This window comes from Geobacillus zalihae, from assembly GCF_030414215.1.
In the GTDB taxonomy this organism is placed as follows: domain Bacteria; phylum Bacillota; class Bacilli; order Bacillales; family Anoxybacillaceae; genus Geobacillus; species Geobacillus zalihae.
This window is the reverse complement of the sequence record NZ_CP129217.1, coordinates 2,464,887-2,577,019: the sequence shown is the minus strand read 5'-3', so window position 1 is coordinate 2,577,019 and position 112,133 is coordinate 2,464,887. Positions and strand designations below refer to the sequence as shown.

126 protein-coding genes and 1 other annotated feature (2 of these 127 cut by a window edge) are annotated in these 112,133 nt (G+C 53.8%); of the genes, 103 read left to right on the top strand and 23 right to left on the bottom strand.

Annotation, left to right across the window (positions count from 1 at the left end; all coding sequences use genetic code 11):
- The 24 genes from QWV57_RS13080 to QWV57_RS12965 all read left to right on the top strand — a co-directional run.
- Window positions 1-801: the 3' portion of a TetR/AcrR family transcriptional regulator gene (locus tag QWV57_RS13080; RefSeq protein ID WP_301099950.1), read on the top strand. 60 nt of this gene lie to the left of the window's left edge; the window shows 801 of its 861 coding nt (coding positions 61-861); the start codon falls outside the window, past its left edge; its stop codon occupies window positions 799-801.
- 107 nt (window positions 802-908) lie between these two features.
- On the top strand, window positions 909-2,204 hold the full coding sequence (locus tag QWV57_RS13075) for a replication-associated recombination protein A (protein ID WP_081133161.1): 1,296 nt from the start codon (window positions 909-911) through the stop codon (window positions 2,202-2,204).
- A gap of 40 nt (window positions 2,205-2,244) precedes the next feature.
- Window positions 2,245-2,478: a hypothetical protein gene (locus QWV57_RS13070; RefSeq protein ID WP_015375473.1), complete on the top strand. Its 234-nt coding sequence runs from the start codon at window positions 2,245-2,247 to the stop codon at window positions 2,476-2,478.
- Window positions 2,479-2,489: 11 nt separating this feature from the next.
- Complete coding sequence (cymR, locus tag QWV57_RS13065; RefSeq protein WP_015375472.1) at window positions 2,490-2,906, top strand: cysteine metabolism transcriptional regulator CymR; 417 nt, start codon at window positions 2,490-2,492, stop codon at window positions 2,904-2,906.
- Window positions 2,907-2,934: 28 nt separating this feature from the next.
- On the top strand, window positions 2,935-4,077 hold the full coding sequence (locus tag QWV57_RS13060; protein WP_013524205.1) for a cysteine desulfurase family protein: 1,143 nt from the start codon (window positions 2,935-2,937) through the stop codon (window positions 4,075-4,077).
- A gap of 14 nt (window positions 4,078-4,091) precedes the next feature.
- On the top strand, window positions 4,092-5,207 hold the full coding sequence (mnmA, locus tag QWV57_RS13055; RefSeq protein ID WP_011232040.1) for a tRNA 2-thiouridine(34) synthase MnmA: 1,116 nt from the start codon (window positions 4,092-4,094) through the stop codon (window positions 5,205-5,207).
- 88 nt (window positions 5,208-5,295) lie between these two features.
- Window positions 5,296-5,958 carry a tetratricopeptide repeat protein gene (locus tag QWV57_RS13050; protein WP_033005219.1) on the top strand — a complete coding sequence of 221 codons (663 nt, stop codon included), beginning with the start codon at window positions 5,296-5,298 and terminating at the stop codon, window positions 5,956-5,958.
- 19 nt (window positions 5,959-5,977) lie between these two features.
- Complete coding sequence (gene recD2, locus QWV57_RS13045; RefSeq protein ID WP_060787750.1) at window positions 5,978-8,338, top strand: SF1B family DNA helicase RecD2; 2,361 nt, start codon at window positions 5,978-5,980, stop codon at window positions 8,336-8,338.
- A 25-nt stretch (window positions 8,339-8,363) separates the two neighbouring features.
- Window positions 8,364-8,837 (top strand): PRC-barrel domain-containing protein, encoded by a 474-nt coding sequence (locus QWV57_RS13040; protein WP_060787727.1) that lies wholly within the window; start codon window positions 8,364-8,366, stop codon window positions 8,835-8,837.
- Window positions 8,838-8,852: 15 nt separating this feature from the next.
- A complete protein-coding gene (locus QWV57_RS13035) occupies window positions 8,853-9,044 on the top strand; it encodes a YrzR-like zinc ribbon domain (protein ID WP_008881018.1) in 192 nt (63 codons plus the stop codon).
- Window positions 9,045-9,055: 11 nt separating this feature from the next.
- Window positions 9,056-9,190, top strand: coding sequence for a YrzQ family protein (locus tag QWV57_RS13030; RefSeq protein ID WP_013144658.1), 135 nt, complete (start codon window positions 9,056-9,058; stop codon window positions 9,188-9,190).
- Window positions 9,191-9,310: 120 nt separating this feature from the next.
- A complete protein-coding gene (locus QWV57_RS13025; RefSeq protein ID WP_060787726.1) occupies window positions 9,311-10,372 on the top strand; it encodes an AI-2E family transporter in 1,062 nt (353 codons plus the stop codon).
- A 47-nt stretch (window positions 10,373-10,419) separates the two neighbouring features.
- Window positions 10,420-10,644, top strand: a binding site (T-box leader).
- Between the two features lie 46 nt (window positions 10,645-10,690).
- Window positions 10,691-13,327, top strand: a complete 2,637-nt coding sequence (gene alaS, locus QWV57_RS13020; RefSeq protein ID WP_301099949.1) for an alanine--tRNA ligase — start codon at window positions 10,691-10,693, stop codon at window positions 13,325-13,327.
- 69 nt (window positions 13,328-13,396) lie between these two features.
- Window positions 13,397-13,663: an IreB family regulatory phosphoprotein gene (locus tag QWV57_RS13015; protein WP_011232033.1), complete on the top strand. Its 267-nt coding sequence runs from the start codon at window positions 13,397-13,399 to the stop codon at window positions 13,661-13,663.
- A 4-nt stretch (window positions 13,664-13,667) separates the two neighbouring features.
- Complete coding sequence (gene ruvX / locus QWV57_RS13010; protein ID WP_011232032.1) at window positions 13,668-14,084, top strand: Holliday junction resolvase RuvX; 417 nt, start codon at window positions 13,668-13,670, stop codon at window positions 14,082-14,084.
- Window positions 14,085-14,099: 15 nt separating this feature from the next.
- Window positions 14,100-14,399 carry a DUF1292 domain-containing protein gene (locus QWV57_RS13005; protein WP_020754570.1) on the top strand — a complete coding sequence of 100 codons (300 nt, stop codon included), beginning with the start codon at window positions 14,100-14,102 and terminating at the stop codon, window positions 14,397-14,399.
- A 242-nt stretch (window positions 14,400-14,641) separates the two neighbouring features.
- A complete protein-coding gene (gene mltG / locus QWV57_RS13000; RefSeq protein WP_081133158.1) occupies window positions 14,642-15,733 on the top strand; it encodes an endolytic transglycosylase MltG in 1,092 nt (363 codons plus the stop codon).
- Between the two features lie 437 nt (window positions 15,734-16,170).
- Window positions 16,171-16,824, top strand: coding sequence for an O-methyltransferase (locus QWV57_RS12995; RefSeq protein ID WP_013144663.1), 654 nt, complete (start codon window positions 16,171-16,173; stop codon window positions 16,822-16,824).
- Window positions 16,821-17,750, top strand: a complete 930-nt coding sequence (locus QWV57_RS12990; RefSeq protein ID WP_011232028.1) for a peptidase U32 family protein — start codon at window positions 16,821-16,823, stop codon at window positions 17,748-17,750. The genes QWV57_RS12995 and QWV57_RS12990 overlap by 4 nt, the downstream gene beginning before the upstream one ends.
- Window positions 17,751-17,768: 18 nt before the next feature.
- Window positions 17,769-19,037: a peptidase U32 family protein gene (locus QWV57_RS12985; protein ID WP_011232027.1), complete on the top strand. Its 1,269-nt coding sequence runs from the start codon at window positions 17,769-17,771 to the stop codon at window positions 19,035-19,037.
- A gap of 1 nt (window position 19,038) precedes the next feature.
- Window positions 19,039-19,674: a uridine kinase gene (gene udk / locus QWV57_RS12980; protein WP_020754577.1), complete on the top strand. Its 636-nt coding sequence runs from the start codon at window positions 19,039-19,041 to the stop codon at window positions 19,672-19,674.
- Window positions 19,675-19,784: 110 nt separating this feature from the next.
- Window positions 19,785-20,261 carry a transcription elongation factor GreA gene (gene greA / locus QWV57_RS12975; protein ID WP_011232025.1) on the top strand — a complete coding sequence of 159 codons (477 nt, stop codon included), beginning with the start codon at window positions 19,785-19,787 and terminating at the stop codon, window positions 20,259-20,261.
- A gap of 108 nt (window positions 20,262-20,369) precedes the next feature.
- On the top strand, window positions 20,370-22,142 hold the full coding sequence (locus QWV57_RS12970; protein WP_129447046.1) for a peptidoglycan D,D-transpeptidase FtsI family protein: 1,773 nt from the start codon (window positions 20,370-20,372) through the stop codon (window positions 22,140-22,142).
- Window positions 22,143-22,208: 66 nt separating this feature from the next.
- The gene (locus QWV57_RS12965) at window positions 22,209-22,832 is read left to right on the top strand and encodes a YrrS family protein (RefSeq protein WP_020754579.1); all 624 of its coding nucleotides are present in this window, start codon (window positions 22,209-22,211) and stop codon (window positions 22,830-22,832) included.
- 113 nt (window positions 22,833-22,945) lie between these two features.
- Here QWV57_RS12965 and QWV57_RS12960 read toward each other — a convergent pair whose 3' ends face one another.
- A complete protein-coding gene (locus tag QWV57_RS12960; protein WP_025949305.1) occupies window positions 22,946-23,155 on the bottom strand; it encodes a YrzA family protein in 210 nt (69 codons plus the stop codon).
- A 190-nt stretch (window positions 23,156-23,345) separates the two neighbouring features.
- Here QWV57_RS12960 and QWV57_RS12955 point away from each other — a divergent pair, with 190 nt between their 5' ends.
- From QWV57_RS12955 to ytvI, 10 genes are all read left to right on the top strand, one after another.
- Entirely contained in the window at window positions 23,346-23,993 is a 648-nt protein-coding gene (locus tag QWV57_RS12955; protein ID WP_033006987.1) for a class I SAM-dependent methyltransferase, read from the top strand.
- Between the two features lie 14 nt (window positions 23,994-24,007).
- Window positions 24,008-24,715 (top strand): 5'-methylthioadenosine/S-adenosylhomocysteine nucleosidase, encoded by a 708-nt coding sequence (gene mtnN, locus QWV57_RS12950; protein WP_020756955.1) that lies wholly within the window; start codon window positions 24,008-24,010, stop codon window positions 24,713-24,715.
- Between the two features lie 388 nt (window positions 24,716-25,103).
- A complete protein-coding gene (locus QWV57_RS12945; RefSeq protein WP_011232019.1) occupies window positions 25,104-26,027 on the top strand; it encodes a PLP-dependent cysteine synthase family protein in 924 nt (307 codons plus the stop codon).
- 2 nt (window positions 26,028-26,029) lie between these two features.
- Entirely contained in the window at window positions 26,030-27,163 is a 1,134-nt protein-coding gene (locus QWV57_RS12940) for a bifunctional cystathionine gamma-lyase/homocysteine desulfhydrase (RefSeq protein ID WP_021322001.1), read from the top strand.
- 62 nt (window positions 27,164-27,225) lie between these two features.
- The gene (locus QWV57_RS12935) at window positions 27,226-27,474 is read left to right on the top strand and encodes a YrhC family protein (RefSeq protein ID WP_011232017.1); all 249 of its coding nucleotides are present in this window, start codon (window positions 27,226-27,228) and stop codon (window positions 27,472-27,474) included.
- Window positions 27,475-27,849: 375 nt separating this feature from the next.
- A complete protein-coding gene (locus QWV57_RS12930) occupies window positions 27,850-27,993 on the top strand; it encodes a YrzI family small protein (protein ID WP_013144673.1) in 144 nt (47 codons plus the stop codon).
- A 531-nt stretch (window positions 27,994-28,524) separates the two neighbouring features.
- On the top strand, window positions 28,525-29,238 hold the full coding sequence (sigK, locus tag QWV57_RS12925; protein WP_011232013.1) for an RNA polymerase sporulation sigma factor SigK: 714 nt from the start codon (window positions 28,525-28,527) through the stop codon (window positions 29,236-29,238).
- Between the two features lie 197 nt (window positions 29,239-29,435).
- Entirely contained in the window at window positions 29,436-30,704 is a 1,269-nt protein-coding gene (locus QWV57_RS12920) for a cation:dicarboxylate symporter family transporter (RefSeq protein ID WP_081212561.1), read from the top strand.
- Window positions 30,705-31,075: 371 nt separating this feature from the next.
- Window positions 31,076-31,687 carry an undecaprenyl phosphate transporter UptA gene (gene uptA / locus QWV57_RS12915; RefSeq protein WP_020755661.1) on the top strand — a complete coding sequence of 204 codons (612 nt, stop codon included), beginning with the start codon at window positions 31,076-31,078 and terminating at the stop codon, window positions 31,685-31,687.
- 80 nt (window positions 31,688-31,767) lie between these two features.
- Complete coding sequence (gene ytvI / locus QWV57_RS12910) at window positions 31,768-32,793, top strand: sporulation integral membrane protein YtvI (protein ID WP_020755662.1); 1,026 nt, start codon at window positions 31,768-31,770, stop codon at window positions 32,791-32,793.
- Between the two features lie 132 nt (window positions 32,794-32,925).
- Here ytvI and motB read toward each other — a convergent pair whose 3' ends face one another.
- The 3 genes from motB to pssA form a co-directional block, all read right to left on the bottom strand.
- Window positions 32,926-33,720 (bottom strand): flagellar motor protein MotB, encoded by a 795-nt coding sequence (motB, locus tag QWV57_RS12905; RefSeq protein ID WP_020755663.1) that lies wholly within the window; start codon window positions 33,718-33,720, stop codon window positions 32,926-32,928.
- Window positions 33,713-34,504, bottom strand: a complete 792-nt coding sequence (gene motA / locus QWV57_RS12900) for a flagellar motor stator protein MotA (protein ID WP_020755664.1) — start codon at window positions 34,502-34,504, stop codon at window positions 33,713-33,715. The genes motB and motA overlap by 8 nt, the downstream gene beginning before the upstream one ends.
- Window positions 34,505-34,678: 174 nt before the next feature.
- Window positions 34,679-35,218, bottom strand: coding sequence for a CDP-diacylglycerol--serine O-phosphatidyltransferase (gene pssA, locus QWV57_RS12895; RefSeq protein ID WP_013144680.1), 540 nt, complete (start codon window positions 35,216-35,218; stop codon window positions 34,679-34,681).
- Between the two features lie 123 nt (window positions 35,219-35,341).
- Here pssA and QWV57_RS12890 point away from each other — a divergent pair, with 123 nt between their 5' ends.
- Entirely contained in the window at window positions 35,342-36,136 is a 795-nt protein-coding gene (locus tag QWV57_RS12890; protein ID WP_013144681.1) for a phosphatidylserine decarboxylase, read from the top strand.
- Window positions 36,137-36,172: 36 nt separating this feature from the next.
- On the opposite strand, the gene QWV57_RS12885 is transcribed toward QWV57_RS12890, so the two are convergent.
- The gene (locus QWV57_RS12885; RefSeq protein ID WP_008879941.1) at window positions 36,173-36,313 is read right to left on the bottom strand and encodes a sporulation histidine kinase inhibitor Sda; all 141 of its coding nucleotides are present in this window, start codon (window positions 36,311-36,313) and stop codon (window positions 36,173-36,175) included.
- A 327-nt stretch (window positions 36,314-36,640) separates the two neighbouring features.
- Between QWV57_RS12885 and QWV57_RS12880 the strand changes: the two genes are divergently transcribed.
- From QWV57_RS12880 to QWV57_RS12845, 8 genes are read left to right on the top strand one after another with little or no spacing between them, the layout of a single operon-like run.
- The gene (locus QWV57_RS12880) at window positions 36,641-37,156 is read left to right on the top strand and encodes a YqeG family HAD IIIA-type phosphatase (RefSeq protein WP_013144682.1); all 516 of its coding nucleotides are present in this window, start codon (window positions 36,641-36,643) and stop codon (window positions 37,154-37,156) included.
- A 2-nt stretch (window positions 37,157-37,158) separates the two neighbouring features.
- Window positions 37,159-38,268 (top strand): ribosome biogenesis GTPase YqeH, encoded by a 1,110-nt coding sequence (yqeH, locus tag QWV57_RS12875; protein ID WP_033006028.1) that lies wholly within the window; start codon window positions 37,159-37,161, stop codon window positions 38,266-38,268.
- Between the two features lie 23 nt (window positions 38,269-38,291).
- Window positions 38,292-39,122, top strand: coding sequence for a shikimate dehydrogenase (gene aroE, locus QWV57_RS12870; RefSeq protein ID WP_033006017.1), 831 nt, complete (start codon window positions 38,292-38,294; stop codon window positions 39,120-39,122).
- A gap of 3 nt (window positions 39,123-39,125) precedes the next feature.
- On the top strand, window positions 39,126-39,419 hold the full coding sequence (gene yhbY / locus QWV57_RS12865) for a ribosome assembly RNA-binding protein YhbY (RefSeq protein ID WP_013524182.1): 294 nt from the start codon (window positions 39,126-39,128) through the stop codon (window positions 39,417-39,419).
- Window positions 39,420-39,458: 39 nt separating this feature from the next.
- Entirely contained in the window at window positions 39,459-40,109 is a 651-nt protein-coding gene (locus QWV57_RS12860) for a nicotinate-nucleotide adenylyltransferase (RefSeq protein WP_301099948.1), read from the top strand.
- Window positions 40,018-40,596: a bis(5'-nucleosyl)-tetraphosphatase (symmetrical) YqeK gene (gene yqeK, locus QWV57_RS12855; protein WP_301099947.1), complete on the top strand. Its 579-nt coding sequence runs from the start codon at window positions 40,018-40,020 to the stop codon at window positions 40,594-40,596. The genes QWV57_RS12860 and yqeK overlap by 92 nt, the downstream gene beginning before the upstream one ends.
- Window positions 40,593-40,949, top strand: a complete 357-nt coding sequence (rsfS, locus tag QWV57_RS12850; RefSeq protein WP_013144688.1) for a ribosome silencing factor — start codon at window positions 40,593-40,595, stop codon at window positions 40,947-40,949. The genes yqeK and rsfS overlap by 4 nt, the downstream gene beginning before the upstream one ends.
- Window positions 40,946-41,689 (top strand): class I SAM-dependent DNA methyltransferase, encoded by a 744-nt coding sequence (locus tag QWV57_RS12845; protein ID WP_033006019.1) that lies wholly within the window; start codon window positions 40,946-40,948, stop codon window positions 41,687-41,689. The genes rsfS and QWV57_RS12845 overlap by 4 nt, the downstream gene beginning before the upstream one ends.
- Before the next feature lie 54 nt (window positions 41,690-41,743).
- Here QWV57_RS12845 and QWV57_RS12840 read toward each other — a convergent pair whose 3' ends face one another.
- Together QWV57_RS12840 and comER are read right to left on the bottom strand one after the other, a co-directional pair.
- Entirely contained in the window at window positions 41,744-42,064 is a 321-nt protein-coding gene (locus QWV57_RS12840; protein WP_021322005.1) for a hypothetical protein, read from the bottom strand.
- Window positions 42,061-42,879 (bottom strand): late competence protein ComER, encoded by an 819-nt coding sequence (gene comER / locus QWV57_RS12835; RefSeq protein ID WP_081132441.1) that lies wholly within the window; start codon window positions 42,877-42,879, stop codon window positions 42,061-42,063. Before comER ends, QWV57_RS12840 begins: the two co-directional genes overlap by 4 nt.
- Window positions 42,880-42,982: 103 nt before the next feature.
- Between comER and QWV57_RS12830 the strand changes: the two genes are divergently transcribed.
- The 3 genes from QWV57_RS12830 to QWV57_RS12820 all read left to right on the top strand — a co-directional run bounded on the left by QWV57_RS12830 (window position 42,983) and on the right by QWV57_RS12820 (window position 46,452).
- Window positions 42,983-43,606, top strand: a complete 624-nt coding sequence (locus QWV57_RS12830) for a helix-hairpin-helix domain-containing protein (protein ID WP_081132442.1) — start codon at window positions 42,983-42,985, stop codon at window positions 43,604-43,606.
- A gap of 129 nt (window positions 43,607-43,735) precedes the next feature.
- Entirely contained in the window at window positions 43,736-44,206 is a 471-nt protein-coding gene (locus tag QWV57_RS12825) for a ComE operon protein 2 (protein WP_020755680.1), read from the top strand.
- Window positions 44,203-46,452, top strand: coding sequence for a DNA internalization-related competence protein ComEC/Rec2 (locus QWV57_RS12820; protein ID WP_020755681.1), 2,250 nt, complete (start codon window positions 44,203-44,205; stop codon window positions 46,450-46,452). Before QWV57_RS12825 ends, QWV57_RS12820 begins: the two co-directional genes overlap by 4 nt.
- A gap of 70 nt (window positions 46,453-46,522) precedes the next feature.
- Here QWV57_RS12820 and QWV57_RS12815 read toward each other — a convergent pair whose 3' ends face one another.
- On the bottom strand, window positions 46,523-46,657 hold the full coding sequence (locus QWV57_RS12815) for a YqzM family protein (protein WP_011231993.1): 135 nt from the start codon (window positions 46,655-46,657) through the stop codon (window positions 46,523-46,525).
- A gap of 284 nt (window positions 46,658-46,941) precedes the next feature.
- Between QWV57_RS12815 and holA the strand changes: the two genes are divergently transcribed.
- The gene (gene holA / locus QWV57_RS12810; RefSeq protein ID WP_081212562.1) at window positions 46,942-47,988 is read left to right on the top strand and encodes a DNA polymerase III subunit delta; all 1,047 of its coding nucleotides are present in this window, start codon (window positions 46,942-46,944) and stop codon (window positions 47,986-47,988) included.
- Window positions 47,989-48,060: 72 nt separating this feature from the next.
- Here holA and rpsT read toward each other — a convergent pair whose 3' ends face one another.
- Complete coding sequence (gene rpsT, locus QWV57_RS12805; protein ID WP_011231991.1) at window positions 48,061-48,330, bottom strand: 30S ribosomal protein S20; 270 nt, start codon at window positions 48,328-48,330, stop codon at window positions 48,061-48,063.
- A gap of 182 nt (window positions 48,331-48,512) precedes the next feature.
- On the opposite strand from rpsT, the gene gpr reads away from it, so the two are divergent.
- The 13 genes from gpr to deoC all read left to right on the top strand — a co-directional run bounded on the left by gpr (window position 48,513) and on the right by deoC (window position 63,513).
- The gene (gene gpr / locus QWV57_RS12800; RefSeq protein ID WP_011231990.1) at window positions 48,513-49,631 is read left to right on the top strand and encodes a GPR endopeptidase; all 1,119 of its coding nucleotides are present in this window, start codon (window positions 48,513-48,515) and stop codon (window positions 49,629-49,631) included.
- Window positions 49,632-49,705: 74 nt separating this feature from the next.
- A complete protein-coding gene (spoIIP, locus tag QWV57_RS12795; RefSeq protein WP_020753789.1) occupies window positions 49,706-50,905 on the top strand; it encodes a stage II sporulation protein P in 1,200 nt (399 codons plus the stop codon).
- 12 nt (window positions 50,906-50,917) lie between these two features.
- The gene (locus tag QWV57_RS12790; protein WP_011231988.1) at window positions 50,918-51,256 is read left to right on the top strand and encodes a YqxA family protein; all 339 of its coding nucleotides are present in this window, start codon (window positions 50,918-50,920) and stop codon (window positions 51,254-51,256) included.
- 257 nt (window positions 51,257-51,513) lie between these two features.
- Window positions 51,514-53,343: a translation elongation factor 4 gene (gene lepA / locus QWV57_RS12785; protein ID WP_015375443.1), complete on the top strand. Its 1,830-nt coding sequence runs from the start codon at window positions 51,514-51,516 to the stop codon at window positions 53,341-53,343.
- A gap of 74 nt (window positions 53,344-53,417) precedes the next feature.
- Window positions 53,418-54,557, top strand: a complete 1,140-nt coding sequence (gene hemW / locus QWV57_RS12780) for a radical SAM family heme chaperone HemW (RefSeq protein WP_015375442.1) — start codon at window positions 53,418-53,420, stop codon at window positions 54,555-54,557.
- 83 nt (window positions 54,558-54,640) lie between these two features.
- Window positions 54,641-55,675, top strand: coding sequence for a heat-inducible transcriptional repressor HrcA (hrcA, locus tag QWV57_RS12775; RefSeq protein WP_033004709.1), 1,035 nt, complete (start codon window positions 54,641-54,643; stop codon window positions 55,673-55,675).
- A gap of 98 nt (window positions 55,676-55,773) precedes the next feature.
- On the top strand, window positions 55,774-56,415 hold the full coding sequence (grpE, locus tag QWV57_RS12770; protein WP_015375440.1) for a nucleotide exchange factor GrpE: 642 nt from the start codon (window positions 55,774-55,776) through the stop codon (window positions 56,413-56,415).
- A gap of 23 nt (window positions 56,416-56,438) precedes the next feature.
- Window positions 56,439-58,262 (top strand): molecular chaperone DnaK, encoded by a 1,824-nt coding sequence (gene dnaK, locus QWV57_RS12765; protein ID WP_011231983.1) that lies wholly within the window; start codon window positions 56,439-56,441, stop codon window positions 58,260-58,262.
- A 129-nt stretch (window positions 58,263-58,391) separates the two neighbouring features.
- Entirely contained in the window at window positions 58,392-59,540 is a 1,149-nt protein-coding gene (gene dnaJ / locus QWV57_RS12760) for a molecular chaperone DnaJ (RefSeq protein ID WP_020753793.1), read from the top strand.
- Between the two features lie 5 nt (window positions 59,541-59,545).
- Window positions 59,546-60,484: a 50S ribosomal protein L11 methyltransferase gene (gene prmA / locus QWV57_RS12755; RefSeq protein WP_020753794.1), complete on the top strand. Its 939-nt coding sequence runs from the start codon at window positions 59,546-59,548 to the stop codon at window positions 60,482-60,484.
- Window positions 60,485-60,501: 17 nt separating this feature from the next.
- On the top strand, window positions 60,502-61,278 hold the full coding sequence (locus QWV57_RS12750; protein WP_015375438.1) for a 16S rRNA (uracil(1498)-N(3))-methyltransferase: 777 nt from the start codon (window positions 60,502-60,504) through the stop codon (window positions 61,276-61,278).
- Window positions 61,279-61,354: 76 nt separating this feature from the next.
- On the top strand, window positions 61,355-62,704 hold the full coding sequence (gene mtaB, locus QWV57_RS12745) for a tRNA (N(6)-L-threonylcarbamoyladenosine(37)-C(2))-methylthiotransferase MtaB (RefSeq protein WP_015375437.1): 1,350 nt from the start codon (window positions 61,355-61,357) through the stop codon (window positions 62,702-62,704).
- 137 nt (window positions 62,705-62,841) lie between these two features.
- Window positions 62,842-63,513, top strand: coding sequence for a deoxyribose-phosphate aldolase (gene deoC / locus QWV57_RS12740; protein ID WP_015375436.1), 672 nt, complete (start codon window positions 62,842-62,844; stop codon window positions 63,511-63,513).
- Here the strand turns inward: deoC and QWV57_RS12735 are convergent.
- Complete coding sequence (locus QWV57_RS12735) at window positions 63,510-64,445, bottom strand: Na/Pi symporter (RefSeq protein ID WP_013524163.1); 936 nt, start codon at window positions 64,443-64,445, stop codon at window positions 63,510-63,512. The genes deoC and QWV57_RS12735 overlap by 4 nt on opposite strands.
- A 184-nt stretch (window positions 64,446-64,629) precedes the next feature.
- Here QWV57_RS12735 and rpsU point away from each other — a divergent pair, with 184 nt between their 5' ends.
- The 20 genes from rpsU (at window position 64,630) to QWV57_RS12635 (ending at window position 81,328) form a co-directional block, all read left to right on the top strand.
- The gene (gene rpsU / locus QWV57_RS12730) at window positions 64,630-64,803 is read left to right on the top strand and encodes a 30S ribosomal protein S21 (protein WP_008879912.1); all 174 of its coding nucleotides are present in this window, start codon (window positions 64,630-64,632) and stop codon (window positions 64,801-64,803) included.
- 29 nt (window positions 64,804-64,832) lie between these two features.
- A complete protein-coding gene (locus tag QWV57_RS12725) occupies window positions 64,833-65,279 on the top strand; it encodes a GatB/YqeY domain-containing protein (RefSeq protein WP_013144708.1) in 447 nt (148 codons plus the stop codon).
- A 101-nt stretch (window positions 65,280-65,380) separates the two neighbouring features.
- Entirely contained in the window at window positions 65,381-65,665 is a 285-nt protein-coding gene (yqfC, locus tag QWV57_RS12720; protein ID WP_013144709.1) for a sporulation protein YqfC, read from the top strand.
- Between the two features lie 15 nt (window positions 65,666-65,680).
- Window positions 65,681-66,868 carry a sporulation protein YqfD gene (yqfD, locus tag QWV57_RS12715; protein WP_015375434.1) on the top strand — a complete coding sequence of 396 codons (1,188 nt, stop codon included), beginning with the start codon at window positions 65,681-65,683 and terminating at the stop codon, window positions 66,866-66,868.
- A gap of 2 nt (window positions 66,869-66,870) precedes the next feature.
- Window positions 66,871-67,833: a PhoH family protein gene (locus QWV57_RS12710; protein ID WP_011231973.1), complete on the top strand. Its 963-nt coding sequence runs from the start codon at window positions 66,871-66,873 to the stop codon at window positions 67,831-67,833.
- A gap of 49 nt (window positions 67,834-67,882) precedes the next feature.
- Window positions 67,883-69,985 (top strand): HD family phosphohydrolase, encoded by a 2,103-nt coding sequence (locus QWV57_RS12705; RefSeq protein WP_033004711.1) that lies wholly within the window; start codon window positions 67,883-67,885, stop codon window positions 69,983-69,985.
- A complete protein-coding gene (gene ybeY / locus QWV57_RS12700; RefSeq protein ID WP_011231971.1) occupies window positions 69,982-70,452 on the top strand; it encodes an rRNA maturation RNase YbeY in 471 nt (156 codons plus the stop codon). The genes QWV57_RS12705 and ybeY overlap by 4 nt, the downstream gene beginning before the upstream one ends.
- Entirely contained in the window at window positions 70,452-70,805 is a 354-nt protein-coding gene (locus QWV57_RS12695; protein ID WP_015375433.1) for a diacylglycerol kinase family protein, read from the top strand. Before ybeY ends, QWV57_RS12695 begins: the two co-directional genes overlap by 1 nt.
- A gap of 122 nt (window positions 70,806-70,927) precedes the next feature.
- Window positions 70,928-71,326 carry a cytidine deaminase gene (locus QWV57_RS12690; RefSeq protein WP_015375432.1) on the top strand — a complete coding sequence of 133 codons (399 nt, stop codon included), beginning with the start codon at window positions 70,928-70,930 and terminating at the stop codon, window positions 71,324-71,326.
- Complete coding sequence (gene era, locus QWV57_RS12685; RefSeq protein WP_015375431.1) at window positions 71,319-72,227, top strand: GTPase Era; 909 nt, start codon at window positions 71,319-71,321, stop codon at window positions 72,225-72,227. Before QWV57_RS12690 ends, era begins: the two co-directional genes overlap by 8 nt.
- A 101-nt stretch (window positions 72,228-72,328) precedes the next feature.
- Window positions 72,329-72,472 carry a YqzL family protein gene (locus QWV57_RS12680; protein WP_015375430.1) on the top strand — a complete coding sequence of 48 codons (144 nt, stop codon included), beginning with the start codon at window positions 72,329-72,331 and terminating at the stop codon, window positions 72,470-72,472.
- Between the two features lie 31 nt (window positions 72,473-72,503).
- Window positions 72,504-73,292 carry a DNA repair protein RecO gene (gene recO, locus QWV57_RS12675; protein WP_011231966.1) on the top strand — a complete coding sequence of 263 codons (789 nt, stop codon included), beginning with the start codon at window positions 72,504-72,506 and terminating at the stop codon, window positions 73,290-73,292.
- Between the two features lie 102 nt (window positions 73,293-73,394).
- Window positions 73,395-73,988 (top strand): transcriptional regulator CcpN, encoded by a 594-nt coding sequence (gene ccpN, locus QWV57_RS12670; protein WP_011231965.1) that lies wholly within the window; start codon window positions 73,395-73,397, stop codon window positions 73,986-73,988.
- 21 nt (window positions 73,989-74,009) lie between these two features.
- Window positions 74,010-74,810, top strand: a complete 801-nt coding sequence (locus tag QWV57_RS12665) for a pyruvate, water dikinase regulatory protein (protein WP_011231964.1) — start codon at window positions 74,010-74,012, stop codon at window positions 74,808-74,810.
- A 532-nt stretch (window positions 74,811-75,342) separates the two neighbouring features.
- Complete coding sequence (dnaG, locus tag QWV57_RS12660) at window positions 75,343-77,139, top strand: DNA primase (RefSeq protein WP_301099945.1); 1,797 nt, start codon at window positions 75,343-75,345, stop codon at window positions 77,137-77,139.
- A 34-nt stretch (window positions 77,140-77,173) separates the two neighbouring features.
- Entirely contained in the window at window positions 77,174-78,301 is a 1,128-nt protein-coding gene (gene rpoD, locus QWV57_RS12655) for an RNA polymerase sigma factor RpoD (RefSeq protein ID WP_011231962.1), read from the top strand.
- 73 nt (window positions 78,302-78,374) lie between these two features.
- Window positions 78,375-78,890, top strand: coding sequence for a hypothetical protein (locus QWV57_RS12650; RefSeq protein WP_042381086.1), 516 nt, complete (start codon window positions 78,375-78,377; stop codon window positions 78,888-78,890).
- Window positions 78,891-78,998: 108 nt separating this feature from the next.
- Window positions 78,999-79,361 carry a cytochrome c550 gene (cccA, locus tag QWV57_RS12645; protein WP_011231960.1) on the top strand — a complete coding sequence of 121 codons (363 nt, stop codon included), beginning with the start codon at window positions 78,999-79,001 and terminating at the stop codon, window positions 79,359-79,361.
- Window positions 79,362-79,505: 144 nt separating this feature from the next.
- Entirely contained in the window at window positions 79,506-80,210 is a 705-nt protein-coding gene (locus QWV57_RS12640; protein WP_060787708.1) for a tRNA (adenine(22)-N(1))-methyltransferase, read from the top strand.
- On the top strand, window positions 80,207-81,328 hold the full coding sequence (locus QWV57_RS12635; protein WP_060787707.1) for a Nif3-like dinuclear metal center hexameric protein: 1,122 nt from the start codon (window positions 80,207-80,209) through the stop codon (window positions 81,326-81,328). The genes QWV57_RS12640 and QWV57_RS12635 overlap by 4 nt, the downstream gene beginning before the upstream one ends.
- A gap of 81 nt (window positions 81,329-81,409) precedes the next feature.
- On the opposite strand, the gene QWV57_RS12630 is transcribed toward QWV57_RS12635, so the two are convergent.
- Both QWV57_RS12630 and vrrA read right to left on the bottom strand, forming a co-directional pair.
- On the bottom strand, window positions 81,410-82,360 hold the full coding sequence (locus tag QWV57_RS12630; RefSeq protein WP_015375424.1) for a 4-hydroxy-3-methylbut-2-enyl diphosphate reductase: 951 nt from the start codon (window positions 82,358-82,360) through the stop codon (window positions 81,410-81,412).
- A 121-nt stretch (window positions 82,361-82,481) separates the two neighbouring features.
- Window positions 82,482-83,012, bottom strand: coding sequence for a VrrA/YqfQ family protein (vrrA, locus tag QWV57_RS12625; protein ID WP_015375423.1), 531 nt, complete (start codon window positions 83,010-83,012; stop codon window positions 82,482-82,484).
- 390 nt (window positions 83,013-83,402) lie between these two features.
- On the opposite strand from vrrA, the gene QWV57_RS12620 reads away from it, so the two are divergent.
- Both QWV57_RS12620 and QWV57_RS12615 read left to right on the top strand, forming a co-directional pair.
- Window positions 83,403-84,713 carry a DEAD/DEAH box helicase gene (locus QWV57_RS12620; RefSeq protein ID WP_015375422.1) on the top strand — a complete coding sequence of 437 codons (1,311 nt, stop codon included), beginning with the start codon at window positions 83,403-83,405 and terminating at the stop codon, window positions 84,711-84,713.
- Between the two features lie 41 nt (window positions 84,714-84,754).
- Window positions 84,755-85,654 carry a deoxyribonuclease IV gene (locus tag QWV57_RS12615; protein ID WP_014196359.1) on the top strand — a complete coding sequence of 300 codons (900 nt, stop codon included), beginning with the start codon at window positions 84,755-84,757 and terminating at the stop codon, window positions 85,652-85,654.
- Window positions 85,655-85,674: 20 nt separating this feature from the next.
- Here the strand turns inward: QWV57_RS12615 and QWV57_RS12610 are convergent, their stop codons facing one another.
- Window positions 85,675-85,935: a DUF2624 domain-containing protein gene (locus QWV57_RS12610; RefSeq protein ID WP_011231953.1), complete on the bottom strand. Its 261-nt coding sequence runs from the start codon at window positions 85,933-85,935 to the stop codon at window positions 85,675-85,677.
- 96 nt (window positions 85,936-86,031) lie between these two features.
- On the opposite strand from QWV57_RS12610, the gene QWV57_RS12605 reads away from it, so the two are divergent.
- The 4 genes from QWV57_RS12605 to QWV57_RS12590 all read left to right on the top strand — a co-directional run bounded on the left by QWV57_RS12605 (window position 86,032) and on the right by QWV57_RS12590 (window position 89,038).
- A complete protein-coding gene (locus QWV57_RS12605) occupies window positions 86,032-86,913 on the top strand; it encodes a YitT family protein (protein ID WP_013144722.1) in 882 nt (293 codons plus the stop codon).
- Between the two features lie 82 nt (window positions 86,914-86,995).
- Entirely contained in the window at window positions 86,996-87,763 is a 768-nt protein-coding gene (locus tag QWV57_RS12600; RefSeq protein ID WP_011231951.1) for a metal ABC transporter ATP-binding protein, read from the top strand.
- Between the two features lie 25 nt (window positions 87,764-87,788).
- Window positions 87,789-88,622 carry a metal ABC transporter permease gene (locus tag QWV57_RS12595; RefSeq protein WP_060787703.1) on the top strand — a complete coding sequence of 278 codons (834 nt, stop codon included), beginning with the start codon at window positions 87,789-87,791 and terminating at the stop codon, window positions 88,620-88,622.
- Window positions 88,619-89,038, top strand: coding sequence for a Fur family transcriptional regulator (locus QWV57_RS12590; RefSeq protein ID WP_060787702.1), 420 nt, complete (start codon window positions 88,619-88,621; stop codon window positions 89,036-89,038). Before QWV57_RS12595 ends, QWV57_RS12590 begins: the two co-directional genes overlap by 4 nt.
- A 37-nt stretch (window positions 89,039-89,075) precedes the next feature.
- On the opposite strand, the gene QWV57_RS12585 is transcribed toward QWV57_RS12590, so the two are convergent.
- On the bottom strand, window positions 89,076-89,642 hold the full coding sequence (locus QWV57_RS12585; RefSeq protein WP_060787701.1) for a hypothetical protein: 567 nt from the start codon (window positions 89,640-89,642) through the stop codon (window positions 89,076-89,078).
- Between the two features lie 97 nt (window positions 89,643-89,739).
- On the opposite strand from QWV57_RS12585, the gene QWV57_RS12580 reads away from it, so the two are divergent.
- On the top strand, window positions 89,740-90,087 hold the full coding sequence (locus QWV57_RS12580) for a hypothetical protein (RefSeq protein ID WP_011231947.1): 348 nt from the start codon (window positions 89,740-89,742) through the stop codon (window positions 90,085-90,087).
- Between the two features lie 57 nt (window positions 90,088-90,144).
- Here QWV57_RS12580 and ispG read toward each other — a convergent pair whose 3' ends face one another.
- A complete protein-coding gene (gene ispG / locus QWV57_RS12575) occupies window positions 90,145-91,269 on the bottom strand; it encodes a flavodoxin-dependent (E)-4-hydroxy-3-methylbut-2-enyl-diphosphate synthase (protein WP_021322333.1) in 1,125 nt (374 codons plus the stop codon).
- A gap of 82 nt (window positions 91,270-91,351) precedes the next feature.
- Window positions 91,352-91,666: a protein YqfZ gene (locus tag QWV57_RS12570; protein ID WP_060787700.1), complete on the bottom strand. Its 315-nt coding sequence runs from the start codon at window positions 91,664-91,666 to the stop codon at window positions 91,352-91,354.
- A gap of 299 nt (window positions 91,667-91,965) precedes the next feature.
- Between QWV57_RS12570 and QWV57_RS12565 the strand changes: the two genes are divergently transcribed.
- The 3 genes from QWV57_RS12565 to pstA are packed head-to-tail and all read left to right on the top strand — an operon-like array spanning window position 91,966 to window position 94,734.
- Window positions 91,966-92,856, top strand: coding sequence for a phosphate ABC transporter substrate-binding protein PstS family protein (locus tag QWV57_RS12565; RefSeq protein WP_011231943.1), 891 nt, complete (start codon window positions 91,966-91,968; stop codon window positions 92,854-92,856).
- 56 nt (window positions 92,857-92,912) lie between these two features.
- Window positions 92,913-93,809, top strand: coding sequence for a phosphate ABC transporter permease subunit PstC (pstC, locus tag QWV57_RS12560; RefSeq protein WP_396231426.1), 897 nt, complete (start codon window positions 92,913-92,915; stop codon window positions 93,807-93,809).
- A 1-nt stretch (window position 93,810) separates the two neighbouring features.
- On the top strand, window positions 93,811-94,734 hold the full coding sequence (pstA, locus tag QWV57_RS12555; RefSeq protein WP_015375412.1) for a phosphate ABC transporter permease PstA: 924 nt from the start codon (window positions 93,811-93,813) through the stop codon (window positions 94,732-94,734).
- A 38-nt stretch (window positions 94,735-94,772) separates the two neighbouring features.
- Here the strand turns inward: pstA and QWV57_RS12550 are convergent, their stop codons facing one another.
- The 3 genes from QWV57_RS12550 to QWV57_RS12540 all read right to left on the bottom strand — a co-directional run bounded on the left by QWV57_RS12550 (window position 94,773) and on the right by QWV57_RS12540 (window position 96,491).
- Complete coding sequence (locus QWV57_RS12550) at window positions 94,773-95,546, bottom strand: DUF1189 domain-containing protein (protein WP_062898817.1); 774 nt, start codon at window positions 95,544-95,546, stop codon at window positions 94,773-94,775.
- 94 nt (window positions 95,547-95,640) lie between these two features.
- The gene (locus QWV57_RS12545) at window positions 95,641-96,018 is read right to left on the bottom strand and encodes a methyl-accepting chemotaxis protein (RefSeq protein ID WP_011231939.1); all 378 of its coding nucleotides are present in this window, start codon (window positions 96,016-96,018) and stop codon (window positions 95,641-95,643) included.
- On the bottom strand, window positions 95,982-96,491 hold the full coding sequence (locus tag QWV57_RS12540) for a chemotaxis protein (protein ID WP_223813700.1): 510 nt from the start codon (window positions 96,489-96,491) through the stop codon (window positions 95,982-95,984). Before QWV57_RS12540 ends, QWV57_RS12545 begins: the two co-directional genes overlap by 37 nt.
- 265 nt (window positions 96,492-96,756) lie before the next feature.
- Between QWV57_RS12540 and sodA the strand changes: the two genes are divergently transcribed.
- The 4 genes from sodA to pstB all read left to right on the top strand — a co-directional run bounded on the left by sodA (window position 96,757) and on the right by pstB (window position 102,133).
- Entirely contained in the window at window positions 96,757-97,371 is a 615-nt protein-coding gene (gene sodA / locus QWV57_RS12535) for a superoxide dismutase SodA (protein WP_011231937.1), read from the top strand.
- 142 nt (window positions 97,372-97,513) lie between these two features.
- Window positions 97,514-98,806: an MFS transporter gene (locus tag QWV57_RS12530; RefSeq protein WP_015375410.1), complete on the top strand. Its 1,293-nt coding sequence runs from the start codon at window positions 97,514-97,516 to the stop codon at window positions 98,804-98,806.
- A 72-nt stretch (window positions 98,807-98,878) separates the two neighbouring features.
- Window positions 98,879-100,993, top strand: a complete 2,115-nt coding sequence (locus QWV57_RS12525; RefSeq protein WP_020756555.1) for a peptidoglycan D,D-transpeptidase FtsI family protein — start codon at window positions 98,879-98,881, stop codon at window positions 100,991-100,993.
- A 330-nt stretch (window positions 100,994-101,323) separates the two neighbouring features.
- A complete protein-coding gene (pstB, locus tag QWV57_RS12520; protein ID WP_122983934.1) occupies window positions 101,324-102,133 on the top strand; it encodes a phosphate ABC transporter ATP-binding protein PstB in 810 nt (269 codons plus the stop codon).
- Window positions 102,134-102,279: 146 nt separating this feature from the next.
- On the opposite strand, the gene QWV57_RS12515 is transcribed toward pstB, so the two are convergent.
- From QWV57_RS12515 to QWV57_RS12505, 3 genes are all read right to left on the bottom strand, one after another.
- Complete coding sequence (locus QWV57_RS12515; protein WP_015375407.1) at window positions 102,280-102,729, bottom strand: endolytic transglycosylase MltG; 450 nt, start codon at window positions 102,727-102,729, stop codon at window positions 102,280-102,282.
- A complete protein-coding gene (locus QWV57_RS12510; protein WP_033005974.1) occupies window positions 102,726-103,076 on the bottom strand; it encodes a hypothetical protein in 351 nt (116 codons plus the stop codon). Before QWV57_RS12510 ends, QWV57_RS12515 begins: the two co-directional genes overlap by 4 nt.
- 215 nt (window positions 103,077-103,291) lie before the next feature.
- Window positions 103,292-104,659, bottom strand: a complete 1,368-nt coding sequence (locus QWV57_RS12505; protein ID WP_301099943.1) for an ISLre2-like element ISGsp3 family transposase — start codon at window positions 104,657-104,659, stop codon at window positions 103,292-103,294.
- 293 nt (window positions 104,660-104,952) lie between these two features.
- On the opposite strand from QWV57_RS12505, the gene rpmG reads away from it, so the two are divergent.
- The 5 genes from rpmG to QWV57_RS12480 all read left to right on the top strand — a co-directional run bounded on the left by rpmG (window position 104,953) and on the right by QWV57_RS12480 (window position 108,082).
- The gene (rpmG, locus tag QWV57_RS12500; RefSeq protein ID WP_011231931.1) at window positions 104,953-105,102 is read left to right on the top strand and encodes a 50S ribosomal protein L33; all 150 of its coding nucleotides are present in this window, start codon (window positions 104,953-104,955) and stop codon (window positions 105,100-105,102) included.
- 53 nt (window positions 105,103-105,155) lie between these two features.
- Complete coding sequence (locus tag QWV57_RS12495; RefSeq protein ID WP_015375406.1) at window positions 105,156-105,728, top strand: 5-formyltetrahydrofolate cyclo-ligase; 573 nt, start codon at window positions 105,156-105,158, stop codon at window positions 105,726-105,728.
- Window positions 105,718-106,491, top strand: coding sequence for a DUF92 domain-containing protein (locus tag QWV57_RS12490; RefSeq protein WP_081132455.1), 774 nt, complete (start codon window positions 105,718-105,720; stop codon window positions 106,489-106,491). The genes QWV57_RS12495 and QWV57_RS12490 overlap by 11 nt, the downstream gene beginning before the upstream one ends.
- A gap of 76 nt (window positions 106,492-106,567) precedes the next feature.
- Window positions 106,568-106,747, top strand: coding sequence for a protein YqgO (gene yqgO, locus QWV57_RS12485; protein ID WP_015375404.1), 180 nt, complete (start codon window positions 106,568-106,570; stop codon window positions 106,745-106,747).
- A gap of 165 nt (window positions 106,748-106,912) precedes the next feature.
- Window positions 106,913-108,082 carry a rhomboid family intramembrane serine protease gene (locus tag QWV57_RS12480; protein ID WP_033005966.1) on the top strand — a complete coding sequence of 390 codons (1,170 nt, stop codon included), beginning with the start codon at window positions 106,913-106,915 and terminating at the stop codon, window positions 108,080-108,082.
- Between the two features lie 50 nt (window positions 108,083-108,132).
- On the opposite strand, the gene QWV57_RS12475 is transcribed toward QWV57_RS12480, so the two are convergent.
- Window positions 108,133-108,996, bottom strand: coding sequence for a hypothetical protein (locus QWV57_RS12475; protein ID WP_013144736.1), 864 nt, complete (start codon window positions 108,994-108,996; stop codon window positions 108,133-108,135).
- A gap of 125 nt (window positions 108,997-109,121) precedes the next feature.
- On the opposite strand from QWV57_RS12475, the gene QWV57_RS12470 reads away from it, so the two are divergent.
- From QWV57_RS12470 to QWV57_RS12455, 4 genes are all read left to right on the top strand, one after another.
- Entirely contained in the window at window positions 109,122-110,585 is a 1,464-nt protein-coding gene (locus QWV57_RS12470; protein WP_013144737.1) for a spore germination protein, read from the top strand.
- Between the two features lie 95 nt (window positions 110,586-110,680).
- Window positions 110,681-110,893, top strand: a complete 213-nt coding sequence (locus tag QWV57_RS12465; protein ID WP_033005972.1) for a YqgQ family protein — start codon at window positions 110,681-110,683, stop codon at window positions 110,891-110,893.
- A gap of 7 nt (window positions 110,894-110,900) precedes the next feature.
- Window positions 110,901-111,854, top strand: a complete 954-nt coding sequence (locus QWV57_RS12460; RefSeq protein WP_020755610.1) for an ROK family glucokinase — start codon at window positions 110,901-110,903, stop codon at window positions 111,852-111,854.
- A 183-nt stretch (window positions 111,855-112,037) separates the two neighbouring features.
- A protein-coding gene (locus QWV57_RS12455) for a M14 family metallopeptidase (protein WP_020755609.1) crosses the window boundary here: on the top strand, window positions 112,038-112,133 show its start. 1,065 nt of this gene lie beyond the right edge of the window; the window shows 96 of its 1,161 coding nt (coding positions 1-96); it begins with the start codon at window positions 112,038-112,040; the stop codon falls past the right edge of the window.

The following is a 112,133-nucleotide window of genomic DNA, read 5'->3' as shown; positions in this document are numbered from 1 at the left end:
CACGCTGCCTCCATGCAGGAAATCGCCGAACGGAGCGGAGTAGCCAAAGGTTCGATTTACAATTATTTCAAATCAAAAGAAGAGTTGGCTGTATCGATTTTCCGCTACCATTATGAAGTCTTGTTTCACCAGCTTAAACAAATCGAGGCTGATCCCTCCTTAACCGCGCGCGAGCGGTTAAGGCGTCAGTTGACTGTACAAATCCAGCTGTTTGACGAACATAAAGAGCTGGTGCAAATGCAGTTGGGCGAACAAGCCGTGAAGGTGAGCCATGAGGTGCAGCATCTGGTGTTTCGCATCCGCGCCCATACGCTCCACTGGTATCGCCGGGCGATTGAAGACATATACGGCGAACAAGTGCGTCCAGTTTCGTTTGATTGCGCGACGATGCTCAACGGAATGCTGAAAGAATATCTGATTTACTTGGCGGTAGACCGAAAGCCGCTGCTTCCTGAGAAGCTTGCCCCCTTCTTGCTCGATCGGCTTGATGCCATCGTTGCCAGCCTGCTTGACGGCAAGACGGGGTTGCTCGATGAAACGATGATGGCGGATTACATGGCTGCGGCGACCCAAGAGCGGAGTCAATGGAAAGAACGGGCCATCAGCTGTTTAGAGCGCATGGCGGCGATGCGTCCGGTTGAAGACGATATTCTTCGCTCGCTGCGCTTATTGAAGGAAGAACTCGAGAAAGGGGAGACAGCTAGGCGGTTTATGGTGGAGGCGCTTTTGCTCTATTTGGCGAAATACTCGCTTCCGCTGTACAATGAGTTGAAGGAGGCCATTGAACGCTATTTTGATTAAAACCACCGCTCTTCCCACGGGGAGACGCCCCATTCGCCGAAAATGAATAGGCGGCATCGGAGGATGTCTGTGAACATAGCGTCATCAATCTCAAGGAGGGGGTCGGCATGCCCAAAACGACGGAGCCGCTTGCTTGGCGGATGCGGCCGCGGACGATCGATGAGATCGTTGGGCAACAGCACATCATTGGCCCTAGTACGCCGCTTTATAAAATGGTCAAAAAAGGTCATGTTCCCTCGCTTTTGCTTTACGGAGAGCCGGGGACAGGGAAGACGTCACTCGCTTACGCCATTGCCCGCACCGCCGGGCGCGAATGGGTCGCCATCAATGCGACGACCGCCGGCAAAAAGGAAATCGAAGAGGCAGTCGAAGCGGCGCGTTGGTCGGGCAATGTCCTCTTATTTATCGACGAAATCCATCGGCTGAATAAAGCGCAGCAAGACGTTTTGTTGCCGCATCTCGAATCCGGGCTCGTGACCTTGATTGGCGCCACAACGGAAAACCCGTTTCACGAGGTCAATCCCGCCATTCGCAGCCGCTGCGGGCAAATCCAACAACTGAAACCGCTCAAGCCGGATGACCTCATGATCATTCTGAAACGGGCGCTCGCTGATCCGGAACGAGGGGTCGGCGAGCCGCCGGTTGTCATTGACGAGTCGTTGTTATGGCGCATCGCCGAGGCAGCCGGTGGGGATGCGCGCGTCGCGCTTTCGCTTCTGGAGGCGGCGGTTGCGGCTGCCGATGAGCGCCACGGCCGCTTGTATATTGATGAGGATATCGTGGCTTCATGCACCGCAAACCGCGGTTTTACCCATGACAAATATGGCGATCATTATTATTCGTTGTTGTCCGCGTTTCAAAAAAGCGTGCGCGGCAGCGATGCCGATGCCGCGCTTCATTATTTGGCCCGTCTGCTTGAAGGCGGAGACTTGGCGGCCGTTTGCCGGAGATTGCTTGTGATGGCTTATGAGGATATCGGACTTGCCAATCCGATGATGGGAGTGAAAGTACAGGCAGCGGTCGAAGCGGCGGAACGCCTCGGGCTGCCGGAAGCGCGCATTCCGCTCGCGGTTGTGACGATTGAACTCTGTTTAAGCCCGAAATCCAACAGTGCTTACAAGGCGCTGGACGCTGCCATTGCCGATGTCCGTTCCGGCAAGCTTGGCGATATTCCGGATCATTTAAAAGACGCTCATTACAAAGGGGCGGCTGCACTCGGGCGTGGACAAGGCTACTTGTATCCGCACGATTATCCGAACAGCTGGGTGGCGCAAACGTATTTGCCCTCCGCTCTGGAAGGCGTCCGCTATTATGAACCGAAAGAGCATGGCGAGGAAAAACATTACGCCAAAGTGTACCGGCGGCTTGAGCAGTTGAAACAAGAGGTCAAGGTTCAGCCGTGAAGGGAAAGGGATTTTTATGATATAATAACACAGGCGTTTCATGCTCGCTTTGACCGAGCTGACCGGATGGAACGTGGCGTACATTCGCATCGGGATCGAAGCGTTCGTGCTGTTGGCCGGCTGGTTGCTCGGCGGCCCGGTGTCGTTTGGCACGTTCCTTTTTTGTGTGACGATCGGTTCGATTGCCGGCTTGGCGCTGCCGCAATGCCAAAAGGTCGCAAGCCGCCTGCTTGGACCGGCCGCCGGCACTCGGACGCAAGGGTTAAGCCGTTAGGAGGGATATGAATGAAGATTTCGACGAAAGGCCGATATGGCTTGACGATTATGATTGAATTGGCCAAAAAATATGGCGATCGTCCGATCTCGCTTCGTTCGATCGCCAAGGCGAACAATTTATCCGAACATTATTTAGAGCAGCTCGTCACGCCGCTGCGCAACGCCGGGCTCGTCAAAAGCATTCGCGGAGCGTATGGCGGCTATGTGCTTGCTGAACATCCGGCGAAAATCACCGCCGGCGACATTTTGCGCGTGTTGGAGGGGCCGCTGGCCCCGGTCGAGGAGCTCGAGGAGGAAGAGCCGGCGAAGCGCGAGCTATGGATTCGCATCCGCGATGCGGTCGAGGAAGTGCTCGACAGCACAACGCTCGAAGATTTGGCGAAGTATAGCGACGGGGATGAAGGGGCATATATGTTTTATATTTAAGCATACAGAAAGGAAAGGAGAATGGCCGTTGGAACGGATTTATTTGGACCATGCGGCAACTTCCCCGGTCCATCCAGACGTGGCTGCCGGTATGGTCCAGTGGATGACGGAACAGTTCGGCAACCCGTCAAGCATCCATCATTTTGGACGGCAGAGCCGCCGCGCGGTCGATGAAGCGAGGGCTGTCATCGCCCGCTCGATTGGGGCGAAAGAGACGGAGATTGTGTTTACAAGCGGCGGCACGGAAGCAGATAACTTTGCGGTCATCGGAACGGCCATAGCGAACCGCGGCCGCGGCAATCATATCATTACAACCGCCATCGAGCATCATGCGGTGCTGCGCGCTTGTGAATATTTAGAGACGCAAGGGTTTGAGGTCACGTATTTGCCCGTTGACGAACAAGGGACGGTATCGGTCGAGGATGTCAAGGCCGCGCTGCGCGATGAGACCGTTTTGGTGTCGGTCATGTTTGCCAACAACGAAGTCGGCACGATCCAGCCGATTCGCGAAATCGGGGCGCTGCTTCGCGATCATCCGGCTTATTTCCATACGGACGCCGTCCAGGCGTACGGGCTTCTTCCGATCGATGTGAATGAATACGGGATCGATTTGCTGTCGATTTCCGCTCATAAAATCAACGGCCCGAAAGGAAGCGGCGCGCTTTATGTCCGGGAAACGGTCCGCATCACTCCGCTCCTTTTCGGCGGCGAACAGGAGCGGAAGCGGCGCGCCGGCACGGAAAACGTCCCCGGCATCATCGGCTTGGCGCAGGCGGCGGAAATCGCTGAGCGAACAAGGGAAGAGAAACGTCGGCAATATGCGGCGTGGCGCGAGGCGATGCTTGCGATTTTCCGCTCCTCAGGGATCGACTATGCGGTCAACGGCCGCCCGGATGGCCTGCCGCATATTTTGAATGTCGCCTTCCCGGGAACGAATGTCGAATCGCTGCTCGTGAACTTGGATTTAGCCGGCATTGCCGCCTCGAGCGGGTCAGCATGCACCGCCGGGTCAATCGACCCGTCGCACGTGCTTGTCGCGATGTGCGGAAAAGAGTCGGAGCGCATCCGTTCGTCTGTGCGCTTCAGCTTCGGGCTCGGCAATACGATGGAACAAATCGAGCGGGCGGCCGAGGAAACCGTGAAGATCATAAAGCGGCTCACAAACCGCTAAAGGGGGGAAACAGCATGAACAAAGCGCCGCACGAAACGCGCGTCGTCGTCGGCATGTCCGGCGGGGTCGACTCGTCGGTCGCTGCGCTGCTATTGAAAGAACAAGGATATGATGTGATCGGCATTTTTATGAAAAACTGGGATGACACCGATGAAAACGGCGTTTGCACGGCGACTGAGGACTACGAAGATGTCGTGCGCGTCTGCAACCAAATCGGCATCCCGTATTATGCGGTCAATTTTGAAAAACAGTATTGGGACAAAGTGTTTACGTACTTTTTGAATGAATACAAAGCCGGGCGCACGCCGAACCCGGACGTGATGTGCAATAAGGAAATTAAGTTCAAGGCGTTTTTAGAGCACGCCATGTCGATCGGCGCCGATTACATCGCAACCGGCCATTACGCCCGCGTCGAGTTTCGCGATGGTGAATATAAAATGCTGCGCGGAGCCGACCCGAACAAAGATCAAACGTACTTTTTAAACCAGCTCGGCCAAGCTCAGCTGTCGAAAGTGATGTTTCCGATCGGCCATTTGCAGAAAGCGGACGTGCGCCGGATTGCGAAAGAGGCTGGGCTCGCCACCGCTGGAAAAAAAGACAGCACGGGCATTTGTTTTATCGGTGAACGCGATTTCAAAGAATTTTTGAGCCATTATTTGCCGGCCCAGCCGGGAGTGATGAAAACGCTCGATGGCGAAGTGAAAGGGCGGCATGACGGCGTCATGTATTACACGATCGGCCAGCGCCACGGCCTTGGCATCGGCGGCAGCGGCGAACCGTGGTTTGTCGTCGGCAAAGATGTGCGCGAAAATGTGCTGTATGTCGCCCAAGGGTTTGAAAACGAATATTTGTATTCCACCTCGCTAAAGGCGGTCGATGTCAACTGGGTGTCTGACCGCAAGCCGGAAGCGCCGTTCCGTTGCACGGCGAAATTTCGCTATCGTCAGCCTGATGTCGGCGTGACGGTCCACCCGCTTGCGGACGGCGGGGCGGAAGTCGTGTTTGATGCGCCGGCGCGGGCGGTGACGCCGGGGCAGGCGGTTGTTTTTTACAACGGCGAGGAATGCCTCGGCGGCGGCACGATCGATGAAGTGTTCCGCAACGGCGAAAAGCTTTGGTATGTTGGTTGACGGATGTGCCGGTGCGCACGATCTTCAATCAGGCTATTAGGCTGGGGGCCGTTGCTTGAAAATCACGTTGAATCAGGGGGGATGGGCGATGGCCAATTTCAACGAACAAGGCTTGGCGTATATGCGCGAGGGGAAGTATGAGGAAGCCATCCGCTGTTTTTCCGCTGCGGTCGAACAGCATCCGGACGATCCGGCCGGGTACATTAACATCGGCACGGTTCTCGTTGCTGCCGGTGAAGAAGAGAAGGCGCTTGACTGTTTCCGACAGGCGCTGAAAATTGACAAGAAGGCGGCGGCCGCGTATTACGGCATGGGTACAGTGCATTATAAGCGTGAGCAGTTCGCGAAAGCGAAAGATATGTTTGAGCGCGCGCTTGGGCTTGGTCTTGACGATGCCGATACGCATTTTATGCTCGGCATGTCCTTATGGCGGCTCGAGATGCCGCGGCTGGCGCTGCCGTATTTGCAGCGCGCGGCTGAGCTGAACGAGACGGATGCCGAAGCGCTGTTTCAGCTTGGCCTTTGCCTCGCCACGCTCGATTATGTCGATGAGGCGAAGCGTTATTTCGAAAAAACGTTGGAACTCGATCCGCGCCACGCTGATGCGTACTACAATTTAGGCGTCATTTATGCGTACAAAGATGAGCTCGATGCCGCCCGCCATATGTTTGCCGCTGCCTTGGAAGCCAAGCCCGATCACGTGCTTGCCGGATACGGAAAGAAACTGATGGAAAAGCGGCTTGCGCCGTAAAAAGGCAGGGGGATGGCTGTTGCAAGAGCAACAAATCCTCGCCCTTGACGGACGCACGTTCATTAAAGGATTGTGCTTGGCGGTCATTTTTCATAACGAGGAAACATTGTACACGGTCGTCCGCGTGCGTGTTGAGGAAACGAATGAAGCGCCCGTTGAGGAGGAAGTCGTCGTCACCGGCTATTTTCCGCGTTTAAACGAAGGGGACGTCTACATCTTTTACGGACAATTCCGCCAACATCCGCGTTTTGGCCGCCAATATGCGGCTAGTCAGTTCCGCAAACAGCTTCCGAACACGAAAGAAGGAGTCATTCATTATTTATCGAGCGGTTTGTTTAAAGGAATCGGCAAAAAAACGGCTGCGGCGATTGTCGAGACGCTCGGCGAAAACGCGATCGCCGCGATTTTGCGCGACCCCAAGGCGCTAGAGCGTGTGCCGAAGCTGACGAAAAAAAAGGCGAAGCAGCTGTACGATGCGCTTCGCGCCCACGAAGGGCTTGAGCAAACGATGATCGCCCTCGCCCAGCTCGGTTTTGGCCCGCAGCTGGCCATGAAAATTTACCAAGCGTATGGCGAAGAAGCGATTGACATCATCCACGAGAACCCGTACCAGCTCGTTGAGGATATCGAAGGGATCGGCTTTGGCCGCGCTGATGAAATCGGGCGCCAGCTCGGCATTTCCGGCAGCCATCCGGCCCGGCTGCGCGCCGCCTCGTTGTTTGTTCTTGAACAGGCGTGCTTGCAGGAAGGGCACGTTTATTTGCGCGAGGAAGAGCTGATGGAGCGCATCGGGGAGCTGCTTGACGGAAGGCTGAGCGGTGCGGTGGATGGACGAGCGATCAGCCAAACGCTTCTGATGTTAAGCGAGGAAGGGAAGCTGATCGCCGAGCAAGGGCGTTATTATCTCCCTTCCCTTTACTTCGCCGAGAAAGGGATCGTCTCCAACATTAAGCGGCTGCTCGGGCAGACGCCGCCGTCGGCGTTTGCCGAGTCGGAGTTTTTGCTGGCGCTTGGGGCGCTTGAGGAACGGCTTGGCATGCAATATGCCCCCCAGCAAAGGGAAGCGATCCAACAAGCGCTTTCTTCGCCGCTGTTTATTTTGACCGGCGGTCCGGGAACGGGGAAAACGACGGTCATCAAAGGCATCGTCGAGCTGTTTGCCGCCCTAAACGGCCTGTCTCTTGACCCGGCTGACTACAAACAAGGCGAGCCGTTTCCGGTGCTGCTGGCCGCACCGACCGGCCGAGCGGCGAAGCGGATGAGCGAGGCGACCGGGCTGCCGGCGGCGACGATCCACCGCTTGCTCGGCTGGAATGGGGCGGAAGGGTTCAGCCGCGACGAGAACGAACCGATTTCCGGCAAGCTGCTTGTCATCGATGAGATGTCGATGGTCGACACGTGGCTCGCCAACCAGCTGTTAAAAGCCGTGCCAAACGGCATGCAAGTCATTTTCGTCGGCGATGAGGATCAATTGCCATCCGTCGGGCCAGGGCAAGTGCTGAAAGACTTGCTCTCTTCAGGCGTCATTCCGTTCGCTCGGTTGACCGAGGTGTATCGCCAGGCGGAAGGATCATCGATCATCGAGCTTGCCCATAAGATGAAGCGCGGCGTCGTGCCGGACGATTTGACCGCTCCGAAGGCAGACCGTTCCTTCATCCGCTGCCGTGCGGGCCAGGTCGTCGATGTCGTGCGGCAAATCGCGGACAACGCGCGCAAAAAAGGGTTTTCCGTCAAAGATATTCAAGTGCTCGCCCCGATGTACCGTGGTCCAGCGGGCATTGACCAATTGAACAAAGCGCTTCAAGAGCTGTTCAACCCGCCGGCTGAGGGGAAGCGGGAGCTGTCGGTCGGTGAGGTCGTCTACCGCGTCGGCGATAAGGTGCTGCAGCTCGTCAATCAACCGGAAGACAATGTGTTTAACGGCGACATCGGCGAAATCGTTGCCATTTTTTACGCCAAAGAAAATATCGAAAAGCAAGACTTGCTCGTCGTCTCGTTTGATGGCATTGAAGTGACGTACACACGGCAAGATTTAGGACAAATCACCCATGCGTACTGCTGTTCGGTTCATAAGGCGCAAGGAAGCGAGTTTCCAATCGTCATTTTGCCCGTCGTCAAAAGCTATTACCGGATGTTGAAACGGAATTTGTTGTATACTGCGGTGACAAGAAGCAAGCAGTTTCTCGTTTTATGCGGGGAAGAGGAAGCGTTTCGATTCGGCGTCGCAAAACAAAGCGACGGAGCGCGCCAGACGGCGCTCGCTGAGAAGCTGGCGGGGGCGGCGGCTCCGTTTGTCGAGGTCGAACTGCCGTTTGAAGAGGCGAACATGGGGATGGAAAACGTTACGCCGTATGACTTTATGGGCGATGAGCCAAGCTAAAGGTGGCTGGAAAGGTGGGAGAACGATGCGGACGTTTTCCGACATCAAGGGCCTTCCCATTTATGAACAAACGACGGGAAAAATGGTCGGAACGATCGCTGACATTTGGTTTACCAGCCACGGCGCGGTCAAAGGGCTTGTCGCGGAACAGGACGGTTTGTTCGGCCGCCGCCGCTATTTGCCGCTTTCAGCCGTGCAGTCGTTCGAAAACGACCGAGTCATCATCTGTGATGCAGATAGCTTCCAGCCGTTTCCTTCTCCTGACAGCGGCCACTCTCTTTACGGCGAACGCGGCCTCGCCGGCAGCATGGTTGTCGCCGCGGACGGAACAACGATCGGACTGTTGGATGACGTATATTTTGACGGGCAATTGGGCAAAATTGACGGATACGAGATCAGCGAGGGATTTTTTTCCGATTTGACCGAAGGAAAGAAACGAATGGAGCTCGCTCCGTTCACCGCCAGAGAAGGCGTGGTCACCGTGGAAACAACGATGTAAGGAGAGTGGCTGTCCATGCTCATTTGCCCGAATTGCAAACGAAAAAATTTAGGGAAAATCGGCGTCAACCAGTACTACTGCTGGGATTGCTTTATTGAGCTGTCCGTCTCGAAAGGGATGATCCACGCCCATCAAGTGGAAGAAGACGGAACGTTGAGTTCCCTTGACGACTTGTTTGACGACCACGAACGCACGATCCAATTTTAGGGGGGACACGCATGAACCGGATGATGACGTCGCTGTTAGCAGTCGGATTAGGCGTCGCCGCTTATCAGCTCGCCCAACGAAACGATTGGATGAACGGTCGCACGATGCGGAGGATGCGCCGCCGCTTGATGCAAGCGATCCGCTGACGGCGCTGCCGCCCTCGCCTTTGCGCGGGGGCGGCGCCTTGTGGCTGTCAAATAGTGCTAAAAGCGGTGAAGGCATATTTCTCGCCGCATCTCCTACACTAAACGGTAGGAGGTGTGGCGATGGGCGAGCAACAATGGCTGTCGTTCTTTCGCATCGGAAAATGGCTGCTGATTACGGCAATCATCTATTTGATCGTTCGGATGAAAGACGTTTGGTGGCCGGTCATCGATTTTATCGCAACGGTGTTGACGCCGTTTTTGCTGGCGTCGTTTATTACGTATTTGCTCTACCCGCTTGTGGAATCCATCCATCGCAAAGGAATGCCGCGCGCCCTTGCCATTTTGTTGATTTATTTGTTGTTTTTCGGTTTGGTCGGCTACGGCTTGTACCGCGGCGTGCCGCTATTCATCGCCCAGTTGCGTGAACTGGATGAACAGCTGCCGTCTTTGATGAATACATACCGCCAATGGGTGCGCCACATCCACGACGAGACGTCGAATTGGCCGCTTGAGGTGCACACACGCATCGAGGGGATGTTTGCCGAGATCGAGCAAGCAGCGGCGGCCGCCGTCGCGATGGCGATTCATGCCGCCAAATCGTTCATCGGTTCGGCGGCGACGCTGTTGATCATTCCGTTTATCGTCTTCTATATGTTAAAAGACATCGATGTGTTGAAAAAAGCGGTTTGGTACATGACACCGAAGCGGTGGCGTGGGCCGGGGATGGCGTTTTTGAAGGATGTCGATGAATCGCTCGGCGGCTACATTCGCGGCCAGCTGTTCGTCTGTGCGGCGATCGGTCTGGCGGCGGCGCTCGGCTTGTGGCTTGCCGGCATGGATTATCCGCTGTTGCTCGGCTTTGTCATTGGCGTGACGAACATCATCCCGTATTTTGGCCCGCTGATCGGCGCCGTTCCAGCGGTCATTTTGGCTGCCACCGTCTCGCTGAAAATGGTCGTGATCGTGCTTGTCATCATTTTTACCCTGCAGTTTTTAGAAGGGAACGTTTTGTCGCCGCTGATCGTCGGCAAAAGCGTGCATATGCATCCGCTTGCCATTATGCTCGCCCTCTTTGCCGGCGGTGAACTCGCCGGCGTGCTCGGCCTCATTCTTGCCGTTCCGACGGCGGCGGTGCTGAAAGTGGCCATCGCCCATTGGAAAGAGCATTATGCTTCGCATTGACAAATGCTCTCTGCTTGTCTATAATCTTTCAATGAAAAAAGCGAATACATAACGCGATGACGGATCGAGTATGTTGCAGTCCATCTTAACGCGCGAGTTCGCGCACAGAGAGGAATTTCCGCGGCTGAAAGAAATTCCAGATGAAGGGCAACAGAAGGCTAATCCGGAGCGCAGGCAAAACCTGACGCAAGGCTGCGTTACGGCCAAAGAGGTGATGGGCGTTTTTTGCCCATAAACAGGGTGGTACCGCGAGCATAACTCTCGTCCCTGCAGGGGATGGGAGTTTTTTTATATAAAAGGCGAAAGGGGAGGATCATCATGAAAAAGCTGACATCCGCCCAAGTGCGGCGCATGTTTTTAGAGTTTTTCCAAGAAAAAGGCCATGCGGTTGAGCCGAGCGCATCGCTCATTCCGGTCGACGACCCGTCGCTGTTGTGGATCAACAGCGGCGTCGCGACGTTGAAAAAATACTTTGACGGGCGCATCGTTCCGGAAAACCCGCGCATTTGCAACGCGCAAAAATCGATCCGCACCAACGACATCGAAAACGTCGGGAAAACGGCGCGCCACCATACGTTTTTTGAAATGCTCGGCAACTTTTCGATCGGCGATTACTTCAAGCGTGAAGCGATCCATTGGGCATGGGAGTTTTTGACGAGCGACAAATGGATCGGTTTTGATCCGGAACGGTTGTCCGTCACCGTCCATCCGGAAGACGAGGAAGCGTACAACATTTGGCGCAACGAAATCGGCTTGCCAAAAGAGCGGATCATTCGCCTTGAAGGCAACTTCTGGGACATCGGCGAAGGCCCGAGCGGTCCGAACACGGAAATCTTTTACGACCGCGGCGAAGCGTTCGGCAACGACCCGAACGATCCGGAGCTGTACCCAGGCGGGGAAAATGACCGCTATTTAGAAGTATGGAACCTTGTCTTTTCGCAGTTTAACCATAACCCGGACGGCACGTACACGCCGCTGCCGAAGAAAAACATCGACACCGGCATGGGCTTGGAGCGGATGTGCTCGATTTTGCAAGACGTGCCGACGAACTTTGAAACCGACTTGTTTATGCCGATCATCCGCGCCACCGAGCAAATTTCCGGCGAGCGGTATGGCGAAGATCCGGACAAAGACGTCGCCTTTAAGGTGATCGCCGACCATATTCGCGCCGTGACGTTCGCGATCGGCGACGGGGCGCTGCCGTCAAATGAGGGCCGCGGTTATGTGCTGCGCCGCCTGCTCCGCCGCGCGGTGCGCTATGCGAAACATATCGGCATTGAACGTCCGTTTATGTACGAACTCGTCCCGGTCGTCGGCGAGATTATGCACGACTACTATCCGGAGGTGAAAGAAAAAGCCGATTTCATCGCCCGCGTCATCCGGACGGAAGAAGAACGGTTCCATGAAACGCTCCATGAAGGGCTCGCCATATTGGCGGAGGTGATCGAAAAGGCGAAAGAGCAAGGAAGCCGTGTCATTCCGGGCGAGGAAGCGTTCCGCCTGTATGATACGTACGGCTTTCCGATCGAGCTGACGGAAGAGTACGCCGCTGAAGCGGGCATGACGGTCGACCATGCCGGATTTGAGCGCGAGATGGAGCGGCAACGCGAACGGGCGCGCGCGGCCCGGCAAGATGTCGATTCGATGCAAGTCCAAGGCGGAGTGCTCGGTGACATTAAAGATGAAAGCCGGTTTGTCGGCTACGATGAGCTTGTTGCCGCATCGACGGTCATCGCCATCGTCAAAGACGGGCGGCTTGTCGAGGAAGTGAAAGCCGGCGAAGAGGCGCAAATCATCGTCGATGTGACGCCATTTTACGCCGAAAGCGGCGGACAAATCGCTGACCAAGGCGTGTTTGAAAGCGAAACAGGAACAGCAGTCGTCAAAGATGTGCAAAAAGCGCCGAACGGCCAACATCTTCATGCGATCATCGTCGAACGCGGAACGGTGAAAAAAGGATCCCGCTATACGGCGCGCGTCGATGAAGCAAAGCGGATGCGCATCGTAAAAAACCATACGGCGACCCATTTGCTCCATCAAGCGCTAAAAGACGTGCTCGGCCGCCATGTCAACCAAGCGGGGTCGCTTGTCGCCCCGGACCGGCTTCGTTTTGACTTCACCCATTTTGGGCAAGTGAAGCCAGAGGAGCTCGAGCGCATCGAAGCCATCGTCAACGAACAAATTTGGAAAAGCCTCCCGGTTGACATTTTTTATAAACCGCTCGAGGAAGCGAAAGCGATGGGCGCGATGGCGCTGTTTGGCGAAAAATACGGCGACATCGTCCGCGTCGTCAAAGTCGGCGACTACAGCCTCGAGCTGTGCGGCGGCTGCCATGTGCCCAACACATCAGCCATCGGGTTGTTTAAAATCGTCTCCGAGTCCGGCATCGGCGCCGGCACGCGCCGGATTGAAGCGGTGACCGGGGAAGCGGCATACCGCTTTATGAGCGAACAGCTTGCTATTTTGCAAGAGGCGGCGCAAAAACTGAAAACAAGCCCGAAAGAATTGAATGCGCGTCTTGACGGACTGTTTGCCGTGCTGAAAGAGCTCGAGCGCGAAAATGAATCGCTTGCTGCCCGCCTCGCCCATATGGAAGCTGAGCACCTCACCCGTCAAGTGAAAGATGTAAACGGCGTGCCGGTGTTGGCGGCAAAAGTGCAGGCCAATGACATGAACCAACTGCGGGCCATGGCTGATGATTTGAAACAAAAGCTCGGCACGGCGGTCATCGTGTTGGCGTCCGCCCAGGGCGGAAAAGTGCAACTGATTGCCGCAGTAACGGACGATTTGGTGAAAAAAGGATTCCACGCCGGCAAACTGGTGAAAGAAGTGGCGTCACGCTGCGGCGGAGGAGGCGGCGGACGGCCGGATTTGGCGCAGGCAGGCGGCAAAGATGCGCAGAAAGTCGCCGAGGCGCTCAACTATGTCGAAACGTGGGTGAAATCCATTTCCTAAATGGGCGCGGATCGTGTACAATGGATGTAAGAGAAGGGGATGGCCCGAACAAAGAGCGAGGTGGAAACGGTGAGCTCGTTTGATCAAACGATGCAGTTTCATTTTTCCGAAGAGCCGGCGGAAACGAATGTCCGCGAAGTGTTGTTGACGGTGTATGGCGCCTTGCAAGAAAAAGGCTACAACCCGATCAACCAAATTGTCGGCTACCTGCTGTCCGGCGACCCGGCTTACATTCCGCGCCATAAAGATGCGCGCGCGCTCATCCGCAAAATCGAACGCGACGAATTAATCGAGGAATTGGTGAAATTCTATTTACAGGGGCAACGAAAGGATTAACCTGATGCGGACGCTAGGATTAGATTTGGGAACGAAAACGCTCGGCGTTGCCGTTAGCGACGAACTCGGCCTTACAGCGCAAGGATTGGAAACGATCGCCATTGATACGGAGCGCGGCGACTACGGCTTAAAGCGGCTGCGCGCCATCATCGATGAGTACGGCGTCGATACGATTGTCGTCGGGTGGCCGAAAAACATGAACGGCACGCTCGGGCCGCGCGCTGAGGCAAGCGAGCGGTTCGCCGCCAAATTGCGCGAGGAGTTTTCTTTGCCCGTTGTGCTTTGGGATGAACGGCTGTCGACGATGGCCGCCGAACGGATGTTGATCGCTGCCGACGTCAGCCGGAAAAAGCGGCGGAAAGTGATCGACAAAATGGCGGCGGCCGTCATTTTGCAGTCATATTTGGACAGTAAACGATAAATTGGAGGAGAAAACATGGAACACGGAGACCGTCATATTACGGTTGTCGACGAACATGGCAACGAGCAGCTGTGCGAAATTTTGTTTACGTTTGAATCAGATGATTTCGGCAAATCGTATGTGTTTTACTATCCGGTCGGCGCCGAAGCCGAAGACGAGGACGGCGAGACGGAAGTGCACGTTTCCGCCTTCATCCCTGGGGATGAGAACAAAGAAGGCGAACTGCTCCCAATCGAGACGGAAGAAGAGTGGGACATGATCGAAGAAGTATGGAATACGTTTTGCGCTGAACAGGAAGAGGAAGACGACGAATAACGGACAGCAGAGGGGGGCCAAAAGGATCGGGGCCCCTTTTCTTATTGTCGTATTATGCGCTGAGAAACGATAAGTTGTGTTCCATGCAATGGTTCAGACATCTTCTTGTTTGTCCGACAAATGTTGCGAAGGGCTTCGATTGACCGGCGCGTTTCCTCCCCTGGCTTTGCATTTTTTGACCGTCAAGGGCGAAAAATGCGGAACTTTGTAGTATAATATGGCCGGGTGAAAGGAGGACAAAGATGAAACAGAACGATTTTAGGGCGCCAGAGGCGCGGCTTGTGCGGAAAATCGTCTTGATTGTCTGTGCTGTTCTGCTGGCGGCGTTTGTCATTGCCGGCGCCAGCAGTTTCTTATACATCCGTTCAGCGCTTAAGCCCGTCGACCCGAATGACCGCACCCCGGTCCATGTCTCGATTCCGATCGGTTCATCGGCGGCGGCGATTGCCGAGCAGCTCGAACAAAAGCGGCTCATTAAAAGCGCGGCCGTGTTTCGCTTATATGTCCGCTGGAAAAATGAATCCGGCTTCCAGGCTGGGGAGTATGAGTTGACGCGGGCGATGCCAATGGCGCGCATCATCGAGCTGTTAAAAACGGGGAAATCGCTAAAAATCGGATTGAAGCTGACCGTTCCGGAAGGGTCGCAATTGGTGCAAATCGCTGACCTCATTGCCGCGAAAACAGGGTACAAACAAGAACAAATTATGAAATTGCTTAACGATCGCGCGTATATCGAACGGCTGATGAAAATGCACCCGGATTTGTTGACTGATGATATTTTTCACAAAGGCATCCGCTATCCGCTGGAAGGCTACTTGTTCCCGGCGACGTATGTGTTTGCTGACGAAAAGCCGCCGCTCTCAGAGATCATTGAGGCGATGGTGGCGAAAACGGCAGCTGTGCTTGACACATATAAGGCAGCGATGAAAGAAAAGAACATGTCGCCGCATCAGCTGTTGACGATGTCGTCGCTCATTGAGGAAGAGGCGACGGAAAAAGCTGACCGCGAAAAAATCGCCAGCGTGTTTTACAATCGGCTGCACCGCGGCATGCCGCTTCAAACCGACCCGACCGTTTTGTACGCCCTTGGCGAACATAAAGAGCGTGTGTTGTATAAAGATTTGCAGGTCAATTCGCCGTACAACACGTACATTCATAAAGGGCTGCCGCCGGGGCCGATCGCCAACGCCGGCGTAATGTCGATCGAAGCGGCGCTTGAACCGGCGGCGACCGACTATTTATACTTTTTGGCGACACCGGGCGGCGAGGTCATTTTTACGAAAACGTTGGCCGAGCATAACCGGGAAAAGGCGAAGCATATTGGAAAACAATAGGTCAAAACGGAAGGTAATGGCCGGTGGGGTGAAACGGCTTCGCTTTTCCGTTGTTTTATGGTAGTATAGTTGAACAGACCAACGATAAGAGTCCTTTGCGGCTCTTATTTTTCATGACGACAAAGCGCAAATGCCGGGTTGTATATAGATGCAATTGGAAGCTTTACCATTTGTAGTTTTTCCCGAGTATTTGATCGACTGTCGGGCGACCGAACAACGCCGCTTAAAGACCCATATATGGGTCTGTGAAGCAGGCCGGTTGTTCGGTCTTCCGTCACGCCAAGGCGTGACGGAGGCAAGCCTGTGGCTTGCCTCCGACAGTCGAAAAGGGGCAAACCGCTTTTCCGTCAAGGATATATTAAACTTCTTCGTTGCATCTATATAGTTCAACTTTGGCGAGCGCTTTTCAGTTTGCTGACGGCAGGGAGGAATTCCTCTTGCTTTCCAATGACATTGTTTCGTACTTGCAAAAGCTGCGTCCGGCGCCGGATGAGGACATTGAGGAGATGGAGCAGTACGCCTATCGGCATCGCATACCGATCATGGATCCGGTGAGCGTCGAAGTGCTGTTATTCATCTTGAAGCTGATCAGGCCGCGCCGCATTTTGGAAATCGGCACGGCGATCGGCTATTCGGCGATCCGGATGGCAAAGGCGCTGCCGGATGCGCGCATTGTGACGATCGAAAAAGACCGGGAGCGGTATGAGCGCGCCCGTTTTTACATCGAAAAGACGAACACCAAGCGGCAAATCGAGGCGGTGTTGGGCGATGCGCTCGCGGTCGAGGCCGATGTGGCGGCCGCCGCGCCGTTTGATGTGCTGTTTATTGATGCCGCCAAAGGGCAATATGAGCGCTTTTTTACGCTCTATGAGCCGTTTGTGGCTGCAGGCGGCCTCATCATCAGCGACAACGTCTTGTTTAAGGGGCTCGTCGCCGCCGAAGCGCCGGCGGACAATCGACGGCTTTGGAACATCGCCCGAAAAATTCGCCGCTACAATGAGTGGCTCATGAGTCGAAGCGGTTATGATACGGTCATCATTCCGGTCGGCGATGGGCTCGCCATATCGAAAAAACGAGGTGAAGAACAGTGAAAAAACCCGAATTGCTCGTGACGCCGACGAGCGTTGCCCATATCGACGAGCTGGCTGAAGCCGGAGCGGACGCGGTCATCATTGGCGAGCAGCGCTACGGTTTGCGGCTTGCCGGCGAATTTTCCCGCCATGATGTCGCTGCCGCCGTCAAAGCCGCCCACCGGCGCGGCATGAACGTGTATGTGGCGATGAACGCCATTTTCCATAACGATAAAGTGGACGAGCTTGGCGACTACGTCGCGTTTTTGGCTGATGTCGGCGCCGATGCCATCGTCTTCGGCGATCCCGCGGTGCTCTTGACTGTCCGAGAAACGGCGCCGCACATGAAGCTCCACTGGAGCACGGAGACGACAGCGACGAACTGGTATGCGTGCAACTATTGGGGCCGGAAAGGGGCGAAGCGCGCCGTCTTGGCCCGCGAGTTGAACATGGACGCCATTTTGGAAATCAAAGCCCATGCCGAAGTGGAAATCGAGGTGCAAGTGCACGGCGCGATGTGCATGTACCAATCGAAGCGCTCGCTGATCGGCAGCTATTTTGAATATCAAGGGAAAGTGATGGAAGTTGAACGGAAGAAGTACGAAAAAGGGATGTTTCTTTACGACAAAGAGCGCGACAACAAATATCCGATTTTTGAAGACGAAAACGGCACGCATATTATGAGCCCGAACGATGTTTGCATGATCGATGAGCTCGGCGACATGGTCGAGGCCGGCATCGACAGCTTTAAAATTGACGGGATTTTGCACGAGCCGCGCTACATTACCGAAGTGACGAAGCTGTACCGCCGCGCCATCGATTTATGCGCCGATGACCGCGAGCGGTACGAACGGGAAAAAGAGGAGCTGCTTGCGGCCGTTGAAGCGCTTCAGCCGCCGCATCGCCGCATCGACACCGGATTTTTCTTCAAAGAGACCATTTATTGAGAAAAGGAGGGAAGCAGCATGCTTTTAAAAAATGATCGCATCTCTGAAATCATTGACGGCAAGCGCGTCATTGTGAAAAAGCCAGAGCTGCTCGCCCCGGCCGGCAACTTGGAAAAACTGAAAATCGCCGTCCATTACGGCGCAGACGCCGTCTTTATCGGAGGCCAAGAGTACAGCTTGCGCGCCAACGCCGACAACTTTACGATCGAGGAAATTCGCGAAGGGGTCGAATTTGCCAATCGATACGGAGCCAAAGTATACGTAACGGCCAATATTTACGCCCATAACGAAAACATCCCTGGCCTTGATGACTATTTGCGGGCGCTTGAAGATGCCGGTGTTTGCGGCATCATCGTCGCCGACCCGCTCATCATCGAAACGGCGCGCCGGGTGGCGCCGAAGCTTGAAGTGCATTTAAGCACGCAGCAATCGCTTACCAACTGGAAAGCGGTCCAATTTTGGAAAGAGGAAGGGCTCGAGCGGGTTGTGCTCGCTCGTGAAGTGGGCGCAGAAGAAATCCGGCAGATCAAAGAGAAAGTCGATATTGAAATCGAGGCGTTCATCCATGGGGCGATGTGTTCCGCCTACTCCGGCCGCTGTGTATTGAGCAACCATATGACGGCGCGCGACTCAAACCGCGGCGGATGCTGCCAGTCGTGCCGCTGGGATTACGATTTGTATCAGCTCTCGGACGGCCGGGAAATTCCGTTGTTTGAAAAAGGGGACGCCCCGTTTGCGATGAGCGCGAAAGATTTGAACTTAATCCGCGCCATTCCGGTGATGATCGAATTGGGTGTGGATAGCTTGAAAATTGAAGGGCGGATGAAATCGATCCATTACGTGGCGACGGTTGTCAGTGTCTACCGGAAAGTCATTGATGCCTACTGCGCTGACCCAGACCATTTCACGATCCGCGAAGAGTGGGTGCGGGAGCTGGAGAAATGCGCCAACCGCGAGACGGCGCCGTCGTTCTTTGACGGCTTCCCGGATTATACGAACCATATGTACGGGACGCACAGCCGGAAAACGACGCATGAATTCGCCGGTTTGGTGCTTGGCTATGACCCGGAGACGGGCATCGCCACCGTCCAGCAGCGCAACCATTTCCGCCCGGGCGATGAAGTCGAATTTTTCGGTCCGGAAATTGAAAACTTCACCCAAGTGATTGAGAAAATTTGGGACGAAGACGGCAACGAGCTTGATGCGGCGCGCCATCCGCTGCAAATCGTGAAGTTTAAGGTCAAGCGCCCTCTCTTCCCGTACAACATGATGAGAAAGGAGAATTAAGATGGGGAAGAAGCCCGTTGTCATCGGCGTCGCCGGCGGCTCCGGCTCGGGGAAGACGAGCGTCGCCCGCGCGATTTACGACCATTTCGGCGACCGCTCGATCCTTGTTTTGGAGCAAGACTTTTACTATAAAGACCAAAGCCATCTTTCGTTTGAAGAGCGGCTGAAGACGAACTATGACCATCCGCTGGCGTTTGACAACGATTTGTTGATTGAGCATATTCATAAGTTGCTTCGCTATGAGCCGATTGACAAGCCGGTGTACGATTATACGCTGCACACTCGCTCAAGCGACGTCATTCGCGTGGAGCCGAAGGATGTCATCATCGTGGAGGGCATTCTTGTCTTGGAGGATGAGCGACTCCGCAATTTAATGGACATTAAAGTATATGTCGACACCGACCCGGACATCCGCATCATCCGCCGTCTCATCCGCGATATGAAAGAGCGCGGCCGCACGTTCGATTCGGTCATCGAGCAATATTTGTCCGTCGTCCGGCCGATGCACAACCAGTTTGTCGAACCGACGAAGCGCTACGCGGATGTGATCATTCCGGAAGGCGGACAGAACGTCGTCGCCATCGATTTAATGGTGGCAAAAATTCGCACAGTTCTTGAACAAAAAGCGGTTTTGTAATAACATAACAGAGACAAAACAATATATTATATAACAAGTAAGCGTACGAACAGCCGTTTTTGCTGTTCGTACGTTTTACATAATGCAGAATATATAGAGGAGTGAGATGAATGGCGAACGAAAAGCAGTATCCGATGACGAAAGAGGGAAAAGAGAAACTGGAACAAGAGCTTGAGTACTTAAAAACGGTCAAGCGGAAAGAAGTGGTGGAGCGCATTAAGATTGCGCGCGGGTTCGGGGATTTGTCGGAAAACTCGGAGTACGATGCTGCCAAAGATGAGCAGGCGTTTGTCGAATCGCGCATCCAAATGCTTGAAAACATGATCCGCAACGCCGTCATCATTGAAGAAGACAAAGAAAACCCGGACGTCGTCTCGCTCGGCAAGTCGGTCACGTTCATTGAACTGCCGGACGGCGAGGAAGAAACGTATACGATCGTCGGCAGCGCCGAGGCCGATCCATTTGAAGGAAAAATTTCCAATGACTCGCCGATTGCCAAATCGCTTCTCGGCCGCCGCGTCGGCGATGAGGTGACGGTGCAAACGCCGGGCGGGGAAATGCTTGTGAAAATCGTGGCTGTGAAATAAAGGCGGCCGACCTGAACAAGCGGCGGTGTGCGAAGCGAAGAAAATTGCCGCCGTTTGACGTTTCAAACGGAAACACCTCGTCAACACTGATGATGAGGTGTTTTCTTTATGTGGAAAAAGCGAACGCTTGTCATGCTTGCTCTCATTCAATTTGGCTTGTTGTTGCTTATCGGGCGGCTCGCGCAAATTCAGCTCATTGACACCGAGTCGTTTGCCAATCATAATTTAATTGCCGAAAGCGTCGCCCAGCGAACACAAGAACTGATCATTGACGACGGGCGCGGCTCGTTCATCGACCGAAATGGCGCGCCGCTCACGAAGCGATACGTGCCGTCGCTTGTCTTATTCCCGTTTTTAACGGCAATGAAATGGCCGATGGAACAAGTCGCCCGCATCGCCGGCGTCTCTGAAGAAGAGATTCGCCGCCAACTTGAGCAGGCGGACGGTCCGTTCGTCTTAGAGAAGGATGGAGAGCCGCTCGCCTTGAGCGCCCAGCAAATGAAGCAAATTAACGATTTGCGCATTCCGGGGGTATTTGCCGTCAACAAGCAATATCCGCTGGAAACGGTGTACGCCCCGCATTTGCTTGGCTTCACCCGTCCAGATCAGGAGCTCATCAAGAAGCGTTATCCAAAACGGCCGCTGCCGCCAAAGACCGAAGTGGGCATTCAAGGACTTGAGAAGGCGTTTGATGAATTTTTGCTCGCCGACGGCGAAACGAAGCTGCTTTATCACGTTGACGCCGAAGGGCGGCCGCTGTTTGGGCTCGATGTCAAATACAGCGACACGGGCAACCCGTTTTATCCCGTCACCGTGCAAACGACGCTTGACCGTGACTTGCAGCAAGAGATGGAGCAGATCGTTGACCGATACGGGTTGAAAAAAGGCGGTCTCGTTTTGCTGGATATTGACACAAACAGTGTGCTCGCCATGGTCAGCCGCCCAAACATGGACCCGCGTGATCCGTACAAAAACCGCGGGGCGGAAAACCAAATCGTGTTGCCGCAAATCCCTGGCTCGATTTTGAAAACCGTCATTGCGGCCGCGGCGCTTGATGAGGGGCTCGCCTCGCTTGAGACAACGTTTGACTGCAGCCGAAAAATTGACGGCAAAACCCGCGATGAGGAGCATGATTACGGCATGCTTGATTTAGCGGACAGCTTTGCCGTCAGTTGCAACAATGCGTTCGCCACGCTCGGCAAGCAGTTGATCGAGCACGATCCGGATGCGTTTGAAACGTATGCGAGAAAGCTCGGGCTGTATCCGACGGCCGGATGGGAAGGGGCGGTGTACCATGAAGAGCATTTCCGTCAGTTCCCGGAGGAGCAGAAGGGGACGATTTGGCATGATCCGCGCGACAAGCGGGTGCCGCTTGCGGTGGCGCAAACGGCGATCGGGCAAAAAAATGTACGCGTCTCGCCGCTTGGCGTCGCCAACATGATGGCGACCATCGCCCGCGGCGGCGAAGCGCTTCAGGTGCGGGCCGTTGACAAAGTGCTGTATAAAAACGGTGCGACCCTCTTTTCGTTTCCGCCTCAACCGGCTTCAGACATGGCGCCGATCGCGCCGCAGACGGCCGAAGAGCTGCAACGGCTTTTGCGCGGCGTTGTCACCAAAGAGGATGGCACCGGCCGCCGCTTCCGTTCGCTGCCGTATCCGGTCGCCGGCAAATCCGGGACGGCTGAGACAGGAAAAATGGACGGCGGCGCTGAATTGATTAATAAATGGTTTGCTGGCTATTTTCCAGCCGACCGTCCGAAATACGCCCTTGCTGTCGTTGAGCTCGACTGCCCGAGCGGGCGGGCTTCGACGAATGATGTGTTCGCCGCTGCAGTCGAGGCGCTTTATGCTTATGACCGCGCCAAAAATGAAGTGAAGTGACGAACCAAATGTAAGGGGAATCCATGTTTCCAGCACGAACATCATCCAAAGAAGGGAGAGGAGACGGTGGCGCAAATCGAGACGCGCTTTGCCGCCCGCGCCAAACGGCGGAGGATCAACCGTTGGCTCAACGGAGCCATTGCCGTTGTCGTGCTGCTCATTTTGATTGTCGGCGGGAACTTGCTGTTTGGCGGCGAACCGAGCAAGAAGGAGATGGATCGCGAAGCCAAAACAGAAGCGGCCAATGCGAAGCGGGTGGAAGTGGAAACAGGCGAAGCGGCGGCGCCGACGGAAGCTGAAACGCCGGCCGAGGAAGAAGACGCTGCTTCCACCGATGAAACGAGTAATGCCGGTGTGACAGAAACGCCGGGCCCGCCGGGGTCCAACGTTGAAAAAGAAATCGTCAATCCGGCATGGCAGCCGATCGGTACGACGCAATCGGAGCCGCATGAAACGGTGTTTAAGAAAGATTCCGTCGACTGGAAGGAAATGCTCGATGCCGTCAGCTATGCGACCGGCATCGCTCCGGAGGAGATGATCGTTTGGTTCATCGGCAACAACGGACCGAACAAAGCAGTCGCGACGATTTCGACGAAAGATCAAGCCGCCCATTACAAAGTGTACATTGAATGGGTGACGAACGAAGGCTGGAAGCCGACGAAGGTGCAAAAGTTGAAACAAAAGCCATAAGCGGCATGATGAGGGGAAGCGGAGATATTCGAAACGTTGGCGGCATCAGTGAAACAATGGCGGTTCACCAGCGGCGGAAACATACACAGGCGCCCAAAAACGAAGGGCGCCTGTTATTTTTTCGCTTTGAAATGAACGACTGCGCTGTAGAACCGCTTTCCGTTTTCCATGACGTGCATTTGATGGGATACATGATGGACGGAAAGCAAGAGCGCCTTGTTATGTTCAATTTGTTCGTTGATTTTTTTCTCGAGCGTCCGCAAGTCGTCCGCTTCAAAAAATTCGATTTTGTCCTCGATCAAATCAAGAGAAATGTTCGGCATCGTTCTTCCTCCTTTCCATTGTCAGTGTAGCAAATTTTCCCGCCCTCATCCACCGATGTACAAGGGGGAACAATACGAACGAAACATGATCGTTGAACAAGGGAAAAACATATGCTACAGTAAGAGCAGGCAATACGAAAAAAACATACTATATTTATAGGAATTATAAACTTTTTTGGGGTGTGACCATATGGGCAGAGAGTTTCTTGACTTGTTTGAGCAATGGGCGGAATCGTATGACCGATCGGTCGAAGGATACGATGAGCAATATCGAGACGTGTTTGCCGGTTATGACCGCATTTTAAGCACGGTCGCCGACAAAGCCGGCCAAGTTGTGCTCGAGTTTGGCGTCGGCACAGGAAACTTGACGAAAAAGTTGCTTGAGCGCGGCAAGCGGGTGTACGGGATCGAGCCATCGGCGCCGATGAGGAAAAAAGCAGCGGAAAAGCTCAGCGGGCGAGCGGTCATTCTGGACGGCGATTTTTTGCAATTTCCGACACCGCCGGAGCCGATCGACACGATCGCCAGCACGTATGCGTTTCATCATTTGACGGATGCGGAAAAAGACGAAGCGCTGGCCAAATATAGTCAATTGCTCCATCCGGGTGGTAAAATAGTGTTTGCCGATACGGCGTTTCGCGACAAAGAGGCGTTCCGCCAGGCGATTGAGGAAGCCCGGGCGCGCGGCTTCCACGATTTGGCCGACGATTTGGAACGCGAATATTATACGACGCTTGACGTATTGGCATCACTGTTTTCCAAGCATGGCTTTTCCGCCTCCTTTGCGCAGCAAAACGCGTTCGTCTGGGTGATGGAGGCGGTGAAACAAACGACATAGAAAGAGGGAGAACGATGAAAGCAGCCATTATTGGAGCCATGGAAGAGGAAGTGGCGATTTTGCGTTCGCGCATGGAAGGGCGCGAGGAAACGGTCATTGCCGGGTGCGAATTTTCCAAAGGGCGCCTTGACGGCGTGGAGGCGGTGTTGTTGAAATCCGGGATCGGCAAAGTGAACGCCGCCATGGGAACGACGCTTCTGCTTGACCGCTTTCGCCCTGACTTCGTGATTAACACGGGGTCAGCTGGCGGATTTTTGCCTTCGCTTCGTGTCGGAGATCTTGTCATTTCCAAGGAAGTCGTCCATCATGACGTCGATGTGACCGCGTTCGGCTACGCTTACGGGCAAGTGCCTGGCCTGCCGGCGCGCTACCGGGCGGATGAGGCGCTTGTTGAGGCGGCCAAGCAGGCGGCGGCGCGGCTTGATGGCCTGCAGGCAGTGACCGGCTTGATCGCCACCGGCGATTCGTTTATGAACGATCCAAAGCGAGTCGAATTTGTGCGCGGTCAGTTTCCGGAATTGTGCGCCGTCGAAATGGAAGCGGCGGCGATCGCCCAAGTGTGCGTGCAATTTGGAACGCCGTTTGTCATCATCCGGGCGTTGTCTGATATTGCGGGTGAGGAGTCGGACGTGTCGTTTGAACAGTTTTTGGAGACGGCGGCGAAACATTCGGCTGAACTTGTCTTGTCGATGCTTTCCGTTATGAAACAGAAGCGCGATTAAGATGCAGCGAAAAAGCAGCTTGTCTATGTTCTCGACTGTCGGAGGCAAGCCGCAGGCTTCTTCCGTCACGCCTAGGCGTAACGGAAGACCGAACAACCGCCTGCTTCACAGACCCATATATGGGTCTTTAAGCTGCGTTGTTCGGTCGCCCGACAGTCGATCGAATACTCGGTAAAAGTTGCAAATGGTGATGCTTCAAATTGCATCTATATAAGTTGTAATAAAGATTTTCCGATTGCTCGATTCTGTTTTCCTTCATACAAGTCAGTTTGGTAGAATGCGGCGGGCGCTCTACTGGATGTAAAACAAAGTTTCAACTTATATATATAGACAACAAAACACCGCCGTTTTGCTGCTAAACTGAGCGTGAAGAAACGGAGTGACTTGTATGCGCGTAGCAAAAAGCATCCATGAGTTGATCGGCCATACGCCGGTTGTCGAAATTACGCGCTTCCCCCTCCCGGAAGGCGTTCGGCTGTTCGCCAAGCTTGAATACTTCAACCCTGGCGGAAGCATTAAAGACCGGCTCGGACAAGAGCTGTTGCGCGAGGCGTTTGCATCAGGAAAACTGAAAGAGGGGGGCACGATCATCGAGCCGACGGCCGGCAACACCGGCATCGGTCTGGCGCTGGCAGCGATCGGCAAAAACGTGAACATCATTTTTTGTGTGCCGGAAAAATTCAGCATCGAAAAGCAACAGCTGATGAAGGCGCTCGGGGCGCAAATCGTTCATACACCGACTGAAGAGGGAATGGAAGGGGCCATCCGCAAAGCGGAGGAGCTCGCCCGCACGATTCCAGGGGCCTATTGCCCCCAGCAGTTCCAAAACCCGGCTAACCCAAGGACGTATTACAAGACGCTCGGTCCGGAGCTGTGGGACGATTTGGACGGACAGATCGACATTTTTGTCGCCGGCGCCGGCTCCGGCGGCACGTTTATGGGGACAGCGACGTTTTTAAAAGAAAAAAACCCGGCCATTAAAACGGTCATCGTGGAACCGGAAGGCTCGATTTTAGGCGGCGGCAAGCCGGGTCCGCATCGGACGGAAGGGATCGGCATGGAGTTTTTGCCGCCGTTTATGGATCCGGATTATTTTGATGCCATCTACACGATCGCGGACGATGACGCGTTCCGGCGCGTCAGCGAACTCGCAAGACAGGAGGGGCTTTTGGTCGGCAGTTCGTCTGGCGCCGCGTTTCATGCCGCCTTGATGGAAGCAGAGAAGGCAAAGCCAGGGACGAATATCGTCGTCATTTTTCCGGACGGGAGCGAACGCTATTTAAGCAAACACATTTATGAAGGTGGGAGGTAACGATGAGGCGGAAAACAATGCTCATTCATGGCGGCATTCCGGGGGATCCGCATACGGGAGCGGTGTCGGTCCCGATTTATCAAGTGAGTACGTATAAGCAAGAAGAAGTTGGAAAGCATAAAGGGTTTGAATACTCGCGCACCGGCAACCCGACGCGCGCGGCGCTTGAGAAGCTGATCGCCGATCTCGAGGGCGGCGAAGCCGGCTTTGCGTTCGCTTCCGGTATGGCGGCCATTACGGCCGTCATGATGTTGTTTCAAAGCGGCGACCATCTGGTGCTCACTGACGATGTCTACGGCGGCACGTATCGCGTCATGACGAACGTGCTGAATCGGTTCGGGCTTGAGGCGACGTTCGTCGATACGAGCGATGTCGCCAACATCGAGGCGCACATCCGGCCGAATACGAAAGCCATCTATATCGAAACGCCGACGAACCCGCTGTTGAAAATCACTGACTTGCAAGCCGCCGCCGCCATTGCCCGTGCGCATGGGCTGCTATTGATCGTCGATAACACGTTTTCCACTCCGTACTTTCAGACGCCGCTTGAGCTTGGCGCCGATATCGTCATCCATAGCGCGACGAAATATTTAGGCGGCCATAGCGACGTCGTCGCTGGGTTGGCGGTTGTCCGCACGCCGGAGCTTGCCGAACGGCTCCATTACGTGCAAAATTCAACCGGCGGCGTGCTCGGGCCGCAAGATTCATGGCTATTGATGCGCGGGATGAAAACGCTCGCCGTGCGGATGGAGGAACATGAAGAAAATGCGCGCCAAATCGCTGTTTTTTTGGCTGAACACAAGGCGGTCAAGCGCGTCTATTACCCCGGGCTTCCGGATCATCCGAACCACGAGTTGGCGAAAAAGCAAATGCGCGGATTTGGCGGCATGATTTCGTTTGATGTCGGCAGCTTGGAGCGCGCCGAGAACGTGCTGTCGCGCGTGCGCTACTTTACGCTTGCCGAAAGCTTAGGGGCGGTCGAAAGTTTAATTTCGTTGCCAGGGAAAATGACGCACGCCTCCATCCCGAAGGAACGGCGCGAACAGCTCGGCATTACCGACGGCCTGATCCGTTTGTCGGTCGGGCTTGAAGATGTCAACGATCTGCTTGACGATTTGGCGCAAGCGCTTGGCTGAAATTGCCGCTCCCCCCTTCCGTCCATGTATGATACAGTGAAAGGGGAGAGGAGGGATCGGGCTTGAACGAGCAGCAACGAAACGAGCTGCGGGCCAAGGCGGGCGACTTTAAAACATACAGCCTCGTCTTGTTCGCGTTTGGAGCGTTTCTCTATTTCGGAACGATCATCCCAGGAGCGGTTGAGACAGCGAAAAAGCCGTTCGCCCTATTGGCAGTCGCCGTCTGTTTTACCGCGTCGCTTTCCTGTTTGCGCCAAGCCGCCCGCTATGCCCGCCGTCTTGAGGAAGAAGAAAAGCGGTTCGAACCGTAAACCTGCCTTTTGGCCGAAAGGCGGGTTTTTGTTTAGCCACCATGCTGGCGTTCAAGGGAAAGCAAGCTTTTTGCCTATTTTGCAAAAAAACGGTTTACAATGGAAATAATTTTGGATATAATTGCCTACGTAGCATCATTTCCAAAGGGAGGTCGAAGACAATGACAATGATGATGTGGACAACAGTAATGCATCCATTCTATCAAACGGCTATTCGACCTTCCGCCGACCGGGAATGAACGTGCACCGATGACGAAAAACAGCGATCAGGCCGCAGAAGGGGAGTAGTCTCGCTTTCTGCGGCCTTTTTGCACACTGAGCCGCAGAAGCGCTTTCCTTCTGCGGTTTTTTTGCATGGAAAGGAGGTGGGGAGGCATGACGATCCATTTGTTTTTTATCACGATCACGATTGAGCGGAGAAAGCCGCGGCAGCGGAACATCGAAGAGGAGCGGTTCGCCCGTGCAGCCGAGGAGGAGCTTGTTGACCGCAAATGCTTTTTCCATCAACGATTGTTTTAAACATTTCCAGCAATGAAGGATGAAAGGGGAGAAGATTTATGTCCATTGTACTCGTATGGCTTGTGACGTGGATGAAGCAAAGGGGAGACTCCACTTGACTCAGTCTAAAGGGATGCGATGGGTGCTCCGTGTGCTGTTGTTGACGGTCGAATTTCACGAATTGTTCAAAATAAGGCGAAAGCGTTCCTTGTCTTCTTTGATAAAATAACATCTAGAAGAGAAGGTCAAGGAGGGAACGGGGATGTTCGCCATTGTCATGTCGATCATCATTACCGCGTCGATTGCGCTTGTTGTCGCCGCGGAAGTCAGCGTTGAGGCCAAAGCGTAACGGCGGTTCTTCTGCATCGGGAGGGGGATAAGCAGGCGGACCGCATCAGCAGAACGTTGGTGACAATCGTTTTTGATTGGTCAGGTCATTGCCGGCTCATTTCGGGCCGGTCTATTTTTGTCGTCAAGACACGGACAACATCGCCCCTGCATATACATAACGATAGGCGGTTTCCGCCGATGACAGCAGGCGGGGGTGAGAGCATGTCCGGCATTTTCACGGCGTTTACGTTTCTGTTGAAAGAGCTGACGTTTCTTGTCTCGTATATTAAAAACAATGCGTTTCCCCAGCCGTTAAGCGCTCAAGAAGAGGAAAAGTATTTGGCGCTGATGGCAAAAGGCGACGAGCAAGCCCGCAACCGGCTCATCGAACACAACTTGCGCCTTGTTGCCCACATTGTGAAAAAGTTTGAAAATACGGGAGAAGAGGTCGAGGATTTAATCTCCATTGGCACAATCGGCTTGATCAAGGCGATTGAAAGCTATTCGCCGGGCAAAGGAACGAAGCTGGCGACGTATGCGGCTCGATGTATCGAGAACGAAATCCTGATGCACCTGCGTTCATTAAAAAAAACGCGCAAAGACGTCTCGTTGCATGAGCCAATCGGCCAGGACAAAGAAGGAAACGAAATCAGCCTGCTTGATATTTTAAAAGCCGAAGGCGAAGACATCGCCGATGAAATCCACTTGAACATGGAGCTCGAACAAGTCAAGCAATATATCAGCGTGCTTGATGAGCGGGAAAAAGAGGTGATCATCAATCGCTTTGGCCTCGGTCGGCAACGGGAAAAAACACAGCGTGAAATCGCCAAAGAGCTCGGCATCTCGAGAAGCTATGTCTCGCGCATTGAAAAACGGGCATTAATGAAAATGTTTCACGAATTTTATCGGCAGGAAAAAGAAAAACGGCGGTCATAACAAAAGCGGGTTGCTGGTGCAGCGACCCGCTTTTTCAGTAGTGGAAGAATAGAAATTATTTTAAAAAACTGAATTCTTTCATTTATATCCTTTGATGAAGCGATTTCAATCAAAAATATTGACAGATTTTATTTTTAAAAGTAAAATAATTTTGTCGTCTTTTGTCTAAATTTGTCTAAAGGAGGCGAAAAAGCATCATGCGCAAGATCGGCTTGGCATGGCAAATTTTCATCGGCCTTATTCTCGGGATTATGGTTGGGGCCATTTTTTACGGAAGCCCTAAAGTAGCGACGTATTTGCAGCCGATCGGAGATGTTTTTCTCCGTTTAATTAAGATGATCGTCATCCCGATCGTCGTCTCGAGCTTGATTGTCGGCGTTGCCAACGTCGGTGATGTGAAAAAGCTCGGAAAGTTGGGCGGCAAAACGATCCTTTATTTTGAGATCATTACGACGATTGCCATTATCGTCGGCCTCTTGGCAGCGAACATTTTCCAACCAGGCGTCGGCGTCAATATGAAGTCGCTTGAGAAAACGGATATCCAGTCGTATGTCGATACGACGAACGAAGTGCAGCACCATTCGATGGTTGAAACATTTGTCAACATCGTGCCGAAAAACGTGTTTGAAGCGCTGTCGACCGGGAATATGCTGCCGATCATCTTCTTCTCGGTGATGTTCGGGTTGGGCGTAGCCGCGATCGGTGAAAAAGGGAAACCGGTGCTTCGCTTTTTCCAAGGCACGGCGGAAGCGATGTTTTATGTGACGAACCAAGTGATGAAGTTTGCGCCGTTTGGCGTTTTCGCCCTAATCGGCGTGACGGTGTCGAAATTCGGCGTCGCTTCGCTCCTTCCGCTCAGCAAACTTGTTGTGCTCGTTTATGCGGTCATGGCATTCTTCGTGTTGGTGGTGCTTGGCGCTGTGGCCAAATTGGTAAATACAAATATTTTCCATATTATAAAAATCTTAAAGGATGAATTAGTGCTTGCCTATAGCACGTCGAGCTCGGAAACCGTGTTGCCTAAGGTTATGGAAAAAATGGAGAAATTCGGTTGTTCGAAGGCTGTAACATCCTTTGTCGTTCCGACCGGCTATTCGTTCAACTTGGATGGGTCGACGCTGTATCAGGCGCTGGCGGCTGTCTTTATCGCTCAACTGTACGGCATCGACATGCCGATTTCACAGCAAATCTCGCTTGTGCTCGTTTTAATGGTGACGTCCAAAGGGATTGCCGGTGTCCCAGGCGTATCGTTTGTCGTCTTATTGGCAACGCTTGGCACAGTTGGCATTCCAGTTGAAGGATTGGCGTTTATCGCCGGCATCGACCGTCTTTTGGACATGGCGCGCACAGTGGTCAACGTCATCGGCAACTCGCTGGCGGCGGTTGTGATGTCGAAATGGGAAGGGCAATATAACGAAGAACAAGGAAAACAATACATCGCTGAGTTGCAGCAGCAAAGCGCCTAAGAAAAAAGTGGCTCAGATGTGTTGATTAACCATTAAAAACCAGTTGACATCGTCCTATTCCTAGCTTTTCTGCCGTAGTCGGCAAGCGTGTGGCTTGCCTCCGTCACGCCTTAGCGTGACGGAAGACCGAACAACGCCGCTTCACAGACCCATTCATGGGTCTGGAAGCGGCGCTGTTCGGTCACTCGACAGTCGGATGCAATGACCGGCAAAGACGAAAAATGTTAAAGCTTTAAATTGCATCTATATAGATGATCATCGACACTCGTGAAAGCGGCTGAATGATCAGCCGCTTTTCCCGTTTTGTTGGCAAGGAACGTATAGTATAATGAAAAAATGGACAAGGAAGCGAAAGACAAGGAGGAAAAACGGTGCACGAAGTCATTCAATCGATGTTTTCCTTTTTGACCAGTTTAGGCTATGTCGGCATCGCTCTCGCCTTGATGGTGGAAGTGATCCCCAGCGAGATCGTGTTGGCTTATGCCGGTTATTTGGTAGCGCGGGGGGATGTCTCATTTGCTGGGGCCGTGGCAGCTGGGACAATAGGCGGCACGGTGGCGCAGTTGTTTTTGTATTGGATGGGCTACTATGGCGGACGGCCGTTTCTAGATCAGTATGGGAAATATGTATTGATCCAGAAAAAACATTTGGATGTGGCGGAACGCTGGTTTGCGAAATTTGGCCCCGGCGTCATTTTCAGCGCCCGGTTTATCCCCGTTGTCCGCCATGCGATTTCGATCCCCGCCGGCATTGCGCGGATGAAGTGGTTGCCGTTTACGATTTACACGGTGTTGGCCATCATCCCATGGTCCATCTTGTTTATTTGGTTGGGAGAGCAGCTTGGCCAACGATGGCGGCAAATTGACGAGATGGCGGCGCCATACGTCCGACCGGCTATTGCAGCGGCGGTGGCGGTGGCGGTGATTTACATCGTTTGGCAACGACGACGCCGCGCTGCAGATGAAAACGAGCGCATGAAATAGTTGCCCGTCCGCATGCTGTCGGCTATATTTATACATGAACCATCTTTTGGCTAAATTTTTATGAAAAATGAGGGACGAACGTGAAACGTTGGATGATCATTGCGTTGCTATTCGCTGTGGGGCTATGGCTTGTGCCATACAGCGTGCCTCTTCTTTTCGCACTTGCGACCGCGCTTTTGCTCGAGCCGTCCATCCGCCGATTGCAAGAAAACTATAAGCTGAAGCGCGCGCACGCCGTCACGGTGATTTTTTCATTGTTCATCATCATTCTTGGGCTTTCCCTTTACTTTCTAGTCGTGATTTTTGTGCAACAAGTGATGGCGCTCTCGCAAAAACTGCCTTATGTGCTAAACGAAGCGACGAAAGTGCTCGACCGCCTCATTCAAACGTGGCAGTCGTATTCCAGCTCCATTCCGCAGGAAATCATCGATTCGCTTGAACGCGGCGTCAATACCGTCGAGCAAATGCTTTTGTCGTTTGCGACCAACTTGACGCAGTCGCTCGTCCATTATATTGCCGCCATTCCGGCGTTTTTGATTCATTTTTTAGTGTATTTGATCGCACTGTTTCTCATTTGCCTCGATTTGCCGCAGCTGAAGCAAGGCATGCGCCGCTATTTGTCCGAACGGACCGAACAGCGGCTTGGGATGGTCGTCGCCCAGCTGAGCAAAGCGGGGATCGGCTTTTTAAAAGCGCAGTTTTTGCTTAGTTTAATTACGTTTTTCCTCGCGCTGGCTGGCCTTTTCGTGTTGGGGGTCGACTATGCGGCGTTGATGGCGCTGGTCATCGTCGTCGTTGATATTTTGCCGATTTTAGGAACGGGTTCCGTGCTTGTTCCGTGGGGGCTCATCAGCATGGCGAACGGCAACAATACGCTTGGCATCGGGCTCATCGTGCTGTTTGTCGTCATCACCGTCGTGCGCCGGATCATTGAGCCGAAAGTGTTTTCCACCAATTTGGGCATTTCCCCGCTCGCCGCGCTCGTCAGCGTCTATCTGGGGTTTCAGCTGCTTGGCTTTATCGGGTTGTTCGTCGGGCCGGTCGTTGTCATTTTGGTTGAGGCGCTTGCCAAAGCCGGAGTCATTAAATGGACGATCAAGCTTTGATTTTTTCGAATAAAGGTCTTTGCGGACGAAGGAGGAAAAACCGGCGAACCGCCGGTTTTTCTGTTTGGACATGGAAAAGAGAGTTTTGGCAAAGCGACGGCTAAAGAAAACCGCCCGCTGAAGGCGCGGCGGTCACTGAGTGGATGTGGACGAATCATTGACGTCGGTGCGCGGCAAAATTAAAATTTCGACGCGCCGGTTTTTCATCCGCCCGGCAGCGGTGGCGTTGGAGGCGATCGGCTTGTATTCGCCATACCCTTTAGCGCTGAAATAGCGCGGGTCGAGTTGCTTGTTTTCAAGCAGCACTTTCATGAAATTGACGGCGCGCATGACGCTCAGCTCCCAGTTGGAAGCAAATTTCTCATTATGGATCGGCACGTTGTCCGTATGGCCGCTGATCATGATGTTGCGCGGCGGGTTCATGACGAGCAAAGCGGAGATTTCCGCCGCAAGACGCCGGTCTTTCATGCGCACTTCGGCGCTGCCGGAGTCGAATAAAATATCATCCAAAATGGTAATCGCGAGCCCTTCGTCCGTCAATGATGTCTGCAATTTCCCTGTCAAGTGTTTTTGATGAATATAGCTGTCAATTTTCGCTTGGATTTGTTTCAGCTCTTCTTTTTCTCCTTCGTTTATAGACGAAGGAGGATTCTGAGACTGTTGCTGTTGATATTGCTGCCGTCCTTTTTCGTCTTCTGCAGGCGGCGTGATTGGTTCAATGGGGCTTTGAAAATCAAAAACACCCGTTCCGCCGGCAAAGGCGGTGCTGAAGGCGCGCGCAATTTCTTGAAACTTCTTTTGGTCGATTTGGCTGCTTGCAAACAAAACGATGAATAGTGCGAGCAGCAATGTCAACAAATCTGCGTACGGAATCAGCCATGATTCGCTCATATGCTCTTCGTGGCTGCTCTTTTTTTTCTTAGCCATTGGCCGTTTCCCCTTGTGTCAGCGCCTGCTGCCGCTCGCTTTCCGGCAAGTATGAGGCGAGTTTTTGTTCGATCATGCGCGGGGCTTGTCCTTCCAAAATGGACAGCACCCCTTCAACCATGATGTAGCGCACGCGCGCCTCTTCCTTCGATTTCCGCCGCAGTTTGTTGGCAAACGGATGCCAAAGCACATAGCCGGTGAAAATGCCGAGCATTGTGGCGACAAAAGCGGCGCTGATCGCCTTGCCGAGCTCGGCGATGTTTTCCATATTGCCAAGGGCGGCAATCAGGCCGATGACGGCCCCAAGCACCCCGAGCGTCGGCGCGTACGTGCCTGCTTGGGAAAAAATCGCGGCATTCGCTTCGTGGCGCTCTTCCATGGCAACGATTTCCTCTGTCATGACATCGCGGATGAACTCTTGCGTTTGCCCATCGATGGCCATGCTGAGCCCGTTGCGCAAAAACGGGTCGTCAATGTCGTTCAATTTCGCCTCAAGCGCCAGAAGCCCTTCGCGGCGGGCGATGTTGGCCCAGTCAACGAACAGTGGAATGAGCTCGTCGATCGACGGTGTGGGCGGTTCAGTAAAAATGATTTTGAACAATTTTGGCACTTTTTTTATTTCCTTCATTGGAAACGCGATAATGACCGCTGCCGCCGTGCCGACGAGAATGATGAGGATGGCGGCCGGATTGATCAATACAGCAGGCGAAACGCCCTTAAAGTACATGCCCAACCCGACGGCAATGACGCCAAGGATGATGCCGATGATCGATGTTTTGTCCAAATGAATCCCCCCGCTTTTTCCATACGAACGATCTACGCCATGAGGCGTTTTGATAAAGAAACCATATTTATCATATACTGAATAAAGGAGGTTGAAAAGGGAAAAAGGTGTGACATGAAAGGGAAAAAGCCGCCCGCTCCATTAGGCTGACGGAAAGGGCAGCTCCGGTGATCATCATATTTTTTTCAGTTTAAACGTGCCGACCATTAAAAACGATAAAATGAGCGCTAAAAACATAAACGATTGTGGCGGAAAGTACGGGATGGCTAAATAACCGAGCGTCATCAGCACCCCGGCGGCGGTGATCGGCAACCCCGCGAAGTAGCCGTTGTTTTCTGTGATGTTGAAGCGTGCGAGGCGGAAGGCGCCGCAGGCGATATACAAGATGGTGAACACTGCCCCCGGCGCGCCGAATTCATAGAACAACCCCTGATACATCAGCAAGGCGGGAGCGACGCCGAAGGAGACGATGTCGCTCATCGAATCGAGCTGCTTGCCAAGTTCGGATTCAATGTTCATCTTGCGCGCCACAGCGCCGTCAAAGCGATCGACAAACGCTGCTAAAAAAACGAGCAGCACGCTCATATGAAGCTGCCCTTTCAGCGTAGCCAGGACGGAAAAGCCGCCAAGCGACAAGTTGGTCATCGTCAAAATGTTTGCTGCATTGGCTTTCAGCTTTTTTAAGGTATAGTCTAAATAATCCGATAAGAACAAGTTTCTCCACTCCTTTTCCAACAGAAAACGCCAAAAGAAAATTCTACTACCATTATACTCATTTTGGCGGTAATATGGAAGGTAGTAACGAATGGCGATGTTGCGCTACTGGAGGGAACGTGCTTGCGAAAATGGCTTTATCGTTTGTTCATCGAGCTGACCAATCACTCGCTTTCTTCAAAGCTGCTCGCTTCGTTTGCCAAATCGCGCCTCAGCGGTCTATTGATATCATCGTATGCAAAAATTTATCATATTAACCAAGACGAAATGGAAAAAAGCCTAAAAAATTATAAGACGTTGCAGCAACTGTTCATCCGCCGGCTGAAGGCCGGGGTGAGGCCGGTCGACGCTGATGAGCATACGGTCGTCAGCCCGGTCGACGCTGTCATTGAAGACATGGGCACGATTCGAGAAAACTGTGAAATGATCGTCAAGGGAAAGCCGTATTCCATTGCGGAAATGCTCGGCAGCGTTGAAGCGGCACAACCGTATGTGAACGGGTTCTTTTTTATTCTGTATTTAAGCCCGAGCCATTATCACCGCATCCACAGCCCAATATCTGGAGTGATCGAAAAGCAGTGGGCGCTCGGCCGCAAGTCGTATCCGGTCAATCGTCTTGGCTTAAAATATGGGCGTCGGCCGCTCGAGAAAAATTACCGCCTCATCACCGAGGTCACAGCCGGCGGCAAGCGCTTGGCGATCGTGAAAATCGGCGCCATGTTCGTCAACAGCATTGAATTGACCCATGAGAGTGAGCAGCTTGTCAAAGGAGAGGAAATGGCGTATTTTTCGTTCGGTTCAACGGTCGTCTTGCTGTTTGAACGCGGAAGTTTCGCCCCTGACCCGCGCATTGCTGCGCCCATGCCGATCAAAGTCGGCGAGCGGCTCGGCTATTGGTGCGAGGCGCACGAGCACTAAGGCTGTCGGAAACAAAAAAAGCCCGAAGGCCTTCTCTTATGAGGACAGCTTAATTTTGTGAGTCAATGAACGGCGCTGGATTTCTTTTTCAATCAACTCAATGAATTCCGGGCTGAGATTGAGCTCTTTCGCCTTGAAGTACGACTCGATCAACAACTCGTCGGACAAATGTTTCATCGGGGGTGTCCTCCTTTTTTGGATGGAATATGCCAAACATGTCATACATATAATGGTAGGTTACTTACAATGTACCATGACTTGGGAGAGAGAACAACCGTTCTGTTATCCACAGAAGGTGGTGGATAACATGTGGAAAACATGTTTATAAAACGCAGGAAGTGTGATGACTAGCTTGTGTATAATGTGGGCAACAGTTATCCACAAGATGGACAGTCGCGAAATTTGTCGAAAGTTTTTTCTATTTATCATCGGTAAACTTTGTTTTGAAACAAACGTTAAAATTCGCTATGATGGGAAAAGCAAATGGAAAGGCGGGTGTCCGGCATGCTTCACTACTTTTTGCCAAGCCAGTTTGCCAAGCGTGTGATCGACATTACTCCGGATGAGCTGAAACAAAAAGGGGTCAAAGGGATCATCACTGATTTGGACAATACGCTTGTTGAATGGGATCGGCCGAGCGCCACCCCGGAGCTGGCCGCATGGTTTGATGCGATGAAGCAGGCGGGCATTAAGGTCGTCATCGTATCGAATAATAATCAACAACGCGTGCAGTCGTTTGCGGAGCCGCTTGGCATCCCGTTCATCTTTGAAGCGCGCAAACCGCTGACACGCGCGTTTTTGCAGGCATTAAAGATGATGGAGCTTAAGAAAGAGGAAGTCGTCGTCATCGGCGATCAGTTGCTGACGGATGTGCTTGGGGGCAACCGGCTCGGACTAAACACGATTTTAGTCGTCCCGGTCGCCCAGACGGACGGATTATGGACGCGTTTCAATCGAAAAATGGAGCGGAGAATTTTAAAGGTGATGCGCAAAAAAGGGATGATTTACTGGGAGGAATGATCGTGGAGCCACAACTGCGTTGCATCGGCTGCGGAGCGGCCATTCAGTTTGACGATCCGAAAAAGGCGGGCTATGCGCCGAAAAGCGTGCTCGAAAAAGACGAGGAAGAAATCATTTGCCAGCGCTGCTTCCGCTTGAAACATTACAACGAAGTGCAAGACGTGCCGCTTGATGACAGCGATTTTTTAAACATGCTGCACCGCATCGGGGAATCGAAGGCGCTTGTCGTCAACATCGTCGACATTTTCGATTTCAACGGCAGCTGGATTCCTGGCTTGCCGCGGTTTGCGGCCGATAATCCGATTTTGCTTGTCGGCAACAAGGCGGATTTATTGCCGCGGTCGGTCAAATACCCGAAGCTGCTGCGCTGGATGCGCCGCATGGCGGAAGAGCTCGGGCTCTGTCCGGTTGACGTCTGCCTTGTCAGCGCAGCGAAAGGAATTGGCATGGCGAAGGTGATGGAAGCGATCAACCGCTACCGTGAGGGCGGCGATGTCTACGTCGTCGGCTGCACGAATGTCGGCAAGTCGACGTTCATCAATCGGATCATTGAAGAGGCGACCGGCAAAGGGAATGTGATTACCACGTCATATTTCCCGGGGACGACACTCGATATGATCGAAATTCCGCTTGAGGGTGGAGCGACGCTGTATGATACGCCGGGGATCATCAACCATCACCAAATGGCGCACTTTGTTGATGCGCGCGATTTGAAGATCATTACGCCGAAGCGGGAAATCCATCCGCGCGTTTATCAGCTCAACGAAGGGCAGACGCTCTTTTTCGGAGGCTTGGCCCGCCTCGATTACATCAAAGGCGGGCGCCGCTCGTTCGTCTGCTACATGGCCAATGAGTTGACGGTTCATCGGACAAAGTTGGAAAAAGCCGACTCCCTTTATGCCAATCAGCTTGGCGATTTGCTGTCGCCGCCAAACAAACGCTATGCCGCTGAATTTCCGCCGCTTGTGCCGCGCTCGCTGTCTGTCAAAGAGCGGAAGACAGACATCGTCTTTTCCGGACTCGGCTGGGTGACGTGCAACGACCTGGGTGCTCAGCTTGTCGTCCATGCTCCAAAAGGGGTCGACGTATTTATCCGTCAATCGTTGATTTAATGGAAAGCGGGAGGAGGAGAAACGTGGAAAAGGTATACGGGTTGATTGGGTTTCCCGTCGAGCACTCGCTGTCGCCGCTCATGCATAATGATGCATTCGCCCGTTTGGGCATTCCGGCGCGCTATCATTTGTTTTCCGTCGAACCGGGGCAAGTCGGTGCGGCGATCGCTGGCGTGCGGGCGCTCGGCATCGCCGGGGTGAACGTGACGATTCCGCACAAACTGGCGGTCATTCCGTTTTTGGACGAAGTGGACGAGCAGGCGCGCCGCATCGGGGCGGTCAATACGATCGTCAACGACAACGGCCGGCTCGTCGGCTATAATACGGACGGACCTGGCTACGTCAAGGCGCTCGAGGAGGAAATGGACGTCAGTCTCGACGGCAAGCGGATTTTGGTGATCGGCGCTGGCGGCGGGGCGCGCGGCATTTACTTTTCGTTGCTGTCGACGGCAGCCGAGCGCATCGATATGGCCAACCGGACGGTGGAAAAAGCGGAGCGGCTCGTCCGCGAAGGGGGGGATGGCCGCTCGGCGTATTTTTCGCTCGCCGAGGCGGAAACGCGGCTTGACGAATACGATATTATTATCAATACCACTTCTGTCGGCATGCATCCGCGTGTCGAGGTGCAGCCACTTTCTCTTGAACGGCTGCGGCCAGGGGTGATCGTTTCCGATATTATTTACAATCCACTGGAAACAAAATGGCTGAAAGAAGCGAAAGCCCGCGGCGCCCGTGTGCAAAACGGCGTCGGCATGCTCGTATACCAAGGGGTGCTGGCGTTCGAAAAGTGGACCGGCCAATGGCCGGATGTCAACCGGATGAAACAGCTTGTCATCGAAGCGTTAAGGAGGTAACATATGCTAACGGGAAAACAAAAACGGTTTTTGCGCGCTCAAGCCCATCATTTGAAACCGATTTTTCAAGTCGGCAAAGGCGGCGTGACGGAAGCGATGACCGAACAAATTGCGGCGGCGCTCGAAGCGCGCGAGCTGTTGAAAGTGAGCGTGTTGCAAAACTGCGAAGAAGACCGCCACGCCGTCGCCGAGCAGCTCGCGGCTGGAACGGGGGCGGAAGTCGTGCAAGTGATCGGCAATACGATCGTCTTATACAAAGAATCGAAGGAGCATAAACAAATCGTTCTGCCTGATTGACAATGGGAGCAGCCACGGCAGGCGGCGGGAGGAAAGAAGATGGGAAAAATCGGGGTTTTCGGCGGCACGTTTGATCCGCCTCATTACGGTCATTTGCTCATGGCGAATGAAGTGCTTGACGCCCTTCAGTTGTCAGAAATTTGGTTTCTGCCCAACCGCATTCCTCCCCATAAGCAGCACGAACAAGTGACGAAAAGCGAGGATCGGCTGCGCATGCTCGAGTTGGCGGTGGCTGGCCATCCGCGCTTTCATATTGAGACGATCGAACTCGAGCGGGAAGGGCCTTCGTATACGTACGACACGATCCGGCAGCTTGTCGCGATGCATCCTGATGACGAATTTTATTTCATCATCGGCGCCGATATGGTCGAATATTTGCCGAATTGGCACCGCATCGATGAGCTCATCGAGTTGGTGACGTTTGTTGGCGTCAAGCGGCCGGGGTTTTCCATGGAAACGCCGTATCCGGTCATCGAAGTTGAGGCGCCGCAGTTTGCTGTTTCTTCCTCGCTCATCCGCGAGCGGGTGCGGAACGGACAGACGATTCGCTATCTTGTACCGGAAGGCGTCAGACTTTATATTGAGGAGAAGGGGCTATATGGAGCGAGAACAGGCGTTACTGATCGTGAAACAACAGCTGACCGAGCAGCGCTACGAGCATACGCTTGGCGTTGTCGAGACCGCCGTTAAGCTCGCCAAGCAATACGGCGCCGACGCGAAAAAGGCGGAACTGGCAGCGATTTTCCACGACTATGCCAAATTCCGTCCGGTCGAGGAAATGAAACAAATCATTTTGGCGCAAAATATGCCCAACGATTTGCTTGCTTACAACAGTGAGCTATGGCATGCGCCCGTTGGCGCCTATTTGGTGCAGACAGAAGTCGGCATCAACGATCCAGAGGTGCTGGATGCCATTCGCTACCATACGTCGGGAAGGGCTGGAATGACGGTGCTTGAAAAAATTATTTATTTGGCCGACTATATGGAACCAGGGCGCCGCTTCCCGGGCGTTGACGACGTACGGCGCTTGGCGGAAGAAGACCTCAACCGGGCGCTGTTGCAGGCGGTGAAAAATACGATCGCGTTTTTGCTTGAGAAGCGCCAGCTCATTTATCCAGATACGATTCATGCGTACAATTCACTCATGCGTGAAGTGAAGGGGGAAGCAAAACAGTGACGGAACAAGAGGCGTTGCAGCTTGTCGTCCGCGCGGCGGATGATAAAAAGGCGGAAAACATTGTCGTCTTGAACATGAAAGGCATTTCGCTTGTCGCCGATTATTTTGTCATTTGCCATGGCAATTCGGACAAACAAGTGCAGGCCATCGCCCGCGAAATTCAAGACCAAGCGGAAGAACACGGCTTAGCGGTGAAGAGGGTTGAAGGATTCCAGGAGGCGAAATGGGTGCTTGTCGATTTGGGCGACATCGTTGTGCATGTTTTTGCCAAAGAGGAGCGCGAGTATTACAACCTCGAACGGCTTTGGGGGGACGCCCCGACGGAAGACGTCGCGGCTGTGCTGCAGCCATGACCTATGCTCGTTTCGCCGATTGGTACGATGCGCTCATGGCCGAGGCGCCGTATGATGCATGGCAATCGTTTGTGGAACGGGCATTCGCCCAATACACCAAACGGCCGGGGAGACGGGTCATTGACATCGGCTGCGGGACGGGAGAGCTTGCCATCCGCCTTGCCAAGGCCGGATGGCAAGTATCCGGCGTTGATCTCTCTGAACATATGCTCGCCGTCGCCCAGGCGAAAGCCGAAGCGGCGGGAGTGGAGGTGCCGTTTTTCGAACAAAACATGGCGGAGCTCGACGGGTTTTCTGATCTCGATGGCGCCTTCCTGTTTTGCGATGCTCTCAACTATTTAACGGATGAAGAGGATGTGAAGCGGACGTTCGCCGCCGTCTCCCGCGCCCTTGGCGGCGGCGGGCTGCTTTTGTTTGATGTCCATTCGGTCTACAAAATGGACGTCCTGTTCCGCGACGCCGTGTTTGCGGACCAGGATGACGACCTCAGCTACATATGGACGTGCCATCCGCTTGACTGGCCGCACAGCGTCGGGCACGAACTGACGTTTTTCGTCCGCCGCGGCGATCTTTATGAGCGCTATGACGAATGGCATGAACAGCGCACGTTCGAGCGCGCTGTCTATGAGCGATGGCTCGATTCCGCTGGCTTTGAGGTGCTCGAGGTGACCGCCGATTTCACCAATGCGCCCCCGACCGAGACGGCGGAGCGGTTGTTTTTCGTCGCGCGGAAGCGGTGAGGGGCGAAGAGCGAGAAATCATAAATCATAAAAAGAAACGTGGATGAGGAAGATTTAGGGAGATTTTGGTTGAAACATAAAATCATGCAGGGAAAATGCTCTATCGTTTTGCATCCGGCTTAATAGCTGGCTGAGGATTGAAACGAGTGTAATGTCAACCAAACGTAATTGGAAGAAATCTTGTGCCCGGCTCAATAGCCGAATGAGGATCGAAACAATATAGATAAAAACAAGCAACAGCTGAAAGGTTGAACGACGATGGAATCCAACGAAAAATCCGTAAATATGAAAACCCCAGCCGTACAAGCTGGGGTCCATTTTTTTGTCGAACGAAGCAGGATTTTCGCTGCTGCTTGTCAAATGAAAATCAATCAAGGAAACTGTTGCTTCACCTTCTCCACATCTTCTTTAAACTTCTCATGTGTTTTCGCCAGCACTTCTTCAAAGACGCCGTTCATTCGTTGTTCCAACACAGCGATTCCTTCCCCGGTAATGCCGCCTTTGACGCATACTTTTTCCTGCAACGTTGGCAATGTGTACAGATTCCGCTTGAGCAGTTCCCCAAGACCGATGATCATATCGGTCGCCAGCATCGTCGCCTGTTCCTTCGTGATGGCGGTTTTGGCCGCTGCGGCGTCGATGAAGCGCTGAAGCAAATAGCTGAAAAACGCCGGGCCGCAGCTTGAGATGTCGGAGGCGACGCGGGTGATGGCCTCGTCGATGTACACCGGCGAGGCGATGCGCCGGAGAAGATCATCGATCGTTTGCCGGCAGGCGGTCGAACAGCGTGATCCGAAGGTGACAAGGATGCTGCCGGAGAGCGCCCGGTTTGCAATGCTCGGAATGGCGCGCACGACTTGGCAAGGGACGGCTGCTTCAAGCTGTTTTACGCTGATCGGGCTTGTGATCGACACAAGGCAATGCTCCCTTGTCCAGTGCGGGGCCAGTTGCTGCAATAATGGATGGATGTCGAGTGGCTTGACGCATAAAAAAACGAGACTGGATTGTTTGACGACTTCAGCCGCGTTGGCAGCCACCGTGATGCCGGGATATGTGCGTTGTATGGCAAACGCTTTTGCAAGCGTGCGGTTCGTGATGACGAGCTGATCCGCTTTCACGGCGCCGGAGTCGAGGAACGCTTCGATTAAGATGGTGCCCATATTCCCCGTGCCGATGACGCCGATGTTCATGTGTCGTCCCCCCCTCCCGGTTTTGGTTTGCCGGAACTCTCTTTTTCGATATGTATGAGAAAAAGGCTCGGTTTATGACTTGAGATGGAAAGGATGGGATCGTATGTGGGAGCATGTGCAGGAGCTTGGCAAACGGTATGGGAAAGTAGGGATGTTCTTGTTGTTTGCTGCGGCGGCGGGGTTATGGGTGTTTCGTCATCCGACGGATGAAAAGGGGCAAGTCGTCTTGCCGGCGGCGGCTGAAACGGATGCCTCCCGGACGGAAGAAAAAAAGGACGAGGCGTCAAAAACCGCTGTGGTGGATGTGAAAGGGGCGGTCGCGAAACCAGGAGTGTACGAGGTGGCGGCGGACGCCCGCGTTCGCGATGTCATCGCCCTCGCCGGTGGATTGACGGACGAGGCGGATGAAACGAAAGTCAATCTGGCGGCAAAAGTGCGCGATGAAATGATGATTTACGTGCCGAAAAAAGGCGAGGCCGCAGCGGCGTCAAATGCCACTTTTACGTCTCTGAACGATGGGGCTCGGGACGGGACGCAAGTGGCGGTCAATATGGCGACGGAAGAGGAATTGATGCAGCTTCCCGGCATCGGACCGGCGAAGGCAAAAGCGATCATCGCCTATCGCGAAGAACACGGGCCGTTTCGGCGGGTGGAGGATTTGTTGAATGTAACCGGAATTGGCGAAAAAACGCTGGAGAAATTGAAGCCGTATTTGCTTGTGCCGTAAGCGAGGCGGGGGAGCGCAATGATTCTCGTTTATGGGCGGATCAAGGCTGTTGCAGACGTTTTTCGGCGTTGACGGGGGAAGGAGGCGGCGGGTAGACTAAAAGCATGGAAACGAGCGGAGGGATGGAAAATGGAACGCATCACATGGGATCAATACTTTATGGCGCAAAGCCATTTGCTCGCGCTGCGCAGCACGTGCACAAGGCTCGCCGTCGGAGCGACGATTGTGCGCGATAAGCGCATCATCGCCGGCGGGTACAACGGCTCGATCGCCGGCGGCGCCCATTGCACCGATGAAGGGTGCTACGTGATTGACGGCCATTGTGTACGGACGATCCATGCGGAAATGAATGCCATTTTGCAATGCGCCAAGTTCGGCGTCCCGACCGAGGGGGCCGAGATGTATGTCACCCATTTTCCGTGCTTGCATTGTTGCAAGGCGATCATTCAAAGCGGCATCCGCGCTGTCTATTACGCCCAAGACTACAAAAACCACCCGTACGCCTTGGAGCTGTTTGCTCAAGCTGGCGTCCGGCTCGTGCAAGTGCCGCTGAAAACGGATGTGTTTGCCTTTCTTGCCAGCGGCGGAGGTGAAGCATGAAGGGACAAGCCGTCTATCCCGCCGCGGCGGCGCTTTTGGCCGTCGCGGCGGCCTCGCCGTCCCAAACCGCCTGTCTTCTCCTCGTTGTGTATCTCCTTCTTCTTTTCATCCGCCGGCCGCACTGTTTCCTTCCTGCTCTCGTTGCAGCTCTCTTCTTTTTTGTCTATTTTCTCATCATTGATCATCATAACAAAACTTCCCTTTCCGGCGGCCGTCATTCGCTTTCCGTTCGTTTTTCCGCCGCGCCGGCGATCGACGGCGATCGATTGCAGGCGGCGGTGCAAGCTGGCAAGGAGCGGGTGCAGCTCCGTTACATCATTCGGACGGCTGCGGAAAAAGAAGCGCTGCGTGCGCACCTCATGCCTGGGGTCGTGTGCCGGCTAAAGGGAACGCTCGAGCGCCCCATGCCAGCTGGCAATCCGTATGCGTTTGATTACCGCCTTTATTTGCGCCGCCACCGCATTCATTGGCTCTTTCTCCCTGAGGCGATCGATCTTTCTGCTTGCGTGCGCGTCCGTCCCGCCATCATCGAACGGCTTGAAGCCATTCGCGAGGCTGGCGTCCGCCGCATTGAAGCCCGGTTTCCGCCGGAAGCGGCCGGCATCGCCGCTGCGCTCATTTATGGCGAACGCCGCTCGTTGGACGAGGAAGTGATTAGCGGTTACCAGCAGCTCGGGATCATCCATTTGTTGGCCATTTCCGGCGGCCATGTCACCCTGCTTGTCAGTGCTGCGTTGGCCGCTGCCATTCGGTTTGTGACGCGCGAAGCGGCCGTGCTTGCTTTGCTCGTTTTCTTGCCTATGTATGCGGTGCTCGCCGGCGCTTCGCCGTCGGTGCTGCGCGCTTGTGCGACCGGGATGATTGTGTTGGCCATCCAGTGGAAAAAAGGAAGGATCCATCCGCTGGATGCGTTGAGTTGGACAGCGCTTGCCCTGCTCGTCTTTGACCCCTATATGGTTTGGGATGTCGGTTTTCAACTATCGTTTCTTGTCACGTTTGCCCTTCTCGCCCATGTATCGGTGCTCGCCTCTGCTCGTTCGATGCTCCAAAACTTGTTTCAGACCGCGCTCGCCGCTCAGCTTGCCGCGCTGCCGGTTTTGCTTTACCATTTTTATGAAGTTTCTGTTTGGAGCGTAGGACTCAATGTCTTCTTTGTCCCTTGGTATTCATTTGTCATCTTGCCACTCGCTTTTCTATCCGCAGTTTTTCCCTTTTCTCCGCTCATTTGGCTGTTTAGCCGTCTCATTGAGCTGACGGATGCGGTTGTCCATTTTTTCTCGGTCGATTACTCGTTTATGCTTGTGCTCGGCCGTCCGGGGCCGTGGTGCTTAGCTGGTTATCTGACAGCCATCGCGGCGGCGTTTTTGGATTGGGAACGCGGCCGCCTGATCCGCGGATTGACAGCGGTGGCGGCGGCGACGGCGCTGCATATGGCTTCTCCGTATATGAATCCAAAGGGAGAAGTAACGATATTGGATGTTGGACAAGGAGACTGCATTTATATTGAGCTTCCGCATCGCAAAGCAGTCTATCTCATTGACACGGGCGGGACGCCGGAATGGGCGCGCGAACCGTGGCGCAAGCGGTCGCGTCCGTTTTCTGTCGGCCGCGACGTTGTCGTGCCGTTTTTAAAAGCCCAAGGGGTGAGGACGCTTGATCAGCTGATTTTGACGCACGATGATGCCGACCATATCGGGTCTGCTCCCGAGGTGATGGCAGCCGTGCGCGTTAAGAAGATTGTCACAAGCCCAGGAGCGCTGCCGGCCGTCAAGGCGATGGCGCGCCCGTTTTCCGTGCCGGTGGCCGCCAGCGTGCGGGGGGATCGGTGGAAGGTGGGGGATGCCGCGTTTTCCGTATTGCACCCGGAGGCGGGAAACAATGAGGATAATAACGGCTCGCTTGTATTGCTCGCCCGCCTCGGCCGCTTGACATGGCTGTTTGCTGCGGATATCGAGGAAGAGGCGGAACAGGCGCTCATCCGCGCTTATCCGACGCTGCGTGTCGATGTATTGAAAGTCGCCCACCACGGCAGCAAAACGTCGACAACAGAGCCGTTTTTGCGGACGGTCAAGCCGCGAGCGGCCATCATTTCCGTCGGCCGCTACAATCGCTACGGGCATCCGTCCCCCGAGGTGCTTATGCGGCTTGGGCAACAACGGGCGATCATTTGGCGGACGGATGAAAACGGGGCCATTTGCTATGTGTATGACGAAAACGGTGGAACCTTTCAGGTGATGAAACCATAAGATGTAGTGCACAAAAAAACGGAACGTTTCAGCCAAAACAAAAAATAAGGATTGCTTATGTAAGCAATCCTTATCGACCGAAAAATTCGATCAATGTGGCGATGATGAACATGGTAGCGAAAAAGCCGAACGACACGATGAATCCGACGGCGGAATCGACGGCGTCATTTCGTTGGCTTTGCACTTCCTTTTCAAATACGTTCATCGTTTTCCCCCTCCTCGTTCAATCATTTTTAGTATAGACGAAAACGCGCGAAAAATCTACCGCCGCTCGCTTCTTTTCCTTCCTTGACAACAGTTGACACAAATACTTTCAAACAGCTGGGAAAACATAAAAATAACCCGCTGGCCAATAAGGTCCTAGGACTTATAGGCTGGCGTTTATATAAAGGGGAACCGGTTTTTTCGGCAGCCGGTTCCCTTGTAAAATGGCGAAAAACGGTGTATCTTTTCTAGCAGAGACTTTCGCTTGGAAATGGAGACGGGAACATGTTGGAACGCGTATGGGGAAACATTGAAAAACGGCGTTTTTCTCCTCTTTATTTATTATACGGCAATGAGCCGTTTTTATTAATGGAAACGTATGAGCGATTGGTGAACGCAGCGCTTGGCCCCGAGGAGCGGGAGTGGAACTTGGCTGTGTACGACTGCGAGGAAACGCCGATCGAGGCGGCGCTTGAGGAGGCCGAGACGGCGCCGTTTTTCGGCGAGCGGCGTGTCATTCTCATCAAGCATCCATATTTTTTTACGTCTGAAAAAGAGAAGGAGATCGAACATGATTTGGCGAAGCTGGAGGCGTACTTGAAGGCGCCGTCGCCGTTTTCGATCGTCGTCTTTTTCGCGCCGTACGAGAAGCTTGATGAGCGAAAAAAAATGACGAAGCTCGCCAAAGAGCAAAGCGAAGTCGTCATCGCCGCCCCGCTCGCCGAAGCGGAGCTGCGGGCTTGGGTGCGGCGCCGCATCGAGAGCCAAGGGGCGCAAGCAAGCGACGAGGCGATTGATGTCCTGTTGCGGCGGGCCGGGACGCAGCTTTCCGCCTTGGCGAATGAAATCGATAAATTGGCCCTGTTTGCCGGATCGGGCGGAACCATCGAGGCGGCGGCGGTTGAACGGCTTGTCGCCCGCACGCCGGAAGAAAACGTATTTGTGCTTGTCGAGCAAGTGGCGAAGCGCGACATTCCAGCGGCGTTGCAGACGTTTTATGATCTGCTTGAAAACAATGAAGAGCCGATCAAAATTTTGGCGCTGCTCGCCGCCCATTTCCGCTTGCTTTCGCAAGTGAAATGGCTTGCCTCCTTAGGCTACGGGCAGGCGCAAATTGCTGCGGCGCTCAAGGTGCACCCGTTCCGCGTCAAGCTCGCTCTTGCTCAAGCGGCCCGCTTCGCTGACGGAGAGCTTGCTGAGGCGATCAACGAGCTCGCTGACGCCGATTACGAGGTGAAAAGCGGAGCGGTCGATCGCCGGTTGGCCGTTGAGCTGCTTCTGATGCGCTGGGGCACCCGCCCGGCGCAAGCGGGGCGCCACGGCCGGCGGTGAAGCGATCGCCCGGCCGTTTGCCGTGAACATAAAGAAAAACAAAAAAACGACCTGGCGCCAGGTCGTTTTTGATTAGGAAGCTTGGATGCTGTTCAATTTTTTCGCTAAGCGCGATTTTTGCCGGCTGGCGGCGTTTTTATGGATAAGGCCTTTGCTTGCAGCTTTGTCTAATTTTTTCGACGCGATAATGAACGCCTCGCGCGCTTTTTCTACGTCTTTCAATTCAACAAGCGCTTCAAATTTTTTGATCGCCGTACGCATGGCCGATTTCATCGAGGCGTTGTGAGCCCGGCGCTTTTCGCTCGTTTTCGCGCGTTTGATCGCTGATTTGATGTTAGCCACGTTCGTTCACCTCCGTTACCGTTCCTATTTCTGTTGTGAACAACAGGAAGAACAAGTGTTATTCTATCAAACGTGTTTTGATTATGCAAGAGTGTTCAAGCGAAAATCCTTTACGAAACATGAATGACCGGGCCTGATTGCGGCGACAATAAAAGAAAACGGCAGAAATGGGGAGGAACGACATGGAACAGCCGCTCGATTTACGCCAGTACTCGGTGCGCACGGATTTAGCGATCGAAGCGCATGAGATCGCACTCGAGGAGCGCTTGCAGCAAAAACAAGAAAGCGCCGCGCCGATTGAGGGGGTCATCATTCATGACGAGGAGATCAACGGCGTCAAGCTGTCGCATGTGCATGTCACGGAACAAGGAGCGGCCTCGATCGGCAAAAAGCCGGGCCACTACGTGACGATTGAAGCGCAAGGCATCCGCGAACAAAACACCGAGCTGCAGCAAAACGTGCAGCGCATTTTTTCCGAGCAGCTCAGCGCCTTTTTCAAGCGGCTCCGCATCCCCGATCAAGCGAGCTGCTTGATCGTCGGGCTCGGCAACCAAAACGTCACCCCGGACGCGCTCGGGCCGCTCACGGTGGAAAACGTGCTTGTCACCCGTCATTTGTTCCAGCTGCAGCCGGAAAGCGTCGAGGAAGGCTTCCGGCCGGTGAGCGCCCTTGCTCCGGGGGTGATGGGGACGACCGGGATTGAAACGAGCGACATTATCGACGGCGTCGTCCGGAAAACAAAGCCGGATTTTGTCATTGTGATTGACGCCTTGGCTGCCCGCTCGATCGAACGGGTCAACGCGACGATTCAAATTTCTGACACCGGCATCCATCCTGGCTCCGGGGTCGGCAACAAGCGGAAAGAGTTAAGCTATGAAACGCTTGGCATTCCGGTCATTTCGATCGGCGTTCCGACGGTTGTCGATGCGGTCTCCATCACGAGCGACACGATCGATTTCATTTTGAAGCACTTCGGCCGCGAAATGCGCGAAGGGAAACGGCCGTCAAGCGCGCTCGCTCCGGCGGGCTGGACGTTTGGGCGCAAACGAAAATTGACGGAACAAGACATGCCGTCGCCGCAAGAACGGTCGACGTTTCTTGGCATGGTCGGCACGCTTGGCGATGAAGAAAAGCGGCGTCTCATCTATGAAGTGCTCGCCCCGCTCGGGCATAATTTGATGGTGACTCCAAAAGAGATCGATTCGTTTATCGGCGATATGGCCAACTTATTAGCCGGCGGCTTGAATGCGGCGCTGCATCGGCAAGTCGACCAAGGCAATGTCGGCTCCTACACCCATTAAACAAAAAACAGTTCTATCTTTTCCCGCTTGGCCATACGTTAAACTGAGGAGACAAGCCGGGAAAGGGTGGGAATATGAAACGATGGCGCTCCCCAAACGTCATGATCGCGATTCCAGGAGCCAGCATAAAGAAACTGTTGATGCTCATCATCCTTGGCTGCATGATGATGTTTATGCTTGTCGGAGCGCTCACATCGCTGCGGCCGGAATACCGTCCGTCGTCATCATCGCTGAACGATATGGCGGCCCATTTTCCGGAAGAGACGTTCATTCGTCTGTTCGCCTTGGAAAATCGATATTTTGCGCAGCTGCTGCCGAAAGATCGGCGGCAGACGAATTACTCATCGCTATTGTTCCGCCTGGCGACGAGCATCAATCCCGATGACCCGCGCAGCCTGCTTGGCAGCGAGCTGCCGGGCTTTGCCCTTTATGACAGCAAAATTCTCATCGCTGGTGAAGGAACGGATTATACGAACATGCCATACGAATCAGCGCCGCCGCTTGAGGCGATGCTTGCGGAACGGCAAGCCTCGGTCGATGAACTCGAACAAGCAAACAAGAACGAAGATGAAAAACCGGTTCCCCCGCCATCGCAGACGACCGGAGGGAAAAAAGTGGTCTACATTTACAATACCCATACGCATGAGTCGTTTTTGCCGGCGCTCAAAGGGGTCACTGACCCGGATTTGGCGTTTCACCCGACGGTCAACATCACAAAAGTGGGGGAAAAGTTAGCGGAAGAACTGGAAAAGCGCGGCATCGGGGCTGAAGTGAGCAAAATCGACATTGTCAGCGAATTGTTAAAGAAAGGGATGAAATACTCCCAATCGTATGATATGTCCCGCCAAACAGTGGTCGCAGCAATGAAGCAAAATCGTGACTTGCACTACTTCATCGATATCCATCGCGATTCGCGGCGGCGGAACTATACGACGGCTACGATCAACGGCGTTGATTATGCGCGTGTCGCATTCATTATTGGCGGAGAAAACGCGACATACGAGAAAAACTTGCAGCTGGCTACCGCGTTGCATCAGTTGCTGCAAAAGAAATATCCAGGGTTGAGCCGCGGGGTGATCGAGAAAAAAGGAGCCGGGACGAACGGCAAGTTTAATCAAGATTTATCGGAAAACGCGATTTTAATTGAAGTCGGCGGTGTTGACAATACGTTTACGGAGTTGTTTCGTTCCGTGTCGGCGCTCGCTGACGTATTCAGCGACTATTATTGGCAGGCGGAAAAAGTCGAAGCGCCGGCTCCGGCGGAGAAAAAGTAAAGGAGCGTCACTATGGCACGATGGTTCATCCGCTTTACTCTAGCGATCTTTCTTCTTTTTTTCGGCGTGTTGTTTGGCATGCAAGAGGCGCATCGCGGCATGGAACGGATGCGCGGTTATGCCGATCCGTCGTTTCCATCCGTCATCGATATGAAAAAAAGGGAAAATGGTGAGGTGGAAGCGGCGGTGTTTGGCCGGCCGGTCGTTGCTGGAGATTTAGGAGAAAAGCAAGAAACGATTCGCGAGCTGAAAACGTTCAACTTGTTCTCTAGGCTCGGCCAACTTTTTGCCGATGCTGTCACCGCGCTCATGGAAATGCTGTTTTCGCTCGTCGGCCGGGTGTTGGACTAGCCCGTTCATGTGCGGACGAAACAGGAACGTGCCGTCACAATGGCGGCTTTTTCTTTTTTACGCCGTCCGCCGGCTGGAGCACAAAGTGCTGCGCTTTCCATATTGTCGATTGTTTTCTTGGCGCGGCTCTTTCTGTTTCGCGTCTTTCCGGAAAGCTCGAACGGCGGCTTGGCTTTTCGTTCATCATTGAATCTTCTTCGCGCTGTTGCTATAATCAAAGCTAGTGTAGTTTTGCGAAGAAGCAGGAGTGAGAGACGATGAACCGGGAAGAACGGTTGAAACGGCAGGAACGGATCCGCAATTTTTCGATTATTGCCCACATTGACCACGGAAAATCGACGCTGGCGGACCGCATTTTGGAAAAAACGGGGGCGTTGTCGGAGCGCGAATTGCGCGAGCAGACGCTCGATACGATGGAGCTTGAGCGCGAGCGCGGCATCACGATTAAATTGAATGCGGTCCAGTTGACATATAGAGCGAAAAATGGCGAAGAGTACATTTTCCATTTGATCGACACGCCGGGCCATGTCGACTTTACGTACGAAGTGTCGCGCAGTTTGGCTGCCTGCGAAGGGGCGATTTTGGTCGTCGATGCGGCGCAAGGCATTGAAGCGCAGACGCTCGCCAACGTGTATTTGGCGATCGACAATAATTTGGAAATTTTGCCGGTCATTAACAAAATCGATTTACCAAGCGCCGAACCGGAGCGTGTGCGTCAAGAAATTGAGGATGTCATCGGCTTGGACGCCTCTGACGCGGTGCTTGCTTCGGCCAAAGTCGGCATCGGCATCGAAGAAATTTTGGAAAAAATCGTCGAAAAAATTCCGGCTCCCTCGGGAGATCCGGATGCGCCGCTGAAAGCGCTCATTTTTGATTCCCTTTATGACCCGTACCGCGGCGTTGTCGCCTATGTCCGCGTCGTCGACGGAACGGTGAAGCCGGGACAGCGCATTAAAATGATGTCGACCGGCAAAGAGTTTGAAGTGACGGAAGTCGGCGTGTTCACGCCGAAGCAAAAAGTCGTCGACGAATTGACGGTCGGTGATGTCGGCTATTTGACTGCCTCGATTAAAAACGTGAAAGATACGCGCGTCGGCGATACGATCACCGATGCCGAACGGCCGGCAGCTGAACCGCTCCCGGGCTATCGGAAGCTCAATCCGATGGTGTTTTGCGGGATGTATCCGATCGATACGGCGCGCTACAACGATTTGCGCGAGGCGCTCGAGAAGCTGCAATTGAACGATGCGGCGCTCCACTTTGAGCCGGAAACGTCGCAGGCGCTTGGGTTCGGCTTTCGCTGTGGATTTCTCGGCTTGCTTCATATGGAAATCATCCAAGAGCGGCTCGAGCGCGAATTTCATATCGATTTGATCACGACCGCGCCGAGCGTCGTTTACAAGGTGCATTTGACCGACGGAACGGAAGTTGACGTCGACAACCCGACGAACATGCCCGACCCGCAAAAAATCGACCGCATTGAAGAGCCGTATGTGAAAGCGACGATCATGGTGCCAAACGACTATGTCGGGCCGGTGATGGAGCTGTGTCAAGGAAAGCGCGGCACGTTTGTCGATATGCAATATTTGGATGAAAAGCGCGTCATGCTCATTTACGATATTCCGCTCTCCGAGATCGTCTACGACTTTTTCGACGCTTTAAAGTCGAACACAAAAGGGTACGCGTCATTCGACTACGAATTGATCGGCTACCGGCCGTCCAATCTCGTCAAGATGGATATTTTGCTAAACGGCGAAAAAATCGATGCCTTATCGTTTATCGTTCATCGCGACTCTGCGTACGAGCGCGGCAAAGCGATCGTTGAAAAGCTGAAAGATTTGATTCCACGCCAGCAATTTGAAGTGCCGGTGCAGGCGGCGATCGGCAACAAGGTCATCGCCCGTTCGACAATCAAAGCGTTGCGCAAAAACGTGCTCGCAAAATGTTACGGCGGCGACGTGTCGCGGAAGCGGAAGCTGCTTGAGAAGCAAAAAGAAGGAAAGAAGCGGATGAAACAAATCGGGTCGGTCGAAGTGCCGCAAGAAGCGTTTATGGCCGTCTTGAAAATCGACGACCAGAAAAAATAACGAGCAAGGCTGTCTCCGTTGGGGATAGCCTTGTTTGTTTCCTGCGGCGCCGCCGGCTGAAAGGAGGAGGACCGATGGCCGTTTCAGCGTATTTTCATATTCCATTTTGCGCCCATATTTGCCATTATTGCGATTTTAACAAAGTATTCGCCGCCGGCCAGCCGATTGACGACTATTTGCGGGCGATGGACAAAGAAATGGCGTGGACGGCGGCGGAATTTGGCAGCCAACTCAAGACGCTGTTTATCGGCGGCGGTACGCCGACGGTGCTTGAGCCGACGCAGCTCGGCTGTTTGCTTGCGAGCATCCACCGCCATTTTCAGTTTGACCCACAAACGGCCGAATTTACCGTCGAAGCCAACCCGGACGGCTTGACGAAAGAAAAGCTCGCTATTTTGCGCGATGCCGGAGTGAATCGGCTGAGCCTGGGGGTGCAGACATTTGACGATCAGCTTCTGCAAACGATCGGCCGCACGCACCGGCGAGGCGACGTCATACGGGCTGTAGCGTTGGCCAGAGAAGTCGGGTTTCAGAACATCAGCATTGATGTCATGTACGGTTTGCCGGGGCAGACGCTTGAGCAGTTTACGGCCGATTTAGAAGCGGCGTTTTCGCTTCATGTGCCGCATCTTTCTGCTTATTCCCTCATTTTGGAGCCAAGGACGATTTTTTATAACGAATGGCGGAAAGGGCGGCTCCGTCTACCGGGCGAAGAGATGGAAGCCGAGATGTACGAAGCGGCGATGGAGCAGATGGCTGCCGCTGGCTATCGGCAATACGAAATCAGCAACTATGCTTTGCCGGGATTTGAAAGCCGGCACAACTTGACGTACTGGAACAATGAGGAGTACTACGGCATCGGCGCTGGGGCGCACAGCTATATCGATGGGGTGCGGCGGGCGAATATCGGCCCCATCCGGCATTACATCAGCGCGATCGAACGCGGCCAATGGCCGCACCGCGATGTGCGCCGCTTGACCGTTCGCGAGCAGATGGAAGAGGAAATGTTTTTAGGGCTGCGCAAGACGGAAGGGGTGTCCAAAGTCTGCTTTCGGCAAAAGTTCGGCCGCGACCTCCATGACATATTTGGCGCGGCGATCCGCCGGGAAATCGAAAACGGACGCCTCGAGGAAACGGAGACTCACATCCGCTTGACAAAACGGGGCAAGCTGCTCGGCAATGAAGTGTTTGCCGCGTTCCTTTGCGAAATGTAAACATTGACATTTGCCGGGCGATTTGCTACCCTAGTAGTAGATTTAGCACTCGAATTGTTCGAGTGCTAACAGAGGTGAGACACGTGCTAACGGACCGCCAACTGCTGATTTTGCAGGTGATTATCGACGATTTCATTCGTTCTGGGCAGCCGGTCGGTTCGCGGACGTTATCGAAAAAGCATCAAATCGCGTTCAGCTCGGCGACGATCCGCAATGAGATGGCGGATTTGGAGGAGCTCGGCTATATTGAAAAAACGCACATTTCTTCCGGCCGTGTGCCGTCGGAAAAAGGGTACCGCTACTACGTCGACCATTTGCTGCCGCCGCAGCGGCTGACAAGGGCGGACATTCAAAAAATCCGCTCTGTGTTTGCTGAGCGCATCTATGAGCTGGAAAAACTGATGCAAAAGTCAGCGCAAATTTTATCCGAGCTGACGAACTATACATCCATTGCGCTCGGGCCGACGTTTAAAGAAAGCAAACTGAAGCGGATGCAAATCGTTCCGCTCAACGAGCAGACAGCTGTCGCCATCGTCGTGACGGACACCGGCCATGTTGAAAACCGGGTCGTGACGATTCCGTCATCAATGGACGCAGGCGACCTCGAAAAAATGGTCAACATTTTCAACGAGCGGCTCGCCGGCGTTCCGCTCATGGATTTGAAAGAAAAAATGGAGACGGAAGTGGCCGACGTAATGCGCCGGCACATCCGCAACTACGACAGCGTGCTCAATACGCTCATGGAGACGCTCGATGCCCCTGAAGAAGAAAAAGTGTTTTTCGCTGGCAAGGCGAATATGCTCAACCAGCCGGAGTTCAGCGACATCCAAAAAGTGCGCCCGCTTCTGGACATCATTGAGCAGGAAAAAGACATTTATCGCCTGCTCCGCAAGCAAACCCAAAAAGGAGTGCGGGTTTCGATCGGGCATGAAAACGAACTGCGCGGCATGGAAAACTGCAGCTTGATTACAGCGACCTATTCGGTCGGCGATGAGCCGCTCGGGGCGATCGCGATTCTTGGTCCAACGCGCATGGAATACTCGCGCGTCATCACGGTCTTAAACCGTGTCGCTTCCGATTTGTCGGCCGCGCTCGCGAAATGGTATCAAAGTCAATAAGAATGGCCATATTGGATAACGGATGGATCGCGCATCCATCCTTTCCTTGTGGCCATTGATACATAAAAGGGAAGAGCCCCGGCAGGGAGGTGAAAGCGATGGAGCAAGGAGAAAAACAAGTGATGGAACAAGCTACATACGATGAGCCGGAGCGGGAGCAACCGATCGAGGAAAAAGCCGCCCCGCAGCCCGAGGGGGAATCAGGCGGCGTTCCGCTTGAAGAGGCCGGTGGGGAGGAAGCGGCGGAGCCGGCGGAAAAAGCGCCAACGGCCGAGGAGTTGGCGGCGGCCAAGGCGCAGATCGCCGAATTGAAAGCGAAGCTTTCAGAGATGGAACACCGGTATCTCCGCCTGTACGCCGATTTTGAAAACTTCCGCCGCCGGACGCGCCAGGAGATGGAAGCGGCTGAAAAATACCGCGCCCAAAGCTTGGCGAGCGATTTGCTTCCGGTGCTTGACAACTTTGAACGCGCGTTGAAAATAGAGACGGACAACGAACAGGCGAAATCGATTTTGCAAGGGATGGAAATGGTGTACCGGTCGCTTGTTGACGCCTTGAAGAAAGAAGGCGTCGAGGCGATCGAGGCGGTCGGAAAGCCGTTTGACCCTTATTTGCACCAAGCCGTCATGCAGGCGGAAGCGGAAGGCTATGAGCCGAACACGGTTGTTGAGGAGCTGCAAAAAGGTTATAAGCTGAAAGACCGCGTGCTGCGGCCCGCCATGGTCAAAGTAAGCCAATAAACGGAAACGGAGGGTGATCAGTGATGAGCAAAATTATCGGCATCGACTTAGGAACGACGAACTCTTGCGTCGCCGTGTTAGAAGGCGGCGAAGTGAAAGTCATTCCGAATCCGGAAGGAAACCGCACGACCCCGTCGGTCGTCGCGTTTAAAAACGGCGAACGCCTAGTCGGCGAAGTCGCCAAACGGCAAGCGATCACGAACCCGAACACGATCATCTCGATCAAGCGCCATATGGGGACGGATTACAAAGTCGAAATCGAAGGGAAGCAATATACGCCGCAAGAAATTTCGGCGATCATTTTGCAATACTTGAAGTCGTACGCCGAAGACTATTTGGGCGAGCCGGTGACGCGTGCGGTCATCACGGTGCCGGCGTATTTCAACGACGCCCAGCGCCAAGCGACGAAAGACGCCGGCCGCATCGCCGGCCTCGAAGTCGAGCGCATCATCAACGAGCCGACGGCCGCGGCGCTTGCTTACGGCCTTGATAAAGAAGAAGACCAAACGATTCTCGTCTATGACTTAGGCGGCGGGACGTTTGACGTCTCGATTTTGGAGCTTGGCGACGGCGTGTTTGAAGTGAAGGCGACGGCCGGCGACAACCATTTGGGCGGCGACGACTTCGACCAAGTGATCATCGATTATTTGGTCAATCAGTTCAAGCAAGAGCACGGCATCGATTTGTCGAAAGACAAAATGGCGCTCCAACGCTTGAAAGATGCCGCGGAAAAAGCGAAAAAAGAGCTGTCCGGCGTCACGCAGACACAAATCTCGCTTCCGTTTATCAGCGCCAATGAAAACGGTCCGCTCCATTTGGAAATGACGTTGACAAGAGCGAAATTTGAAGAGTTGTCCGCCCACCTCGTCGAGCGGACGATGGGGCCGGTCCGCCAGGCGCTTCAAGACGCCGGCTTGACGCCAGCCGATATTGATAAAGTCATTTTGGTCGGCGGTTCGACGCGCATTCCAGCTGTCCAAGAAGCGATCAAGCGCGAGCTTGGCAAAGAGCCGCACAAAGGCGTCAACCCGGACGAAGTCGTTGCCATCGGTGCGGCGATCCAGGGCGGGGTGATCGCCGGCGAAGTGAAAGATGTCGTCCTGCTTGACGTGACCCCGCTTTCGCTTGGCATTGAAACGATGGGCGGCGTATTTACGAAACTGATCGAACGGAACACGACGATCCCGACAAGCAAATCGCAAGTGTTCACAACGGCGGCTGACAATCAAACGACGGTCGACATTCACGTCTTGCAAGGAGAGCGCCCGATGGCGGCGGACAACAAATCGCTCGGCCGCTTTCAGCTGACCGGCATTCCGCCGGCGCCGCGCGGCGTGCCGCAAATTGAAGTGACGTTTGATATTGACGCCAACGGCATCGTTCACGTGCGCGCCAAAGATTTAGGAACGAACAAAGAGCAGTCGATTACGATCAAATCGTCGTCCGGCCTGTCGGAAGAAGAAATTCAGCGCATGATTAAAGAAGCGGAAGAAAACGCCGAAGCCGACCGTAAGCGGAAAGAAGCCGCCGAGTTGCGCAACGAAGCCGACCAGCTCATTTTCATGACCGACAAAACGTTAAAAGAAGTCGAAGGAAAAGTGAGCGCCGATGAGATCAAGAAGGCGCAGGATGCGAAAGAGGCGTTGAAAGCGGCGCTCGAGAAAAACGACATCGACGACATCCGCAAGAAAAAAGACGCGCTGCAAGAAGCGGTGCAGCAGCTGTCGATCAAGCTGTATGAACAAGCAGCGAAACAGGCGCAAAGTGCAGGATCGCAAGGCGGCGCTGCCAATCATAAAGACAACGTGGTGGACGCCGAGTTTGAAGAAGTGAACGACGATAAATAATGCAACCGAAAGTCAAAGTCAGGCCTGCCTTGGCTTTGACTTTTTTTCTAGCATTGACATATTGCCTTGCCGCAGAGGGAAATGATAAAATTAAATTTATGTGAGTGAATCGGGAGTGGATGATCAACGATGGCGAAGCGCGATTATTACGAGATTCTCGGCGTCAGCAAAAACGCGACGAAAGACGAGATCAAAAAAGCGTATCGAAAGCTTTCGAAGCAGTATCATCCAGATGTGAACAAAGCCCCGGACGCCGCGGAGAAGTTTAAGGAAATTAAAGAGGCGTACGAAGTGTTAAGCGATGATGAAAAGCGGGCCCGCTACGACCGCTTCGGCCATGCCGACCCGAACGAAACGTTTGGCGGCGGCGGATTCCAAGGCGGAGGGTTTGATTTCGGCGGCTTTAGCGGCTTTGGCGGTTTTGAAGATATTTTTGAAACGTTTTTCGGCGCCGGTCCGCGCAGGCGGACGAGCGGTCCGCGCAAAGGCGCGGATGTCGAGTATATGATGACGCTTACGTTTGAAGAAGCGGCGTTCGGAAAAGAAACGGAAATTGAAATTCCGCGGGAAGAGACGTGCGACACGTGCCAGGGCAGCGGAGCGAAACCGGGCACAAGCCCGACGTCTTGTCCGCATTGCCACGGCAGCGGGCAAGTGACAAGCGAACAAGCGACGCCATTTGGCCGCATCGTCAACCGCCGGACATGTCCCGTCTGCGGCGGCACGGGCCGGTACATTCCGGAGAAATGCCCAACGTGCGGCGGCACGGGACGCGTCAAACGGCGGAAAAAAATTCACGTCAAAATTCCAGCCGGCGTCGACGACGGCCAGCAGCTGCGCGTCGCCGGCCAAGGGGAGCCAGGGGTCAATGGCGGGCCGCCGGGCGATTTGTACATCATCTTCCGAGTCGAACCACATGAGTTTTTCAAACGCGACGGCGACGATATTTATTGCGAAGTGCCGTTGTCGTTCGCCCAGGCGGCGCTCGGCGATGAGATCGAAGTGCCGACGCTCCATGGCCATGTAAAGCTGAAAATCCCGGCCGGCACGCAAACGGGCACGCGCTTCCGCTTGAAGGGAAAAGGGGTGCCGAACGTGCGCGGCTACGGCCAAGGCGATCAGCACGTCATTGTCCGCGTTGTGACGCCGACGAAGCTGACCGAAAAGCAAAAGCAGCTGTTGCGCGAGTTTGATCGGCTCGGCGGAGACACGATGCACGACGGGCCGCACGGCCGTTTTTTTGAGAAAGTCAAAAAGGCGTTTAAAGGAGAAGCGTAAGCGCGATGAAATGGTCAGAAATCAGCATTCATACGACGCATGAGGCGGTCGAGGCGATTTCGAACATTTTGCATGAAGCGGGCGCCGGCGGTGTCGTCATCGAAGACCCATACGATTTGGTCAAAGAACGGGACGACTGGTACGGCGAGATCGTCGAGCTCAACCCGGACGACTATCCGGAAGAAGGGGTGATCATTAAGGCATATTTGCCGGTCAACAGTTTTCTTGGCGAAACGGTCGAACAAATTAAGCAGGCGATTAACAATTTATGGATGTATGATATCGACCTTGGCAAAAATAAAATTACATTGAGCGAAGTAAATGAAGAGGAATGGGCAACGGCGTGGAAAAAGCATTATCACCCGGTGAAAGTGTCCGAAAAGTTTACGATCGTGCCGACGTGGGAAACGTACGAGCCGGCGTCTCGTGATGAGCTGATCATCGAAATGGATCCGGGCATGGCGTTTGGGACCGGCACGCACCCGACAACGGTCATGTGTCTGCAGGCGCTTGAAAAGTACGTGCGCCCCGGCGATCATGTCATTGACGTCGGCACCGGCTCCGGCATTTTAAGCATCGCCGCGGCGATGCTTGGCGCTCAGTCGGTGCGGGCGCTCGATTTGGACCCGGTGGCGGTCGACAGCGCGCGGCTGAACGTGAAGCTCAATAAGGTGCAGCATATCGTAACGGTCTCACAAAACAATTTGCTCGACCATATCGAGGAACCGGCTGATGTGATCGTCGCCAATATTTTAGCGGAAATCATTTTGCGCTTTACTGGTGACGCCTACCGGTTGTTAAAGCCAGGCGGCCGCTTCATCACGTCTGGCATCATTCAGGCGAAAAAGCAGGACGTCAAAGACGGGTTGCTTGCCGCCGGCTTTGCCATTGAGGAAATCAACGTGATGGAAGACTGGGTGGCGGTTGTCGCCATGAAACCGTAAGCAAAGAAGGGATGGCTGTGCAGCGCTATTTCGTTTCCGGCCAGGCGCAACAAGGCGGGATCGTCGCGATCAGTGGCGATGATGCCCATCATATCGCCCGCGTCATGCGCATGAAGCCGGGGGACGGGATCATTTGCGTCTTTCCAGACGGGCGCACGGCGGTGTGTGAAATTGAACAAATTGCCAATGAGCATGTGCAAGCCCGTATTGTACAATGGAAAGAGGAGCGAAGCGAGCTGCCGGTGCGCATCTACATCGCCCAAGGGCTGCCGAAAGGTGAAAAGTGGGAGCTCGTCATCCAAAAAGGAACAGAGCTCGGCGCCGCCGGCTTTCTTCCGTTCGAAGCCGCCCGGTCGGTCGTGAAATGGGACGCGAAAAAGGCGGAGAAAAAAGTCGAGCGATGGAAAAAAATCGCGAAAGAAGCGGCTGAGCAGGCTGAACGAACGGTGGTGCCGGACGTGCGGGCGCCGCTTTCGTTTGTTGAGCTCCTCGCCTTTGGCCAAACGGTCGATGTTCGGCTGTTTGCCTACGAAAAAGAGGCGCGAAACGCCCGGCATGCCGCGCTTCCGGCGCTTCTTTCCCGCCTCCGTCCGGGCGGCGCGTTGCTGGCTGTCTTCGGGCCGGAAGGCGGGTTCAGCCCGGAAGAAGCAGAACAGCTTCGGCAGCACGGTTTTTCGCCGTGCAGCCTTGGGCCGCGCATTTTGCGGACCGAAACAGCTCCGCTCTATTTGCTTTCCGCCGCCTCTTATGAATGGGAGCTGCGCGCGCCGAACGGCGAAGCGGAGCGCGCTTAGTGAGCAACATTGGCTGTTTCTTATAAAAGTTCGGTCCCGCTGATCCTTAAGCGGGGGGCAGAGTGAGGTGAACAAGATGCCGACAGTGGCTTTTCATACACTAGGCTGCAAAGTCAATCATTACGAAACCGAAGCGATTTGGCAGCTGTTTAAAAAAGCCGGCTACGAGCGAAAAGAGTTTGAAAGCCGTGCGGATGTGTATGTGATCAACACGTGCACGGTGACGAACACCGGCGATAAAAAGAGCCGTCAAGTCATCCGTCGTGCGGTGCGCCGCAATCCGGACGCCGTCGTCTGCGTGACCGGTTGCTATGCGCAAACATCGCCGGCTGAGGTCATGGCCATTCCGGGCGTTGATATTGTCATCGGCACGCAAGACCGGCATAAAATTTTAGAGTACATCGAGCAGTTCCAGCGTGAGCGCCAGCCGATCAACGCTGTTCACAACATTATGAAAACGCGCGTTTTTGAGGAGATGGATGTGCCGGAATTCACGGATCGGACGCGGGCGTCGCTTAAGATCCAAGAAGGGTGCAACAACTTCTGCACGTTTTGCATCATCCCGTGGGCGCGCGGCTTAATGCGCTCGCGCGATCCGCAGGAAATCATCCGCCAGGCGCGCCAGTTGGTTGCCGCCGGCTATAAAGAAATCGTTCTGACCGGCATTCATACAGGCGGCTATGGCACCGATCTGAAAGACTATAACTTTGCGTCCTTGTTGCGCGATTTAGACGAGCAAGTGCCGGGGCTCCGGCGGCTCCGCATTTCGTCGATTGAGGCGAGCCAAATCACCGATGAAGTGATTGATGTGCTGAAGCGGTCGGAGAAAATCGTCCGCCATTTGCACATTCCGCTCCAGTCTGGGTCGAATACGGTGCTCAAGCGGATGCGCCGCAAATATACGGTGGAATTTTACGCGGAGCGGCTCGCCCGGCTGCGCGAAGTGTTTCCAGAGCTGGCGGTGACTTCTGACGTCATCGTCGGCTTCCCAGGCGAGACGGAAGACGAATTTATGGAGACGTACAACTTTATTCGTGAACAACGGTTTTCCGAGCTGCATGTCTTTCCTTATTCGAAGCGGACCGGCACGCCGGCGGCGCGCATGCCGAACCAAATCGATGAAGAAACGAAGCATGACCGCGTCCGCCGCTTGATCGCTCTGTCCGATCAATTGGCGAAAGAGTACGCCTCCCGGTTTGAAGGGCAAGTGCTCGAGGTCATCCCGGAAGAGCGCGACAAAGAGCGGCCGGATTTGTACGTCGGCTATACAGACAACTATTTGAAAGTCCGCTTCCCGGCAACCGAGGAAATGGTCGGTGAACTTGTCAAAGTGAAGATTACGAAAGCCGGCTATCCGTACAATGAAGGAGAGTTCGTCCGCGTTGTGCCGGATGAAATGGCCCGTTCGGTCAAATGGAGCTCATAACCCAGCCTAGTTGCTGGGTTTTTTCTGTCTTTTTCCGGAGACAATACGGATGGCTAGTTTTTGTCGAGGGAGCATGGTATGATGGTAGACGTCAGACCTTCCATCTTGACGGAAATGGCAGAAAGGGGTTTCTCCGAATGACGATGAATATCGCGAAAATGATCGATCATACGCTGCTCAAACCGGAAGCGACAGAACAACAAATCGTGCAACTGTGCACGGCAGCAAAGCAATACGGCTTTGCTGCCGTGTGCGTCAACCCAACGTGGGTGAAAACGGCGGCGCGTGAACTTTCCGGCACCGATGTCCGCGTCTGCACGGTCATCGGCTTTCCACTTGGGGCGACGACGCCGGAAACAAAGGCGTTTGAAACAATGAACGCCATCGAAAACGGCGCCCGCGAAGTCGATATGGTGATCAACATCGGCGCGTTAAAAAGCGGGCAAGACGAGCTTGTCGAGCGCGACATTCGCGCGGTCGTCGAGGCGGCGGCTGGCAGGGCGCTTGTCAAAGTGATCATTGAAACGGCGCTTTTGACCGATGAGGAAAAAGTGCGCGCCTGCCAGCTTGCGGTGAAAGCCGGCGCTGATTATGTGAAAACGTCGACCGGGTTTTCCGGCGGAGGTGCGACGGTGGAGGATGTGGCGCTGATGCGGAAAACGGTCGGCGACAGAGCAGGTGTCAAAGCATCAGGCGGCGTTCGCGACCGGAAAACGGCAGAAGCGATGATCAACGCCGGCGCGACGCGCATCGGCACGAGCTCTGGAGTGGAGATCGTCACCGGCGGGACGGGCCGCGCTGACTACTAAGCTCGGTTTCGGTCATGCAAAAACAGAATGACCTTTTCGATGGCGCCGACAAATGGAAGAGCAGCCACTGAGCAAATGACGTTGAACAAGACGCTCACATGAGCGAGCTGCACATCAGGCGCTGGGCTGAGCCTGGCGGCAAAACTGGCGAGCGGCTCGGTCCAAAAGGCGAACAAAGCGGCGCCGACGACGTTCAGCCATAGATGGGTGTAGGCGGTCAGCTGGGCCTCTTTGCTGGAGCCGATCGAAGCCAAAAGCCCGGTGATGCACGTACCGATGTTGGCGCCAAGCAACAGAGCAATCGCCGCGGACAGCGTCAACAGCTGTTCGTTTAAAAATCCCATGGCGATGCCGATCGTTGCCGCGCTCGAATGAACGAGAGCGGTGAGGACGATGCCGACAAGAAGGCCGACAGCGACGGATCGGTTCGTTTCTTTCAGCCATGCATCAACGAACGGATAGGCGGCAAGCGGTTTAGCGAGGCTGCCAAAGCCGTCCATGGCAAACAGCACAGCGGCGAGGCCGACAGCGGTCATGCCGATGCCGAGAACAAGGCGATGGCGGCCGAAAAAAACAAGCAGCGCGCCGCTTATAAGAAGTGGGATGGCGCCATCGCCGATATCAAGCGTCATCAGCTCGGTCGTGACCGTCGAGCCGATGTTGCTGCCTAAAATGATGCCGATCGATTGGCGGAACGACAAGTAGCCGGCGGCGACAAGGCCGACCGTCATCACCATCACCGCTGAGCTGCTTTGCAGGAGAGCGGTCGTCGCCAAACCGGCGGCAAATCCTTGCAGCGGCGTGGCGGTAAAGCGCATGAGCCACCGTTTTAACCGATGGCCGGACAACGTGTAAAGCCCAGCTTTCATCATAAACATGCCAAGAAGAAACAAAGCGGTGTAAATGGCAAACAGCATCCAAAACGATCCCATGGGCGATCTCCCCTTTCACCCTATATGTATGGGCCTTGTCCGCGGGTGATGACCGTTTTTTCAGCGCGGGGAAGAGGTGGCCAGCAGGCTGCCGCTGCTTTTTTTATTGACCTTTTCTGTCAGCATGTATTATAATTGACAAGTACAATATGCAATGGTTGTTGTTCGGAGGGAGGGAAGCAGGATGTCCAAAACGATCGTTCGCAAAAATGAGTCGATCGACGACGCTCTTCGTCGCTTTAAGCGTGCCGTTTCGAAAACGGGCACTTTGCAAGAAGTGAGAAAGCGCGAATTTTATGAAAAGCCAAGCGTCAGACGGAAGAAAAAATCTGAGGCGGCTAGAAAGCGCAAGCACTAAGAGCATGCATTAAAGAGGGTGTATAATCGGTGAGTCTTCTCGATCGTTTGAATGACGATATGAAGCAGGCGATGAAAAACAAGGAGAAAGAAAAACTGTCTGTTCTCCGGATGCTGAAAGCGGCGCTGCAAAACGAAGCGATCAAGCTCGGCAAAAGCCCGCTCTCGGAAGACGAAGAGCTGACGGTTCTTTCTCGCGAACTGAAACAGCGTAAAGACTCCCTCCAAGAATTTGAAAACGCTGGCCGTTCAGATCTTGTCGAAAAAGTGAAAACCGAAATTGAAATTGTTCAATCGTATATGCCAACGCCGCTGACAGAGGACGAGCTGCGCGATTTGATCGAGCAGACGATCAAGGAAGTCGGCGCCTCTTCGAAAGCGGATATGGGAAAAGTGATGGGCGCGATCATGCCGAAAGTGAAAGGAAGAGCGGATGGTTCGCTCGTCAACAAACTTGTCCAACAACAGCTGTCATAAATGCAATGGGCCTTGCCGGCAGGCGGGCCCGTTGTTTTTGAAAAGCGGTGCTAGAACCCCCTTTTGTCTCATACATATGAGATGAAAGGGGGTTCTTTTTGATGGTGAAAAAATGGCGCCAGCAGATGAAGCGGTGGATGGCGGAAAAGCTTGAACTTCCCGCCGACATTATGATGGATCTGCCCCGCATTACGATGGTTGGGCACATACATATTTACATTGAAAACCACCGCGGGCTGCTCGCGTTCAGCGATAAAGAGCTCCGCCTTTTGCTGCGGAACGGACAGCTCGTTGTCCGCGGCGAACAGTTTGTGATTAAAACGATTTTGCCGGAAGAAATTTTGTTGGAAGGAAAAATCAGCCAAGTCGTTTATATAGATGAATAGCGAGGAGGAACGGAGATGAAAAACGAATGGGTCGACACGCTCGCCGGCAGCGTGCGGGTCAAAGCGAGAGGGAAAGGGATCGAACGGTTGATCAACGCCTGCGTCCGCCAAGGGATTGCCGTCTGGAACGTGAAAAAGCATAGCGCGGATACCGCGACGTTTTTCATTAAGCTCAGCGACGTGAAACGGCTGCGCCATGTCGCCCGGCAAAGCGAATGCAAACTTTCGTTTGTCGGGAGAACCGGGCTGCCGTTTTTTTGGCGGCGGGCCTGGCGGAACAGCGGGTTTTGGCTCGGCTTGCTCCTTTTTATCGCGATGGTGTTTTTGCTTTCGAACATCGTTTGGAAGATCGAAATCAAAGGGGCGGCTCCAGAGACGGAGCATCAAATCGCCCGCGAGTTGAAGCGAATGGGAGTCGAGCGCGGCGCATTTCAGTTTCTGCTTGATGACCCGGAGACGCTGCAAAAAAAGCTGACGGAACGCGTTCCGGACATCACGTGGGTCGGCGTTGAGTGGAAAGGGACGTCGCTTCACTTCCGCGTCGTTGAAAAAGAGATTCCGGAGCCGAAAAAACCGATTCCGCCGCGTCATCTCGTGGCAAAAAAAGAGGCGGTCATCGCTGATTTGTTCGTTGAAGAGGGACAACCGCTCGTTTCCGTCAACGACTATGTGCAAAAAGGCCAGCTGCTTGTTTCTGGCATTATCGGCGCTGAAGGGAGGACGAAGTTTGTGCCGGCGTCAGGGAAAGTGTTTGGTGAAACATGGTACAAGTCTACGGTCGTCCTGCCGCTCGAGACGACGTTTCATGTGTTGACCGGCAAGTTCACCGAACGGCATTATGTTGGGATCGGGCGCCTTTTGATTCCCGTTTGGGGATGGAAGAAGCCGGTGTTTGCCCATACCATCGTTGAGACAGAAAAACGGCCGTTTCGTTTTTGGAAATGGGACTTGCCGCTCTATTACGAGCGCATCACGATCCGCGAGGCGGAAGAAGTGAAGCGGCGCTACACGTGGGAAGAAGCGTTCGCGGAAGCGAAAGAGATCGCCCGCCGCGAGCTGCGGGCGAAATTGCCGGAGGAGGCGGCCATTCGCAGCGAAAAAGTTTTGCATCAGGCGAAAGAGAATGGTAAAGTAAGGGTAGAATTGCATTACGAAGTCATTGAAAATATTGCTGTACCACAACCCATCGTCCAAGGAGATTGAGAATGTCAGAGCAGTTCGTTACGATCAGCCAACATGTGCGAAACCCGCAGGAAGCGGCGGCGCTCTTTGGCGTCCATGACATCCATTTGAAGCGGATCGAGGAAGAGCTCGGCGTGTCGATTGTGACGCGCGGGGAAACGGTCAACGTCTCCGGCACGCCGCAGCAAGTTCAGCTCGTTGATGAATTGCTTCGCCATTTATTGATCGTCATTCGCAAAGGGGCGGCGGTCAGCGAGCGCGACGTTCTTTACGCCATTCAGCTTGCAAAAAAAGGAGCGCTTGACGGCCTTGTTCAGCTGTATGACGAGGAGATTACAAAAAACGCCAAAGGGAAGCCGATCCGCGTCAAAACGTTGGGCCAGCGCTATTATGTTGCAGCAATTGAACAGTATGACTTGACGTTCGGCATCGGCCCAGCCGGCACCGGAAAAACGTATTTGGCGGTCGTCATGGCGGTCAAGGCGTTAAAAAACGGCAGCGTCAAGCGCATCATTTTGACTCGTCCGGCCGTTGAGGCTGGAGAAAGCCTCGGCTTTTTGCCAGGCGACTTAAAAGAGAAGGTTGACCCGTATTTGCGCCCGCTGTATGATGCCTTAAACGATGTGTTGGGAGCGGAGTATACGCAGCGGTTGATTGAGCGCGGCACGATTGAAATCGCCCCACTCGCCTATATGCGCGGCCGGACGCTGGAGGATGCGTTCGTCATTCTTGACGAGGCGCAAAATACGACGCCAGCGCAAATGAAAATGTTTTTGACCCGGCTCGGCTTCGGCTCGAAGATGGTCATTACCGGCGATATTTCCCAAGTCGACTTGCCGAAGGGCGTCGAATCGGGGCTTTCGGTCGCCAAGCGCATTTTGGCCTCCATTGGCGGCATCGCCTTTGTGTTTTTGGAACAGTCGGATGTCGTTCGCCATCCGCTCGTCGCGAAAATTATTGACGCCTATGATGAGGCGGGCTTATAGAACGAGAGCGACGGGATCGGTCTTTTCTTGCAAAGCGAGGGGAAAACCGGTGGGAAGGTTTCGTTTTTTTCTTGAGCGGACAAAAACAGTCCGCTTTGTCCGCTTTTGGCTGTTTTTGCTTTTGGCTGTTCTGTTGTTTGCCGTTTTGTATGGGCAAGTGAAGCCGCGCCAGTATGAGCTGCGCCTGTTTGACGTCGCGAAGGAAACGATCCGTTCGCCGGTGACGGTCGAGGACAAAGAGGCGACCGCCAAGCTGAAAGAAGAGGCGGCGGCGAAAGTAGCGGATGTCTATACGTTAAAAAAAGAATATGCCGAAAACCGGGTCGACCTTCTTTCCTCGCTGTTTGCTGCAATTGAGAGCGTGCAGCGCGAGGCGGAGCCGGACCGCTCGCTCGGCGATATGATCGCCAAACTTGAGGAACGGCTGCCGCCGGAATGGCTTGCCTATCTGTCTGCCGCTGAATGGCAACGGTTGCTTGCCGCCTCGCCGGAGGAGCTCAAGACGGCGAAGGAAGCCGCCTTGACCGCGGTGCATGCCGTCATGAGCGAGCGCATTTCCCAAGCGGAACTTGACACGGCGCGGGCGGAAGCGGCCAAAGAGCTTGAATACGCTGCGCTGTCGCCGCCGCTTCGCGAGGCGGTCGCGAAGCTTTGCCGACAGGCGGTCATTCCGAACGTCGTCTACGATCGGGCGGCGACGGAAGAAAAACGGCGGCAGGCGATGGATGAAGTGAAGCCGGTGAAAATTTTGCAAGGGCAAGTGATCGTCGAGGAAGGACAGTTTATCACGAATGATGTTTACCGCCGGCTTGAGCTGGTCGGCTTGCTTGAGAGCGGGCGTCCGTCTTGGACCGCCGCTGGGCTTTTGGTGTTCGTTTTGTTGCTGCTTGCTCCGCTCATTTCCTATTTTCGGACGGAAACGACGAATGAAAAGCTGTCGCTTTATACAGCCATTTTTGCGTTGATGATGACGACAATGGCGCTCATTCGCCTTCTTCCATCTAGCGGCGCTGTTTCCATCGGTTACCTTGTGCCGGCGGCGTTCGGGCCGATGCTCGTCCGCATTTTGCTCGGAGAGCGGCTCGCGATGATGACGACCATCATCGGAGCAGTGTGCGGCAGTTTGCTGTTCAATGAGGAAATTGGAACGGCCGGCGCGGTGTCGGTGTCGTTGATTGTTTACTTTCTTGCCGGCGGCTTGGCCGGGACGTTTTGTCTGCCAAAGGAGCTGGCGAAAGCGAACATTTGGCGGGCCGGCGTGTTTGTCGCCGCGGTCAATATCGTTTCGCTTTTTTCGCTGTTGCTGTTAAAAAACGGCCGCTATTCGCCGACGGAAATCGGTTTGTTGGTGCTGATGGCGGCGGCCTCAGGGGTTTTTTCTGCCATTTTGACGATCGGTCTCTTGCCGGTGTTGGAGGCGGCGTTTGGCATTTTGTCGCCGCTTCGGCTCATTGAACTGTCCAATCCGAACCATCCGCTCTTGCGCAAGTTGCTCACTGAAGCGCCGGGGACGTACCATCATAGCATTATGGTCGCCAATTTGGCCGAAGCGGCGTGCGAGGCGATCGGCGCCGACGGCTTGCTGGCGCGCGTCGCCTGCTACTACCATGACATCGGCAAGACGAAGCGGCCGCGCTATTTCATCGAAAATCAAATAGGCGGCAATCCGCATGACCATTTGTCGCCGCAGTTGAGCAAAAATATTATTATCGCCCATGTCGCCGACGGCGTCGCTTTGCTGCGCAAGCACCGGCTGCCGAAGGAGATCATCGACATCGCCGAACAGCACCACGGCACGACGCTGCTGAAGTATTTTTATCATAAGGCGCGCGAGCAAACCGAGTTTGTCTCGGAAGCGGAGTTTCGTTATCCCGGGCCGAAGCCGCAGACGAAAGAAGCGGCGGTCATCAACATCGCCGACAGCGTCGAAGCGGCTGTTCGCTCGCTATCCAACCCGTCGCAGGAAAAAATCGAGAAGATCGTCCGGTCGATCATCGCTGATCGCTTGCAGGACAACCAGCTGAACGAGTGCGACATTACGCTGAAGGAGTTGGAACTCGTCGCCCGTTCGCTTTGCGAGACTTTAAACGGCGTCTTCCATTCGCGCATCGAATACCCAGAAGTACGAAAGGAAAAGGTGAAGCATGCATGACCATTCACATTGATTTTCTAGATGAAACGAACGAGGTGACCGCTGAGCAAATCGAGACGATCGAGCGGCTGCTCGCCGAGGCGGCGGCCCTTGAAAACGTGCCGGACGGGGCGGAGGTGAGCGTCACATTTGTGGACAACGAACGCATCCGCGCGATGAATCGCGACTATCGCGGCAAAGATGCGCCGACCGATGTGCTTTCGTTTGCTCTTGAGGAGGAAGGGGAAGAAGAGGTTCACATCGTCGGCGCTGATATGCCGCCGGTGCTCGGCGATATCGTCATTTCGATTCCGAAGGCGAAAGAGCAGGCGGCGGCCTATGGGCATTCGTTCATGCGCGAGCTCGGGTTTTTGGCTGTGCACGGTTTCTTGCACCTGCTTGGTTACGATCATGGGACAGAAGAGGAAGAGCGCGTCATGTTCGCCAAGCAGGAAGACATCTTGGCGAGGTTCGGGTTGACAAGATAATGCGCGGCAAACGAGAGCGAGACCGGTTTGCTTGGGCGTGGGCGGGAATGAAGGCGGCGGTGAAAGAGGAAGCTCATTTGCGCTTCCACTTGGCGGCCGCTGTTGTCGCCTTTGCCGCCGGGTGGGTCGTTGGGCTGTCGCGCTGGGAGTGGATCGTGCTGCTCATGACAGTCGGCACGGTCATTGCGCTTGAGCTCGTCAACACGGCTATTGAGCGCGCCGTCGATTTGGCGACGGGTGAGTTTCATCCGTTGGCGAAAGCGGCGAAAGACATCGCTGCCGCGGCGGTGCTCTCGGCGGCCGGATTTGCGGTTGTGATCGGCATTTTGCTGTTTTGGCCGCATCTTCGCTAAACGAATGAGAGAGAAAATTCTAATTTTTCTGTTACATTTTGATTTCAAATGATGAAATGGATGGCGTTTTTTTGTAAAATAAAAGAAAGCAGCGTTTGCTTGCAGGAAAGGAAGAGTCACTCGTGGAGATGGAGCAGCTCATTGCCGAAGCGAAAAAAGCGCGCGAACTCGCCTACGTGCCGTACTCGAAGTTTCCAGTCGGCGCCGCGCTGTTGACGAAAGGCGGCAGTGTGTACCGCGGCTGCAACATTGAAAACGCCGCCTACAGCGTGTGCAATTGTGCGGAGCGGACCGCGTTGTTTAAGGCATATTCGGAAGGGGAGAAGGAGTTTACGGCTCTTGCGGTCATCGCCGACACTCCCCGCCCGGTGCCGCCGTGCGGCGCATGCCGCCAAGTGATCGCCGAACTTTGCCACGGCGATATGAAAGTCATTTTAGCCAACCTCAAAGGCGATGTGAAAGTCATGACAGTCAGCGAATTGCTGCCAGAAGCTTTTTCAGCGGAGGATTTGCATGCGTAAAGAAGGATACAAATCAGGATTTGTTGCCATTATCGGAAGACCAAACGTAGGAAAGTCGACGTTTTTAAACCGCGTCATCGGGCAAAAAATCGCGATTATGAGCGATAAACCGCAAACGACGCGCAATAAGATTCAAGGCGTGTACACGGACGATGACGCGCAAATCATCTTTATCGACACGCCTGGGGTGCACAAACCGAAGCATAAGCTCGGCGACTTTATGATGAAAGTGGCGCTCAATGCGCTTCGCGAAGTCGATTTGATTTTGTTTATGGTCAATGCCGAGGAAGGATTTGGGCGCGGTGAGGCGTTCATCATCGAACGGCTGAAAGAAGTGGACACCCCGGTGTTTTTAGTCATCAATAAGATCGACCGCGTCCATCCGGATGAATTGCTGCCGCTCATTGACCGATACAAAGATTTGTACCCGTTTGCTGAAATCGTGCCGATTTCGGCGCTTGAAGGGAACAATGTCGACCGCCTGCTTGAGCAAATTAAAGAGCGGCTGCCGGAAGGGCCGCAATATTATCCGCCGGACCAGATTACTGACCATCCGGAGCAGTTTATCATCGCCGAGCTCATTCGCGAGAAAGCGCTTCACTTAACGCGCGAGGAAGTTCCGCACTCGATTGCTGTCGTCGTCGAACGCATCGAGCGGCGAGAAGGATCAGGAACGGTGTACATTAGCGCGGTGATCGTGGTGGAGCGCGATTCGCAAAAAGGAATCATCATCGGCAAGCAAGGCCGGATGCTGAAGGAAATCGGACAGCGGGCGCGCGCTGACATCGAAGCGCTGCTTGGATCCAAAGTGTTTTTAGAACTGTGGGTCAAAGTGCAAAAAGACTGGCGCAACCGTATGGCGCAGCTGCGTGATTTCGGGTTCCGTGAAGACGAGTATTGACGGTTAGAAAATTTTACGCGACATAAACCGTTTTTGCCTGAGCCAAGCTATAGGTAGACCACCAATACGCAATGCCTGCAGGCGGAAAGAGGTGTCATTCCATGCTTGAGTTCACGTGGAAGTTGTTTAGCCAAACAGGCAATATCGACACGTACCTCCTATTTAAAGAGTTGGAACGAGAGCAACAGTTTGGCGGTGAAGAGCAAAACGCTGAACAGAACGAAATCGACCAGCCGATCTCGTAGCATCGTTGTTGGTAGAAGCGGTGGTGATGGGATGTTCGAAACGTGTGAAGCGATCGTCATGCGGACGGTCGATTATGGCGAAACAAATAAAATTGTCACATTGTTTACCCGAGAATGGGGAAAGGTGGCTGCGATGGCAAGGGGAGCGAAAAAGCCAAGCAGCCGCCTTTCTGCTGTTACGCAGCCGCTCTCATACGGCCATTATGTCATCCGCCGCAGCCGCGGCGTCGGCGTTCTTCACCAGGGAGAGCTCATCGACTCGATGCGGGCGCTGCGCGAAGATTTGTTTGCCGCCGCCTATGCGGTGTATATTGTAGAGCTCACCGACAAAAGCACGGAAGAGCAAAAGCGCAATCCGTACTTGTTTGAGCTTCTTTTGCAGACACTACAATATATGAGCGAAGGCCGCGATTTAGAGATTTTGACGTTCATTTACGAAATGAAAATGCTTGCAGTGCTTGGCATTCCGCCGGTGCTGGACCGTTGCGCCCGCTGCGGGGCGACGGAGGGGCGCTTCTCGTTTTCCGTCAAGGAGGCGGGCTTCCTTTGCCATCGCTGCGAGGCGTCCGATCCCCATCGGTTCCCGCTCTCTTCGGCTTCCGTCCGGCTGTTGCGCCTCTTTTTTCATATCGATCTTGCTCGGCTTGGGTCCATATCGGTGAAAGAAAGCACAAAGATGGAGCTGGGCGCCGTATTGTCCGCCTATTATGATGAATATGCCGGCCTGTCGCTGAAGACGAAGCGTTTTTTGCAGCAAATCGGTGAACTGAAAGACAAGCTCAGCCCCGACGGAGGGCAAGGAGCATCATTTTCATTGTGAATGGGGCGTGTAGTATAATATAAATGAGAGTGATAGCGTGTGGGACCTTTTTTGGCAAGGTGGTGAACGACGATCGAACTAAATAAACGCCAAGAGCAGATTTTGCAAATTGTGAAAGACTACGGGCCGATCACCGGAGAAAGCATCGCGGAGAAACTGAACTTGACGAGGGCGACGCTGCGGCCGGATTTGGCCATCTTGACGATGGCTGGCTACTTGGAAGCGCGGCCGCGCGTCGGCTATTTCTATACGGGAAAAACCGGCAAGCAGCTGTTCGCCGATAAAATGAAAAAGATGAAAGTCGAGGATTACCAATCGATTCCGGTTGTCGTCAATGAGAATGTGAGCGTATATGATGCGATCGTCACAATGTTTCTAGAGGACGTCGGCACGCTGTTTGTCGTCGATGACGAGTCGTTGCTTGCGGGCGTTTTGTCGCGCAAAGATTTGTTGCGCGCAAGCCTTGGCAAGCAGGAACTGACGGCGATCCCGGTCAATATTATTATGACGCGGATGCCGAACATCGCCGTTTGCTACAAGGACGACCCGCTCATTGACGTGGCTGAACAGCTGATTGAAAAACAGATCGATGCTATGCCGGTCGTGCGCAAAACGGAGAAAGGATATGAAGTGATCGGCCGTATTACGAAAACGAATATAACGAAAGCATTCGTGTCGCTAGCCAAAGAGGACTAATCCAAACAAAGGAGGAGAAGAATGAACCAGCGCCTTGTTTATGTCGTATCCGATTCCGGCGGGGAAACGGCCGAGCTTGTCGTCAAAGCGGCGGCCAGCCAGTTTCACGCCTCGCCGATTCAAGTGAAACGCGTCCCGTATGTGGAAGATAAAACGACATTGGCTGAAGTCGTCGCTTTAGCGAAAATGAACCGCGCCATTATCGCGTTTACGCTCGTCGTTCCGGAGATGCGGGAATTCTTGCTCGCCGAAGCGGCGCGCGAAGGGGTCGTCGCATACGATATCATCGGTCCGCTCATTGAAAAGATGAGCCATTTGTTCCAGCTGACGCCAAGATATGAGCCGGGTCAAGTGCGCGTACTTGACGAAGATTACTTCAAAAAGATTGAAGCGATCGAATTTGCCGTCAAATACGATGACGGGCGCGACCCGCGCGGCATTTTGCGCGCCGATATCGTGCTCATCGGCGTATCGCGCACATCGAAAACACCGCTGTCGCAATATTTGGCGCATAAGCGGCTGAAAGTGGCGAATGTGCCGATCGTTCCAGAGGTCGAGCCGCCGGAGCAGCTGTTTCGAGTCGGTCCGGGGAAATGCTTCGGCTTGAAAATCAGTCCGGATAAACTGCTTTCGATCCGCCGCGAGCGGCTGAAATCGCTCGGCCTGAACGACCAGGCGATTTACGCCAATATGGATCGAATCAAAGAGGAGCTCGCTTATTTTGATGAAGTCGTGAAAAAAATCGGCTGCGACGTCATCGATGTGACGAACAAGGCGGTCGAAGAGACGGCGAGCATCATTATGAAAAAGTTGAAGCGCTAGCTTCGCCTCATCCGCACGATTTCTTGATTGGAGTCGTGCGTTTTCTTATGGCATATTGCCGCCACTTATATTATAATAAAAAATTGCGAGAAAAATGACCTATATAGGTTTAGAGCGGCCATGAGACGAGTAAACTATTTATAGCCGCTTGTCAAGAAGAACGAAAAAAAGATTTTCGACAAAGTTGTCAATCATTCGGCAAAAAAGCAGGATTTTTTTGCGATGGTGTAGAATAATAGGGGGTGTAAAGCAACCCTTGCTTTGAGAGCGCGGTCATCTGTTGCATAAGATCGTCAAGAAAAAAGTGAAATTTTCTTTTTCTTGCTGAAATATAATATACCGAAGCGCATCTTCGAGATGCACCGCTCTGATGAATCTTTGTCCAGACGGCGGGCTGAGGGGCGGGAAGCGGATGATCAAGCCAGCCGACTTTACGGGCAAGGGGGCGAAACGAACGTTTTGAAAAAATTTGTCGAAATGGAAAGGAAAATCGGCTTGCTGCCGAGAATAAATACGATACGGGGTTGTTCGTATGGGACATCGCATTCCCGAGGAAACGATTGAAGCCATCCGCCGCGGCGTTGACATCGTTGACGTCATTGGCGAATACGTCCAGTTGAAAAAGCAAGGCCGCAACTATTTTGGCTTATGCCCGTTTCACGGAGAAAAGACGCCATCGTTTTCCGTTTCCCCAGAAAAGCAAATTTTCCACTGCTTCGGCTGCGGGGCAGGGGGGAATGCCTTTACGTTTTTAATGGATATCGAAGGCATTCCGTTTGTGGAAGCGGCGAAACGTCTTGCGGCCAAAGCAGGGATCGACTTGTCCGCCTATGAGCTGGACGGCCGCGGGAGTGATGGCAGCCGAGCCGACGAGGCGAAGGCGATGGTCGAAGCACACACGTTGTTGAAACGATTTTACCATCATTTGCTTGTCCATACAAAAGAAGGACAAGCCGCGCTCGATTATTTGCAGGTGCGCGGGTGGACAAAAGAAACGATCGACCGATTTGAAATCGGCTATGCGCCGGATGTTCCTGATGCCGCCGTCAAGCTGCTGGAGAGCCGTTCGTTTCCGTTGGTGTTGATGGAAAAGGCGGGCTTGTTGGTGAAAAAAGAAGACGGGCGATACGTCGACCGCTTCCGGAATCGGATTATGTTTCCGATCCATGATCATCGCGGCGAGACGGTTGGTTTTTCCGGCCGTCTGCTCGGCGACGGGCAACCAAAGTACATGAACAGCCCAGAAACGCCGATTTTCCGCAAAGGCACGCTTTTGTATTTTTTTCACGAGGCGCGCGTGTCAATCCGCAAGCGTCAAGAGGCGCTGCTCGTTGAAGGGTTTGCCGATGTCATCTCTGCCGTGCAGGCCGGCGTTGACTATGTGGTGGCAACGATGGGAACGTCGCTGACCGAGGAGCAGGCACGCATTTTGCGCCGCCATGCGGAAACGGTCACGATTTGCTATGACGGCGACAGCGCCGGAACGGAAGCCGCCTGGCGCGCCGCCGAACAATTGAGCGCGTTCGGGTGCCGCGTGAAGGTAGCGTTGCTCCCGGACGGGCTGGATCCAGATGAATATATACGCACTTCTGGCGCCGACCGTTTTGCCGAAGAGATCGCCGCCGCCCGGCCGCTCATGGCGTTTAAAATGGATCGTTTGCGGCGGGGAAAAAATTTGCAGGAAGAAGGCGACCGGCTCCGTTATATCGAGGAAGCGCTCCGAGAAATCAGCAAGCTGTCGAGCCCGGTGGAAAAAGATTATTATATGCGCCAGCTTGCGGATGAGTTTTCGTTGTCGCTCTCCGCGCTTTACGAACAGTTGTCCCGCTCCAAGCCGGAACAGCCAAAGCCGCAGGTGAATGACGGCGGAAAACCGGTCCGGCCGGCATTGACGAAAAAATTGCTTCCGGCCTTTCAAAATGCCGAGCGGTTGCTGCTTGCCCATATGATGCGGAGCCGCGATGTGGCGTTCATCGTTCAGGAGAAGGTCGGCGGCCGATTTAATATCGAAGAGCATCGGGCGTTGGCTGCTTACATTTACGCCTTTTACGAAGAGGGGCATGAAGCCGACCCCAGCGCGCTCATGTCTCGGCTTCCCGGCGAGTTGCGGACGCTGGCGAGCGAGCTGTCGCTTTTGTTGGTCGCAGACGACGTTTCCGATCGGGAGCTTGCCGATTGCATCCGGCATGTGTTGAATCACCCGAAATGGTTAATGCTAAAGGAAAAAGAGCAAGAAAAGACGGAAGCGGAGCGAAGAAAAGACTTTTTGACGGCCGCCCGCATCGCGAAAGAGATGATTGAGATGAAAAAAATGTTATCTTCTTCATAACATGGTGGTATGAGTTTTTAAAGGAGGTAATGAAATGGCTGAAAAACCAGCCCAATCAAAGCAGGCTGAAGCTGCCGGCGAATCGCTTGAACAAGTGAAAGAGCAACTCGCTGAGCTCGGCAAAAAGCGGGGGATCCTCACCTATGAGGAAATCGCTGAGCGGTTGTCTGGCTTTGATTTGGACTCCGACCAGATGGATGAGTATTATGAATACCTCGCTGAGCAGGGCATTGAAGTGATCAGCGAATCCGACCTTGAAGCCGATCCGGACATCGACGACTTGGCCAAAGAGGAAGAATTCGACTTAAATGACTTGTCCGTTCCTCCCGGCGTCAAAATCAATGACCCGGTGCGCATGTACTTGAAGGAGATCGGCCGCGTGCCGCTGTTGTCGGCGGAAGAAGAAATCGAGCTGGCGAAACGGATCGAGCAAGGCGATGAAGAAGCGAAACGCCGGCTGACGGAAGCGAACCTCCGCCTCGTCGTCAGCATCGCCAAACGGTATGTCGGCCGCGGCATGCTCTTTCTTGATTTGATTCAAGAAGGGAACATGGGGCTGATCAAGGCGGTCGAAAAGTTTGACTATCGGAAAGGCTACAAGTTCAGCACGTACGCGACCTGGTGGATCCGCCAAGCCATCACAAGGGCGATCGCCGATCAGGCGCGGACGATCCGCATCCCGGTTCATATGGTCGAAACGATCAATAAACTGATCCGCGTCCAACGGCAATTGCTCCAAGACCTCGGGCGCGAACCAACGCCGGAAGAAATCGCCGAGGAAATGGATTTGACACCGGAAAAAGTGCGGGAAATTTTGAAAATCGCTCAAGAACCGGTGTCGCTCGAGACGCCGATCGGCGAGGAAGATGACTCGCATCTTGGCGATTTCATCGAAGACCAAGACGCGACATCGCCATCCGAGCACGCTGCTTACGAGCTGTTGAAAGAGCAGCTCGAAGATGTGCTTGATACGCTGACGGATCGCGAGGAAAATGTGCTGCGTCTCCGCTTCGGGCTTGACGACGGACGGACGCGGACGCTCGAAGAAGTCGGCAAAGTGTTCGGCGTGACGCGCGAACGCATCCGTCAAATTGAAGCCAAAGCGTTGCGCAAGCTGCGCCATCCAAGCCGCAGCAAACGGCTGAAAGACTTTTTAGAGTGACCGTTTTGTTCGATAGTTTACTTCTTCGGAAGTAAACTATTTTTTCTTTCTTTATGGGAAAGGTGGTCTATCTATGAATCGGCAACGACGGGAAACGATCATCCAAGAAATCGAATATTGGAAACGTTCGCGCCTTCTGCCGGAACATTATTGCGACTATTTGCTCGCGTTGTACACGGAAGGAGACGCCCGTTCGCACGGACGACGGTGGCGCAGCTCGCTCGCCGCTGGTCTCTGTTTATTGCTTCCAGCCGCTGCTCTTGTCATTTATTTTACTGAATTGTCATTCGTTTTGCAAACGCTCCTTTTCGCCCTATTTTTGGCTGCCTGCTTGTTCTTTTGTTGGCGGTGGCGGAACAAGCGAGAGCTCCTTCACTTTCCGCTCATCGGAAGCGCCTGGATTTTGCTTATGGCATCCATTCTTGAGGTTGATCGGTATTTTCCCAGGCAAACGGGTGCGCTAGTAGCTGTCGTGCTCGGAAACTGTGTTCTCTGGTTTGTTGTCGGCCGCCTGCTTCACCTTCGCTACTTTTCGCTCGCCGCTGTCAGCGGGGTGTTGCTTGTAACCGCCGCCATCTGGTGGCGCTGAGGCGTGTTGTTGCCTTTTCGGCAACTTAGGGCTTTTCCTTGTCCATTATTTACAGTAAAATAAAATTGTTTGCAGCGTTCTTCATTATACATAAGGGAGGTAAAAGAGATGAACCGCAATCCGCTCATCCCGTTTTTCATCATCATGGCATTCGGGATTGTGCTGACGTTCGTCTTGTCGTTTAAAGGGCTAGGCGATGCGAAGGAAATGGCCAAAGAGAAAAAAGGCGGCGAAAAAACGGAACAAACGGCCGAATTCAACCCAGAACAGTTTTACCAACAAACGTGTTCTGGCTGTCACGGCCAAAACTATGAAGGCGGCGTCGGTCCATCGTTGAAAGGGGTCGGGCAACGGCTGTCGATGGACCAAATTAAAGACGTCATCCAACACGGGCGCGGCAACATGCCGCCAGGGCTTGTGCCGGCGGATAAAGCCGATGCCATGGCGAAATGGCTCGCCGGTTTAAAATAATGGATGGTGAACATCCCTTTGCTTTTTGGCAAGGGGATGTTTTGTTTAGTACAATAGAGGCGCGCGGTGTTGGAGAGGAAAGGAGGGGAAGGCGAACCGCCTTCGCGCTGCAGGTGGCGGAAGGTTGGTTGCCATTGCGGTGCTATGAACGAATTTCGCCTGTCGAAACGGCTGGAAACGGTCGCCTCATTCATTCCAAAAGGGGCGGTGCTTGCTGACATCGGGTCGGATCATGCGTATTTGCCTTGCTATGCCTGCTTGCACGGCTGCGCATCAAAAGCCATTGCCGGCGAGGTGGCGGACGGACCGTTCCGCCTAGCGCAGCAGCAAGTCGAGAAGTCCGGGCTTTCTCATCTCATTTCCGTGCGCAAAGGGGATGGGCTTTCGATCCTTGCCCCGGGGGAGGCGGACTGCATCACGATCGCCGGCATGGGTGGGGCGCTTATCGCCCGCATTTTGGGCGACGGAAAGGAAAAGCTTGCCGGTGTCAAACGGCTCATTTTGCAACCGAACATCGGTGCGGAACTTGTTCGCCGTTGGCTTCTTGATCATGGGTGGGAGCTCGTGGCTGAGCGCATTTTGAAAGAAGATGGGCAAATTTATGAAGTACTCGTCGCCGAGCGCGGCGACGCCCGGCGGCCGTACCGACATCTTGAGGCGGAGCTGCTCCTTGGGCCGTTTTTGCGCCGGGAAAACAGCGAGGTGTTCCGCGAAAAATGGCAGCGCGAGATTGAAATTTGGAAACGGATCATCGCTGATTTGACGGCCAAAGGGCAAAGTGAAGCGGCTGAGCGGAAAAAGCGTGAACTGGAGAGAAAAGTTCAATTGGTGGAGGAGGCGTTGTTATGAGCCGCGTTCCGTACGGCTATGAAATCATTCAGCTTCTTGAGCAGCTTGCTCCGAAACAGTTGGCGATGGAAGGGGATCGGATCGGTCTGCAAATCGGGACGCTAAACAAGCCGGTCAAAAAAGTGATGATCGCTCTTGATGTGCTCGAAGATGTCGTTGTCGAAGCGATCGATCAGCAAGTGGATTTAATCATCGCCCACCACCCGCCTCTGTACCGCCCGCTGAAGCAATTGCTGACTGATGATGGGCACGGGCGGATGATCGCCGCGTGCATCAAGCATGACATTGCGGTGTACGCCGCCCATACGAATTTGGATGTGGCCGATGGCGGTCTGAACGATTGGCTTGCCGAGGCGCTCGGCTTAAACGATACGGCTGTGCTTGTGCCGACGTATACCGAACCGTTGAAAAAGCTCGTTGTTTATGTGCCGGTGACGCATGCTGAGGTGGTGCGGAAGGCCTTAGGCGATGCCGGCGCCGGGCATATCGGCCGCTACAGCCATTGCACGTTCAACAGCCGCGGCGTCGGCACGTTTTTGCCGCACGAAGGGGCGCGGCCGTTCATCGGCGAGCAAGGGCGGCTCGAGGAAGTTGAGGAAGTGCGCATCGAAACGATCGTGCCGGCCTCTCTTGAACGGGAAGCGATTCAGGCGATGCTGGCTGTTCATCCGTATGAAGAAGTGGCCTATGATCTTTATCCGCTTGACAACGAGGGGCGCCGCTTTGGGCTTGGCCGCATCGGGAGGCTGCCGCAGCCGGTGACGCTTGGCGCTTTTGCCGAGCAGGTGAAAACGGCGTTTTCCGTTCCGGCGGTGCGCGTCGTTGGCCGGCTGGATGATCTCGTGCAAACGGTCGCGGTGCTTGGCGGGGATGGGAATAAGTTTGTCGCTGCCGCCGCATCGGCCGGGGCGGACGTATACGTGACAGGGGATGTGTATTACCACACCGCCCATGACGCCCAGGCGCTCGGCCTTCACATCATTGATCCGGGACATCATGTAGAAAAAATCATGAAAGAAGGCGTAGCCCGATACTTAATCACTGAGCTCTCGAAACGTCAATGGGAGGCAGAAGTGGTTGCTTCCAGCGTCCATACTGATCCGTTTCAGTTCGTATGAACGGCCAACGAAAAAGGCTGTCCTGGATGAGCGGTTCAACCGTTTGTCCAAGACAGCCTCTCTTTATGGATGAAACAACCGTCACTCTTCTTTCTTTGTTTTCACTTTCGGCAAGATTTTTTGCAGCGGCACTTTCCGTTCCCTCTTCCATGTCGATGGGTCGTTCGGGTCAAACTGCTCCAAAAAGTCGATCACTTCTTTCGTAATCGGCGTCGGGGTGGAAGCGCCGGCGGTGACAGCGACTTTTTTCGCATCTTTAATCCAGTTGATGTCGATTTCCGTCACATCAGCGACGCGATACGCCTTCGTGCCGGCGATCTCTTCCGATACTTGGGCGAGGCGGTTCGAGTTGTTGCTGCGCGGGTCGCCGACGACGATCGTCACATCGGCTTCCTTCGCCTGCTCAGCGACCGCCTCTTGTCGAAGCTGGGTGGCCAGGCAAATTTCTTTATGCATTTCCACGTGCGGGTATTTTTCTTTCACTTTCGCCATGATGTCGGCGACGTCCCATTGGCTCATCGTCGTTTGGTTCGTCACCATGATGCGCTCATTGTGAATGGACAGCTGTTCGACATCATCGATGGTTTCCACAAGATGGATTCTTTCCGGATTGATGCCGACCGCTCCTTCCGGTTCCGGATGTCCTTTTTTGCCGATATAGATGATATCGTAGCCATCGGCGAGCTTTTGTTCGATGAGCCGATGCGTTTTTGTCACATCGGGGCATGTCGCATCAATCGTGACAAGTCCCTTTTCGAGCGCTCGTTTTTTCACTTCCGGTGAGACGCCGTGGGCGGTGAAAATGACGGTGCCATGGTCGATTTTTTCCAAAATTTCCAAACGATTTTCTCCATCGAGCGTGATGATGCCTTCTTCGGCAAACGCGTCCGTGACGTGCTTATTATGGACGATCATGCCGAGAATGTAAATCGGACGCGGCAAAGATGGGTCCAACGCCGCGTTGCGGGCGATGACCATTGCATCGACCACCCCGTAGCAATACCCGCGCGGGGTAATTTTAATCACTTCCATCATATTCCCTCCCTGCCGCCGGTTGTGCGGCGGTTGTTCACCTTCCATTATATCGGAGCACCGGGGAGAAGACAAAGAATAACCGCCCTAAACAGCGGGTGCGCTAGGGCGGGGAAAGAAACTAGATATACAGTTTCGGCTTGGACGGCTTCGGGGCGGCCGGTGCTTCTTTTTCTTGCGGCTCTTCGCGCTTTGCCTGCGGAACGGAGCGTTTTTTTGGCGCCTTGGCGGCCGGCTTTTGTTTCGTTTCGTTGGCCGGTGCGCTTTCCGACGTTGTTTCGCCTTCCCCTTCATCGGCCGGTTTCAACTCGCGGAAAATGCGGATCATCGCCGGAAGATTGCGGATGAGCGGTCCATACTGTTGCACCATCGGCATGACGTTTTGTGCGATGCCAAGCATTTTTTGCACGTTGTTTAACATGCCAACCAAGCCGCCGCCCGTGTTGGATGCGGCGGTGTTAGCGGCGTTGGACAAAAACGGCAGCCCCCACGGAGACGATGCAGCAGCCGGCGGCTGCCCGCGCGAAAACAAGCGGGCCAAGAAGCCGCCGGGGCCGCTGGGGCCAAAAGGCGGCGCCGGCATGCGGGCGAACGGGGCTGGCGGCCTTCCGGCAAACGGAGAAGGCATCATCGGGGGCCGACTGTATCTCATAGCAGCTTCCTCCTTTCGGTCGTGCGGATGAACGAATGTCCTCCTTTCTACAATATGCGGGCAAGGCGGGAAAGGTTTGTTGCAGGATCGTCTTTAGTTGCGGCAGGGGGCAGCGATTCGCTATAATGGTGAAGCGGACGAAGCGGTGCCCATATGCCATTTGAAACGTTAACGTTTACGCTCTTTTATGGAGCCAGCCGGTATTGGATCGACTGTCGGGTGACCGAACCATACTGCTTCCAGACCGATGCATGGATTTGTGAAACGGTTGGTTGTTCCGTCGCGTCAAAGCTTGCCGCCGACAGTCGGAAAAATAGACGGCACGCTTTTGGGCCAACGAGATGGGAAACCTTCCAGTTGCGTTTATTTCATAGAAGGGAGTGGTGCTTGATGACAGAAACGCAGTTTACTCGTTTTCCGTTTCAACCGTTTATCATCGAAGCGATCAAGACGCTTCGTTTTTATAAACCGACGGAAATTCAAGAGCGCATCATTCCGGGGGCGCTGCGCGGCGAAAGCATGGTCGGCCAATCGCAAACCGGAACGGGAAAAACACATGCGTACTTATTGCCGATCATTGAAAAAATCAAGCCGGAACGCGCCGAAGTGCAAGCCGTCATCACGGCACCGACGCGCGAGTTAGCGACGCAAATTTATCACGAAACGCTGAAAATTACGAAGTTTTGCCCGAAAGATCGGATGATCGTCGCCCGTTGCTTGATCGGCGGGACGGATAAGCAAAAAGCGCTCGAAAAGCTCAACGTGCAGCCGCATATTGTCATCGGCACGCCGGGGCGCATCAACGATTTCATTCGCGAGCAGGCGCTTGATGTGCATACGGCCCACATCCTTGTCGTCGATGAAGCTGACTTGATGCTCGATATGGGCTTTATCACGGATGTCGACCAAATCGCCGCCCGGATGCCGAAAGACTTGCAAATGCTCGTCTTTTCAGCGACGATTCCGGAAAAGCTGAAGCCGTTTTTGAAAAAATATATGGAAAACCCGACCTTTGTCCACGTCGACCCGAAGCAGACGGCGAACGAAAACATCGAACATGTGCTCATCCCGCTGCGCGGACGCGAGAAAACAAAACTTCTCCGTGATGTGCTCCTCAGCTACAACCCGTATTTGGCCATCGTATTTGTCAACACAAGGAAAATGGCTGACGAGGTCGCCGACCGTCTCGCTGAGCAAGGGTTGAAAGTCGGCGTGCTGCACGGCGATTTGACGCCGCGCGAGCGGAGAAAGATGATGAATCTCATCCGCGATTTGGAGTTTCAATATGTCGTCGCGACCGATTTGGCGGCGCGCGGCATCGATATTGAAGGCGTCAGTCATGTCATCAACTACGAGTTGCCTGATGATCTGCAGTTTTATATTCACCGCGCCGGACGGACGGCGCGCGCTGGCTATAGCGGCATTGCGGCGACGATTTACGAGCCGTCTGACCAAGATGCGATTGCCCGGTTGGAAAAAATGGGAATTTCGTTTGTCCACCGTGATCTCGTGCGCGGCGAATGGAAGGAGCTGCCGCCGTGGAACCGGCGGAGCAAGCGGGCGGGCGAAAAAGATGACGAACTGGCGCTGCTTTTCGCCAAACTGAAAAAAACGAAGCAGGTGAAGCCGGGCTACAAAAAAAAGTTGCGCGCGGAGCTGGAGAAGAAGAAAAAGCGGCTTGGCCGCTTCAAAAAATCATAATCGCCGTCCGCCTTTAACGCAAAGAAAAGGGAGAGAAGAACATGTTAAAAATCGGTTCACATGTTTCCATGAGCGGAAAGAAAATGCTGCTGGCCGCCAGCGAGGAAGCGGCCTCCTACGGAGCGAACACGTTTATGATTTACACCGGGGCGCCGCAAAACACAAAGCGCAAGTCGATTGAAGAGCTCAACATCGAAGCCGGGCGCCAGCATATGCAAGCGCACGGCATCGAAGAGATTGTCGTCCACGCCCCGTATATCATCAATATCGGCAATACGACCAATCTCGATACGTTTTCGCTGGGCGTCGACTTTTTGCGCGCGGAAATCGAGCGGACGGAAGCCATTGGAGCCAAACAGCTTGTGCTCCATCCAGGCGCTCACGTCGGCGCAGGGGTGGAAGCCGGACTTCGCCAAATTATTCGTGGACTGAATGAAGTGTTGACGCGCGAACAGAACGTGCAAATCGCCCTAGAAACGATGGCCGGCAAAGGGTCGGAATGCGGGCGGACGTTTGAGGAGCTCGCGTACATTATCGACGGCGTCGCCTATAATGATAAGCTGTCCGTTTGCTTTGATACATGCCATACGCATGACGCCGGCTATGACATCGTCAACGATTTTGACGGCGTCCTTGAGGAGTTTGACCGGATCATCGGTCTCGGGCGGCTGAAAGTACTGCACATCAACGACAGCAAAAACCCGCGCGGCAGCCGGAAAGACCGCCATGAAAACATCGGTTTCGGCCATATCGGGTTTGCTGCGCTCAACTATATCGTCCATCACCCGCAGCTTGAGGATATTCCGAAAATTTTAGAAACCCCATACGTGGGCGAGGACAAACACAACAAAAAACCACCGTACAAGCACGAAATCGCCATGCTGCGGGCGCAGTCGTTCGATGACCAGTTGCTTGAAAAAATCAACGCTGGAGCGGAATGAGAAAAGGGCTATGCGCCCTTTTATTTTTTTTGCACGAATTTCAAAAACAGCTCGTTCGCTTTTCGAGCGATGTCCGGCGAGGTGATTTTCGCTAACTCTCGCACCCATTTTTTCCGCTCCTCGGGGTCAAAGACGTTAATGTCGTTCGTCCGGGCGAGATGAAGAATTTGTTTCGCTTGGCTCGTCGTGATGGGCAAGCCGTACTCTCGGCTGTACGCAACGAGTTCTTCCGGGGTGATCGTTTTCAATTTTTGCTTGACAAGCTGTTGGTAAATGTTCATCGCAGCCGCCTCCTTGCTTCTGTTCCATCATATGACGTGAATGGAAAAGGCGTGTATGGTATAATAGAAAAAACAAAAAGGGAAAGGGTGGTAAGTTTGGCGCCAAAACAGCATAAAAAAGAACCGCTAGGCCATGTGTTGTATCGGGTGTTGATGATCGCCATCGGCGCCTCTTTGGCGGCGTTTGCCATCGAGCGGCTGCTCGTTCCGAACAAAATGATCGACGGCGGCATCATTGGCATATCGCTGATTCTGGACTACTTGACTCCGGACGAATGGCGGCTGCTCAATTTCGCCACGCTCGTCATCCTCTTAAACGCCCCGTTCATGTATTTCGGCTACAAGCAAATCGGGAAAACGTTCATGCTGTCAACGATTTTAGGCGTCGTGATCCTCGGCGTCACCGAACGGCTGTTTCACCATCTTTCCCCGCTGACGACCGAGCCGATTTTAGCCACCGTTTTTGGCGGGTTGTCGCTCGGTCTTGGCGTCGGATTGGTCATCCGTCATGGCGGATCGCTCGATGGGACGGAAATTTTGGGGATTTTGATGACGAAAAGAATCCCGTTTTCGGTCGGCGAGTTTGTCATGTTTGTCAACGTTTTTATTTTTGGCTGGGCGGCGTTTGTGTTTGGCCTCGAGCCAGCCATGTATTCGGTGATGACGTACTACATCGCCTCAAAAACGATCGATGCGGTCATTGAAGGGCTTGACGAGACGCGGGCGGCCTTTATTGTGACCGATCATTATGAGGAAATTTCCGACGCCATTTTGCACCGGCTCGGCCGCGGGACGACGAAATTGCTCGGCAAAGGCGGATATACGGACGAGCAAAAGGAAATCATTTATGCAGTCGTCACGCGCTTGGAAGTGACAAAACTAAAATCGATCGTCAATGAAATCGACCCAGATGCGTTCATCACCATTATGCCGACGCATGAAGTGCGCGGCGCCCGCTTTAAATCAGCGATTCATTGAGGTTTACAAAACGCGGATGGTGGGGTATACTTGCATAGTGAAGCAAATCGGAATGATTCTGAATTAGCAAGGGAGAACCGCCATGGAAAATGGGCTTGTTGTGCAAATTGAGGATGTGTCGTTCCGCTATGAAAACGAGAACGTGCTTGAGCATGTTAGTTTAACGGTGCCGAAAGGGGCATTTTTAGGATTGGTCGGCCCGAACGGCTCGGGAAAATCGACGTTGCTCAAATGTGTGCTCGGCTTGTTAAAACCGAACAGCGGCCGCATTTTTTTGTTCGGCGAGCCGATTGAATCGTTTCGCGAATGGCATCGAATCGGTTTCGTGTCGCAAAAAGCGAACAGCTTCAACCGCAGCTTTCCGGCGACGGTTGAGGAAGTGGCGGCGAGTGGGTTGGCGGCCAAACGCGGCTTATTTCGGCCGCTGACACACGAAGACCGCCGTGCGGTCGAAGCGGCGCTCGCGGCCGTTGGGTTGAGCGGCCTGGCAAAGCGCAATATCGCGGAGCTGTCCGGCGGCCAGCAACAACGGGTATTTATCGCCCGCGCACTGGCGAGCAAGCCGGATTTGCTCATTTTAGACGAGCCGACGGTCGGCGTGGATGCGCGCCATGTGCATGAATTTTACGAACTGCTCGGCGACTTGAACCGCCGCGGCTTAACGCTTATCTTAGTGACGCATGACATCGGGACGATCACGGACCGGGTGACCGATATCGCCTGTTTGAACAAGCGCCTCTATTTCCATGGAAAGGCGGAAGAGTTCGAACATCTTGGCAACGAGGCGATTTCGCAGTTTTATGGCCATCCGCTCCACGTTCTCTCTCACGAGCATGAACGAGCGGAATGAAACGGTGACGGTGGAGGAATGACACGTGTGGGAAGCCATTTGGCAATACGAATTTTTGCGCAATGCGTTTGTTGCCGGCGTTTTGACCGGTTTTACGGCGCCATTGCTCGGCGTTTTTATTGTCGTTCGGCGGCTGTCGCTCATCGCTGATGCATTGAGTCATGTGACGCTTGCGGGCATTGCCGCCGGGCTCTTGCTTGAAAAAACGATTCCGGCAGCCGCGAGCTGGAACCCGCTTTACATCGGAATGGGGTTTTCCGTCGTCGGGGCGCTGTTTATCGAAAAGCTGCGCGCTGTGTATCGGCATTATGAAGAGCTTGCGATTCCAATCGTGTTGTCGTCCGGTCTTGGCTTGAGCGTCATTTTCATTTCGATGGCCAACGGGTTTACGACCGATTTGTTTTCGTATTTATTCGGCAGCGTCAGCGCCGTCAGCCGTGCTGACGTTTGGACAGCGTTTGCTGTCGCCGCAGCTGCCGCGATCGTGATTTTGACGTTTTACAAAGAGCTGTTTCTTCTTTCCTTTGACGAGGAATACGCCCGTGTCTCCGGCGTTCGCACCACATTGATCCATTTTTTGTTTATTGTGCTTGTTGCGCTCGTCATTGCTGCATCGATGCGCACCGTCGGCGTGCTCCTCATCTCGTCGCTCATGACGCTGCCGGTGGCGGCGAGCATCCGCATCGCCAAAAGTTTTAAACAGGTGATCGGGCTTTCGATTTTGTTCGGGGAGCTGGCCGTCATCGCCGGGCTCTGGGCGGCGTATGAGCTAGACTGGGCGCCGGGTGGAACGATCGTCATCGCAGCGGTTGTCATTTTGCTTTTCGCACTCGGATGGAAAAGGGGGCGGCAGCGATGAATATCGACGAAGCGTTGCAGTTGATGAAAGAGAAAGGATTTAAATATACGGAAAAACGGAGACAAATGCTTGAGTTGTTTGCCGAAAGCGACAAATACTTGACGGCCAAAGACGTGCTTGAAGCGCTCCGTCCCCTCTATCCGGGCTTGAGCGTTGATACCGTGTACCGCAATTTGTCGCTCTTTGCGCTGCTTGGCATTTTGGAAATGACCGAGCTTTCCGGGGAGAAACATTTCCGTTTTGCCTGCGGCGCCCGCCGCCACCACCATCATTTCATTTGCATCCAGTGCGGAAAAACGAAGAAGATTGACGCTTGTCCGATGGATGGGCTTGCGGCGCAGCTCGATGGGTATGAGATCACGGACCATAAGTTTGAAATTTACGGCACATGTCCGCAATGTCAACAGAGGGGCTGATCCCAAAACGCATTCGCGTTTTGGATCAGCCCTTTGTTTATGGCTGGAGGCGCTGTTCGATTTCTCGCTTTGCTTCAAGCCAGTTATTGACGCGGATGACGTTTTCGGGGAGCGGGCCTTGGTTGTACGGGGTGTCAAACAAAATGACGGGAATGCCGCATGTTTCGGCGATTTCGCAGGCATTATCGTACTTGTCTTCAAAGAAGGCCGACAGCTTATATTGGCGGACGGCGGCGATTTTGTCGTGCGACCCAATCAGATCAATATGGTGGTAATGGACGCCGTGCCGCCGGAACCAGCGCTCGGTGAGATCGTACAAATGGCGGCCGCGGGCGCTGATGTAATACAGCTCGTATTTGTCTTTCCAGCTGTCAATCACCTCAAGCGCATAGCGGGCAAGCGGAGCCCTCTCATAAATATCCGCTTCGTTTTCCTCAAGCCAGCGGTCCATTTCTTCCTCCGCCACGCCGTATAACGGCGCCAAATTGTATTGCGTAATGTCGTGTAATGCGAGCTCTTTGCCGAATGCTTCGTTTAAATACGGAATGAACGTGCTCGGACATGTCACCGTGCCGTCAATGTCGATGCCAAGCCGTTTTTTCACCGCTTCATCCTCCTGTTAGAAAATATTCACACTGATAAAATAACGCCGGTTTCTCATACTAATAATGCTTCTTACTTTAGGAAAGCGAGGGAAGCATATGGCAGACGACCGCGAGCGCACGTATAACGGAAGTTACGTGCAATCGATCGGAAAAGAGGAACCAGAACGCAATTTTATGGAAGAAACAGCGGCGGAAGTCGCTGAACCGATTCGCCGCGGCGACGAACGGGACGAAGAACGCGCGGACGGCGCCGGGCTCGGCTGGCTCGCTTTGGCCCTGTCCATCATCGCCTTGTTTATTTGGCCGATTTTGTTAGGGGCGGCCGGCATTATTGTCGGGTTTATCGCGCGCCGGCGCGGCGCAGAGACGCTCGGTGCGTGGGCCATCGGCATCGGCGTCATCGCTATTCTCGTCCGCCTGTTTATTATGCCGTTTTATACGTAAAAAGCGAGGGTGTCCCCAAGCGGGGACGCCCTTTCTCGTTGTGCAGGAACCTTCCGCTCATTGGGCGGCGCTGCCTTTCAGAGCGGCTTTGTTTTCCTTTTGCTTTGCAAAGTATTCTTCCGCCAGCTTGTCGATTTCTTTTTTCAGTTCTTCCACCATTTGCTCTTCCGGTACTTTTCGGACGATTTTGCCGTGGCGGAACAACAAGCCTTCGCCACGGGCGCCGGCAATGCCGATGTCGGCTTCCCGTGCTTCCCCTGGTCCGTTGACGGCGCAACCGAGCACGGCGACTTTGATTGGCGCCTTAATTTTGGCGATATAGTCTTCGATTTCATTGGCGATGCTGATCAAATCGATCTCAATCCGCCCGCACGTCGGGCAGGAAATGAGCGTCGCCGCATTGGAAGCGAGTCCGAACGTTTTTAAAATTTCGCGCGCCACTTTTACCTCTTCAACCGGGTCGGCGCTTAACGAAACGCGGATCGTATTGCCGATGCCTTTGCTTAAAATGGCGCCGAGTCCAACCGCGCTTTTGATCGTGCCGGAGAAAAGCGTGCCCGCTTCGGTGATGCCGACATGGAGCGGGTAGTCGAACGTGCGCGCCGCTTTTTCGTACGCTTCAATGGCGAGGCGTACGTCGGACGCCTTTAACGAAACGATAATATCGTGAAAATCAAGTTCTTCTAAAATGCGGATATGATATAAGGCGCTCTCAACCATGCCGTCGGCTGTTGGATATCCATATTTTTCTAAAATGCGTTTTTCCAGCGATCCAGCGTTGACGCCGATGCGAATCGGTACGCCGCGCTCTTTCGCTGCTTTCACGACCGCTTCGACTTTTTCGCGGCGCCCGATGTTGCCTGGATTGATGCGGATTTTATCGACGCCGCCTTCGATCGCTTTCAGCGCCAATTTATAGTCAAAGTGGATGTCGGCGACAAGCGGGATGTTGATTCGCTTTTTGATTTCCGGTATGGCCTCAGCCGCCCGCTCGTCCGGGCAGGCGACGCGGACGATTTGGCACCCCGCTTCCTCGAGACGGTGGATTTGCGCCACCGTCGCTTCGACATCGTGCGTTTTTGTCGTCGTCATGCTTTGAATGATGACTTCGTTGTTGCCGCCGATTGTCAGCGGACCGACGCGGACCGGCCGAGTCTTTGAACGATGGATGATTTCACCCACGGGAATTCGCTCCTTTTGCATTCAAGTCGCTTTCTGCATTATTGTAACAGTGCCATCCGCCGTTTGACAAGCGATTCGCCGGTTAGCGATAGATCGGCACTTTATAAGTTTTCCCGATTTTTAATGTTTGCGCATGTTCGCCTGGATTTAACCGTTCAAAATCACGGATCAGCTGCTCGAGCGGAACGGGCAATGGGCCGTTGAGTTCTTTCTCGATGATGGACAACAACGTATCGCCAGGGCGAATGGTCACCGTCCGGTACGGGATGGCCGCCTGTTTCGACTGGACAACGGCTGCCGCTGTTTCAGATGAAGGGTGAAGCGTTCCGATGACAAGGTCGCGGTAAACGATATAACTGGAAAGAAAGAGAAGCAGGAGAAACATGAATTTTTTCATGACGCTTCCTCCGCATGCGTATATCTATTTCATATGTATGCTTGTCCAGCGAAAATATGTCTTCCTTAGCAAGGTCGTTGAGTTCATGAGGAAAACACTTCAACAAAAGAATGTCTCCAATTTGAAAAACGGCATCACCGTTCTTCTTTGCCTTCAAGGCTCGCTTGACGGCTTTTTGAAAATATTCCTGTTTTTTGTCTTTACAGAAACTTAACAACTGCTTTATAAGGGCCTAACAATGTCTCGCTACAATGGTCTTGTACGTTGAAAGTACGAAAACAAAACGGGGGGATTTCTGAATGTGGAGCAAACGAGTCAAATTGGGATTGGCCGCCTTGTTGATGACCGGCGTTTTGGCCGGCTGCGGGCAGACTGAAAAGAACAACGCGGGCGGCAATGAAGGAACGGCAAAGAAAGAAGAAACCTACTCCGGCACCATTGCACTAGCGGGATCTACAGCGCTTCAGCCGCTGGCAGAGGAAGCGGCAAACGCGTTTATGGAAAAGTATCCGGACGTATCGATCACCGTTCAAGGCGGCGGCAGCGGTACGGGCGTCAACCAAGTGGCAGCCGGCGCCGTGCAAATCGGCAACTCGGATGTGCCGGCGGCGGAAAAGCTGGACGACAAATCGAAAGCGTCAGAGCTTGTTGACCATAAAGTGGCCGGCATCGCCTTTGCGATTGTGGTCAACGACGATGTGAAGGTCGATAATTTAACGACGAAGCAAATTCAAGATATTTTCAGCGGAAAGATTAAAAACTGGAAAGAAGTCGGCGGACCAGATGAAGCCATTCACGTGATCAACCGTCCGGCGTCATCGGGTACGCGGGCGACATTTGAGAAAACGATCATGAAAGGCGTAAAAATCGATGATTCCATCGGTACGGTGCAAGATTCGAACGGAGCGGTCGAACAGGCGATCAGCTCGACGCCGGGCGCTGTCAGCTATGTAGCCATGTCGTATTTAATTGGGGAAAAGAAAAACTTGAAAACGGTCAAAATTGACGGCGCGGAACCGACGGTGGAAAACATCCGCACGGAAAAGTACCCGTTTTGGTCGTATGAATACATGATTACCAAAGGGGAAGCGAAGGAAGAAGTGCGAGCGTTTATCGACTTTGTCAAGAGCGAAGAATTTGCGCCGACCGTTAAAAAGATGGGGTATATCCCGATGACGGAATTGGAGTAGAGAAGGGCGGAAGGCCGGCTCGTTAGGCCGGCCTTTGACAATGGAGGGATGAAGCCATGCAACAAATGCATACGAAACGGCGGAATCGCTGGCTTGAAGAGTACATCGGCCGCACGTTTGCGGTCATCTGCGGCTGGCTGATCGTTCTGATTACGGTGACGATGATCATCTTTTTGGCGGTAAAGGGAATTCAGTCCTTTACGGACAGCGGTCTTTCGCTTTCCGACATGTTGCTTTCGATGCAATGGGATCCAAACGGCACGCCGCCGAAGTATGGGGCGCTCATTTTTATTGTTGCCTCGATGCTCGTCTCGCTTGGCGCTTTGTTGATCAGTGCGCCGATCGCGTTGGCGTTGGCGATTTTCATGAACTTTATCGCTCCCAAATGGTTCGTTTCGTTGCTGAAGCCGGTGCTGGAGCTGCTTGTCGGCATTCCGTCGGTGGTGTATGGCTGGCTTGGGGTGACGATTCTCGTTCCGCTCTTGCGCGAATGGTTCGGAGGCTCCGGCTTTAGTCTGTTGGCGGGGATCATCGTCCTTAGTATGATGATTTTGCCGACCATCACCAGCATTGCGGCCGACGCCTTGGCCAATGTCCCGATGACGTATATGGAAGCATCATACGGGCTTGGCTCTACGCGTTGGCAGGCGATTTCCCGCGTCATCGTTCCGGCGGCGAAAGCCGGGATTGCCACCGGCGTCGTTCTCGGCTTGGCGCGGGCGTTTGGCGAGGCGCTTGCCGTGCAGATGGTGATCGGCAATACGATTAAGCTGCCTTCAGGCCTTGACAGCCCGACGGCGACGTTAACAAGTGTATTGACGATGGATATGGCAAATACGATCAACGGAACACCATGGAACAACGCGTTATGGACATTGGCGCTCATTTTGCTCTTGATCTCGTTTTTCTTCATTGCCGTGATCCGTTTGGTCGGCCCGAGAAAGGAGCGATAAGATGACAGCGCGAATGATCGATAAAGTTTGGACAGGCATTTTCTATGCGGTGGCTGCTGCAGTCATCGGGTTGCTCATGTTCTTTTTTGCCGTTGTGTTGTCGAAAGGAGCGGGGTTTTGGCAACCTGAGTTTCTGTTCGGACGGCCGAGCAATACGCAAGCGGGCGGCGGCATTGGTCCGCAGCTCATCAATTCATTTTATATGTTGGTTGTGACATTGCTTTTGTCGGTTCCGCTTTCGTTGGGAGCTGGAATTTATTTGGCCGAATACGCCAAACAAGGGCGGATCGTCGGGTTCATTCGCCTTTGCTTGGAAACGATGGCATCATTGCCGTCGATTGTCGTCGGGTTGTTTGGATTGTTGGCGTTTGTCACCTTGACGGGTTGGGGCTATACGCTGCTCGGCGGAGCGTTAGCCGTCACGATCATCAATTTGCCTGGATTGACGCGCATTTGCGAAACGGCGATTTTGGATGTTCCAGCCAACATTAAAGAGGGGAGTCTTGCCCTTGGAGCGACGCGCTGGCAGACGTTGGTCAAAGCGGTGCTTCCGGCCGCCATCCCGCAAATTGTCACCGGCGTCATTTTATCGGCTGGGCGCATTTTCGGCGAAGCGGCTGTTTTCATTTATACCGCTGGGCTGACGACTCCGATGCTTCGTTGGGATGCGGATTGGTCAAGCCAGGCCAACCCGCTGAACGTGTTCCGGCCGGCCGAAACGCTGACGGTGCATATTTGGAAATTGAATTCGGAAGGCATTGTCCCAGACGCGAAGCTGATCGCGGCCAAATCGGCGGCTGTGTTGATGGTGGCCGTTCTTTTATTCAATTTGGCTGCACGGCTCGCTTCTTCCTTGCTTGCGCGGCATTTCTCCGGGGGGCGGCGCGCGCGTCGAGGACGAGGAGAAAGAAGCAAAGCAGCGTAAGCACAAAAAAAGCTGTCCTGCATCGACAGGCAGCTTTTTTATATTTCCCGTTTGGCTGATGGCACTTCCTTGACTGCCAAAAAGAGAACGACAAGCGAAACGAACCAATGGATCAACGCGCCGTAGGGCACGACCGCTTGCACCGTTTCCATCACGGTGAAAAAGACGGTCGACAGCGTAATGGCGTAAGCCGACATCACCCATGTATGGCGGTAGCGCAGCGTTTTGTCGAGCACGCCGGCAAGAATCAGGCCGAAAAAGGCAAAGATGCACACGCTGATGAATTTCCCGGCGCAGGCGAGCACGTATAAAACGAACCCAAAAAGCGGGATGAGGACAGGGAGAAGCGACTGAAGACCGGCGATGAACGCGCGAACGTCTTCGTCGGTAATGGTCACATCCGGAAACGTGGCATAGCTGTAATGCTGCGCCTGATGGCCGGCGACGAGCACGGCTTCATGCTTCAAGAGCGCGATGGCGTTCGGAAACTGCTCGACGTTCTCACTCGTCACTTTGCCGGTGCTGTCAAAAATGATCGTAAATCCGCCTTGATCAATATGAATCGGCGTGGCCGCCTCCGAGTGAAGTTCGCCGTTTTCAATCGAAAACGGCGGCAACTCGTTATTCAATAAGGCGCTCGTTGTGCGGATGCCTTCAGTGAGCGACGAGGAGACATAGTAAAACGTCGGAAGAATGGACAGCAAAGTCAGCAAAAACAAATAACCGATCGTTTTCCCAATTCCCTGAAATCGAAAGCGGGCGATGTCTTTCGGAGAATATAAGCTTTTCCACAGCTGGACGAATACGTTCATCGCAGACACACCTTTCTTTATCTCCTTTTCCATTGTAGCCGGGAAAGAGGAAGAATTCAACTTGAGACAAAGAAAAAGCGGGCATCTTCCCGCTTTAGTCAGAAGGCAAATGAAAGGTTTCAAGCAAGGCGCGCCATTGCAACACCCGTTCATTTAGTGCATCGGCTTCGGAACGAATGGCAGCCATGGCATTGTGCTGGCCGTCGGTAAAACTCGAAATTTGCTCCATCGACGAAGCAATCTGTTGGGCGACGGTGGCAATCTCTGCGATATGTTCACGCATTTCGCTGATTTGCCGCTCGATGGCGGCGAATTGTTCTGAAATTTGCAGCGTATGTGCGGATGAATGCGACACCATTGTGGTGATTTCTTCAAAGGCTTGTTGGCTTTCCGTGAATGTTTTTTTCGTTTCATCGAGTTGTTTTGCGCTTTCTTTCATCGATTGAACCGCGGCCTCGATTTGGCTTTGCACATCTTGGCTCCTTGCAAATCACTTGAACTAGAAAATGCAGCCAGCCATTGGTCTGTATGCAAAACACCTTGCTTCTTTTTCAATATATCGCGCACGACCTGTTCGGGCAGCGTTTGATTGGGCGAGGATGGCCGTTTTGCCACCGCCCTTCCCGTTTTCGTTACAATCAATTGCACCGGATGAAGGTGTAAGGCGTGGAATTTCCGTTCATTTAACGTCAATGAATAATTCAGTTTTTGAGAAAACGCTTCATTGGTCGTTGTCGCTTTTAAAATAGAAATTTTTTCAACCATCGTTTCGCTTGATAGCTGCAACTGTTGTTGGATCGACTGAATCGCTGAATGGCGCCCTTGAATATAGCCGATTGAGGTGATGACAAGGGCCGACAACGTCGTTGTAAGCACCATGGCCATCATGGCAATGGTCTCAAGTCGAAAGGCGTTCCATAAAGAACGTGATCGCTTTGTTTCCATTTTCGCTGAGTTCCCCCTTAACTGGAAGCTATTTTATACTATAACTTGCCATTATGAAGAAATGGTCAACGTTGTGTTGAAAATATGTAAATAAAAAGCTCGTTTCCCCCGCCCGCAACAGGGTTCGACGATATGTGTGTTGAAAATATGGAAACAAAAAACGAGGACAAGCAAATCGATTGAAACATTGTGCCAACTTTGGTAAGCTAATCTCAAGCGAACGCGTTGGCGTTCGTGTACATAAACCAAAAAGGAGGAGATCGGTATGCCATTTGAATTGCCAGCATTGCCGTATCCGTACGATGCCCTGGAGCCGCACATCGACAAAGAAACGATGAACATTCACCACACGAAGCACCATAACACATACGTGACAAATTTGAATGCGGCGCTTGAAGGGCATCCGGATTTGCAAAACAAATCGCTCGAAGAATTGCTCAGCAATTTGGAAGCCCTTCCGGAAAGCATTCGCACGGCGGTGCGCAACAACGGCGGCGGCCATGCGAACCACTCGCTTTTCTGGACGATTTTGTCGCCAAATGGCGGCGGTGAGCCGACAGGTGAGCTGGCTGAGGCGATCAACAAAAAATTCGGCAGCTTCACCGCGTTTAAAGACGAGTTTTCGAAAGCAGCGGCTGGCCGTTTCGGTTCTGGTTGGGCATGGCTTGTCGTGAACAACGGCGAGCTGGAAATTACGAGCACGCCGAACCAAGATTCGCCGATTATGGAAGGCAAAACGCCGATTCTCGGCTTGGACGTTTGGGAGCATGCGTACTACTTGAAATACCAAAACCGCCGTCCGGAATACATTGCCGCATTCTGGAACATTGTCAACTGGGACGAAGTGGCGAAACGGTACAGCGAAGCGAAAGCGAAGTAATCAACAAAGCGGGGCGAAACAAAACGCCCCGCTTTTTTTCGCGACGGAGGGTGCAGGCAAAAGAAGCGGTTTTCTTCGCGCCGGGTGCATAGAGGCTGCGGAAACGGCCACACTACCGGATAGATGAAAAGGGGAGTTTGCAATGGCATTTTTCCAAAAACTAACCGGCCAAGAACAAGTGAACCGCGATTTGTTGCTTTTGCTTTGCATCGGTGGGGTTTACGCGCTCGGTGTTTCCCTGTCGAACACGTTTGTCAACATTTATTTATGGAAACAGACCGGCGATTTCCGCGACTTGGCGCTATACAATTTGGCGATTGTCACGATGCAGCCGCTGACGTTTATTTTCGCCGGCCGGATGGCAAAACAAATTGACCGCATTCTCGTTTTGCGGCTTGGCGTGTCGTGTTTAGCCGTTTTTTTTGTCACGGTTTTGCTGGTCGGCTCTCGCGCCCATCAATATTTGCTTTTTCTCGGTGCGCTGCTCGGCGTCGGCTATGGTTTTTATTGGCTGGCATTTAACGTGTTGACATTTGAAATTACCGAACCGGAGACGCGCGACTTTTTTAACGGTTTTTTCGGGGTGTTGACCTCATCAGCCGGCATGATCGGGCCGATTGTCGCCGGTTATATCATCTCATCGCTCCATGGAGCGAAAGGGTATACGTTCGTTTTCTCGCTGTCGCTCGGCTTGTTTCTTGTCGCTGTGCTGCTCAGCTTTTTCTTGAAGCGCCGCGCGGCCGCGGGAAACTATTTGTTCGTCCGCATTTTAAAGGAGCGGAATGAAAACCGGAACTGGCGGCTCATTACGAATGCCCACTTTTTTCAAGGATTGCGCGAAGGCACGTTTGTGTTTATCATTTCCGTGCTTGTGTACGTCACTTCTGGAAGTGAATGGGCGCTCGGCAAATTCGGGCTTGTCAACTCGTTTACATCGTTTGTCGCCTATTATGCCGTCTCCCGGCTGATCAAGCGTGAATATCGGATGAAAGCGATTTTGTTGGGAGGAGCGCTGCTATATGGGGCGATTTTTTTGATCGTTTTCCATCCGACCTATCCGCGCCTCATTCTTTATGCCATCACGATCGCCATTGCGTATCCATTGCTGCTTGTTCCGTATTCCTCCTTGACGTTTGACGTCATCGGAAAGAGCTGGAAATCGGCCGAGGCGCGCGTCGAATACATCGTTGTCCGCGAATTGTTTTTAAACGCCGGACGGGTGGCGTCGATTTTCGCCTTTTTGACGGCTGTGGCGCTCTTTGGCGAAGAAGCTGGCATCCGCGTGTTGATGTTTGTGTGCGGAGCCGGGCATTTGGTGATTTATTGGTTTGTCCGCCGCATTCGTTTCACCGATGGCCATCCGGAGCACGGCCGGCGCGAGCGGCTTTTGCTTCGGCCGAAGCTGGCCGGCGAACGAGGCCGTTCGCCGGTGTGAGGGGCCAAGTTTTTCCCTAGCCATGACCGACTTTTTCTTTTACAATAGGGGGAGGAGAAGGAGGATCGGGGGATGAAACGGAAAAAGCGAGCACAAGTGCCGATTCGGTTAAACATTTTGTTTTTCTTTGTTTTTTTGTTGTTTTCAGCACTGATTTTACGCCTTGGCGTCGTACAAATCGTCTACGGTGAAGATTATCGGCGCGAAGTGGAGCGAACGCAGGATGAAATCGTCAGCACGCCGGTGCCGCGCGGCAAAATTTACGATCGATTCGGCCGCGTGATCGTCGACAACACACCGCAAAAGGCGATTACGTACACGCGCTCCAAAACGACACAGCCGGAAGAAATATTGGACATAGCAAGGAAACTTGCCCAATACATCGACATTCCCGATGCTGAGAAAAAAGTAACTGAGCGCGATATGAAAGATTATTGGATTTTAACGCATCCGAAAGAAGCGAAACGGAAGGTGAGCGAACAAGAACGGAAAAAGCTCGCTGATCAAGGATTGACGCAAAAAGAGATCGACAAAAAAGTGTACGAGTGGACGCTCGATCGCATCACCAAGCAAGATTTGGCGCAAATTTCGAAAGCAGAGCTTGAAGTGATCGCCATTAAACATGAGATGGAGAGCGGCTACGCCTTGACGCCACAGACGGTCAAAAGCAAAGGAGTGACCGACCGCGAATATGCGGTCGTCAGCGAGCATTTGAGCGAGCTGCCCGGCGTCAATACGACGGTGGATTGGGACCGGAAATACGTGTATGACAATACATTCCGCTCTGTGCTCGGCAGTGTGACGGAAGAAGACGAAGGCGTCCCGCGCGAACGGCTCGATTACTTTTTAGCCCGCGACTACAGCCGCAATGACCGCGTCGGCAAAAGCTATTTGGAGATGCAGTATGAAGAAGTGCTGCACGGCAAAAAGGCAAAAGTGAAAAACGTTGTTGACAAATCGGGCAATGTCATCTCGGTTGAGCAAGTGTATCCAGGCGAGCGCGGCAAAGACCTCGTGTTAACCATTGATGCCGAGCTCCAGCAAAAGGTTGAGCAAATCATTCAACAAGAGATTCTGGCGACGAAGCGCAAAGGCCGATCGCCGCTCTTGGACCGGGCGTTTGTCGTCATGATGAACCCGAAGACGGGCGAAGTGTTGGCGATGGCCGGCAAGCTTCTTCAAGACGGCAAATTTGTCGACTTTGCCATCGGCAACATCACGTCCGCCTATGCGATGGGATCGGCGGTGAAAGGGGCGACTGTCCTTACTGGTTTTCAAACGGGAGTGCTCCATCCGAATACGTATATCAAGGACGAGCCGCTGTATATTAAAAAGACTCCGGTGAAAAAATCGTGGAAAACGATGGGGACGATCAACGAGCTGACGGCGCTCAAGCAGTCATCGAACGTCTATATGTTCAAAACAGCGATCGCCATCGGGGGCGGTGTGTATCGTCCGCACGCGCCGCTTCGCATCAATCCAGAGGCATTTGCGACGATTCGCCACTATTTCAGCCAATTTGGCTTGGGCGTCAAAACAGGCATTGACTTGCCGAATGAACTCGGCGGCTTCCAAGGACAAAGTACAATTCCTGGTCTTTTGCTTGACTTGGCGATCGGCCAGTACGACATGTATACGCCGATGCAGCTGGCGCAATACGTCTCGACGATCGCCAACGGCGGCTATCGGATGAAGCCGCAGCTTGTCAAAGAAATTCGTGAGCCGTCGGCTGACGGAAAAAAACTTGGCCGGATCATGAAACGGTTCGAACCGGTTGTGCTAAACCGGATTGATATGAAGACGGAATACATCAAGCGGGTGCAAGAAGGATTCCGCCGTGTGATGCAAGAGCCGGGCGGAACGGCGTATTCGTACTTTGCGAGTGCTTCGTACAAGCCGGCCGGCAAAACGGGGACGGCAGAGGCGTTTTACGATGGACCGATCCAAAGCCGACGGAATGATCCAACGTACAACTTGACGCTTGTTGGCTATGCGCCGTACAACGATCCAGAAGTGTCGTTCGCCGTTGTCGTCCCGTGGGCGACGCAAGGGGAGAGCGACGGGATTAATGACCGGATCGGCCGCCGCATTTTGGACGCCTATTTTGAATTGAAAGCGAAGCGGGCGGCCGGAGGCGGGAGCAGCTTCGATGCGCAAGGCGGTGCGGAGGCCGCCGATGCGCGCTGACATGAAAGGCGCCTAGCCAGGCGCCTCTTTTTTTGCGCTTGCAAAAAAATGGCTCTTCACTAAAAGTTGTACTTGATTTTTTCTGAACATACCCTATTTACGCTTGTGAGGGAAAATCAGCACTTTTTGCATATCTTTGTGCAGGAAACCGTATTGCTTGTCAAGTACATGTTGTGGTGAAGAGCCAAAAAATGATGTTCGTTTACAAAAACTTTACATACCGTCCACACAGCGTTAACGATCGTTTTGTATGCTCATGATAGGAAAAACTCGATCTTCCGCTGCCAGTGAGGGCGGAAGGAAATGAAAGGAGTCACGCCGATGAGTACGATGGCGGTGGTGGAGCGCCGAAAAGAGGACATTCCTTCGGCCCAGTTGGTGAAAAAAGAGGTTGTTTACGAAACGAATGGACTGAACGTATGGTATGGCGAGCATCATGCGTTAAAACATATTCACCTGTCTTTTTATGAACGCGAGATTACAGCGATTATCGGCCCGTCAGGATGCGGCAAGTCAACCTATATCAAAACGCTCAATCGAATGATCGAGCTCATTCCAAACGTCCGGCTCGAAGGGGAGATTTTGTATCGCGGCCGCCGCATTTTTGACACGTCATACCCTGTTGAACAGCTGCGGACGCAAGTGGGCATGGTGTTTCAAAAGCCCAACCCGTTTCCAAAGTCGATTTATGACAACGTCGCCTATGGGCCGCGCATTCACGGGATCCGCGACCGGCGGCTGCTCGATGAGATCGTCGAAAAAAGCTTGCGCCAAGCTGCGCTTTGGGAGGAAGTCAAAGATCGGCTTCATGAAAATGCCCTCGGTTTATCGGGCGGCCAACAGCAACGGCTGTGCATCGCCCGCTGTTTGGCCGTCGAGCCGGATGTCATTTTAATGGATGAACCGACATCAGCGCTCGATCCGATTTCGACAGCGAAGGTCGAGGAGTTGATGGGCGAGCTGAAAACAAAATACAGCATCATCATTGTCACGCATAATATGCAGCAGGCGGCTCGCATTTCCGATCGGACAGCGTTTTTCTTAAACGGAGAAGTGATTGAGTACGGCGAGACAAAAACGTTGTTTTCTCGTCCAGCTGATCAGCGGACGGCGGATTATATCGCCGGGCGGTTCGGATGATAAAAGCGGCCGGAGGGCGTCAGGCATGACGGACAAAAAGTTCGTTTCAAAAAAGATGTGTTTCTTTCAAAAAACGCTGTTTGATGCGCAGACACAGCCTTAAGAAAAGGTGTCCCGGTCCTTTGGGAGAGGGACACCTTCTTTCGTTATGGTTCGGCAATCAAACGGCCGATGGCTGCGTAGTCCATATCGCTCCGCACGTTGTAGACGCCGGGGCGGATGGAGCGCGTCAGCCCATGTTGTTCCAAGTAGTCGTTGAAGGCGCGGGCGCTTTGAACGATGCCAGCCTCTTCAAGTTCGCGGGCAAATGTCTCTGGCGTATCTCCTTTTTGAATAACGAGTCGATAGACGTAAACGGTTTGCCCTGATGGTTCGGACATCTGCTTGGACGCCGCTTTCGGAGCGGCGTTCGGCTGAGCGCTGCGGAGCCTGTCGTATTCCTCTTTCGCCACGGCGACAAGCCCATGCTGTTTGAGGAACGTCTTGATTTCCGCTTCCGTCGGTGCAGCCGGGGGTGAAGCGTAATACGAGGCGCCGATCAGTGCTGTCGATGCAAGCAGCCCGAGGGCAAACGAACGCATGGATCGCTTGTTCATCGGCGCAACCTCCTTACCGCCCGCTCGACTTCCGCAACGGTCAGCCCCGTCTCATGGGCGATGTCTTCGAGCGGGAATCCTTGTTTATGCAAAAACAAGATGCGCCGATCGGCCGGCGACAATGATCCGCCAAGCCGCGGCGAAGCGGACCGTTGCCGCTCCGGAATGAGGAGCTCCTCCTCGATGACTTGCAGCCGCTTTTTGATCTGGTACGTTTCTTGCGCCAGGGAAACGGTCAAATGATCGATTTGTTCTTCGAGCGGTTTCAGTTCATCTTTCGCAAAAAAGGAAAGAACAAGGAGAATAATGGCTAGAGCTGCCAAAGCGATGATTGCGTATTCCACCACATGCATCCCTCCCCTTTTCACTATACCATACCATTCTCTGCTTGTGGCGCTCTTATTGAACAAAGAGTCAGTCAAGACTTTGTGGAGAACATTTTTTCGGTTCACTACGGGCGTTGTCAATCACTAGTTAGCGAACCATTTTCAGGAATTCATATCGTAAGCGCTTTCGGACTCTCATCCCTCATCTTGAGGCGATGATACGATATTCCATTTTTTTACACCCAACCACCATCCCGGAGCGCCGACAACGCTTGATGGATCGGTGTCCCGGATGACCGCTGCAGACACGGTAGATTCTGACGCACCACATCTGCCCATAACCGTCCGGCCTTCCGTTTGGCCTGTTCGATCCGCTTGGACTTTGTTGAGGCCGAGGCCGCCGTTCGGGTCTCTTCTTCCTCCACCAACTGCCCATTTCTCCGCCAAATCCCGTCGATTCGGGCCGCCATCGCCCTCAGAAACGCCCGAAGCCCTTGGTCTTTCCAGCTGCGGCGGGATTTCACCCGATGCGCAAACCGGCTCATCACGCTCTCGGCGTGGCCCATCGGACGCATGCCGGTCGTCTCCACCCCTTGCTCCGACAGCCACTCCCGATAGTCCCGGATGCATCCCGGCATCGACTCGATCCGGCGGATCATGGCAGCCATCTGCTTCTCTTTCGCTTCGTCCTCCAACGTGCCGACCGCGCTGTTCAGCTCCACGAGAAGCCCCTCTTCGTCTTGTTTCGCCAGCTTCTTCCGCACCTCCCGCCAACGCGGATGGCCGGACAGACACTGACGCAGCTCCCGCGCCACATGAAATCGATCCAGCTGAAAGCACGCCCGCTTCCCAAAATACTCCCGGCAGGCCGTGATCCACGACGCCGCGTCGCCGTTGATGATCAACAGGTCCCGGCACGGATCATAGGCATATTCGTTCATCAGCCACTCTTCGAACCGTTCCCACACGTCTCCCTCCCCTTCATGGAGGTAGTGGCGCCGGTTCACGAGCTCGAGCTGCGAACCGTTTCGTTTCCATCCCTCGTGAACCGCCAGGATTTTCTCTTCTTTCGCCCGTTTCCCTTTCCCCTGGCGGGAAATAAACAGTCCATCCGCCTCCACAAACAGCACCCGGCCGTGCCGTTGGGAAACAGGGCGGTGCAGCGAGACAGGGGCCTCCAGCACCAGTTGGCGAATCGCCTCGTGGCTCATGACCGCATACCCCACGATCGACTCCAACGTACGGACCGCTTTGCGGTAGGAAGAGCACTCGACGGCCAACTCGACCGCCGTTTCCTCGAGGCAAGGACTGATCGATCGGGCCCCATCAAAGCCTAATTCGGCATCCAGCAAGAAGGTATAGTTCCCCGTTTGCCGGTCATAGTAGTAGTTCCGTCGAAACGTCACTTCTCCAAACAGCGTTTGGATCGTAGTCGGCCGTTTGTCTTTCAGCTGATACCGGCGCTTGTCCCGCGCTTCCGCCAGTTGTTGATCAATCTCCTCCAAAAGGGCCGCCAACAAGACAGCGAACACCTTTTGAAGAGTTCTGACTAATTGTTCCTCCAGCTCTTTTAATAAAGGCCATTCTGTGGTAAGATGTTTCATGGACTCTCTCCCTCCTGTTTTCGGTTGATGTTGACAATCACCATCATAGCAGGGAGAGAGTCCTTTTTGCATGACATTTGCTTTTTTCTACCGCGCTTCGCTTGGTGGCCCCGACGAGCGTCGCGAACAAAAGTTCGCAACCCTCGTCGGGGATCATTTCGGAATGTCACCCACAAATATTTTACTCACACTTGAACAAAGATGAAATTTAGAGGTGGAAATCGCCGAAGAAAAATGGTATCATAGAAAGGTCTGATTATATAAAGTATAAAGCTCGTTTGGAGGGAAAAAAGATGCGCGTGAACATTACATTGGCATGCACAGAATGCGGCGAACGCAACTATATTACATCGAAAAATAAACGCAACAACCCAGAGCGTTTGGAATTGAAAAAATATTGCCCGCGCGATCGCAAAGTCACGTTGCACCGCGAAACGAAGTAAGCAGTGGGAAGATGATTCCTGCTGCTTTTTATCTTTATGGGAGGAAGGGGAAGATGATGGACGGCAAACAGGAATGGCGCCAGCGCATGTTGAATCAGCTTCGGCAGCTTAAAGCGGCAGAAAAAGAGATGTACGATCGGCAAATCGCCGCTCATTTATACCGGTGGCCATTATGGCAAACGGCGCGGACGATCGCCATGACGGTGTCGAGAGAGACGGAAGTCAACACCTTGCCGATCATGGAACAGGCGTGGCGGGAAGGAAAAACGATCGGCGTCCCGAAATGCGATCCAAGGGCAAAAACGATGTCCTTTCGGCGGCTTGAGTCGTTTTCCCAGCTCGAAAAAGCGTACGCCGGATTGTTTGAGCCGATTGAAAAACAAACAACGCCGATCGACCGCGATGAGTTTGATCTCATCATTGTCCCGGGGGTCTGTTTTGCCAAAACCGGCTACCGGATCGGCTATGGCGGCGGGTATTACGACCGATATTTGCGGGGAGCTTCGGCGGTGACGGCAGCGCTGGCTTACTCCTTTCAAGTGATGGACGACATTCCGGCCGAGGAGCATGATGTGCCGGTGAAATTCATTATTACGGATCAAGGAGTTCTTCACTGTGAGCGATGAATGGTGGTATATCGCGGTCTCTGCCCTCGCCGCCGGCGGAGGATGGCTGTTGCGCTCGTTGTCCATATCAGGAGCGGCGGCAGCCGTTGTCATCGGCGCAGCGGTTGGATGCGGCTTTTCATGGGGCGGAATATGGGTGTTAGGCTGCTTTTTTGTCAGCTCCAGCTTCTTTAGCCACATCGGAAAGCAACGCAAGGCAAAACTGTCTGAAAAATTGGCGAAAGGCGGGCGGCGCGATGCCATCCAAGTGCTGGCCAATGGCGGGGTGCCGGCCGTGTTGGCGCTATTGGCCGCTGTCCGTCCCGACCTGATTTGGGATGATCTGTTTGTTGTCGCCGTCGCTGCAGCGAACGCTGATACGTGGGCGTCTGAAATCGGTTCTTTAAGCCCGTGGCCGCCTCGGGTTTGGCCGAGTTTTCGGCCGGTGGAAGCCGGCACCTCAGGGGCTGTGACGCTCCTTGGCACGGCTGCTTCGTTTGCCGGCGCACTGTTTATTGCGGCTGTTGGCGTGTTTTTTCTCGACGTCCGACCCGTTTTTACTCTTGCCTTTTTCGGTTGGCTCGGCAGCTGGTTTGATACGTGGCTTGGCGCGGCTTGGCAAGCGGCTTACCGCTGTCCGGCATGCGGGGCGACGACTGAGCGGAAACGGCATTGCGGGCAGGCGACCATTCATATGAAAGGCTGGCGGTGGCTTGACAATGATGCGGTGAACGTTCTTTCCGTCATCTTTGCGGTGCTGGCCGCCTTCGTGCTGGCGCGTTAGGCGCGCCCCGCTTCATATTTGGAGAGAAAAAAGGGAAAAAGAATAACGAGCATGTCATATGATAGGAGGAACAACGATGAATAAATGGTCGTACTCGCTGCTTGTCGTTGCCGCTTTATGTCTTGCTTACCGCTATCGCTACCGAATGGCCGCCTTCGCATTGCGCGTTCCGCCGTTGCGAAAGCAACTTGTCCGATTTGCGCTCCACATTCCTCCTGTGCGCAACGCCCTTGTTTCGCAAATGTTGCGTCCATGATGCAATAGCGGTGAATCATTTTTGAAGAAGTCGGTTATGAAAAAACCGGCCGCGGCGGCCGGCGCCCGCCGGCCCATTCGCTCCGGTTTGCCGGACGGTCGATGAGTTGGCTTTGTTGCTGTTTGTCGGACTTGGCCTCGCCAGGGAAAGGGAGAGGAGAACGTGATGGGAACGATGGATGTACTGTTTTGGCAGCTTGTTCAGCGTTTGTCTCGCGGCGGCTACCGCATCGTACGGATGTCTGAGCAGGCCGATGAAGTATGGCTGGAATCAAACCATTGGCGTCGCCCAACACTCATCCGCCTCGTGCGCGCTGATTTTGATTGGAGCCGATCGTTGCGCCTTGATATGGAATATACATGGCAATTCGTTCAGCAAATGAGGGGATGGAATTTCAGCAAAGCGGGCCGGGTCATCAATGTTTATGTGATGGCGTATCCGCCGGTTGACGATTGGGAATTTCTTGTCGCCGAGCCGTTGCCGCTCTCTGGAGCGTCCGATGGCGTGCTTCATACGCTCCTCCTTCACAGCGGCAATATGGGGGACGTGCTGCCGCGGCTTGCGGAGATGACGGGTGTTGCGCTCCGTTTTGAGCCGCCTGTGGAAACGTCCGATCCGTTTGCTGCCGCCGAGCGCTTAAAGCGCGAGGTGGTCCGCGAATGGCGGCGCCGCCGTGAGGAGGAACGGCGCATTTTTGAGTATGGCAAGCCGATGTTCACCCGGCTGTTCATCGTCGTGCAGGTTGCGATGTTTTTGGTTCTCGAATGGAGCGGCGGGAGCACGAATCCGGATGTGTTGATCCACTACGGCGCCAAATTCAATCCGCTCATTGAGGCGGGAGAATGGTGGCGGCTGTTGACGCCGATGTTTTTGCATATTGGTTTTTTGCATCTGCTGACCAACACGCTTGCCTTGTATTATTTAGGGATCACGGTTGAGCGGCTGTACGGCTCGCTTCGCTTTTTGTTCATTTACGTAACGGCTGGATTTTTCGGAGCGCTGGCGAGTTTTTTGTTTACACCATCATTATCGGCCGGGGCGTCGGGAGCCATTTTCGGGCTGTTCGGGGCTCTTCTTTACTTCGGCACTGTCTACCGGCATTTATTTTTTCGAACGATGGGAATGAACGTCATCAGTTTAATCATCGTCAACCTGTTGTTTGGCCTGCTTGTTCCCGGCATCGACAACGCCGGCCATATCGGCGGACTGGTTGGCGGTTTTTTGGCGGCTGGCGTCGTTCATTTGCCAAAACACACCGCTTTAGGGCGGCAGGCGGGAGCGTTGGCGGTGTCGGCGCTGCTTGTCGCCGCTGGCTTATGGATCGGATTTCGGTAAACGCCCCCACTTCGCTTTGTTTGAAGTGGGAGGCCTCTTTTCGAAATGTGTTAAAGAAGTTGCACGAGCATCACTTTTTCCCCGTTTTTCGCTTCAATGAGAACGAAGAGCCTGCTGTAATCTTTGCGAATGAGAATGAGCGGCATCGTGCTGCCGATTGGCGAGAGGATGGATCCATCCTCTTTTTTTATGCCAAGGATGTACGACTTGTACAATCCTTCCCAAAGACGGCCGATGACGGTTTGCGTTTTTGCCGTTGACAACCCCGGCAACGGTTGTTCCGTGTAGGCGACGAGCTCCGGCAAATAAAGGGCGTAATAATCTTTCTTTGACAAAGAAAAGTGGGTGATCAGCTCGTCCGCTTTATGACGAAGAAATTCATTCGTGGCTTTGTTCAAGACGCGCTGCCATTCGCGCTCGTCATCTGTTCTTGGCCGCCGGAACGATGCGCGCGGATGGTACGGTGAGTCAATGACGTACAAATAGCTGCTTGACATCGTTTGGCTGCTTGTGATGTTCTCTCTTGTATGCAGCTCGCCGTGATGGAACGAGACAGCTTGAAAAAAGCGGCTGTCCCGCATCCGGACCGTCTTTTCCATGTCGATCGCGTCCGTGTTCGTTTTCCATTTCGACAGCACATCGGCCAAGCGGCCATCGGCAAACAACAGCGAGATGTCCTGACGCAAATAGGCGCGGCGGTTTAAAATGGAAGCGGCTGACCAGCGGAGCGCGTAGCGTCCGGGTTCATTGTCGCCCTCAAGCGCAAGCGATGTTTTCGCTTCGATGAACGCCGCTTCGCGATCAAGCGGGAAAAACTTGATCGTTTCAGCGGTCTGATCGTGCTCCCACAGCGAGGCGAGCGCGGCGGCAAGGAAAAAAGCAAGCGCCATGAAGGGGATCATCCATCGTTTCATGACATCCTCCCGGATTGGACAAGGTTTTCACCAATATATGCATTGCAAGGAACATTTATGTATGAATTTCCTCATGCTTGTCTATGATGAGAAGTATACAGTGCAAACGATGCAGGGGGATGACGATGGAGAAACAGATGCCCAAACGCCCGGCGTCCCGTCGCCTTCATGACAATGCATCCTATTTAGCCGAACGGCTTGGAGTCGGCAAGAGCTTCGATGTCATTCGCCTTGACGTCGAATATGGCGGCCGGGCAATGGCGTTGTTTATGATTGACGGATTTGTCAAAGACGATATTTTGCATTATTTGATGAGATATTTGTCCCGGCTTGAGGAACACGAACTGGACGTTCACCCGCTTGAGAAGCTCCTGAAAAAATATCTTCCGTACGTCGAGATCGGACAGACAGACGACTTGGAAGAAGCGGTCGCGATGGTGCTTGCTGGGCCGACGGCATTAGTCGTTGACGGCGTTAGGCGGATCATTTTGATTGACGCTCGCACGTATCCGGTGCGCGGGCCGCAAGAGCCGGATACGGAACGGGTCGTACGCGGGGCGCGCGACGGTTTTGTCGAGACGATCGTCTTTAACACCGCGCTCATCCGCCGCCGCGTCCGCGACCCTTCCTTGCGCATGGAGTACGTGCAGGTGGCGCGGCGCTCGAAGACCGATATTTGCATTTGCTATATCGAGGAAATAGCCGACCCAGAACTCGTTCGCCGCGTTCGGGAATCGATTACCGCTATTGACACAGACGGGCTGGTTATGGCTGAGAAAACGGTGGAAGAGTTTATTTCCGGCCGGCATTGGAATCCGTACCCGGTTGTCCGCTATACGGAACGCCCCGATACGGCAGCGGCCCATTTGTATGAAGGCCATGTGCTTGTGATCGTCGATGGATCGCCAAGTGTCATTATTACCCCGGCAACGTTTTGGCATCATTTGCAGCACGCTGAAGAGTACCGGAATAAGCCGATCGTCGGGGCGTATTTGCGGCTCGTCCGCTTTCTGGCCGTTTGGGCGTCGGTGTTTTTGCTGCCGCTTTGGTATTTGCTCATGATCGAGCCGGAACTGCTGCCGGATCCACTCCAGTTTTTGGGAAAGGCCAAATTGGGAGACATTCCGCTGTTTGCACAAATTTTGATGATTGAAATCGGGATGGATATGCTGCGAATGGCCGCCATTCATACACCGTCTTCGCTGGCGACCGCGCTCGGCCTCGTCGCCGCGCTTATGATCGGCGGCATCGCAGTGGAAGTTGGACTCTTTTCCAATGAAGTGATTTTGTATTTTTCTGTTACGGCCATCGGTACGTTTGCGACGCCCAGCTATGAAATGAGCTTGGCAAACCGGCTCGTCCGCATTGCCTTGCTCATTTTGTCGGGCCTGTTCGGCCTGTACGGTTATGTCATCGGCATCACCGTTTGGATTCTTGCCTTGGCGCGGATGACGTCATTTGGCGTTCCGTACTTATGGCCGTTCATCCCGTTCTCCTACCGAGCGATGCGCGACGTGCTCATCCGGTCGCCGATGCCGCTCAAAAACCGGCGACCGGCGATTCTTCACCCGCGCGACCCTGACCGCTGACGCAGGTGCTGATTTTTAGCGCCTGCGTTTTTTGTCTTGACGGCCGCGGCCGTTTGCCGCTACATTAAAAGAGGAAAAAAGGAGAATGAATGATGATGAAGACGGTATACGATGTTCAGCAGCTGTTGAAACGGTTTGGCACGATCATTTACGTGGGCGACCGGCTCGCTGATCTGGAGCTGATGGAAGAGGAAGTGAAAGAGCTGTACCAGTCCCAGCTGATCGATGCGAGACAGCTGCAAGCCGCTTTGTTTATTTTGCGGCAGGAAGCGCAAATGGAGCGGGAAAAACGGATGAAAAAAGGATGAGGATGCAATGGAACCATGGTTGGTAGGCATTGACCTCGGGGGCACGACAATCAAAATGGCGTTTGTCACCACCGAGGGTGACATCGTGCACAAATGGGAAATTCCGACGAACACCGCCAATCGCGGTGAGCATATCGTCGCTGACATTGCCCGATCGCTTGAAAAGACGCTCGCCCAGCTCGGCGGAGCGAAAGAGAGGCTGCTTGCCGCCGGCATCGGCGCCCCCGGATCGGTCGAAGAGGAAACCGGCATGTTGTATGAGACGGTCAATATAGGGTGGACGAATTATCCATTGAAGCAACGGCTGGAAGAGGCGACGGGGCTGCCCGTTTCGGTCGATAATGACGCCAATCTCGCCGCGCTTGGCGAAATGTGGAAAGGAGCAGGGGGAGGAGCGCGCCATTTGTTGTTTGTGACGCTTGGCACCGGCGTTGGCGGCGGTGTGATTGCCAACGGAGCCATTGTGCGCGGCATAAACGGCGCCGGCGGAGAGATCGGACATATGACGATGATCCCTGATGGCGGCGCCCGTTGCAACTGCGGCAAAACCGGATGTTTGGAAACGATTGCGTCCGCCACCGGCATCGTGCGGATCGCCAAGGAGAAATTGACCGCAGATGAGCGTCCGAGTGAGCTTCGCAACGGGGATGTGACGGCCAAAGCGGTGTTTGACGCCGCCAAAGCGGGCGATGCGCTGGCATTGGAAGTGGTCGATGAAGCAACGTACTATCTTGGTTGGGCGTTGGCGAATGCCGCCAATGTGACAAACCCGGAGAAAATCGTGATCGGCGGCGGCGTGTCCAAGGCGGGTGACATGCTTGTCGAGCGCGTGGCCGCCCATTTCCGCCGCTTCGCGTTCCCGCGCGTCGCCGCTGGGGCGAAGCTTGTTTTAGCGACGCTTGGCAACGATGCCGGCGTCATCGGCGCCGCCTGGCTGGCGAAAGAGCTTGTCGGCGCGTAAACAACGGAAGGTGTCCCAAAAAGGTTGGGGCGCCTTTTCTTATTGTTGGATGATATGAGATTGGAACGAACTTTAAAGAAGGAGATGTTTGCGAACATTCGTGCACTGCCGCCTGCCAGGCGCTCATTTTTTGCCGTCTGCCGACATATGTTAAGGTAAAGAAATGGGAAGGGGAGACGGCGCATGCACCTTCAAGCATGGCCCGGCGATACGTTTGAAACATATGGACGATGGTTTTCGGTGCCGACTGAACTGATCATCGATTCGAATCCGCATGTC

Excerpts from the sequence above, each read along its gene's own strand:
- QWV57_RS13075 (WP_081133161.1), top strand. The coding sequence starts at position 909 with ATGCCCAAAACGACGGAGCCGCTTGCTTGGCGGATGCGGCCGCGGACG.
- QWV57_RS13070 (WP_015375473.1), top strand. The coding sequence starts at position 2,245 with ATGCTCGCTTTGACCGAGCTGACCGGATGGAACGTGGCGTACATTCGC.
- cymR (WP_015375472.1), top strand. The coding sequence starts at position 2,490 with ATGAAGATTTCGACGAAAGGCCGATATGGCTTGACGATTATGATTGAA.
- mnmA (WP_011232040.1), top strand. The coding sequence starts at position 4,092 with ATGAACAAAGCGCCGCACGAAACGCGCGTCGTCGTCGGCATGTCCGGC.
- QWV57_RS13050 (WP_033005219.1), top strand. The coding sequence starts at position 5,296 with ATGGCCAATTTCAACGAACAAGGCTTGGCGTATATGCGCGAGGGGAAG.
- QWV57_RS13040 (WP_060787727.1), top strand. The coding sequence starts at position 8,364 with ATGCGGACGTTTTCCGACATCAAGGGCCTTCCCATTTATGAACAAACG.
- QWV57_RS13035 (WP_008881018.1), top strand. The coding sequence starts at position 8,853 with ATGCTCATTTGCCCGAATTGCAAACGAAAAAATTTAGGGAAAATCGGC.
- QWV57_RS13030 (WP_013144658.1), top strand. The coding sequence starts at position 9,056 with ATGAACCGGATGATGACGTCGCTGTTAGCAGTCGGATTAGGCGTCGCC.
- QWV57_RS13025 (WP_060787726.1), top strand. The coding sequence starts at position 9,311 with ATGGGCGAGCAACAATGGCTGTCGTTCTTTCGCATCGGAAAATGGCTG.
- alaS (WP_301099949.1), top strand. The coding sequence starts at position 10,691 with ATGAAAAAGCTGACATCCGCCCAAGTGCGGCGCATGTTTTTAGAGTTT.
- ruvX (WP_011232032.1), top strand. The coding sequence starts at position 13,668 with ATGCGGACGCTAGGATTAGATTTGGGAACGAAAACGCTCGGCGTTGCC.
- QWV57_RS13005 (WP_020754570.1), top strand. The coding sequence starts at position 14,100 with ATGGAACACGGAGACCGTCATATTACGGTTGTCGACGAACATGGCAAC.
- mltG (WP_081133158.1), top strand. The coding sequence starts at position 14,642 with ATGAAACAGAACGATTTTAGGGCGCCAGAGGCGCGGCTTGTGCGGAAA.
- QWV57_RS12985 (WP_011232027.1), top strand. The coding sequence starts at position 17,769 with ATGCTTTTAAAAAATGATCGCATCTCTGAAATCATTGACGGCAAGCGC.
- udk (WP_020754577.1), top strand. The coding sequence starts at position 19,039 with ATGGGGAAGAAGCCCGTTGTCATCGGCGTCGCCGGCGGCTCCGGCTCG.
- greA (WP_011232025.1), top strand. The coding sequence starts at position 19,785 with ATGGCGAACGAAAAGCAGTATCCGATGACGAAAGAGGGAAAAGAGAAA.
- QWV57_RS12970 (WP_129447046.1), top strand. The coding sequence starts at position 20,370 with ATGTGGAAAAAGCGAACGCTTGTCATGCTTGCTCTCATTCAATTTGGC.
- QWV57_RS12960 (WP_025949305.1), bottom strand. The coding sequence starts at position 23,155 with ATGCCGAACATTTCTCTTGATTTGATCGAGGACAAAATCGAATTTTTT.
- QWV57_RS12955 (WP_033006987.1), top strand. The coding sequence starts at position 23,346 with ATGGGCAGAGAGTTTCTTGACTTGTTTGAGCAATGGGCGGAATCGTAT.
- mtnN (WP_020756955.1), top strand. The coding sequence starts at position 24,008 with ATGAAAGCAGCCATTATTGGAGCCATGGAAGAGGAAGTGGCGATTTTG.
- QWV57_RS12945 (WP_011232019.1), top strand. The coding sequence starts at position 25,104 with ATGCGCGTAGCAAAAAGCATCCATGAGTTGATCGGCCATACGCCGGTT.
- QWV57_RS12940 (WP_021322001.1), top strand. The coding sequence starts at position 26,030 with ATGAGGCGGAAAACAATGCTCATTCATGGCGGCATTCCGGGGGATCCG.
- QWV57_RS12930 (WP_013144673.1), top strand. The coding sequence starts at position 27,850 with ATGACGATCCATTTGTTTTTTATCACGATCACGATTGAGCGGAGAAAG.
- sigK (WP_011232013.1), top strand. The coding sequence starts at position 28,525 with ATGTCCGGCATTTTCACGGCGTTTACGTTTCTGTTGAAAGAGCTGACG.
- QWV57_RS12920 (WP_081212561.1), top strand. The coding sequence starts at position 29,436 with ATGCGCAAGATCGGCTTGGCATGGCAAATTTTCATCGGCCTTATTCTC.
- motB (WP_020755663.1), bottom strand. The coding sequence starts at position 33,720 with ATGGCTAAGAAAAAAAAGAGCAGCCACGAAGAGCATATGAGCGAATCA.
- QWV57_RS12885 (WP_008879941.1), bottom strand. The coding sequence starts at position 36,313 with ATGAAACATTTGTCCGACGAGTTGTTGATCGAGTCGTACTTCAAGGCG.
- QWV57_RS12880 (WP_013144682.1), top strand. The coding sequence starts at position 36,641 with ATGCTTCACTACTTTTTGCCAAGCCAGTTTGCCAAGCGTGTGATCGAC.
- yhbY (WP_013524182.1), top strand. The coding sequence starts at position 39,126 with ATGCTAACGGGAAAACAAAAACGGTTTTTGCGCGCTCAAGCCCATCAT.
- QWV57_RS12860 (WP_301099948.1), top strand. The coding sequence starts at position 39,459 with ATGGGAAAAATCGGGGTTTTCGGCGGCACGTTTGATCCGCCTCATTAC.
- yqeK (WP_301099947.1), top strand. The coding sequence starts at position 40,018 with ATGGAGCGAGAACAGGCGTTACTGATCGTGAAACAACAGCTGACCGAG.
- QWV57_RS12845 (WP_033006019.1), top strand. The coding sequence starts at position 40,946 with ATGACCTATGCTCGTTTCGCCGATTGGTACGATGCGCTCATGGCCGAG.
- comER (WP_081132441.1), bottom strand. The coding sequence starts at position 42,879 with ATGAACATCGGCGTCATCGGCACGGGGAATATGGGCACCATCTTAATC.
- QWV57_RS12830 (WP_081132442.1), top strand. The coding sequence starts at position 42,983 with ATGTGGGAGCATGTGCAGGAGCTTGGCAAACGGTATGGGAAAGTAGGG.
- QWV57_RS12825 (WP_020755680.1), top strand. The coding sequence starts at position 43,736 with ATGGAACGCATCACATGGGATCAATACTTTATGGCGCAAAGCCATTTG.
- QWV57_RS12820 (WP_020755681.1), top strand. The coding sequence starts at position 44,203 with ATGAAGGGACAAGCCGTCTATCCCGCCGCGGCGGCGCTTTTGGCCGTC.
- QWV57_RS12815 (WP_011231993.1), bottom strand. The coding sequence starts at position 46,657 with ATGAACGTATTTGAAAAGGAAGTGCAAAGCCAACGAAATGACGCCGTC.
- holA (WP_081212562.1), top strand. The coding sequence starts at position 46,942 with ATGTTGGAACGCGTATGGGGAAACATTGAAAAACGGCGTTTTTCTCCT.
- gpr (WP_011231990.1), top strand. The coding sequence starts at position 48,513 with ATGGAACAGCCGCTCGATTTACGCCAGTACTCGGTGCGCACGGATTTA.
- spoIIP (WP_020753789.1), top strand. The coding sequence starts at position 49,706 with ATGAAACGATGGCGCTCCCCAAACGTCATGATCGCGATTCCAGGAGCC.
- QWV57_RS12790 (WP_011231988.1), top strand. The coding sequence starts at position 50,918 with ATGGCACGATGGTTCATCCGCTTTACTCTAGCGATCTTTCTTCTTTTT.
- lepA (WP_015375443.1), top strand. The coding sequence starts at position 51,514 with ATGAACCGGGAAGAACGGTTGAAACGGCAGGAACGGATCCGCAATTTT.
- hemW (WP_015375442.1), top strand. The coding sequence starts at position 53,418 with ATGGCCGTTTCAGCGTATTTTCATATTCCATTTTGCGCCCATATTTGC.
- grpE (WP_015375440.1), top strand. The coding sequence starts at position 55,774 with ATGGAGCAAGGAGAAAAACAAGTGATGGAACAAGCTACATACGATGAG.
- dnaK (WP_011231983.1), top strand. The coding sequence starts at position 56,439 with ATGAGCAAAATTATCGGCATCGACTTAGGAACGACGAACTCTTGCGTC.
- dnaJ (WP_020753793.1), top strand. The coding sequence starts at position 58,392 with ATGGCGAAGCGCGATTATTACGAGATTCTCGGCGTCAGCAAAAACGCG.
- prmA (WP_020753794.1), top strand. The coding sequence starts at position 59,546 with ATGAAATGGTCAGAAATCAGCATTCATACGACGCATGAGGCGGTCGAG.
- mtaB (WP_015375437.1), top strand. The coding sequence starts at position 61,355 with ATGCCGACAGTGGCTTTTCATACACTAGGCTGCAAAGTCAATCATTAC.
- deoC (WP_015375436.1), top strand. The coding sequence starts at position 62,842 with ATGACGATGAATATCGCGAAAATGATCGATCATACGCTGCTCAAACCG.
- QWV57_RS12735 (WP_013524163.1), bottom strand. The coding sequence starts at position 64,445 with ATGGGATCGTTTTGGATGCTGTTTGCCATTTACACCGCTTTGTTTCTT.
- rpsU (WP_008879912.1), top strand. The coding sequence starts at position 64,630 with ATGTCCAAAACGATCGTTCGCAAAAATGAGTCGATCGACGACGCTCTT.
- yqfC (WP_013144709.1), top strand. The coding sequence starts at position 65,381 with ATGGTGAAAAAATGGCGCCAGCAGATGAAGCGGTGGATGGCGGAAAAG.
- yqfD (WP_015375434.1), top strand. The coding sequence starts at position 65,681 with ATGAAAAACGAATGGGTCGACACGCTCGCCGGCAGCGTGCGGGTCAAA.
- QWV57_RS12710 (WP_011231973.1), top strand. The coding sequence starts at position 66,871 with ATGTCAGAGCAGTTCGTTACGATCAGCCAACATGTGCGAAACCCGCAG.
- ybeY (WP_011231971.1), top strand. The coding sequence starts at position 69,982 with ATGACCATTCACATTGATTTTCTAGATGAAACGAACGAGGTGACCGCT.
- QWV57_RS12695 (WP_015375433.1), top strand. The coding sequence starts at position 70,452 with ATGCGCGGCAAACGAGAGCGAGACCGGTTTGCTTGGGCGTGGGCGGGA.
- era (WP_015375431.1), top strand. The coding sequence starts at position 71,319 with ATGCGTAAAGAAGGATACAAATCAGGATTTGTTGCCATTATCGGAAGA.
- QWV57_RS12680 (WP_015375430.1), top strand. The coding sequence starts at position 72,329 with ATGCTTGAGTTCACGTGGAAGTTGTTTAGCCAAACAGGCAATATCGAC.
- recO (WP_011231966.1), top strand. The coding sequence starts at position 72,504 with ATGTTCGAAACGTGTGAAGCGATCGTCATGCGGACGGTCGATTATGGC.
- QWV57_RS12665 (WP_011231964.1), top strand. The coding sequence starts at position 74,010 with ATGAACCAGCGCCTTGTTTATGTCGTATCCGATTCCGGCGGGGAAACG.
- dnaG (WP_301099945.1), top strand. The coding sequence starts at position 75,343 with ATGGGACATCGCATTCCCGAGGAAACGATTGAAGCCATCCGCCGCGGC.
- rpoD (WP_011231962.1), top strand. The coding sequence starts at position 77,174 with ATGGCTGAAAAACCAGCCCAATCAAAGCAGGCTGAAGCTGCCGGCGAA.
- QWV57_RS12650 (WP_042381086.1), top strand. The coding sequence starts at position 78,375 with ATGAATCGGCAACGACGGGAAACGATCATCCAAGAAATCGAATATTGG.
- cccA (WP_011231960.1), top strand. The coding sequence starts at position 78,999 with ATGAACCGCAATCCGCTCATCCCGTTTTTCATCATCATGGCATTCGGG.
- QWV57_RS12640 (WP_060787708.1), top strand. The coding sequence starts at position 79,506 with ATGAACGAATTTCGCCTGTCGAAACGGCTGGAAACGGTCGCCTCATTC.
- QWV57_RS12635 (WP_060787707.1), top strand. The coding sequence starts at position 80,207 with ATGAGCCGCGTTCCGTACGGCTATGAAATCATTCAGCTTCTTGAGCAG.
- QWV57_RS12630 (WP_015375424.1), bottom strand. The coding sequence starts at position 82,360 with ATGGAAGTGATTAAAATTACCCCGCGCGGGTATTGCTACGGGGTGGTC.
- vrrA (WP_015375423.1), bottom strand. The coding sequence starts at position 83,012 with ATGAGATACAGTCGGCCCCCGATGATGCCTTCTCCGTTTGCCGGAAGG.
- QWV57_RS12620 (WP_015375422.1), top strand. The coding sequence starts at position 83,403 with ATGACAGAAACGCAGTTTACTCGTTTTCCGTTTCAACCGTTTATCATC.
- QWV57_RS12615 (WP_014196359.1), top strand. The coding sequence starts at position 84,755 with ATGTTAAAAATCGGTTCACATGTTTCCATGAGCGGAAAGAAAATGCTG.
- QWV57_RS12610 (WP_011231953.1), bottom strand. The coding sequence starts at position 85,935 with ATGAACATTTACCAACAGCTTGTCAAGCAAAAATTGAAAACGATCACC.
- QWV57_RS12600 (WP_011231951.1), top strand. The coding sequence starts at position 86,996 with ATGGAAAATGGGCTTGTTGTGCAAATTGAGGATGTGTCGTTCCGCTAT.
- QWV57_RS12590 (WP_060787702.1), top strand. The coding sequence starts at position 88,619 with ATGAATATCGACGAAGCGTTGCAGTTGATGAAAGAGAAAGGATTTAAA.
- QWV57_RS12580 (WP_011231947.1), top strand. The coding sequence starts at position 89,740 with ATGGCAGACGACCGCGAGCGCACGTATAACGGAAGTTACGTGCAATCG.
- QWV57_RS12570 (WP_060787700.1), bottom strand. The coding sequence starts at position 91,666 with ATGAAAAAATTCATGTTTCTCCTGCTTCTCTTTCTTTCCAGTTATATC.
- QWV57_RS12565 (WP_011231943.1), top strand. The coding sequence starts at position 91,966 with ATGTGGAGCAAACGAGTCAAATTGGGATTGGCCGCCTTGTTGATGACC.
- pstC (WP_396231426.1), top strand. The coding sequence starts at position 92,913 with ATGCAACAAATGCATACGAAACGGCGGAATCGCTGGCTTGAAGAGTAC.
- pstA (WP_015375412.1), top strand. The coding sequence starts at position 93,811 with ATGACAGCGCGAATGATCGATAAAGTTTGGACAGGCATTTTCTATGCG.
- QWV57_RS12550 (WP_062898817.1), bottom strand. The coding sequence starts at position 95,546 with ATGAACGTATTCGTCCAGCTGTGGAAAAGCTTATATTCTCCGAAAGAC.
- QWV57_RS12540 (WP_223813700.1), bottom strand. The coding sequence starts at position 96,491 with ATGGAAACAAAGCGATCACGTTCTTTATGGAACGCCTTTCGACTTGAG.
- sodA (WP_011231937.1), top strand. The coding sequence starts at position 96,757 with ATGCCATTTGAATTGCCAGCATTGCCGTATCCGTACGATGCCCTGGAG.
- QWV57_RS12530 (WP_015375410.1), top strand. The coding sequence starts at position 97,514 with ATGGCATTTTTCCAAAAACTAACCGGCCAAGAACAAGTGAACCGCGAT.
- QWV57_RS12525 (WP_020756555.1), top strand. The coding sequence starts at position 98,879 with ATGAAACGGAAAAAGCGAGCACAAGTGCCGATTCGGTTAAACATTTTG.
- pstB (WP_122983934.1), top strand. The coding sequence starts at position 101,324 with ATGGCGGTGGTGGAGCGCCGAAAAGAGGACATTCCTTCGGCCCAGTTG.
- QWV57_RS12515 (WP_015375407.1), bottom strand. The coding sequence starts at position 102,729 with ATGAACAAGCGATCCATGCGTTCGTTTGCCCTCGGGCTGCTTGCATCG.
- QWV57_RS12505 (WP_301099943.1), bottom strand. The coding sequence starts at position 104,659 with ATGAAACATCTTACCACAGAATGGCCTTTATTAAAAGAGCTGGAGGAA.
- rpmG (WP_011231931.1), top strand. The coding sequence starts at position 104,953 with ATGCGCGTGAACATTACATTGGCATGCACAGAATGCGGCGAACGCAAC.
- QWV57_RS12495 (WP_015375406.1), top strand. The coding sequence starts at position 105,156 with ATGATGGACGGCAAACAGGAATGGCGCCAGCGCATGTTGAATCAGCTT.
- yqgO (WP_015375404.1), top strand. The coding sequence starts at position 106,568 with ATGAATAAATGGTCGTACTCGCTGCTTGTCGTTGCCGCTTTATGTCTT.
- QWV57_RS12480 (WP_033005966.1), top strand. The coding sequence starts at position 106,913 with ATGGGAACGATGGATGTACTGTTTTGGCAGCTTGTTCAGCGTTTGTCT.
- QWV57_RS12475 (WP_013144736.1), bottom strand. The coding sequence starts at position 108,996 with ATGAAACGATGGATGATCCCCTTCATGGCGCTTGCTTTTTTCCTTGCC.
- QWV57_RS12470 (WP_013144737.1), top strand. The coding sequence starts at position 109,122 with ATGGAGAAACAGATGCCCAAACGCCCGGCGTCCCGTCGCCTTCATGAC.
- QWV57_RS12465 (WP_033005972.1), top strand. The coding sequence starts at position 110,681 with ATGAAGACGGTATACGATGTTCAGCAGCTGTTGAAACGGTTTGGCACG.
- QWV57_RS12460 (WP_020755610.1), top strand. The coding sequence starts at position 110,901 with ATGGAACCATGGTTGGTAGGCATTGACCTCGGGGGCACGACAATCAAA.